Origin of the sequence: Photobacterium sanguinicancri, assembly GCF_024346675.1 — a bacterium.
Classification (GTDB): domain Bacteria; phylum Pseudomonadota; class Gammaproteobacteria; order Enterobacterales; family Vibrionaceae; genus Photobacterium; species Photobacterium sanguinicancri.
Genome location: NZ_AP024851.1, coordinates 288,357 through 403,699 on the forward strand (window position 1 = coordinate 288,357; position 115,343 = coordinate 403,699).

The following is a 115,343-nucleotide window of genomic DNA, read 5'->3' on the forward strand; positions in this document are numbered from 1 at the left end:
AGCGCTTGTTGCGCTTCGGTATCTATTTTAACAAAGCGTGCAGCCCCTGATTTTTCAGCAGCCACATCTTCAAAAATGGGAGCAAAGCCAACACATGGGTTACACCACGGAGCCCAGAAATCGACAACAACAGGTGTGTCGCTTTGAATTAGCGAAAGAAAGTTATCGCTTGTTCCTTCAACGGGTTTGCCGTCAATCAAGTTTTCTTTACAAGCGCCACAAGTTGCAGTCTCTTCAAGACGTTCAATAGGTAAACGGTTCATTGCTTTACAGTGTGGGCAGCGTGTGGTCATTGTTGTCATCATTATTCTTCCTGTACTGACTATGAAAACAATGTAACTGTTCATTAGTTAAAGCTAAAGCGGATTATTTGAATGGCTGTAATAGATAGAATCGATGAAGGCTTGCTTTATCACTCTAAGCTCGGTGGGCGTAGCCTTGCTGTCTCCGCTGCCGAGCATCTGGTTATTCTATTATTTGATCGTTTTCTTACGCCAAGATTGCGATAACGCTAATGCTAATGGAGTTTGCTCTGATGATTGGCTTAATGAGTGCGAGCGGGGTGTCACAATTCCTTGCTGCCACAACGTACGTAAATGCATAAAGCGCCTGAAAAGAGGTGAAAATAAGCTAATAACATCCATGGCTAACCAAGGCAGTGGCGTAATAAATACTGGCTTACCCGAGCTTAGAGTCAGACAACGCGCGATATCAGCAATACTGGCTTCATGGCCAGCGTAATAACTGATGTGGAGTGATCCTTTATTGGCTTGGCTAGGGCAATCTGTAAGATGTGTAGCAATCGAGCTTGCAAGATCAGGCAAATAGGTCCAATGGTGTTGTAAATTGGCAGCGCTTGGTGATTGGATATACAGGCGATCGTCAGTCTCTTTGATCAATAACCCGAGATAGCCTTCATTATTGCGGCAATCTAATGTATGCCCTAAGCAGACAACATGTATCTGTTCACAATGTGAACTTGCGGCTTCTAACCGCTGAAGGAGAGCGCTTGGAACAGAGACTGGAATGGGGTTCTTTTTACGCCAGAAAGCTAAAGACGGTAGCCAGTTTGTGCTGAAGTCGTATTGATTGGTTGTGATAACCAATTGAAGCTTCAGATTTTCACATAACGTAATGATGGTTTCTAATGAAAAAGGGGCGTTGGTTTCGTCACTTTCATAAGGCTGATGAAAAAAGACGGTGTCGACTTCTTCAGCGAGTTGATATAGAAAATCAAGGTCTTCAGGTAGTAGCTCTGCTAATGTTAAATTTCCCAGTATTGGTGCAGTAGTTTCAGTATCACTAACAACGCCAAGCACATCCCATTCATGCTGAGTCAAAGATTCGCATAAGCATGATCCCATCACATGCTCTACGCCTAACACTAAGGCTCTTTTCATCTTTACCTCTCGCTACAATGATTATTTATATTTCTTTGTGTGTATTGTCTGCTCTATCTTTTATAGCGAATCAAACCAGAGGCTGACTATTGTTTTATATAGAATAAAAAGGGATTGCGATGCTAATCGCATAACACATGAAGTTTAGGTGTAAGAGGGTGTTTCAAATGCGGTATATGTTGTGCATGTTTAACCTAATTTCATGCAACTCAAGGAGGGGAATACCGATGCTGGCTTACGGCTCATGTCTAAACTGCAAAAAAATCGCATAAATACAGTTGGTTTATTCAGCATGATTGATTTATTTAGGGTGTTTATAGTTTAAAAATTAGTTTAGATACCGATGTGTGTCTCACTTTTTTGCTAAACAAAAGTTTAAAATACGATGTAAATTTAAACAAAAGCAAACGATACCCACAGTTTTTTTTGATCTTAACCCGTGATTTTTAAAATTTTCACCAATATCTGAAAACAAAAGTTGAGTTTTTCAAAAAAAATTGAATAATACCAACATAACATAACATAAAGTACTGAGAAGATGCTGCTCCACACATTTTCATCAGTGATAGTTAATGACGTGTACGGACACTGATGTCCTTTCTGCCCTAGATATGATGAGATAACCATGAGCAATTCACTAGTTCTTGTAATTAATTCTGGTAGTTCTTCCCTTAAATTCGCTTTGATCGATACTGTTGTCGGCGACGCAGTACTGAGCGGTATTGGTGAGTGTTTTGGCCTTCCAGAAGCTAACGTTAGCTGGAAATACAACGGTGAGAAAAGTGAATACGCGCTAAGCGAAGGTAATCACCACCAACTTGCTGTTGACCGCATCGTTGCACTAGTTGAAGAGCTTGGTCTGAAAGACGACATTATTGCAGTGGGCCACCGTGTTGTTCACGGCGGTGAGAAGTTCACTAGCACTGTTAAACTTGATGAAGCGGTTCTAACTGAAATCGACAACCTTAGCGATCTAGCGCCACTTCATAACCCCGCTCACGTTATTGGTATGCGCGCTTCTATGGCTGCATTCCCAACGTTATCTCAATACGCTGTATTTGATACTGCGTTCCACCAAACGATGCCAGCGAAGGCATACACTGGTGCTATCTCACGTAAGCTTTACAACGACTACGGCATTCGTCGTTACGGCTTCCACGGCACAAGCCACTACTTCGTTAGCCGTGAAGCAGCAAAAATGATTAACAAGCCAATCGAAGAGAGCAGCTTTATCTCTGTTCACTTGGGTAACGGTGCTTCTGTTTGTGCTATCAAAGACGGCATGAGCGTTGATACAAGCATGGGCTTTACTCCGCTTGCGGGTCTTATGATGGGTACACGTTGTGGTGACCTTGACCCAAGCATCATCGAATTCCTTCTGAAGAAAGGCTGGACGCAAGAAGAAGTATTCGACGAACTAAACAAGAAATCTGGCCTGTTAGGTGTTTCTGGCCTAACAAGCGATTGTCGCGGTGTTATCGAAGCGATGGAAAATGGCCACGAAGGCGCAACGCTAGCATTTGAACTATTCTGCTACCGTGTTGCTAAATACGTTGGTTCATACATGGTTGCGTTAGATGAACTAGACGGCATCATCTTCACTGCTGGTATTGGTGAGAACTCTCAACCTATCCGTAGCAAGATTTTAGAAAACCTAAAAATCTTTGGTTACCGTGAAGATGAAGAAGCAAATGCAGCAGCACGTTTTGGTAATAAAGGTGTTATCACCAAGCCAAATACACCGCTTGCTATGGTTATCCCAACAAATGAAGAGTGGGTAATCGCAAACGAATCTATGGCGCTACTACACGCTTAATAGATTGACCCTGCGGGAACGGGGTTATTAGGAACGGGGAAGCGGCTCTGAGTATAAACTCAGGGCCGTTTTTTCATGCGCAGAAGGAATGATTCATTCATTATTAACAATTATATTATTTACAAAACATGCGAGTCAGTATGGATGAAAATACTATAAGATAGCTCGCTGAAATATCTTGAAACAATTGAAATAACAGGTTTTACGATAGCTGATAGTTATTCAGGTCTCATTAATCACTGCTTGTTACTTTAAGCACTTACTAAAAATATAAATGCAACATTTTGCGAAATTTGTATTTCGTTCCTTATTGTTTGTTTTTTTAAGTGGTTTCTCTTAATGAAAAGAAAATTTATAGCGGTTGCTATCTGTGCAGGTTTATTAGTAGGTTGTGGCGAGCAAGCTAATAATCGCCAAGCCCCTCCTGCACCACTTGTCGTAACCCAGCCTGTCACTGTGATTGATTACCAACAGGGTAAGCAATATGTTGGACGTACTGAAGCTCAGGAAGATGCAGCCATCGTGGCGCAAGTGTCTGGTTATCTTAAAGAGCGTTTCTTTACTGAAGGGCAAACAGTCGAAAAAGGCCAACTTTTATACCACATTGACCCAGCGGCTTACGAAGCGAAAGTGGCGAGTGCTAATGCTGCTATTGCTCAAGCGGAAGCTGAGTTGAGTAATGCAGAGCTTAACTGGCAGCGTAATAAGAACCTCTTGCCAAAAGGCAGTATTAGCCAATCAGATTACGATCGCTCAACGGCGACTAAATTATCAGCAGAAGCTCAATTAAAAGCAGCGAAAGCACAATTGCATTTAGCTGAAGTTGATTTATCTCATACTAAAATTGTTGCACCATTCACTGGCCGTATTAGCGACAGTAAAGCAAGCCTTGGTGACTTAGTATCACCTTCTACTGGCGTATTAACCACACTTGTTAGCTTAGATCCTATCCAAACTTCTTTTAAAGTGAGCGAGCGTGAACGCCTGAATTTAGGCATAGACACGTTAGATGGCGCTGGCAGTGGTAGTGACGGAATTGAAGTTGTTATGTCATTGGGCGGTGGGCGTAATCACAGCCATGTTGGTGAAGTTGATTTTATTGGCAACCGTATCGATTTAAACACGGGCACTATATCCTTACGTGCAAGTTTCCCCAACCCTGAGCACACATTGCTACCTGGCCAGCATGTTCAAGTATTTTTACGTGAAAAGACACCCGTTAAAGCCAATGTGATCCCTCGTCGTGCGGTTCAAAGTGACCTCGAAGGTGATTTTGTCATGGTATTGCAGGACGACAATGTAGCGGAACGTCGTAATGTTGAGCTTGGTCCACAAACGGAACAAGGCGTCATTATTCATAGTGGTATTAATGCTGATGATGTGGTGTTAACTAAAGGCCTACAACGCGTACGAAATGGGATGACTGTTCGTATTGAAGAGCCAAAGGCGTAAGGAATTATTATGCTCAGTCGCTTTTTTATCCAACGCCCTAAGTTTGCGTTGGTGATATCCATTATTCTGACTCTTGCTGGTAGCATCGCATTGATGAACTTGCCTGTGGCGGAATATCCGAAAATAAGCCCGCCATCTGTAAGTGTGACTGCATATTATTCAGGTGCAAGTGCAGAGGTAGTTGAAGAAGCTATTGCCGATCCGATTGAAGCATCGGTTAATGGTGTAGAGAACATGATTTATATGTCCTCTAAGAGTGCCAACGATGGTTCGTATAACCTCAACGTTACCTTTGATGTTGGTACCGATCCGGATATGGCGCAAGTTAACGTCCAGAACCGTGTCTCGCAGATCGAATCTAAGTTACCGGCTGAAGTTCGTATGGTGGGTGTGACAGTTAAGAAGCGCTCTCCAGACTTATTGATGGTACTTAACTTTTACTCGCCAGATGATAAGTACGACGATAAGTTCTTGATCAACTACATCAATTTGAATGTAAAAGATCAGCTTGCGCGTGTGCAAGGCATCAGTGAAGTGAATGTTATCGGTGGTGGCGAATACGCGATGCGCGTGTGGCTCGATCCTGAAAAAATGGCGAACCTTAGTTTGACAACGTCAGACGTGAATGCCGCACTTGCAGAGCAGAACGTTCAGGTTGCTGCAGGTAAAGTAGGCGCTCCGCCGTTTAATAACGTTCAAGAAGTCCAGTTTAACCTAGTCACAAAAGGACGTTTAGAGTCGGTCAGTGAGTTTGAAGACGTTGTATTACGTGCAAACTCGGATGGCTCTGTTGTGTACTTAAAAGATGTCGCGCGTGTTGAACTAGGTAAAAAGTTCTACGACGGTAACGGGATGTTCCGTGGTAAACCTGCTTCAATTGTCACATTGTCACTACAGTCTGATGCTAACGCGTTAGAAAGTGGTAAGGCGGTGATGGACTTGCTTGATAGCATGAAAGGCAATATGCCGGAAAGCATGGCGTACGAAACCAGTTACGACACCACACTTTTTGTTGCCGAATCAATAAAGGGGGTCGTGGTAACGCTGATTCAAGCGATCATTTTGGTTATTGCGGTTACCTACATGTTTTTAGGTAGTATGCGTGCCACCTTGATCCCTGTTGTTGCTATCCCTGTGTCTTTAATTGGTACCTTTGCTGTCATGCTAATGGCAGGTTTTACGATCAATACTGTGACGCTATTTGGCTTGATCTTAGCAATTGGTATTGTGGTGGATGATGCTATTTTGGTTATCGAAAATGTCGATACCAATATGAAAAACGATCCGAACCTGACACCGCGTGAAGCAACATTAATCGCGATGAAAGAAGTGACAGGGCCAATCATTACCTCAACCTTGGTATTGTTAGCCGTGTTTATACCTGTTGCTATGCTACCGGGTATTACAGGCATCATGTATCGTCAGTTTGCGTTAACGATCTGTATATCGGTTGTCATTTCTTCTATCAATGCTCTAACGCTGTCTCCAGCGTTGTGTTCATTAGTTTTGAAGCAAGGCGGTGGTAACACGGCACGTTGGTTCCAAACCTTTAACCGTGGCTTAGACAGAATTACGCTAAAATACGGTGCGATAGCTGGCTTCCTCGTTCGCAAAGCTGGCTTATTGATTAGCTTCTTTATTGTGGCTTTATTGTCTGTAACTTTCCTAGCGAAAACCACATCGACCGCTTTTGTACCTCAAGAAGATAAGGGTATTTTGCTGGTTAATGTACAGCTACCAGATGCGGCGTCTTTATCGCGTACAGAAGAGACGACACTTAAACTGCAAGCATTAGTAGAGCAAGAGCCGGGTGTTGAAGGTATTACTGTTGCTAATGGTTATGCGTTCCTGACAGGTGCAGCTGCATCTAACGGTGCGTCAATGTTCATCAAGCTGAAAGAGTGGGATGAGCGTAATAGCATGGAAGGTGAGCACTCTTCATTTGCGATTACTAATCGTATTAATGCCCGTGCAGCGATGGAATTACCTGAAGCGATTGTCTTTGCGATGGGGCCGCCAGCTGTTCCTGGTATGGGCGCTGCATCCGGTTTTGAATTTGTATTGGAAGATACGTTAGGTCGAAACCGAACAGATTTAGCCAACGTGATGGGTGACGTGATTGAGAAGGCAAATGCACAGCCTGAGATCCAATTCACCTACAGTACGTTCCGTGCCAATGTGCCGCATTATTATGTTGATATTGACCGTGTAAAAGCAAAACAGTTAGGTGTGCCGCTAACAGAGGTATTCCAAACGTTGCAAGGCAATCTTGGTTCAATGTATATCAATGATTTCACTATGTATGGCAAGAACTTCCGCGTGACGGTTCAAGCCGACAGTGAGTATCGTAATGATCTTGATGCTTTAGAGCGTTTCCATGTTCGTTCTGCAAGTGGTGAAATGATCCCTTTAAGTACGCTTGCAACAATAGATCAAGTGTTTGAACCAGATGTGGCTTGGCGTTACAACATGTACCGTTCTGCGGTGATTCAGGGTGGCCCTGCTGAAGGCTATTCAAGTGGTGATGCGATTGCCGCAATGGAGCGTGTTGCAGCAGAAGTGCTTCCGCAAGGTTACCAATACGAATGGACGGGTATGGCCTACCAAGAGGTAAAAGCGGGCAATCAGGCTATTTATGCGTTTGCATTGGCGCTTATCTTTATTTACTTGTTTATGGTTGCTCAGTATGAAAGTTGGAGTATTCCTCTAGCTATCATCTTGGTTGTACCTGTTGCGACGTTAGGCTCTTTCTTAGCGCTAGCCATAACAGGCACACCATTGAATTTATACGCACAAATTGGTTTGGTTCTCTTAATCGCATTGGCCGCAAAAAATGCCATATTGATTGTAGAATTTGCCAAGATTGAGCGAGAAGATAAAAATTTGGATATCGAAAAAGCGTCGGTGCGTGGTGGTAAATTACGTTTCCGCGCGGTGAACATGACTTCGTGGTCGTTTATCTTGGGTATTCTACCGTTAATCTTTGCATCGGGTGCTGGCCATATTAGTCAGAACTCATTGGGTATTTCACTTACGGGTGGCCTGTTATGTGTGCTGTTAGCGGGTACTTTCTTGATCCCAGGTTTCTTTGCGCTCGTTCAGCGTAAACGTGAGAAATTCCATGGTGGTTCAACGAAGCTTATTAACCTTGATGATGAGTGATCATCTTGTATTTTAAGATAAGCGTTTTGATAGAAGTGCTTTAAAATATAAACACGAGAAATAGCAAAGGGCTTCACTTAGGTGAAGCCCTTTTTTTAACAGTTTTATTGCTGTGTAGTACTTGAGCTGTGTGCGCTAGGCATAGGGTGTGCTATGCATCATGGCAGATAATATTCAAAACAATGACACTGTCTTCAAGCTCAGTTGTAAGGTTATCAGCTGAGTAAAATAGCTCAGGTTGTTCAATCAGTAATTCGTCTTCAGTGGGTGCAACGAAAGTTCCGTGCGTGATTGCATCCATAACAATCTCCTTTAGAGTCCGCTTGGTTCCCATCATTATGTTTAATAATTCAGGGTGAGGTACTCATTAATGTGGTTCTAATCCTTATCAATAATCTGAATTATTTTTGATTAATATCTCATATTTATGAAACTTTGCACTGTATCTCAAAAAATCGCGTCAATTGGTGATTTTTTAGCTTAAAAAGGGTTTAAACATGCAGCTAAGGTAGTTGAATATTGCTGATTATCGGGCAGTGATCGGTGAGTTGAAACTGCTTAACATCACCCTGTTTAAAGCGATATTGCACCGAGGATTGTAGCGGCATTCTCTGTTGTTCAAGCAAAGCCTGTGAGATGAAAATATGATCAATTAACTGTTTATAACGACGGTAGTGAACTTTTTTAGCCCGGATTTGTTTAACAAAGCAGTTAGCTTCTGTCGCAATTGTCAGTGGGATAAGTACTTCCTTTGAGCTGTCTAGTTGCTCTTGCAGCCAGAAGTAATCGGAGGATAAGAGGTGATTAAAATCACCCGCAATGATCATATGTTGATTGTGATGATTGTTAATCCACTCTGATAACACTTCAAGTTGCTGAGCTAATGTCCTGCATGCTTTTGATTTTCTTGATGAGGGCTTATTTTTACTCATAACAGTGCAGCCGCTTTTTAGGTGTACAGAGAGTAAATGTACAGGGGGAGCTGTGGGGGAAGACCTTAGCGTGATATAGCTGGCGTAGCGTAATTTAGCGTTTCTAGCTGATGGATTTTTATTTGTTGCTACAACATCTTGGGGATCTTTAATTATCAAACCATTGCGTACAGCAAAACCTGTAAATTGGTTTACGTCATTAAATATTTCAGAGGGTTTATTTTGTCTATCTGAGAAGAAAAATTGATACTTTTCTTTTGGGACTACAAGCTCGAGCGCTGTAAGGCTATCGACTTCTTGAAAAGCTAGAATATCCGGTGAAATGTCAGTGAATATACGTGCGAGCGCTTGATAATCTTGCGTGGTACGAGGTGGAGCATATTTAAAAGGCGTTAAGGTTAACCATTCAAGGTTCCAGCTCATTAGTGTTATCGTTGTGGGTAAAGTCGCGGATGGTTGCTGGCTTTGTGTTTTTGGATTTTTATTAAGAGTGGTTGTTGTGTGAGCGCTAGGTTCAATAGCCTGTGTGGTAGTCGCTTGATCGAGCAAATCAACGTCCCTAATAGCGATAAGGATGATAACGCCACATAGAATAATAAGTGATATAACACGATATATTTTCATATCAGAAGCTTAGGTTGCTACGCTTTATTTGAAAAACAAAAATGAAAGATTTGCGAGTGGGTAAGCGAATTTTTTGCAACTTATTTCAAAACCAAAACCAAAACCAAAACCAAAACCAAAACCGAATCAAATTCAGTTATCTGCTAGGTGTGATGCTAGTGAGTTGACGTTGCCCCGCGATATTCTGCAATGCGAAGATTTGTTTATAAATAGTGTAATACCGGCTGATATTTCCGACATATACGACAGGCTCTAATCCGATTTTTTTCCTTACGATCACTTCAACGTTGTTAAACCATTCATCGGCATTGAAACCTTGTTCAGCGGCGAGTTTTCGCATACGTTTAATACGCGTAGGGCCTGCATTATAGCTAGCAAGCGCAAAATACAGCTTATTTACTTCGTCTATGTCGGTGTCACCTTTGTAGTAGTGTGTCAAAATAAAATCCATGTATTTAACACCAGCATGGATATTGTTATCAATATTGTAGATGTTAGGGATATCGATATAGGGCTCTCGTGCTGTCTGTGGCAAAACTTGCATAATGCCGACAGCACCCGCATGGGAACGTTTAGACTGATCAAATTGTGATTCTTGAAATGCTTGTGCTGCAATGATCAACCAGTTAATTTCGTATTTATCGCCATAACGCGTGAATCGTTTTTCGAGTTTTTTGAATTTTTTAATATTCTCCGGGCTCACCACTTTTTGAAACCAAGCTTGGCTATTGAGGTAGCGATTAAAAATGACGTTGCCATTCAGGGTGCCGCGGCGGTTATTGTTGACAAAGCCATTGACGATTTTTGCTAACTCAGGACTGTTCTTCCTAAACATCCAACCAATTTGACCACCCGTACGAATAGGGGATTGGGTATGTACCTGTAAATCATCCGTGACTAAATCCCAGAACTCAGCTTTATGACTATCGAGCACGGTCATAGTGATCATGCCTGACTGAATCATTTTAAGGAGTTCGTAATCTTGCATGGTTTCTTCAATAAAATGTATCTGCATTGGTGGCAACTTTTGTTGTTTCAATGCGCGATTAATCTTTCGGATACTTTGATAATAACTAGAGCTAGGTCGAATCCACACATCTTGATCCGCAAGCTGTTCAAAACCCGTAATCGGTTTGGTTTTGTTGGAGGTGATGAAAACCTCATTAATGTCTTTCAATATAGGGGCGCTAAAATCGACCTTGGTAGCACGCTGGGCCGTAATAGTGAGGTTGGCCGCTGCAATGTCACCAATGCCCGCCATAAGAGCGGGCAGTAGTTGATCGCGTGCGATGGGAATGACACTGAGGTGAAGGCGTTGATTGGTATGCTTAGCAAGGTATTTCTCAAACAAGATAAGCATTTCAGATACCACCCCTTTGGGCCTTCCTTTGTCGAGGTAATAAAAGCCAAGATCAGCAGCAACAAGCACACGAATAACCCCCTCATCTTTGATGGTATTAAGATCACCAGTGTGCCGAATGGTGGGTATTGGAGAGATCTCAATGGCGCTAGCCGACGTCGTAACAAGCCCCGCACTTATCACGATGGCAATAATCGTAGCCCATAAACGTAGTAAATAGCGGAGTTTAGTAAGCAGGTATCCACTTACTGTCTTGCTAAGACGGTTTGGAGTGCCACTATACGGGGAGGCTGTATTCACAAAGTTCACCATCTTTAGCCATAAAAGAGTGATAGCAGTGAGTGTTCAGTCAGTATAGTAAAGATGGTGTCGTTACAGGGAAGGCTTAGCCTTTTACTTGCTCATGACTCGGGGGTTAGCTCGTGAGCATACTAGGTGGATAGTTTAGGCTGCTGAGTAATAATATTGATTTCTGCCCAATTGTTTCGCTTTATACAAATAGCTATCGGCCTCTTTAATAAGGCTCTCTGGCCCTATATGTTGACGCCACTGTGCAATGCCTTGGCTAACTGTTACCCACTCGCAGGTATTGGAGTCTGGGTGTACCATGGCTTTGTTAGCCAGGTTTGTTTTAATGCGTTTTACAACTTGCAGCGTGCCTGCTAAATCGGTATTAGGTAGCAAAACGACAAACTCTTCACCACCATAGCGTGACACACTGTCGGTACTCCGTTTTAAGCTTTGCTGAATAACCTTGGCCACGGTTCGAATACACTTATCACCCTCCACATGCCCCAATCTATCGTTGTAATTTTTGAAGTGGTCAATATCAATCATGACCAATCCGAGCTCACTTTGTGTGCGTTTGGTTCGCTGAAATTGCTTATCGAGCTCATATTCAAAGAAGCGACGGTTATGGATGTCTGTCAGTTGATCGCGAGAGGCAATATCGGAGAGTTTTTTCATTAATCGTTTATTTTCGTGATCTTTTTCGATGTTGTTATAAAACCAGCGATAAAGGATGCGTCGCCCAGACTCAATCACTAGACAGGCGGCAATAAATTTCTCTGTTGGTAGGATTATGGCATTTTTGGCAGAAACAAAACTGATCACCGTACTTACAAATAGTATAGGGAGTATACCTGCATAAAGAACGGGGCGATAAGAGAAAAAACCTAATAAAACAATCATTAAAATTATGTCGCTAAGGATGTCAGCTGCATCGTAATAGTCACCGCCAATAGATATTAAGGCAATAATTGCAGCCCAACAGGTACTAAATGTTGATGCATAAGCAATGCTGGCTATTTTCCAGCGTGCATAGAAAAACGGAATGTTTAAGAGATTAGCACCGAAGATAAAGACGAGGCTGCTTATGATAGCCAGCAGGAAAAACTGGTCGAAATAGCTATCAATGATGCCTGTATCTTCTATGCGAAAAGAGAAAGTCATCATTAATAGGAAGAAGAGAGAAACAGCAGAAGCCCAACGAAAGCCTGTTGATAGATTGGTAAGTGCAGCTTTGTCTACTCGAGCGGTTAGGCTGAGTTCATCCATGAAAAAAACATCCTAATTAAGTGTCTCTTCATTCTACTTTATTTTAGAGATTGCAAGAATTTTTTTTGCCAAAAAGGTGGGTTGAAAGCGAATAAATGGTTTGACAAAAAGTGTCAGGAAATAAATTACATTTGGTTTTTTGGGGTCGGTCAAAATCATCGTTCGATCCCTATCCGCTCTTTGTAAAAACTTGATATTGATCAATGTTTGTTTTCTTGAAATTCTGCCTAATACGCACCATATATTGTAGTGGATGTTTGTTATACCCCTACATTTAGTGTTTTTGTGACAGTGTCATTATAGGAGCCTGCTGTGAACCCTGTTGTTATTAAGCGTGATGGATGCCGTGTACCTTTCGATGCGTACCGTATTAAAGAGGCCGTGCTAAGTGCTGCTAAGTCAGTTGAAGTGATGGATCAAGCGTATGCTGCATCTGTTGCTGACGGTGTACTTTCACAATTTATCTCGGCAGAGGAAGTGGAAATTCACGCCATTCAAGATGCAGTTGAAAACCACCTAATGGCAGGCCCACATAAAGAAGTGGCACGTGCGTACATCGAGTACCGTCATGACCGTGATCTTTCTCGTGAAAAGAAAAGTCACTTAAATAATGAAATTCGTGGTCTGATTGAGCAGAGCAATGCATCGCTGCTCAATGAGAACGCAAACAAAGACAGTAAAGTTATCCCAACACAGCGTGATTTGTTAGCGGGTATTGTTGCTAAGCACTATGCGAAGCAGCACCTATTGCCACGTGATATTGTACAAGCGCATGAAAATGGCGATATTCATTACCATGATTTGGATTACTCACCGTTCTTCCCAATGTTCAACTGTATGTTGATCGATTTGGACGGCATGCTAACGCATGGTTTCAAAATGGGTAATGCAGAAATTGATACACCAAAATCAATTTCTACAGCCACTGCTGTGACAGCGCAGATCATTGCACAAGTCGCAAGCCACATTTATGGCGGTACAACCATCAACCGTATTGATGAAGTGCTGGCACCGTTTGTTACCGTGAGCTACGAAAAGCACTTAGAAGTTGCGATAGAGTGGGATATTGCTCAGCCAGAAGCGTTCGCGCAAAAGCGTACAGAAAAAGAGTGCTATGATGCATTCCAATCGCTTGAGTATGAAGTAAACACTTTGCATACCGCGAACGGCCAAACACCGTTTGTGACCTTTGGCTTTGGTTTAGGTACATCTTGGGAATCTCGCTTAATCCAACAATCTATCCTTAAGAATCGTATTGCTGGCCTTGGTAAGAACCGTAAAACAGCGGTATTCCCGAAATTAGTTTTTGCTATTAAAGATGGTTTAAACCATAAAACGGGCGACGCGAATTACGACATCAAGCAACTTGCTTTGGAATGTGCATCTAAGCGTATGTACCCAGATATTCTTAACTACGACAAAGTGGTTGAAGTGACGGGTTCATTCAAAACCCCTATGGGTTGCCGTAGCTTCTTAGGCCCGTACGAAGAAAATGGCGAGCTGATCCACGAAGGCCGTAACAATATCGGTGTGGTTAGTTTGAACTTACCGCGTATTGCACTGCAAGCGAAAGGCAACGAAAGCAAATTCTTCACACTGCTTGATGAGCGCCTACAACTAGCTCGCCGTGCATTAGAAACACGTATCTCTCGTCTAGACGGCGTGAAAGCACGTGTTGCACCTATCCTTTATATGGAAGGGGCGTGTGGCGTGCGTTTGAATGCTGACGATAATGTTGCTGAAATCTTCAAGAATGGCCGTGCTTCTATTTCATTGGGCTACATTGGTATTCATGAAACGATCAATGCACTATACGGCACTGAAGAACATGTGTACGACAACGAAGAGCTGCGTAATAAAGCGGTAGCTATTGTTCAGCGTCTTAAAGATGCAACAGAGCAATGGAAGGCAGAAACGGGTTACGGCTTTAGCCTTTACAGCACACCAAGTGAAAACTTGTGTAGCCGTTTTTGTGCGATTGATGCAAAAGAATTCGGTGTTGTAGATGGCGTAACTGAAAAAGGTTACTACACCAACAGTTTCCACCTAGATGTAGAGAAGCAAGTAAACCCTTACGACAAAATTGACTTTGAAATGCCATACCCGCAAGTTGCGAACGGTGGTTTCATTTGTTATGGCGAGTACCCGAATATTCAGCATAATGTTGAGGCGCTAGAAAACGTGTGGGATTACAGTTACAGCCGCGTACCTTATTACGGTACAAATACACCGATTGATGAGTGTTATGACTGTGGCTTTACAGGCGAATTTGACTGCACAAGCAAAGGTTTCACATGTCCTAAATGTGGTAACCATGAGCCGTCAAAAGTATCTGTAACACGTCGTGTATGTGGTTACCTTGGTAGCCCTGATGCTCGCCCGTTTAACTTTGGGAAGCAAGAAGAAGTTAAGCGTCGCGTAAAACACATGTAACATATTGATATATAAAGTTAAGTGTTAATACCAATAAAAGAAGTGCAAATGCGCTTCTTTTGTTTTTCTAGCTGCGAGGAAATACTGTGCATTATCATAACTATTACCCTGTCGATGTTGTAAACGGACCAGGTACACGTTGCTCGTTGTTTGTTTCTGGCTGTGTGCATCAATGCCGTGGTTGTTACAACAAAAGCACGTGGCGGTTGGATAGCGGACATTTTTTCACGCAGCAAATGGAAGATCGTGTGATTGCGGATTTGAATGATACACGTATCAAGCGTCGTGGTTTATCACTATCAGGGGGTGATCCCCTTCATCCAGAGAATGTGTCATCAGTGCTTAAGCTGGTGCTACGTGTGCGTGAAGAGTGCCCAGATAAAGATATTTGGCTATGGACAGGCTATTTGCTTAATGAGTTAAGTGCAGAGCAGCAAGCGGTAATCGATCTTGTTGACGTCATGATTGATGGTAAATTTGAACAAGAAAAGTATGACCCGTCTCTTGTGTGGCGTGGAAGTGAAAATCAAGTGATCCATTATTTTAAAGATTTATGAGCAAAAGTGCTCGGCTCTACACTAGTGAGTGACTTGTAGGTAGCTACAGATCCAAAAAGTTATCCACTGTTTCTGTGTATAACCAGGGGGAAATCGAGTGGGTGAATAATTTACTTGTTTTCCTTCAAGCTATATATACTCCTACTAAACAACAGTTCTAACCCGTTCTGTTCCTTTCTTTTGGTTGCTCATAGCCTTACATCCTGATTCTCTATAGGTATTAGTCACCTCCAATTATACTAAAGTTATTGAATATTCACTTAGCATAGATAGAATAACGTTCATGCTTCTTATCTAACGATACAGTCATGCCTTTAAGGAATGATGCGTGAGGTTCTTTCGTGCTTTCTCAGCTTATTACTCGCCTTTCTAACAATAGAATTGCAATTGCGCTATGTAATGTTTTTATTATGGCTTTGCCTATTTCATTACTAGCAACTTTTTGCAATCTATTAGAGATCTTTGCATTTAGAATGGAGTGGCTATCGTTTGCTGAAACGATTGGGAGTATTGGGCGGTTAACTGCACATATATTTCCAATATTGATTAATATCTATATGGCAATGTACTTATCTGATACGCATCGTCTGCCTAAATCGGCCACAATAGCATGCTCCTTAGTGGCGTTTTTTATTGTATCGTATCAATGGACATTTATTTCTACTGTTATTCCATTACCTAATAGCTTCGCTGTTGCTTTGTTGAGCGCGTTCATGACTTCCACACTTATTAGCATAATTAACCGTACCAAGTTAATGCATGTTGATCTATCAAGCAGTGTCGTGGATAACAGCTTAAAAGTGCTTGCTTGTTACATGCTTTCACTAACGAGTATTGTGTTGGTCAGTAGTTTTATTAAAGTTATGCTCATGCCGACGCTTTCTTTGTATAACTGGTTTCCAGTTTTAAATCCGTTAGATTTTACCGATGCAATGATTTATGAATTTATTAGAAGCATATTATGGTCATTTGGCATTAATGGTCATAATGTATTGCATACTTATAAATCTGAGCTCTATGATATTACGGTTGCTAATATTGAAGCATGGCGAAATAGTGGTGATGCACTGAATATTATTAGCGCAAATTTCTATGATTTTTTCACCGGCATGGGGGGGAGTGGCAATACCTTTAGTTTGGTTGTTTGCATGTTACTGTTTGCAAAAAATCGTGGTTATAAAACGTTAGCTAAAGCAGTGTTTATTCTTGCGTTGTTTAATATCAATGAACCACTATTATTTGGTATACCGATCATTTTTAACCCTATTATGTTAATACCATTTATATTAGTGCCACAAGTTAGCCTTGTTATTGCATATTTTGCTTTTTGGATTGGTTGGGTTGAACCGATAAATGAAGTTAATAGCTGGCTGCTACCTCCGTTATTAAGTGGTTATTTATCAACAGGCGGAACGGCTGGTGGCGTTATTTTACAAATTGTCATTTTAGTGGTTGGTGTAGCAATGTATTATCCATTTTTCAAAATAATGGATACACGTAGTGAAGGAATTGACGTTACGCGTATCTTCAACCGACGCTTTTTTGTTAATAGCGATATGGCAGTTAAATCTAAGTTAGCCAGTTTCATACCTTCTATGCAAAGTAACTTACAAGCGCAACGTGATGTCGAAAGGCTAAATGCAGAAGGTGAAATGATTCTGTATTATCAGCCACAAGTTGATGTAAAAGATGGCCAGATAGTCGGTATGGAAGCCCTGTTACGTTATCGGACCCGCAATGGTGACATACTACCACCGACGTTTATTCAATCCTTCTCACAGCTTCAGATGATGCCTGAACTTGATTATTGGGTGATCGAACAAGCAATACAAGCAACGTCACCTTATAGCAGTCGGCCTGGTTTTTTACTGTCGATCAATGTGTCATCAGATACAATTCTGACGAAAGGCTTTGTAAAATATCTCGATAAACTGATCATTGGTAGCTCTTTAAAGTATGAGCAGATTGAGATTGAAATTACAGAAGAACTGCTCGTCTCTGATGAGGTAATGACAGCCGAAGTGATAAACCAACTACGAACTTTAGGTGTGTCAGTTGCCTTGGACGATTTTGGCACAGGTTTTTCTTCTTTAGCATACTTATCACGGTACGACTTCGACAAGATTAAGGTTGATCGCTCCCTGATCCAGAAACTGGATACAGCAAGGGGTAAAGAGTTACTTCGTATTGTTGTTGAGCTTGGTAAAGTTACCAATGCTAAATTGGTTGTTGAAGGCGTAGAAACACACGAAGAGCTTCAATATATATCCTCCTTAGGAGTGCGTTATGTTCAAGGGTTCTATTATTACAAAGCGATGCCACTTGATAATATTGTAACCTTAATGGATGCTGAAAGAGTAGTGGTTTAATAGTAAATAAATTGAACTAATTGATTCTGAATGAGCGTTGAATATATACAATGTAATATCAAATGGATGTTTATATTCAACATCCATTAAGTTTCACTTGCTACTCTTATTGTGTAACAAAAATTCAATGTTGATATTGTTAGTTGTCAATCTGTAACAGGGGATATTCTATATTCAAGAATACTGTACATATTGACGATTTAATTAAGGTGGTCCTATGAAAAAACTATTAGCTTCAGTGTTTTTGTTTTCATTCTTCTCTGCTAACGTAATGGCAAATGAAGCTCAGGTCGAGAAAACGGGAAACATAAATCCTACTATTTGTGCATCAGCTCAGTTGACTAAAGACAGCAATAATATGGATGGTAGTGATGTTGCAAACTATTTATCATGTAAACGTAATAATATGATTGAAGAATAACATGATATTTTATCAGTACAGAAGGGTAGGCACGCGTGTTTACCCTTCATCTCACCTTTATAATTCAAATGATTAGCCTCGACACCTTGTGTTCGTTAGCAAGTTTTTGACTCTGAAATTTATTTTACAGAATGGCGCTAAATAAGGTAAAGTCTGCGCCTATTTGTAAAATGAGTTTATGACTTATGTCTCGTACGATTCTTTATACCTATAAGATGCAGGAAAAAACACTGACGTTTTCATACGATCAGTACCGCACGATTCAAGAAGCGGTTGCTGCTGAAGAAGGTATTGATTTAACAGCTTTTCTTAAAATGGAACAGCAAGTAGAAGCGGTTTCAAAATCAGCGAAAGCAGCGAAAGATTACCGTGATAACTACTTTAAAAAACTCGGTTTTGGCCGTATTACGCTGGCACAAAAAGAAAACCGCGGTGTTGGTCATAAATAATCACGACCTATGAGTGGTGGGGTAGTTGCAGGGCAATTACCCACATTCTTTACGCATAATCTGCAAACCATCTTCAAAACAATGTTCCCATGCATCTCTAACGGTTTCACTGAAGTCAGGATCGCAGATCGCGACGGCCTCTAGTAAACACATGAACCAAACCGTTAAGTCATCTTCACTGATACCAAGCCCATTTTTGCCATGGCGTAATGCGTAGACTTTTACACTTGCCCGAGCAGAATCAGAAGTAGATGCCAACATAATGATCATTAATGATGCTTTCATCATTGTCATTTGTCTTTTCATATCGACACCATCAAACATCAACTTGAACCTTTCACCTTTTTCAAAAAACTTGGTGTAAAAGATTTCAAGAAAGGCTTCATCACGATGACAACGTTCGTAACTGTCATTAAATACTTGATTAAAATCCATATTTTCACCTAATGCATCAGAAAATAATAAAAAATCACTGTTGACTACAAAGGTATTGGGAAAAAGCATGAGTTGCGAATGCAATAGTAAATACTGTGACGGATATACAATCGTGGGGCAAGAAAGCTACGGCTATGAATGGTATTACTCTGGCTTCAAATAGCAAACAACGATATTACCTAAGCCGACAATGACGTCGGCTCAGGTAAGTGAAGAGGGTATTAGGCTTGTAAGCGTTTGCTTCGTTTAAACATTCTTAATATGGCTTCTAGTGTACACAATAGTAACCCTAGCCAAATAAGGCCAAAGCTGACCGCTTTCACGCCGTCAAACACTTCATTGAATAAAAGAACAGCTAACAAGAATTGCAAGCTTGGCTCGATGTATTGCATTAAACCAACCATCGTCAGGCTGGTACGGTTAATTGCTAAGGCGAAAAAGACCAAAGGTGCCAATGTTACAGGTGCTGATCCGATATAGAGTAATTGCGTACCAAAATCTGCACTTAATGCTGTGCTTGTGCCCTGACTGTAACCCCATAACAAATACAGGATGGCAAAAGGTGCGAGTATTGCAGACTCTAAAGTGACAGATGTCATGGCATCAAAACGGATATTTTTCTTACATAAACCATAGAGTGCAAAGAAGCTGCCCATGATTAGGGATATCCAAGGCAATTCACCGTAATGCCATACTTGATAGGCAATTCCTAACACGCCTAATACTACAGCCATCATTTGCGCGAGAGACAAGCGCTCTTTCAAGAAGATCACAGCTAACGCAATGGCAAATAAAGGGTTAATGAAAAAACCAAGGCTAGCGGCTAGCACTTGACCATGGGTCATAGCCCAAGTAAAAGCGTACCAAGACACACACATGATTAAACCGGCAATCACGGTCATGATGAGCGATCGTTTATCTTGCCAAACAGAAGATAATGATGGCAAAGGCTGGCGCAATACCCAACAGATTAACAGCATAGATGGCACGGAAAATATAATACGTAGAGCGAGTAAATCGTTAATATCCGCACCTGGCAGATATTGGTAATACAAAGGCAGTAAGCCCCATAGCACAAACGAGAAAGCGGCTAGTGCATTACCCGCACGTTGAGATTGCATGAGTAAACCATAATAATAAAGTAGTCAGGAATTATGCGATTTTGTCATTAAAGTGCATTTTCGAGAAGCTATTTATCATACATTTTGATGAAAAATAATCAGTTTTCGCATTACTTTTTTAATGCCGTCACTGTATAGACAGTCCAATAACGTTGTTCGCCAGTTAACTGAGAAGAGCGTTCTCTTTTTTCTTGCCAAGCGATGACATAGAATCCCTCTAGTAAGTCTTCTATCTCTTCTTTGGTATGGGTAAGAATCGGTAATTTTTCATCGATACCGATGTCATCTTTGCCAATAAAATGCCCGCAAAAAATACCGCCGCTAAATAGACTTTTCACCATGTTTTTCCAAAAAATAGCAAACTCATTGGGTTCACTATAAAACAAGCAGGCACTTGCATTGACGAGGTGAGATCTGGGGAAGTGGTATTCACCGAAAGAGCTGATTTTGACGTCAAGCATAGGGTTTGATGCCGCTAAGCTGTGTTGTGCCAATTTTTCTATAGTGGGTAAGTCTTTATCAAAAGCATAAACTTGAAAACCTTGTTCAAGCAAATACAAAGCATCACGTCCTGCGCCGCAGCCACAATCAACAGCAATATTCATTGATTGCCGCTCGCCAAGAAATTGATTTGCTTCAACTACGTGTGAACGTGGTGGAAGTAATGATTGCGTGTTGAGGTAGCTCAACCAGTCGACCGTAGCCATAACTCGCCTTGTTGTGACCAAAATGCTCACTAAGTATAACGACTAGCTAAGGCCATGATTGCTCACTTTTTGGACATAAGGTGCTAGTTGCAAAATTTGGTCATAATAACTTCACGTTTTACTCGTAATTTTTGATAAAATAAGCTTCAATCATCGCCAATTTGGCAACGAACAGTAGAGAGAAAATTATGACCAAGTTAACGTCGGATATCCAAGCTAATCAGGATCTATTCGTGACTGAAAGCCAAGAGACACGTTTTGTTTGGGGTCTTTGTAATGAAGAAGGTGATTGGCTAGCCGTTGACTCTTCTGAATTCGAAAACTCAGAAGTGATGCCATTTTGGTCAAACAAAGAAGATGCACAGACTCATTGTGTTGATGAGTGGGCTGAATTCCGCGTTGCAGAATTACCGCTAGATATCTTTGTTGAAGACTGGATGATCACTCTTGCTGAAGATGGTGTTCTAGTGGGTCTTAACTGGACTGATCAACTTGAAGGTGGCGAAAAAGAGCCATCAGATGTTGTAAAGCTTTACATCTAATTAGCGCACCTTGTTAATAGCGGTATGCTAGTGACATTGTATATGCTCTAAGACCCAAACGGTTCTGAAGTGATTCAGAGCCGTTTTTGTATCCATAATAATCAAGAATGGTAAAGGCGGTATTAATCAGCGGACTATGACAGTGATGGTTTAGCGTATGTTCTTGATTGATATTGGGCATAGTAATAACGGCCGTATTGATAGCTCACCCAAGCCACCAGACCTGTCGCCACTGTGATTTCTAACAAACCTAGTTTTTCTAGCCATGCCCACTGTGGAAAATCTTCAATCAAAAACTGCTTTAAACGCTCACTTGCAACGGCGCTGATCACTGACGGAAAGGTCACAGCGGCAAGCGAGGGTTGAAAGCGCTGCTTTAATAAGTCGAAATAGCATAAGTACACCAGAATCGTCATGGTGATCCCCACGCCAGCTAAAGCACCAGTCAGAATTAGGTCGGGTTCTTGTACGTTCAGTAGATATGCAGCGAGAGATAAATTTACCGGGGCTGCCATGATAGCAAGCGTTGGGCGTGCCTTTCTTGGTAAGCGACCAGCAAAGCACAAGCGGTAGAGTACAACGGGTAACATAATGAAATATAGGGTAATGCAAATGTCTGTCATGGCTAGCGAGAAGGTGTGATGGCCAATCTGCACGCCTGCTAATGTGCCGCTAATTGCCCCTACTGGGTATAAAAACCAACTCGGGTACATGTGGATCAAGCGGAAATTACGCAGCTGAAAGTAAAAAAAGCACACTAGCATGACAAAGTGAAGCGATAGCGCGGGATACCAGAGTAACCGGGCACTATAGATGTGGATCGATGACAAATAATCAGCGAGCACTAACAGCGTCATTGTCATTGGTGCCATTAAACTGCCATAGAGCGGGTGTTTTAAATCTTGAAGAAACAAGCTTGGGTTGAGTAAGTACTTCAATAGAACGGGACAGAGTAAACATGCACCTATAAAGGCGAAAACACTGCGTAGCGCATGTGAATATTCAGGTATAAATAAAGACCAAGCAAGGCCTAGGCCGGTCGTACCAAGAGCGAGTGCCGCTTGCGCGGTAGGAATGCGTTGTAGTCGGTACCCTAAACTTGCCATTTATGCTGTATTACCTGGTAAAGATGAAAAGATTTTGGCGATATTTTACACTGAATACGTCGTCAAATTCATGCGGTAATCGGCAATAATCACTTTTTATAAGGTATTTCAATTGGTTAAAATTGCCTTTTTCAAAAGGTGATCAAAGCCGTAAAAAATCATTATTTAATTTGCTAAAAGCCAGATTTATGACCATATTTATAGTGAACCTGCAATGAGTTGTTTCTTAGCGTTTCGGAGGAAAGCTGTTTTAATCTGTCTCAAGGGTGTAGGTTCGGATGTAAAGAGTGGAAAATGTACTCTTGCATCGTCAAATGCATCAGTAGTGATTTAGCTGATACATTACAATTTGGATAGCAACAAAAAACCAAAATACTTCTTCGCTAAATTATAGCGCTCGATCAACGATTAACGTTACGAGCACGGCAAACTCAACGTAGTGAGTGGCGAAGCCTGATATAAAGTTACATTTGTTACAAGAGACATAGCAACATAGCTCCACGTACAATGTTACATGAGTCAAGATGTACAATGTTACCGTACACGAAACATGATAGACAGTAACAAAGTAGAGTAACAAATGGCCTTGAGTGTACTTGAACTAGGTAGACTAAGGATCAAAACACACAAGCCGCACTGCAATGGTGCGGCTTTTCTATTTAGTGTGTAATAAAAGCCAAACTAATCCCTAAGTACTTATATCCGGTGCTGTTAACGTGTGGCTATCATAAGCAACAAATGTATTTCTACTTTGTGTTTTGGCATGATAGAGCGCTTCGTCCGCGTACTGAATCAAGCCATTAATGTCCATTTCATCTGCATTATTGTTGTTTGTATGCCAGCAATATCCCCCAATAGAGAGGGTAATCGTTGAGGCGCATTTAGACACTTGATGTGGAATAGAGAGCTGTTCAACAGCGCGTTGAACTTGTTGTACTTTATGGTGGCTAGCGTCGAGTGATTGTCCGTATAACAGGACTAGAAACTCATCACCACCAAAGCGGAACACGTAGTCATCATTTCCTGAAAACTCGCGTTTGAATATTTCAGAAAGTTGAACAAGTACCCTGTCACCTTCGTGATGACCATAGTAGTCGTTATAACCTTTGTAAAAATCAATATCGATCATTAGGCAGGTGATTGGCTGGGTTAAGAGCCTCGCTTTGTGCAATAACTGCGGAACCACTTTCTCTAATTCATAACGGTTGAGTAATTGTGTTAGTGGATCTTGTCGTGACAAGGTATCTAGCTTGTGATTAATGATTTCAAGCTCTAGCTGCTGTTTCTGCAGTACTTGTGTTTGACGCTGGTTCTCAAGCGAGACTGCAATAAAACTGGCGAGCTGCTCGGCAAGATCACAGTGATAACTTTGGTAAAGGTAGGCGGTTCTGTGCTCTAAAAAGAGCGCACCAATCGTTTTATTATTTAAGTTTATGGGTGTCACGATTGCAGACTGGTTACGTTCGCCATCACCAAAGTACATCTGTCGATCTAAATGGGTGAGGTTTATATAAGTCGAAACTTCTTTCTCTGAGCTGGTATTTAAGAGTAGCGTTTTTTGGTGGCGAATACTGTAAGCACCTAAACTTGAAGTATTTTCGCAGCTAATTGTAAATGGCGTAATGAGCTTACTGTTTTCAATGAAGTGGTTGTAATTAAGCACTTGCTTCTCTTCATTATAAAGAGCAATTCCAAAGACATGAATTGGGATGATTTTGTTTATTTGATTATATACATCAAGCAGGCAGTCATTGAGGCTATTCACGGTGGCGATATTTTGACCAATCTTTGTGATGATCTTCAAGTTACTGTGTAACATTTGCAGTGAACTATGTTCGCGTTTTTGTGCGCCGAGTTTAAGAATACTTTCTATATACTCTGTCTCATTGCTGGTCGCACGTTTCAACTCTTGGTTGGCAAGATCAGCTTGTTTAACAATGGCTTCTTTTTCAAGTTCGGCTTCACCATGTTGTTGGTGAATTTCAGCTTCTAGACGGAATAGTTTAATTCTAAGCTGATAGTTTTGTTCTTGATGAATGAGTAGTTGTGCTTGATGGCATCGCTCTAAAGATAAATCAAGTTCGTTCGATGCTTGTAAGAGTAGGGCGTAATGATACAAATTGTCACTGCGACCCATGTATTCGTATGTTTCTAGAAAACAAAGATCAGCTTTACGGTAGTAATGCACAGCGGTGCTATCTTCACCTTTTAATGTGAGTAATCGTGCTTTGTATGCATATGCAAACCCCTTAGAACGGGAACAATCAAGTGCCTGGGCAATATCGATACTTCGTTCTATATGAATGAATGCATTGTCCAAGCAACCTAAATGTCCTTCAGCCAATGCAATATTATCAAGCGCAAGCGTCAAACAACTTTGCTCATTATTTGCTTCTGCAACTTCAACTGCTTTTAGGCAATATTGCTTTACTCGTTCAAAATCACCAAGTGACAGATAGGTATCACCGACATTGAGGTTGAGCAATAATTTTAAATTCTCGTCTTCAATAGTGTTATTTTGCCGGGCTGCAAGAAAATGCTTCAAGGCTTGGTGATATTGACCGATAAGAGAATAAATTGTCCCCAGATGAACATCGCAATACAGGTGTAATACCATATTGCTATTAGAGCTGCAGAGGATCTGGCAATGGATGAAGTATGGAATAGCCTTCTCAATAGTATGGCTACGATAAATATCGTAAGCATTTAAAAAGCTACTGTATTCACCTGGTAGCTGGATACTTTCAGCTGAAATCATTTGGTTGATTTCTGCACGCAGCAGCTTAACAGCATCATGCTTTGTTGATTGCTGAAGACGTGTCAGTTTTGTAAGAATGAGAGAAAGTGTACGAGCTTTACTCATGATACCAATCCATGCAGATGAATATACCCTGCCCCATACAGGATGATATATTGTAATAAAGAGAGACAGGCAATAGTATATTTAATTACTAATATTGTTGTATTTATTAATAATTTAACCTGATTCATAAAGTATATATTGCTTCCATATGTGCGTAACAAATATTGCAACAATAAGTCATATATGTGACCTGTATTTATGCGGCCAGTTGCATCTCGTGCGTATTGAAGATGCATTGATGTACAGGGTGGGTGTTAAATAAGCATTTGATTTTTAATCTTAACTTAATGCTTTACAGGCTTAGAGTCGGGCAGTATTATACGCCGCATGGAGAGATGGCTGAGTGGTCGAAAGCACCGGTCTTGAAAACCGGCGGCGGTTTATCCCGTCCTAGGGTTCAAATCCCTATCTCTCCGCCATATACAAGAAAGGCGCTAATTTATTAGCGCCTTTTTTACGTTTGAGCGAATGTGAAAAGATTTTGTACCAAATCTGCCATCCCCAATGCGCTCCACCGCATTTAAAGAAACCGCTGAAATTTAGGCGGTTTTTTTGTCTAAATTTTATGATTCGAGATAGGTTGAAGAACTCTAGAACAGGGTTCACTTGAGCGAAGCGAAAGCACATTGCTCGTGCCGCGAGCTTGCGAGCAGTAAATTCCTATCTCTCCGCTATATTCAGAGAAGTCCTGCACAAATTCTGTTTTTTTGTTTGTAGAACCAAGTCATATAATCTTATGCAGCTAATGTCATAGTCGTAATTTTGCTTCTAAATGTGATTTATCAAGCATATAGTCATGATTATTCATATAAGGAGTGGTTATGGCTAAGTTCCAGTTTTTCCGTCAAGGTGACAACGAAAAGGCATTTACGTTTTTAAACCCTGAATCTGACACATTCTTAGAAGAAAAAGATCAATTACTTGAGCAAGGCTTTGAGGTCGAAGGAGACTATATTTACGCTGATACGCAAGAAGAGGCGATAGAGAAGTTTAAATCTAACTTTGTTTATTTAACGCAAGAGTATGCAGCGTCAACCAGTGCTGGCGGGGTTTATTTCTTATTTTCTGAAGCTTATAAATACCTAAAGGGTGTGGTTAAGAAGTAGCAAGTTTGCCCTAACCGAAGATTGATCTTACTTGTTTTTTATTCGAAAGAAAAAACCCTAGTAGTAGGTACTAGGGTTTTGATGTTTTTAATCTAGATTTAAGCTAAACCCGTGCAGGTTTATTCCCAATCTAGGATTACTTTACCTGATTGACCAGAGCGCATAGCATCGAAGCCTGCTTGGAAATCATCAATCTTATAGTGGTGAGTGATGATAGGTGTTAGGTCTAGGCCAGATTGGATCAAGCTTGCCATTTTGTACCAAGTTTCAAACATTTCACGACCGTAGATACCTTTGATCACCAAGCCTTTGAAGATCACTTGGTTCCAGTCGATACCCATGTCTGATGGTGGAATACCTAGCAGGGCAATCTTACCACCATGGTTCATGCTGGTTAGCATGCTGTTGAATGCTGATGGGTTACCAGACATTTCAAGACCCACATCGAAACCTTCAGTCATGCCAAGGTCTGACATTACGTCTTCTAACTTCTCGTTTGCTACGTTAACTGCGCGTGTTACGCCCATTTCACGAGCAAGACCAAGACGATATTCGTTCACATCAGTGATAACAACATGACGCGCACCAACGTGGCGTGCAACAGCTGCAGCCATGATACCGATAGGACCAGCACCTGTGATTAGTACGTCTTCACCCACAAGATCGAAAGACAGTGCAGTGTGAACAGCATTACCAAACGGGTCAAAGATCGACGCTAGATCGTCAGAAATTTCAGCAGGGATCTTGAATGCGTTGAACGCAGGGATAACCAAGAACTCAGAGAAAGCACCAGTACGGTTTACACCAACACCAGTTGTGTTACGGCAAAGGTGAGTACGGCCGCCACGACAGTTACGGCAGTGACCACATGTGATGTGACCTTCACCTGAAACACGGTCGCCAATGTTGAAGCCGCGAACTTCTTGGCCAATACCAACAACTTCACCTACGTACTCATGGCCTACAACCATAGGTACTGGAATTGTTTTTTGTGACCATTCATCCCAGTTGTAGATATGAACGTCAGTACCACAGATAGCTGTTTTCTTGATGCGAATAAGCAGATCGTTATGACCCATTTCAGGTTTTTCAACCTCGGTCATCCAAATGCCTTCTTCTGGCTTCAATTTAGACAGAGCTTTAATTTTCATGTTATTTCCCTTACTTCTATCTGTGATTATTTAATGATTGCCATATCGCGGCCAACTTCGATGAACGCATCAAATGCGCGATCAAGCTGTTCACGAGTATGTGCTGCAGACATTTGGGTACGAATACGTGCCTGGCCTTTAGGAACTACTGGGAAAGAGAAACCTACAACGTAGATACCTTTCGCAAGTGAACGCTCTGCGAATTCTGCCGCTACTTTTGCATCACCTAGCATGATTGGAATGATCGCGTGATCAGCACCGCCCATAGTGAAGCCAGCCGCTTCCATGCGAGTACGGAAGTGTGCTGAGTTTTCCCAAAGTTGGGTGCGAAGATCGCCAGACTCAGCAAGCAAATCAAGTACACGAATTGAAGCTGAAACGATTGCAGGAGCAACTGAGTTAGAGAATAGGTAAGGACGAGAACGCTGACGTAGCCAGTCGATCACTTCTTTCTTACCTGATGTGTAGCCGCCTGAAGCGCCACCCATAGCTTTACCTAGCGTACCTGTGATGATATCGATACGGTCGATAACATTGTGGTATTCGTGCGTACCAGCACCGTTTTCACCCATGAAGCCCACAGCGTGAGAATCATCAACCATAACGAGTGCACCGTGCTTTTCTGCAAGGTCACAAATAGCAGGAAGGTTTGCAACAACGCCGTCCATAGAGAACACGCCATCAGTTACGATTAAAGTGTGGCGTGCGCCAGCTTCTTTTGCCGCAATCAATTGTTGCTCTAACTCTTCCATGTTGTTGTTCGAGTAACGGAAGCGCATTGCTTTACATAAACGAACACCATCAATGATAGAGGCATGGTTTAGTGCATCAGAAATGATTGCGTCTTCTTGACCAAGAATGGTTTCAAAAAGGCCAGCATTAGCATCAAAACATGATGTGTAAAGGATAGTGTCTTCTTTACCTAGGAAAGTAGAAAGCTTTTCTTCAAGCACTTTATGTGAGTCTTGTGTACCACAAATAAAGCGCACAGATGCCATACCAAAACCGTGCTCATCCATGCCTGCTTTCGCTGCTTTTACAAGCTCAGGGTGGTTTGCAAGGCCAAGGTAGTTGTTAGCACAGAAGTTTAATACTTCTTCACCAGTAGAGATTGAAACGGCTGCTTTTTGAGCTGAAGTAATGATGCGCTCAGATTTGTATAAACCTTCACTTTTTACTTCTTCAATTTGATTCTGGATCTGTTGATAGAATGCAGTGGACATAATCCAATTCCTTCCTAGTCATTATAGTAGTAACGTCCTGGTCGTTACTGTGTTGTAGGGACAGCTGTAAATGCTAATTATCAGCGTTCATTAGCTATTCCCTCATTGTAATTGATTGCCATTAAGAGGATTATCCCTCAAGATGGAAAAACATTAATGAATCTAAGGCACAAATAAAAATGTGTACTGAGACATAGAGCACAGAACATCATGATTAGTACCAAACTCATCGCGTTATTACCGGATTTAGCCGCTTTTATTCTAGTTGTGAATGAGGGGAGTTTTACTGCTGCAGCAAAAAAGTTGAACGTAACGCCATCGGCTTTGAGCAAACTGATCACGCGTTTAGAGAAAGCATTGTCAGTAAAATTGTTTGAACGTACTACGCGTAAGCTGATTATCACCCAGTCTGGACAGCGGGTGTATGATCAAAGTGTTGTGATGGTGAATGCAGCACAGCAAGCGGTAGAATTATCGACCTCTGATCATACTGAACCTGCGGGATCGATAACCGTTGCAGCACCTGAGGCCTTTTTAAATTCAGTATTACAGCCTTTTGTTGTGCCGTTCTTAAAACGCTATCCAGAAATTCAATTAAAGCTGCGAGCTGCCGATGGGGATATTGATTTGTTTAAACACAATGTCGATGTTGCTTTTAAGCTGACAGATAAGCCTGATGAAAATTTAGTGCTGAAAGAAATTGGGAAAACCAACCTTGTGTTGTGCGCAAGCCCTTTATACGTAGAAGCAAAAGGGCTCCCCTGCCATCCGACTGACTTAGCCGATCATGATTGTTTGTACCTTGCGGAAACTGAGCGGGATCATATTTGGGATTTCTTGAAAGACGATGAGTTTCATACTGTCGCGGTTAGTGGCCGTTATGCTGTTAACCACTCTCAGATGCGATTGAATGGGGTGAAGAATGCATTGGGTATCGGTATTTTCCATGGTTTTGTCATTGCCGATGCTTTAGCTGATGGCTCTGTGGTGCCTATTCTAGAAGACTGGACAATAAAGAGTAACTATCATGGGGCAATTGCAATGCAGTACCCACAAACGAAATACATGCCAGCTCGTTTGCGGGTATTTATTGATTACATGACAGAGCATTTGCCGTTATAAAAAGGCAGTGTGCTTTTATATCAATAGACTTTCGCGGGTTACTACATATCTAATACGATTTTGCCTACTGCTTTACCTGATTCTAAATATTGATGCGCTTGAGCCACTTGCCAGATTGAAAAACGTTTTTGGTCCAGCAGCGGTTTGATTTCGCCATCATCTACTAGCTTTGCAATTTTTGCTAAAATTTGGCCGTGACTAGCACGGTTTTTACCGTGCACCAGTGGGATCAGCATCAGTATACTGTGGAAGCTTAAGCTTTTTAGTGCCACTTGTAGGACATCAGCAATCGGCAGGGTGGTCGCAACAGCGCCATTAAATCGGGCAGCTTCAAAACTACGCTGAATGTTATCGCCAGCAACGGTATCAAATATAGCGTCGAATCCTTCTCCATCTGTGTATTGTTCGACGTAATCAGCAACACTTGATTGGGTGAAATCAATAATGTTATCGGCACCAAGCTGTTGTGCTATCGCTAAGTTTTGAGGAGCTGATGTCGCTGAAACGTTCGCGCCAAAATGTTTAGCAAGCTGAATAGCAATATGGCCGACACCACCTGTTGCACCGTGGATAAGCACATTATCATTGGCTTTGATTTTCAGTTTGTCGTGTAGCGCTTCCCAGGCTGTAATCGACACTAACGGGAGCGCAGCGGCTTCACGCATTGACAGTGTTTTCGGTTTTAATGCGATTAAATCTGCGTCTACTAACATATATTCGGCAAGTGCACCGTCTGTACCTGCGATACCACCTGCGCAGCCATACACCTCATCGCCAACATTAAACTGAGTAACGCCTTCACCTACCTGGGTGACGATACCGGCTACATCACCATGTAGGATGCTTGGCAAGTTTTCAGACCAAGGCGTATCGCTAGAGCGAAGCATGGTATCTAGTGGGTTAACACTGGTCGCCTTCACTTCAAGAATAAGGTGACCGGGTTTTACACTTGGTGTTGGGTAATCGACTTGTTGGAATACGTCGCTAGCGCCTAATGTGTGAACAACCATCGCTTTCATAATATTTGCCTTGTAGATAATTTTTTTTGTTTCGATGGAGGCCATCATACGTTTTGCACAAAAAACAAAAATATAGCTACGGGCAAGTCTGTTTTGCTTTTTAAGCAATAAAAGGGTAGTTTTTCCTGAATTAGAGACATAAATCTACGGTATTAAGATGATCACTCGGCTTCAATATTTCAATTGCGTAGTAGAAACGGGCAGTATTTCGGAGGCCAGCCGCCTGTTTGATATTCAGCCATCTTCTGTTTCTCGTCAGCTGGTTGCATTGGAGGCTGAACTGGGCGTGCGGTTATTAAACAGAACCACACGAAGTGTGGGATTAACAGAAGCAGGGCAGACGTTCTATCGCTATTCTCAGCGCGTAGTTGCAGAACTTGAGGAAGCAAAAAAAGCCGTTAATGATCTTCAAGAAAGCCCAAGAGGGCACTTAAAAGTCAGTATGACGGTAGGGTTTGGTGAGTGTGTTGTGCTTCCTTTATTACCTAAGTTTCGTCAACTCTATCCAGAGATAAACGTAGAACTTGAATTAACAGAACGTGTTGTTGATTTTGTTGATGAAAATATAGATATAGCTATTCGTAGTGGGCGCTTGCCTGATTCCAATTTAATTGCGAAGCGCCTAGCCGATAATAACTTCTTGCTGTGTGCGTCACCCGAATATTTAGCGGGGAAACGGGATCTTCAATCACCGACACAATTAGCTGATTTTGACTGTATTCGCTATGGCTACGCAGGGTGGCGAGATTGGTTTTTAATGGAAGGTGGCTCACCAACGCGGTTGCAAATAAACCCTAACCTAACGATAAATACGGTTAATGGGCAGAAGCAGTTGGTATTAAATCATGCAGGATTAGCATTATTACCATTATGGGCAGTGCATGATGAGTTACGTAAGGGCACTGTGATTCAAGTATTGCCAGATTTTGTTTTTAGTCCTTACGACGTAATGAGCTCTACCTATGCACTTTATTTAAAACGTGAGTTAGTTTCTCCTAAAATACGAGTGTTCATTGATTTTATTAGCCAGCATATTAATGGGTAATGTGTGGCTCAATGGTGGAATAAGCTGGCGCCACAGTTAATCCATAAAGACTCACTTGTTTGTTTTTAATGGATTAAATATTCATTCGTTTGTTATGGGGGGATTTTATATTTCAATATTTGGTATAAGCATCACAGTTAGTATCAATTAATTATTATTATCAACAGAAAATGGTCGCTATAAGCAATATAGTGCAATGCTATATACGGTGATTTAGCTTTCCCTGATACCTGTAGATAGTTTAATTCATTGCATAATCCATTGTGGCACAATTATGATGCGAGCCTATTTATGAATAAAATGATAATACCGCTAACTTTCCTCTTTTCTACCGCGCTAACAGCAACTGCGGCAACAGCAAATGATGCTCCTGTTACGCCAGAAAGTATTTCTTATGCGCAAGTTCAAAGCATTCAAGGTGCAGAAACCTATACTTACGTAAAGTGTTGGTATCGCCCAGATGCAACTCATGATGATGTAGCAACAACATGGGAGTGGGCATTAGATGCAAATGGTGATTATTTTACGCTGCCAGGTTATTGGTACTCTTCTGTCTCATTTAAAAACATGTTTTATACTGATACCCCGCAATCTGTAATTAAAGCGCGTTGTGACAGTACGTTAGGTGTGACGCATGATACCGCGGACATGACGTATTTTGCTGCAGATACAAGAATGTCTTATAACCATTCAGTTTGGACTAACGACAGTGCTGAACAGCTTGATACGATTAATAAAATCATCAGTTTTGGTGACAGTATTTCAGATACGGGTAATTTATATAATGGTTCTCAGTGGATTTTCCCGAATCGGAATGCATGGTTCTTAGGGCATTTCTCCAATGGATTTGTCTGGACTGAGTATTTAGCAGAATCGAAGGATTTGCCACTTTATACTTGGGCTGTTGGTGGCGCAGCGGGTACAACCAAATATGTTGCACTATCAGGCATTCATGATCAGGTTGATTCTTATTTAACCTACATGAAAATGGCGAAGAACTATAATCCACAAAACAGTCTATTCACGATTGAGTTTGGCTTAAATGATTTTGTGAATTACAACCGAAGTGTTACCGATGTAAGTAACGACTTTGACCGTGCTTTGAAAAAGTTAATAGCTAACGGTGCGAATAATATCGTGGTGCTAAATTTACCTGACGCAACAAAAGCACCGCAATTTAAATACAGCGATCCGGAAGATGCGAAAGTGATTAAGGCTAAAATTACCGCATTTAATCAGTTTGTTGCTCAAGAGGTCATGTTATTCCGTATGCAAGGTGTCAATATTACACTGTATGACACCAGCACTTTGTTTGAGAATTTAACGAAAGACCCTGCTCAATATGGTTTTAGAAACGCGCAAGATGCTTGTTTAAATATTAATCGCAGTTCGTCATTTGATTATTTGACTAGCCATTCACTAACCAATGATTGCGCGAGTTACGGTTCTGACAGCTATGTATTCTGGGGTGTCACTCACCCAACAACGCAAACGCATAAAGTGATTGCGGAACAGGTTGAGCAATCTGTCTTTAAATATTTCAAATTTAAATAGTAAGCATCAATAAAAGGCCTTACATAAGAAGGGGGAGAACGTATGTTCCCCCCTTCTTTCGTTTCTATGATGCACGAGAAGTAGAACCCTTCTTATTGCGAAAGCTGTTCATTTAGCCAATCTAAGATAGAGATGAGTTGTTCATTGGGCATGGCTGTTAAGGCCCCACCTACGTACCATTCAAGAAAACACTGATTTTTAAGTGGTGCTGATTGTGGAGAGCCCAGCCAAATTTGTTGCTCTTTTGCCAGTTTATCGCGTAGCGCTTGTACACGACTCACACTCACAGGAAGATAAAGGTGCAGCATGTTGGTATGTGGCTGTTCTGGGTTGGCTGTAAATCTAGGGTAGCGTTCGAGTAGGGCGTATAATTCTTGTGTGCGTTCAAAATAGGCTGGCATTTGTCCGAGTTGCTGTTCAAATTGCATTGCAGCAGCGACAACATAAGGCGACCGGCGGTAGACATTGCCCCCTTGGCGCATCATGGCGTAGCGTGCTTTCTCTATATAGGCTTTATTGCCTAATAATAACGACCCCCCTAAACCATTTAAGCCTTTGTACAAAGAGACGTAGACGCTATCAAAACCAGATGCGATTTGCTTATATTCGCGTTGATAATAGGCTTTACATTCCCACAGGCGTGCGCCATCCATATGCAGGTGGATGTTATTGCTTTGGCAGTGATCTTTGATTGCTTGTAAATCGTCCCATTTAGGAAGTTGCCCGCCAATTTCACGCATGGGTAATTCGTAAAGTACCACTGAAATATCATCTGGCCAATGCTGTAAATCATCAAGCGTCCAGGTTTTATGAGGATCACCCACTGGTAACACAGTGAAGCGTTGCTGAACTTGATAGCCTTGGCGTTCTCGGAGGTAAATATGGCTAGAAGGGTGCATGGCTACGACAGGGTTATTACGCTCATGACAGGCAAGTTGGAGTGCTGTAGGTTGGGTCATGGTACCTGTGATAACAAATAAGCCAGATTCAAAACCCAGCAAATCCGCCACCTTTTGCTCGAAACCTTGGATGAGGTCGCCTTCACCATACATATCATGTTCTATGCGATTTTCACTGCACCAATCAGCCATTTGCTGAAATAAGGTCGCAGGTGAAGTTGGTGTATGGCCAGACAGTACCGTGTGACATTGGTTGCGTAAATCGGTTCCCACTTTGATATCCTTATCATTAAGTTATGGGTTTAGCATACCCAAAAATAATCGAAAAAGGCACTGAACAATCGTACGGATATGATTGATATTAGCTTTCTTACAAGGATAGATGTGTGCTTATAACCTTATTTTATACCGCAGTAGGTGCAATACTTGGGTCGCTTTTCTTACTGCCAATGGGCGAGATGTTTGGTGCCATGTTCTTGGTGCTACTTGCCAGTAAGTACCATCACTCTATGTCTTTACATCATCACGCATTAACGTTTATCCAAATTGTCCTTGGTATCAGTGTTGGTAGCCTAGTTCAAGTAGGGGAGTGGCAAAGTCACTTATCATTTGGTGTGTTATTCGGGTTGATAACCTGCATGACGATACAAACACTTGTGGGTTATTGCTGGTTAACTCAAATAGAAAAATGGTCGAAAAACGATAGTTTATTGGGACCTGTGCCAGGTGCGATGGCCGCCATTCTAGTGATCACTAATAGCCAAAGTACCCCCTCTCAGAAAGTCATTTTTACCCATACAGTGCGTTTAGTTTCTTTGATGGTGTTAGCATCCCTTATTGCATACAGTACAAAACTTGAACCATCTATGGTTTCGACCTCCTACATTGATAATTTATTGCAGGTCAATATGTTGGAATTGGCAACCGCAGTGTTCACGGCGGTTGGTTTTGGTTTTGTGCTTGAAAGGCTTGGTGTGCCAGCTCCTTTTATGATTACCGGTTTATTGGTGACTGCTGGTGGTCATGCTGTTGTGCCAACAGTATCGATTATGATGCCAGATATTATGGTGTTTGTTGCGATGGCATTGCTTGGTGCGCTTGTTGGGATCAGAATAAAATCGGTAACATTAAAAGAGACGCTGTTGTACTTGAAGGCTGGGGTATTTATTACAATACTCGGTTTGATTGTGACTTTGCTTATAGCGGGGGCTTTTAGTACTTTATTGGACCTTCCGTATTTGGTTTTGGTAATGTCTTGGGTGCCGGGGAGTATTGAAGCGATGACAGTGACAGCGCTAATGCTGGGGCTTGAACCTTCATTTGTGATGCTTAATCATATTATTCGGTTAATTGTTTTGCATACATTGCCGGTATTATTCGTGCGTAAAAATAAACGGCAGACTTAACGACCATTAACCGAAGGCTTTCGCCTAAGTAGAAAGTCACTGCACTATAAATAGCTTCTTAAGTGAAAATGCGTTGGGCTTTTATAAAGTCTAGCTTGATTCAATCGCTATCGTTTTGCACATCTACGGGGTTTATTGGAGTATCTCTGCATGTGCCAAGTTTGAGGTAATCAGTACACACTTCAAAATCTGCCAACGAAGAAATTTCTGACTGCATAATGTGTTCTTTATTGAACCAGAAAAAACCATCTAGTTCTGAATACCATAAAGTAAGCCCATTTTGACGATACAGCATGTAAGTAATAATCAACGATTTATTGTTAAAGTCTGTATTGATACGTTTCTCTAAACTACCAGCTGGGCCATCGCTCAGTTTATCAATGTCGTCATTTAGCAAAAACGTATGTGCGCAGGTTACGGTGAGTGTCGCTTTTGCAATGAACGGTGCTTTGCTTGTGGTCGACACAGTGACTTCACCTCCATTAAATGCTAACGGTGTGAATCGGCCTTTTTTGTTGAATTTCCTGTAGAAAATAGCGGTATATGTCCAGCTAAAATCCGCGGTTTTTTGAAAGTATAATTGGCTGAGGTTAGGTACGAATTTGCCATTATCAATATAAAGATTGTATGACTTTGCGGCGTTTTGAATGTTTTGTTCTTTGTATAGCAAAGGAACACTTAAACTTGATGTTGTGTTTTTTGCTAACTCTTGCCAAAACACATTGATATCTGCATGGCCAAAAGAAATCGCTTGGACTGATGATGGAATGCACTGGCCGTCATCATCTCTATCGCAATACGCAATGGAATAGTAATCATCCATTTGGGCGATGAAGAATAAGCGTTGGCCTAATGTCGTCGGTGTCAAATAAGCCGAGCTATTCCGCTCTAAAAAATCTAATTTATCTTGCGATTTAGTGAGATAAACAATACTGCTGTTTTCTTTGGTATGAGTGACCTTGTAGAAATAATTGAACTCAGTATTTGCCTCCCATGCTGAATACATGGCGAGTGTAACGATTAGTAGCAGGGTGCTGAATACGCTAATTGTCTTATATTTAAGCGCTTTATTTTTTTTAGCAAGCATTGGTGGGGGATTCTTATTGATATCGCTTGCCGATGGGATTATTGCTGTCGCTTTTATTTGATAACCAACACTGGATATCAGTTCAATGAACTCACCTTTTTCTGTCTCTCTCAATTTAATGCGCAAGTTGCGAATAGTTTGAAATAAAGACGTTCTAGCAACAGACTTATGCGGCCAACCTGCTTGTAGTAATTCATCAAAAGACACCACACGATAAGCATTTGTGATCAAATAGTTTAAGACTTCCCGTTCTGCACGATTTAGGCTTACTTCTTGCTTAGATGTAGAGAGAACACGCGATGAGCTAGCGTAAATGAACTCAGCACCTACTTGGTAATTATCGTATTTTAGTTCTTTATCAAGCATGTGATTTTTATTCTTGTTGCGTCATTATTTGATGGCTAATAAATGAATTAGTTGTTATTCGCATATTGAATGCAGGTAGTTGTATGTAAGTGCTTCGTGAATATAATATCACATCAAACCTACATATTGGTAATGTTTATCGTGCTGAGTCAAAAAAATGCCACAGCCTTTAGTTTAAGGTTAAAAAAGTATTCGAAGGTATTTAATTTTTTAATTCAGTAGCTTGTCAGTAAGCGTCGCCAAAACGAGACTGTCATTCTGACCTTCTATCGAGATTGGCAGGCGAGCTTTAAGGGCTGTGTCTATGCTTAATAGGTTGCTTTTACAGTCGATATTTTCACAAGAAGGTGAAGTTTAAGTTGTATGAATACATGTTCATTTGCATCTTAAATGTTGAAGCCGTGTTGATAAATATGCACCAAAGAGTGCAAATAAGTTCAGCTTCAGTTGAAGTCTTTTTAGGGGCGTGTTTATGACTTTTCACTATGTATACCTGCGTGTGCCTTTAGTCTGGGGTTTTGCCCTGTATGCATTATGCGCTGTCGCAGAGGATGATATTAGTTTATCGGAAGGTATGTATAAGGCGATTTCGTCAGGTCTTAAAGGTGCAGTAGCAGACTTTCGACATGACGAATATAAAACGCGTTCTCAGCAATCGACTTACTCTTCTTATAGCCGTGCTGGCAATATCAATAATTCACTCTCGCCCTCGGACTCATCGCTTAGTTATTCTTCTACCGCTCAGTCGACGAACTTGTCAAAAGCGGTACTATACAGCGACGGTGGATATGGCCGAAAGGAACAATCTCGATTAGATGCTTATGTACGTATTGATCAAGATGTAAGACCAAATCAGTCTGCTACGAATGTCCAATTTGAAGATGGCTATGCCGTGACATTAGGTGGTGATTATTTACTCAACGAGCATTATTTGTTTGGGGTTGCTCTCGGATTACCTTATTACCAAGGAGAGGACAATCAAGCTGATATTGATGCGTTAATGGCATCTGGATATTTCAGTTACTTCCAAGACAACTGGTACATTGACTTTAGTGCGAGCTATGCAGTGGTTGATACAGATATTGAACGTCGTATTTCGACCTTGGATAACTCGCCATTTTCTCAGCAAGAAAAAGCCGATTCAGATGTATGGGTATTCTCATTAGGGGCAGGGTACTTAATTAACCATCAGCATTGGGACATTGCAATTGAAAGCTCATTGCAGCATATCCTCTCAGATACAGATCGCTATACTGAAAGACCATCTCGTGGCAATTCTAATTATCTTTTTTCCACCGTTGAAGATGTCAACGCGCTAGGTTCTAGCATGCTGATTTCAGGTGCGAGTTTTACTTATCCGTTCCGTACTAGCTTGGGTCTGTTCCAACCTTATGTACGCGGTTATGCTCATTATGACTTTGATAGTGGCGGTCAAAAAATCATTAGCCAGCTTCAAACTGAGCAATACGGATCTTCGTTACCCATAGTGATTAAATCAGATGATCAAGTTTTTGGGCGTGTGCATGTTGGTATGGCTGGGCGCTTTAATAATGATTGGTATGGCTATGTTGAGGCAAGTTCGTTAGTTGGGCTAAATGAGCTTGATGCACAACGCTTTACAGTTGGCATTCGTATTCAGCTGAAATAGCGTTAATCTTGATCCGTACAATTAAAAAGTAGTCTTGTTATTAACGGTTTGGATACTTAAGTTGGCTGATATGAAAATCAGTATAGGCCTGGCTTCAAACAGGCCATTTAAGGGTAACAGCCGTTGGAATACTAAGCTGCAACTAATGCATTATCTTGATAATTACGGGCAATTTGCATAAATTCATTTTCACATTCCAAGAAGGCTTCGACGATTTGTGGATCGAAGTGTGTTCCTTTACCTTGCAGTATGATCCCTTTGGCTTTCTCATGGCTAAAAGCGGGCTTATACACACGCGGTGAAATTAAAGCATCGTAGACATCGGCTAGTGCCATTAGTCGGCCAGAGAGTGGAATATCACCGCCAATCAGTCCTGATGGGTAACCACTACCGTCCCACTTTTCATGGTGAGAAAGAGCAATCTCTCGCGCTAACGTTAAGAAGCTTGAACTCCCCATTTGTTTTTCAGCGGTCGCCAATGCTTCAGCCCCGATCACAGCATGTGTTTTCATGATCTCAAACTCAGCATCTGTCAGCTTCCCCGGCTTGAGTAAAATAGCGTCAGGAATACCAACTTTACCAATATCGTGAAGTGGCGCTGATTTGTAGAGCAGTTCAATACGTTCTTGGGTTAGGTACTCACGAAAAGAGTTTCGATGCTTGAGTTGATTAGCTAAAGCACGGACATATTCTTGTGTACGTAAAATGTGTGCACCGGTTTCATTGTCTCTGGATTCAGCTAAGGCTGATAAGCTAACAATAGCAACGTCACGGGTGAGGTTGATTTCATCGTAACTTTTTTCTAAGCGGCTCAGCATTTCATTGGTATAGTGCGCGATTTTCCCCATTTCACCGTGTTGTACAACAGGTACTCGAACCCTTAAGTTGCCTTTTGCCGCTTGTTGTAATACTTGTTGCTGATTGATAAGCAATAAGCGCAACAGTTTTAGCCATTGATACATGATTAATGCTGTATAGCCGAGCAGTACAATAGCGACATAAGCAAACTCTTTGATGATACTTACGATTGCAACACGAGGGCCTGTAATCGCCACATTCTGAACGAGCCAATGCACATCTTTAAGCATAAGTAGGCTAAGTACCACTGTGAGTAAAGTCACCACAAAAAGCACAGTAGCTGCCATTTTAAATGCAAGCGAATGACGGTAGCTTTGAATATCGGCAAGCTGCCTGACATCAATTGTGCGTGGGTAATGCAGAATCTGACCATAAAGAGAGAGATCTAGGCTGATTAAGACCCCAAGGCTGGCAATACCAAAGAGTACCTTTAAGGCACTTTCTACGGGGAATTCATGAAAAAAGCTATACCACAGAGACAACCCTATCGCCCCAGTGGCAAATATGAACATATTGTGAGTAACGCAAAGAAGGCTATCGTCACTTTTCAGCCACCTTGAGCGTAATAAAAATATCAGCGTGAAAGTGATGAAGGCATAGAGTCCAGTTTGCCAACCAGCCAGAGAATCAAGAAATGGACAGACTCGCTCCCCATACAAGCTAAAAATACCAGCTGCAAAAATGTAATGGATTGCAGCGCGTTTTGTTAATTGCTGTTCAGTAGTCATTATTGTTTATTATTAGTACGAAAGCGCAATATTTTAACAAAGTGTTAAAATAGGGTTATTTGATTAAATCCTTAGTAATATCATTACGATAGAAAATAATTTTTGGCGCAATAGGTTAATCATGGCTACATGTTACGGTTTTATTACTGTATTAGCGACTTTTTGCTGCGTCCTTTTTTGTTGTTTTGTACAAAATATGTATCACATTATTGCTCGAACACTGCTGGCTTCAACTACACTTACCCGTAACAAAAAAGCATACACTTATGTCTATGTTTTTATGGTTGGCATTTGTACTAGTTAGTGACTTATCGCTGAGGTTAATATGGATAGTTCAGATCATGATGGCATTAAGCGTGACATATCAGTAAAGGTTACTGATATTTTTGATAATTTTGAGGAGGAAAATAACCGTCTTCCAACCATGGAAGAATTTAGGACTATTTTTACAAATCATGCCGAGCAGTACATAGGCCCGATGGATGAACTCGCCATCGAAGGGATCCAAGAAACGCTAGATAAGCATCAATATCGAGAGCAAAAACTATGGCGTGCAGCAAATGAACTTGAATCAGAACAACGCTGTTTACGTTCAGACTAATTGCATTTAATCGTTATATTGCGGCATCTTATCTATTGGCGGTATCCCAGTTACCGCCTTTTTTGATCTGCTTCATTATTTTACAGTTATAACTGATTATTTAATTTAAATTTCCATTCTATTTGTAATAGATGCAATTACTTTAGTTGTTAGGATTATTAACTTTTAACGATGTGGTATGTTTTTATTTAACAAATAAACATGCATATATTAATCACGTTTTAATTTATCAAATATGCATAGGTTTTATATGAGATCTTTATTTTGCATTTAGGTGTAACTGTTTGTTACTTGATTTCATGCCCATTTTTATAGGCTTTTAATTCTTAATGGGTATGTATTTTATTAAAGTATTACTAAATGTAATAATATGTGTTGAAATTATTTTTATATTAAACGTATAATTGACGCCTTAAAAAACACCAGTCAAAACCATTACAAGTGCCGTGTTCTTCACTCGGTAGCGATAAAGGCCGTCTTAAATTATGAAAAAAATATATTTAGCACTGTGTATAAGTGCTTCGCTCGTCTTAACTGGGTGTGGTGGCGGTGAGTCGTCATCAGAAAATAGTTCAAGCGTGCAAGCACCAGCAAAGAAGAAAGCGGCGCGAGATCCATTAATGGCTCAAGACGTCAATATGACATATTACGATAATGGCCAGTATCAACCTATTGTTAACAACACTTTTGGTGACTTATCGTATCGTTTGGCTGATGGAGAGCCAAGCGATGTTGTTATGATCAATAAACAAACGGGTGTGATTTCCTTCCTAAATCCAGGCGACGTAACCATAGTTGTTGAAGATACTAGCTCGGTTTATCAAACATCGACAGATACGTTTACTGTTCATATTGAGCAAGCGACTAACTCTGACCTACATGCGAATTATCAAACGCTTTCGACTCTATCGAATAAAAAGACGCGATTACATGTTGATGGACAGCGTGGACCGTTGACTTATAGTGTGGCGCCAGAGAGCCAACACTTGCTGACTATTGATAGCGTGACGGGAGAGATGGAGCCGCTAGGTGATGAAGGTTACGCGGAAGTCATTATTTATGATGAGGGGAACCGTCGTTACTTACCTACATCAACACGGGTGAACATCAGTATTAAGGCTGTAAAACCGGGTGAGCTTAAATTTGCTAATATTGAGACCCTCTTCACTAAAAAGCTGGTGATTCAACCACAAAAAATTAGCGATAGTAATGAAGGCACATTGCATTATGCATTGGCATCGCAAGATAAGAACTCTAAAGTTTTAACCATTAACCCGACAACAGGGGTGATGGATGTCTTGAAAGATGGCACGGTGACTATTCATGTAACACAGACATTTGGTAAAGGTTATGACACCAAAGCTCGAAATCATTACTTTATTGTTGAAATTCAGCAAGGTACACGACCTGAATTAGAAATAAGTGATGCAAGTTTCGTCTACGAAGAAAATAAGGTGTTACCTGTAATCACTAAAAATGCGATGGCAGAACCCCAATACAGTGTAAGTGGTTATGGTGTATTGGTAATTGATAATAATACGGGTAAACCAAAAATTATTGGTGTTGGTACGGCTGAATTAAAAGCAATTGATTATAAAGATAATCGCTTTAAGAGATCTGAAACGACTTTTCAGTACACTATTACTCCTGGTCTGCATCCTGGCTTAACACAGGATAAGCTCGAATATGTGTTTAGCGAAAATGATATTGCAGCAACGAAAACAGTGAAGCTTGCTGGTCAGCAAGGCCGTTTATCCATTACAACATCGAATGCTAATGTTGTCGCAGTAAAAGACCAAGCTATAGTGTTACAGCATGCAGGTCATGCCGTTCTCAGTATTACTGATGATGGCGGTAATCTATATCACTCGGCATCGAAAGAGGTGTCAGTGACTGTATTACCAGCACCACATCCTCACATGACAGTGAAAAATATCAATAAAGTTTTTACTGAGAATATGTGTATTTCAGTTGATGAGCTTAAAGTTGAGAATGCTAAGGGGTCACTTTCAATTAAGTCTGAGGGTAGTGATTCCGTTGTAAAATATGAAGAAAAAGAAGCATGTTTTAAGGTGTTTAAAGCTGGTAATGCTAACTTTACAGTAACAAGTTCTGGTAATGGTGACTATAAAGAATCAGAGCCTGTAAGTTTCTCGGTTGCAATTTCACCGGCTAACTCAAGCATTTCGGTTCCTAAATCAGTATCTGAGGTATATCGTCCTGGTGATGCAACAATCACAGCTCCTAACGTTATAGGTAGAAAAGGAACGCTGACTTATGCCATTGCGCCTGGTGCCACTCAAGGTGTCGTGAATATTAACTCTTCTTCTGGTGAGATGACTATCTTGAAGGCGGGCTCTACCACTATCCAAGTAACAGACTCGGAATCTGGTAGTTACAAGTCAGCGACAACAAACTTTTCTGTGCGCATCGTTAAGGCTGAGAACTTAGCGCGTGTTGTTTATCCTGTCACTAGTTATGAAAAAAGCGGAGTAATTACGCCTGAAGTTAACGATGCTCCAGCTGGTGTAAATTATAAAGTAGTCAATGGTGACAAAGTCGTGACATTAGCTGATGGTGCTAATGGAAAGCTTAACGTTCGTGCTTCAGGTAATTATGAAGTGCGAGTAACTGCTGAGGGTAATGATAACTATCAGAGCAAAACATGGACTGTTAGTGGAAAAGTATCTAAAGCGCTTCATCCAGGGATTCCATCTCAGATAGATTATATCTATTATCAACCTGAGATGGAGGTAAATCTTAATTTACCAGCTGCTTTGGGTAAGCGATCTTATGATTTAGACGTTACACCAGGTTCATATCGAGAGAAGTATCTCAAGATTGAGAATCCAAATGTAGCAACAGTAAGAGTAATGGATTATTCGCCAATCGTTGATACGAAACCACTTATTGTTAGTATTACAGAGGAAGAGAGTGTTAACCACGCTGCGTTAACCTTACCAAATCAGTCGGGTAAACGCGTACTTGTATTACCACCGCAACCTAAAACAGCGGATCGTGATATTGAGTTGCCGCCAACATTTTCTATAATTGATAGTAACTTAAACAACAATATTGATTTTAAATATTTAAAAGAAACTCAAGTGAGATTTGCAGGAGCTATTCAACTGCCTTCAGTTGATCCTCAGAGCCAATCAATTCGATTAGTTGTTATGATGAAGCCTGTTACGTTGTCGCAAAAAGAGGCTGCTCAACAAGGTAAACAAGCTTCTGTCATCATAGAGGTGAAACGCTATGAGGGGTGTGCTCCAAGTGTAAATATTCAAAATTTACATAACCTTAAACCTGTTAGTATGATTGATGGTAATGTTTGTACTGAAAATGTAGCAACGAACCGTTATTTAACGTATACAGTGATTGATACAGAGAAGCTTGCTAAATTTGATGAAGACGAATGGGAAACCGTGACACCATTTGTGAGCTATTACTATAGTCAGCGACCATTTATTCCAAATTATACTGGTGGGTTTTATGAGCCTGAGAATAGTGATGTTATCCGAAAGACAATTAACGTAGCATCTTGGGATCGTATGACACTGAAAATAACTAAGTAATATGTAAGTATTTAGTTATCAGTACGATATGTATGAATCCCGATAATACTTACTATTATCGGGGTTTTTTTGTTTGAGCCGAAAGTGCCAACGACACATTCGACTGCGGCGCTTTATTTATTTCTCTGCAAATATCCCACCCAGCTTTTGTCACCATCTCTAAATCCACACCTGTTTCTATGCCTAGCCCTTGGCACAAATATAAAACATCTTCTGTCGCTACATTGCCACTCGCGCCGGGTGCATAAGGGCAGCCGCCTAATCCTGCGACACTGGAATCAACAGTACTAATTCCCATAGTAAGTGCTTGATGCACATTAACTAATGCTTGTCCCCATGTGTTATGAAAGTGCACTGCGACTTGATGGCGAGGGATAACATTCAGCACCGCGTCCAGCATGCGTCCTATTCTGATAGGTGTACCGGTTCCAATCGTGTCGCCGAGTGAAATTTCATAGCAGCCTAAATCAAAAAGCTTTTTGGCAATGTGAGCAACTTGCTGTGGTGAGGTTGCGCCATCATAAGGGCAATCGATCACACATGAGAGATAGCCGCGTACTTTAATACCATCTAGTTTTGCTTGCTCCATTACAGGGATAAAACGCTCTAAGCTTTCTGAAATAGAGCAATGGATATTGGATTGGCAAAAACCTTCTGATGCAGAGGTGAAAATAGACACTTGCTCTGCATTAACAGCCATTGCGTCGTTATAGCCTTGAATATTGGGTGTGAGAGCCGAGTAGGTGACCCCTGTTTTACGTTCGATATGTTGGAAAACGCGTGCGGAGTCTGCCATCTGAGGAACACGCTTGGGTGAAACAAATGCCCCTGCTTCAATATGGGTTAACCCTGACTGTGACAGTGCATTAATAAGCGAAATTTTAGCTTGGGTGCCGACAAGTGGCTCATTTTGTAAGCCATCTCGAGCACCCATTTCAGCAATATACACGCGACTAGGGTAATCACTCATTGTGCTTATCCTCATTTTTTTGGCTTGGCTTTGGTTGCCAATTTGGTGGGCGTTTCTCGAAAAATGCACTGATGCCTTCTTGGCCTTCAGGTGAGACTCGCAGGGTCGCAATCATTTCGCTGGTGGTTTGACGAAGGTGTTCATCTATATGTTCGGCGTCACAGGCTTGGCACAGGGACTTAGCTGCACTAAGGGCTATCGGTGCGTTGGCAAGAATGTGTTGGAGCCACTCGTCGCGTGCTTGATCAATATTGGTTGTCGAAATATGGATTAATCCTAGGTTAAGTGCGACTTGGCTTTCTATTATTTCAGCGGTAAGCATATAGCGACGAGCTTGGCGTATGCCTATCGCACGGGTGACATAAGGGCCAATAGTGGCGGGGATCAAGCCAAGCTTCACTTCACTCAAGCAAAATTGACTATCAGGGCTGGCTATCGCCATATCACAGCAACAAATAAGCCCTAATGCGCCGCCAAAGGCACAACCTTGTACTAAACACAGTGTAGGGTGAGGGAAGGTATCTAATCGATGCATGAGCTGGGCGAGTCTTTCGGCATCCTCCTGATTTTCTTCTGGTGTTTTATCTGTCATAGATCGCATCCATTGCAAATCAGCCCCTGCCGAAAAGTGTTTACCATTGGCTTGAAGCACTAAAGCGCGAATATTGGGGTTGTTATTGAGTATGGTGAGCTGCTCAATCAATTCAGCAATGATATTGCTATCAAATGCATTGTGTTTCTCTGCCCGATTAAGCGCCAGATAGGCAACCCCGTTCTTTTCTATATTTAACACTATTGATTGCGGCTGTAACTGTAACTGGTTTGATGATGTGTGATTGATGTTCATGTCGCCCCCTTATTACATGCGGAAAATACCAAATTGACTATCAGGAATAGGGGCGTTAGCCACTGCATTTAGGGCTTGTTTGAGTACATTGCGCGTTTGCTTTGGATCTATGATGCCGTCATCCCATAATCGTGCACTGGCATAATAAGGGTGACTTTCTTGTTCGTATTGCTCAAGAATAGGTTGTTTAAATGCGGCTTCTTGCTCATCGCTCCATGTTTCGCCTTTTCGCTGTTTTATATCGCGTGCCACTTGTGCCAATACGCCAGCAGCTTGTTCACCGCCCATGACCGAAATTCGGGCGTTAGGCCACATCCACATCATAGTGGGGTTATAAGCGCGACCACACATACCGTAGTTTCCTGCGCCGTAAGACCCACCAACAATCACGGTGAATTTAGGCACATCAGCGCAAGCAACGGCCATCACCATTTTGGCGCCATCTTTGGCGATCCCTTTTGCTTCGGCGCGGCTACCTACCATAAAGCCTGTGATGTTTTGTAGAAAAACGAGGGGTATTTTGCGCTTGGTGCAGAGTTCGATAAAGTGAGTGCCTTTTTGAGCCGATTCCGAAAAAAGGATGCCATTGTTGGCGACGATACCAATAGGGTGACCATGAAGGGTCGCAAATCCACAAATAAGAGTATTGCCATATAGCGCTTTAAATTCATCAAACTCAGATCCATCAACCACTCGCGCAATAACTTCCCGAATATCAAAAGGTTTGCGTAGATCAGTGTTGGTGATGCCATAGAGCTGATCCATATCGTATTTGGGTAGGGTAACTGCACCAGCAGAACCTATCGTTATCGCGGGCTTAGAATTGCTAGTGCGAATGGCTTGGCGTGCTAAGCGTAAGGCATCGTGTTCATCATTCGCATAGTAATCAGCAACGCCTGACTTCATGCAGTGAACCTCTGCGCCACCAAGGGCTTCTGCTGTGGTGATCTCACCTGTTGCTGCTTTGACTAGCGGTGGGCCAGCGAGAAATATGGTGCCTTGTTGTTTGACGATAATAGCGACATCTGCCATGGCAGGAATGTATGCTCCACCTGCGGTACATAGGCCATGGACAACCGCAACTTGTGGGATACCTTTAGCTGACATCCGCGCTTGGTTATAAAAAATTCGGCCAAAATGGTCACGATCAGGGAAGACTTCCGCTTGGTGGGGAAGGTTGGCGCCACCTGAATCGACCAGATAAATACAGGGTAGCTGGCAGCGTTCAGCTATTTCTTGGGCGCGGAGGTGTTTTTTGACGGTCAGCGGGTAATAGGTGCCGCCTTTAACAGAAGGATCGTTGGCAATAACCATACAGGTAACACCTTCAACGGTGCCAATGCCCGCGACAACACCTGCGCAAGGGATAGACTCATCGTACACTCGCCATGCGGCAAATTGGCCAATTTCCAAAAACTCACTGTCTTGATCTAATAACGTTTTTACCCGCTCTCTGACTGGTAGCTTTCCTTTGCTAATTTGCCGCTGCTGCGCTTTGTCGCCACCCCCTTTTTCTATATGGCGTAGGTTGGCGTTAAGGTTTTCCAGCATTACGGTCATTATTTTGTAGTTGGTGACATACAGAGGATCATCAGGATCGATTTTACTTTGGATTTGAGTCATATCGTTTTCCTTAGCGAGACTCATCAAATAATTCTCGGCCAATTAGCATACGACGTATTTCAGAGGTGCCTGCTCCAATTTCATACAGTTTTGCATCTCGCAATAAACGTCCCGCGGGAAACTCATTGATATAGCCATTCCCCCCTAGTAATTGAATCGCATCGAGAGCGATTTGGGTGGCGAGTTCTGCGCTATATAAAATAACGCCAGCGGCATCTTTACGGGTGGTTTCGCCACGATCACAGGCAGCGGCGACGGTGTAAACATAACTTCTGGCGGCATTCATTCTGGTATACATGTCGGCGACTTTGGCTTGTACTAACTGGAATTCGCCAATGGCGCGGCCAAATTGTTTGCGGTCGTGAACATAGGGAATGACTAAATCGAGGCAAGCACGCATGATGCCCAATGGCCCTGCTGCTAGAACTACGCGCTCGTAATCTAAGCCGCTCATTAAAATATTGACGCCTTGGTTGATTTCACCCAACACATTGGCGGCAGGAACACGGCAATGATCAAACACTAGCTCACAAGTGTTTGAGCCGCGCATCCCGAGTTTATCGAGCTTCTGGGCGTGACTAAAACCCTCAAACTCCCGCTCAATAATAAAAGCAGTAATACCGTGTGCGCCTGCAGTGGGCTCTGTTTTGGCATACACCACTAATACATCAGCGTCTGGACCATTGGTGATCCACATTTTGCTGCCCGTGAGTATGAAATCGTCGCCTTGTTGCTCGGCTTTTAATTGCATGCTAACAACATCGGAACCGGCATTGGCTTCACTCATTGCCAGCGCACCAACATGTTCTCCACTGATCAATTTGGGCAGTAAGCGTGCACGCTGTTCATCGTTACCGTTGCGAAAAATTTGATTTACACAAAGGTTAGAGTGGGCACCATAACTTAGCCCAACAGAAGCGGATGCGCGGCTAATTTCTTCCATGGCAATAACGTGGGCAACGTAACCCATGTTCGCGCCACCATATTGCTCATCAACGGTGACGCCGAGTAGTCCCATTTCGCCGAATTTTATCCAAAGTTGATTGGGGAACTGATTGTCACGGTCAATATCGGCCGCCAGAGGTGCAATGGTATCAGAGGCAAATCCAGCGACATGTTCACGTAGCATGTCGTTGGTTTCACCAAGGCCAAAGTTGAGTGGAGTGAAAGCATCTATCATGGTGTTCCCTCTCATATTGTTACGGCTTTCGCAGTGGTGAGGAATGTCATTGAATATCGCTAACGCTTATCTATTACGGCTGTCTATTCGTGTTGCTTGTTCACTATTTAGGCTGTGCGGCTTTATTTTTTTATTGCTTGTAGGCAGCGTTGCCGAGCCGCTGTTAACTCGCTCATGACAATGTTGATGTCATTAAGCTGTTGCTGCAAAACAGCCTGTTTCTCATCAATGATGAGTAACATTTGATTGAGTTGAGTGTCACTTTGGTCGGTATCGTATAGCTCAAATAATTCACGAATTTCTGCCAGCGAAAACCCCAGTCTTTTGCCGCGTAACACCAGCTTTAAGCGGATCTTGTCGCGTCGTTGGTAGATACGCGTTGTGCCATTACGCGTAGGGGCAAGTAACCCAACATCTTCATAAAAACGAATACTACGCGTTGTAATATCGAACTCTTTCGCTAGTTCGCTGATCTTGAACGTTTCCACAGTAGCACTCCTATATTCCATCGATTAGAAGGCCACAGTCTAGAAGAGTTGTGCTTAGCGAAGTCCTATAAAAAAACAGTCTAAGCTGACCCGATGGGACTCTCTGTGTGGACCTGTGTGGATGCAAATGTTTGCAATTTGTTTCTTTACGTTAACGTAAATGTTAGTGCTATGCTTACGTAAACGTCAAGAAATCGAAAGGACGATGTCATGACGAAACCTGTTTCTATCATCGCAGCTAAACGCACGCCTATGGGGAGCTTTCAAGGGGCACTAAGTGCATTGTCTGCTCCTGAACTTGGGGGCTGGGCAATTGCCGCTGCACTAGAGCAAACCCTCACGAATAAGCCGTCAGTGAAGTTTATTGATGATGTTCCTGTCAATGGCATATCTAATGATCACCAAGGTGATGAACTCTCTGTTGATGAGTTGCCTGTTGGTGAAGTGCCTGTTGATGAAGTGCTGATGGGCTGCGTATTGACCGCTGGCTGTGGGCAAGCTCCTGCTCGTCAGGCGGCATTAAATGCAGGCATTTCTAACTCAGTACCCGCAACTACGATTAATAAAGTGTGTGGCTCTGGCATGAAAACCGTGATGCTGGCGTTTGATCAAATTCAATTAGGCAATAGCCACTGTATTGTCGCAGGGGGAATGGAAAGCATGACCAATGCGCCATACCTGCTACAACACGCACGTAAAGGCTTTAGGCTTGGTCATCAAACGAGTCTCGACCATCTTTTTTTCGATGGATTACAAGATGCGTTTGAAGGGCACTTGATGGGCGTTTATGGCCAGCAGACAGCGGATGATTATGGTTTTTCGCGTCAGCAAATGGATGAGTGGGCAATCCGCTCAGCCAAGCGCGCGCTCGCGGCTCAAGGCAATGGCATGTTCATGGATGAAATTGTTCCTATCGTCATGCCCGATGCACGTCAGCCTCATATCGTTGCGGACGATGAACATCCAAGTGAAATCAAACTCGACAAAATAGCGCAACTCAAGCCGGTGTTTGCCACGCAAGGCACACTAACGGCGGCTAATTCCAGCGCGATATCAGATGGTGCTGCCGCCTTGATCTTAATGGATGCAGAGACCGCGCATCAGCAGCACTACCATGAACTTGCCCGTATGCATGGCCATACTAGCCATGCCCGATCGCCAAATGAATTTACAATTGCACCTGCTTTTGCTTGCCAGCAGTTATTGGAAAAGTTGGGGTGGTCGGCTGATCAAATTGATCGTTGGGAGATCAACGAAGCGTTTGCTGTGGTGACTCAAATTGCGATCGACAAGCTTAGGATCCGTGCCGATAAAGTGAATGTGAATGGTGGTGCTTGCGCGTTAGGGCATCCGATTGGTGCGAGCGGTGCACGTATTATTGTGTCGTTAGTTTATGCGTTAAAACAGCTTCAACAGACCTTAATTAACCAAGGTGAAAACCGTGCGGTTTATGGCATAGCTTCATTGTGTATTGGTGGTGGTGAAGCGACAGCTATTGCAATCGAGGTTCCAGCGAGGAAATAACTATGGTTCAGTCAGTACCCCTCTATATTGAAGGCGAGTTCTGTCAATCTGACTCGAAACAATGGATTGATGTGACCAACCCTGCGACAAATGATGTTATCGCTAAACTCCCTTGTGCTACCGAAGCAGAAATAGATCGTGCAATTGCCCATGCTCAAGCTGTGTTTCTTGAGTGGAAAGAGGTTGCGACGCCTGAGCGGGCGCGATTAATGCTCAATTATCAGCATCTACTCAAAACCCATCATGATGAACTAGCTAATTTACTCTCGTTTGAAACAGGAAAAACCACTGTCGATGCGAAAGGTGATGTGTGGCGCGGGATTGAGGTGGTCGAGCAAGCCGCCAATGTTGCAAGCCTAATGATGGGTGAAACGGTTGAGAATGTTGCTACGGATATTGACAGTTATTCATTGATCCAGCCATTAGGCGTGTGCTGCGGTATTACGCCTTTTAACTTTCCAGCTATGATCCCACTGTGGATGTTCCCTATGGCGATCGCCTGTGGCAATACCTTTATATTGAAGCCGTCGGAGCAAGTACCGCTCACTGCGATGCGATTAGCCGAACTCTTTGAACAAGCAGGAGCGCCCAAAGGTGTGCTGCAAGTGGTGCATGGTCAAAAAGAACAAGTCGATCAGTTGCTCGCTCATCCTGATATTAAAACCGTGTCTTTTGTTGGATCTGTACCTGTGGCGCAATATATCTACCAAACGGCCACCACCCATTTTAAGCGGGTGCAAGCCTTTGCTGGGGCTAAAAATCATATGGTTGTGATGCCTGATGCCAATAAAGAACAAGTTATTAATAACTTGGTAGGGGCATCGGTAGGGGCTGCTGGACAGCGTTGTATGGCGATTTCTGTGGCTGTGTTTGTTGGTGAGGCCAATAGTTGGCTTCCTGATTTAAAAGCCGCGATGGCAAACGTCACCCCTGGCGTCTGGGATGATGAATCTGCCGCTTATGGCCCTTTGATCAGTGAGGCTGCAAAGTTGCGCGTTGTTAACCTTATTGAGCAAGGTAAACAACAAGGGGCGATTTGTGAACTTGATGGGCGAGACTATACCGTCGACGGGTTTGAACAAGGTCATTGGCTTGCACCGACCCTATTTAGCGGCGTAACGACGGACATGACGATTTATCAGCAGGAAATTTTTGGTCCTGTTTTATTGTGCATGACTGTCGATAGCTTGGAAGACGCGATAGCCTTGGTTAACGCAAACCCTTACGGCAATGGTACGTCAATCTTTACGGCCTGTGGCGCGGCTGCGCGTAAATACCAGCATCATATTCAAGTGGGACAAGTGGGGATCAATGTACCTATTCCTGTACCACTACCTTTCTTTTCATTCACGGGCTGGCGTGGCAGTTTCTATGGTGATTTACATGCTTACGGTAAGCAAGCCGTTCGCTTTTATACTGAAACTAAAACGGTGACTGCCCGTTGGTTTGATGATGATATTCCAGCGGCATTGAACATGACCATTCAGTTGCGGTAGTGGCGCGTTGCCGTTACTCGATCTACGCCTGAAGAAGTGAGGAGTTACCATGAACTTTGATCTTTCCGATGACCAAGGTGCGTTCGCGGAAGCCGCACAACAGTTTTCGAACCAGCAGTTGTTACCCATGGCTGCTGAGTGGGATCAGAACAGTATTTTCCCTAAAGATGTATTGAAAGCTGCGGGTGATATGGGCTTTATGAGCCTTTATGCACCTGAATCAAGCGGTGGCATGGGACTAAACCGCCTTGATGCTTCTATCATTTTTGAACAACTAGCGATGGGCTGTACCTCTACCACTGCTTTTATGACGATTCATAACATGGTGACATGGATGATCGCGAGTTTTGGTACCGAAGAGGCGAAATCTCAATATTGCCCGCGGCTTGTTACGGGTGAATACCTTGGTTCGTACTGCTTGACCGAAGCGAACGCTGGCTCAGATGCGGCGGCATTAACCACTACGGCCACCAAGCAAGATGATGGCTATGTGATAAATGGCGCGAAAGCCTTTATTTCTGGTGCTGGTGATACCGATGTATTGGTGGTGATGGCACGAACAGGGGAAGCCGGAGCGAAAGGAATTTCTGCCTTTGTGGTGGATGCGCATGCTGATGGGATCAGCTATGGCAGAAAAGAGCCCAAGATGGGCTGGCATAGCCAACCAACGCGTTCAGTCACTTTTGATAAGGTGAAAGTGTCAGCCACTGCTTTGTTAGGTAAGGAAGGAGAAGGGTTTATTTTCGCGATGAAAGGGCTTGATGGCGGACGGATTAATATCGCCTCATGCTCGATTGGTACAGCCCAGCAGGCCTTAAATCAGGCGAAGCAATACATGACTGAACGTAAGCAATTTGGCCGTTCGTTATCCCAATTTCAAGGGCTGCAATTCAAATTGGCAGATATGGCTACTGAGTTGATTGCCGCCAGACAGCTAGTGCGCTATGCGGCTTTTAAATTGGATCAAGCGGATCCTGAAGCAACCGCTTATTGCGCCATGGCAAAACGCTATGCGACTGATGTGGGTTTTAAGGTGTGCGATCAAGCCTTACAGATCTTTGGTGGTTATGGCTATATTCAAGAATACCCACTTGAGCGTTATTGTCGTGATGTTCGTGTGCATCAAATTTTAGAAGGTACCAATGAAATCATGCGTTTGATCATCGCCCGTAGGGTGCTAAGCGAAGGTGTTGATTTGCTTTAGTCGGTCAAGAACCGAGCATTAAGAATCAGGGGTAGCTGAGGGGGAATAATGAAGCCTGAATTTCAATCACAACAAAAGAGTAGTGCGATAAAGGCTGAGCAGCATGGACATGTCGCCTTGCTTACACTGAATAATCCGCCTGCTAATACTTGGACGGCTGACAGCCTGATGCAACTCAAGCAGATTATTGAATCATTGAATGCTGATAGAAATATCTATGCCTGCGTGATCACGGGTGAAGGTAGTAAGTTTTTCTCCGCAGGTGCGGATTTAAAACTCTTTGCTGATGGTAACAAAGCGGTTGCGCTTGATATGGCACGGTTGTTTGGCGAAGCCTTTGAAACACTATCTGCATTTCGTGGGGTGTCTATTGCGGCCATTAATGGTTACGCGATGGGCGGTGGTTTAGAAGTGGCGTTAGCGTGTGATATTCGTATAGCGGAAAAGCAAGCTGTGATGGCACTGCCAGAAGCTAAAGTCGGACTATTGCCTTGCGCGGGTGGTACGCAAAACCTCACTTGGCTGGTGGGTGAAGGCTGGGCAAAACGTATTATTTTATGTGGTCAACAGATAAGTGCAGAGCAGGCATTAACCATTAAATTGGTCGAAGAAGTGGTTGAGGTGGGTGAGAGTGTGAATGCAGCACTAGCGCTTGCCAAGTCGGTGGGGAATCAGTCGCCATCATCGGTAACAGCCTGTAAGGCATTGATCCAAAACTGCCGTTCACAATCGCATCAACATGGCTTAATGAAAGAACGAGAATTGTTTGTACGCTTATTTGATACCGAAGATCAGCAAGAGGGCGTTCAAGCCTTTTTAGAAAAGCGCCCACCGCAATGGAAAAATCAGTAGCAGTAATAAATACCCAGTAAGAAGTAACAAGTATTAATTAGAACAATGAATAAGTGAGGGATAGCTATGGCGGGCACAGTTAACTTTCAATTGCTTGCATCGAAAAGTGGTCACTTAATTGGGGTGGCTGAACTCGATAACCAAGCATCGTTAAACGTATTAAGTTTCGAAATGATTGAGCTACTTTATCATCAACTGTTGCAATGGCAACGCGATGATATGGTTAGCTGTGTTGTACTGTGTGGTGCAGGCGACAAGGCATTTTGTGCGGGTGGTGATGTGAGAGCGATGTACCATGCCATGTCTGAAGGAGCCTCTCAGAGTGATGCTCAAAAGCATCAAAGTGAGGATCAAGCCGAACATCAAGATAATCCGCACACTCAGGCGAGCGAGTTTCTGACGCGCTACTTCACGTTAGAGTACCAATGCGATTACCTGATCCACACCTATAGCAAACCTATCGTTGCTTGGGGCGACGGTATTGTCATGGGCGGTGGGATAGGTTTGTATGTAGGGGCAAGTCATCGTGTGTTAACGGAGCGATCTAAACTTGCGATGCCCGAAATTACTATCGGTTTATACCCCGATGTGGGTGGAACCTGGTTCTTAAATCAATTGCCGCAGGGAATAGGACTTTTCCTGGGGCTAACAGGCGCTGTGATTAATGCTTCTGATGCGCTGGCGCTCGATATTGCTGAGCATATTATTCCCGTTGATCATAAAGATCAGTTGTTGGACGAGCTGATTCAACTTCCTTGGCAGGCCAGTGATAATCCTTACTTGCTGGTGGATCAAGCGCTGGTGAATTTGAGTGTGGCTGTGCAAACTGATCTTGTGCTTCCAACTAAGCAATTAGCGCCTTATTTCGGTCAGATCCAAGCTGCATGCATGGTCGATGATCTTCACCTGATCTCAAGCAATATTCATGCATTAATCGCTAACGATAAATGGATGGAAAGGGCAAAAGCGACCATGGCGGCAGGTAGCCCTATATCGGCACATATCTGTTTTCGTCAAGTTACCCAGTATGCCCACCTAGACCTCGCCGACTGTTTTCGACTAGAACTGAGTTTATCGGTTCGCTGTGGTGAACTAGGGGAATTTCAAGAAGGTGTTCGTGCGCGTTTAATCGATAAAACCGGTGATCCTAAATGGTTATTTCCTACGGTTGAGCAAGTCGAAGTCAGCGTTATTGACACGCTATTTACGTCGTTATGGCCAGAAGAGAGTCATCCATTAGCTGGTTTAACGGGCAATGGTTTTTGAACATCGAAAGTTGAAATTGGACTCATATGGAATGTGAGTTACCCCGTTAAATCGCTCTTTGTGCTTTAGCATCCCTGTAAGAATTGGAGTCATCATGAATACGATTGCGTTTATTGGCCTTGGTAACATGGGTTCACCTATGGTGAAAAACTTACTCAAAGCAGGTTGTTCTGTTCGCGTTTTCGATATTAATGAAACGGCCGCGAAAGCATTATCGCCTCTGGGGGCGGTCGTTGCGCATTCATTGGAGGATGCTGTAAAAGGCGTCGATACTGTCATTACCATGCTACCTGCGGGTGAACATGTTCGCGCAGTCTATTTAGGTGATCATCACGGTGGTGTTGGTTTACTCAACATGGTGAGTGCGAATACTTTCTTAATCGATTCATCAACCATAGATCCTGACTCAGCACGATTAGTTGCTAATGAAGCCCACAATAAAGCGTTGGAGTTTGTCGATGCGCCTGTTTCTGGTGGTGTGGCAGGGGCAGAGGCGGGCACTCTAACGTTTATTGTCGGTGGGTCGAACATTGGGTTTCAGCAAGCACAGCAAGTTCTCCAACATGTGGGTAAGAATATCTTCCATGCAGGGCAGGCTGGTGACGGTCAAATGGCCAAAATCTGTAATAACCTGATGCTGGGAATACAAATGGCAGGTGCCTGTGAAGCCCTTAGTCTGGGTATAGATAACGGGCTCGACCCTAAAGTGTTGTCCGATATCATGTTGCAAAGCTCAGGGCGTAACTGGGCGTTAGAGCTCTATAATCCTTGCCCTGGTGTTATGCCAAACGTGCCCGCCAGTAACCAGTATCAGCCCGGTTTCATGGGTAAGCTGATGTTAAAAGACTTAGGGCTAGGGGCTGATGCTGCTCTAAAAAGCCAAAGTGCGATCCCGATGGGCAGTTTAGCCCGAAACTTATACGCGTTTCACAATGCGAGAGGAAATGAAGCACTAGACTTTTCGAGTATTTTTAAAATGTATTCAAAGAAATAGTGAGAAGGATTTTCGCCCATGGATATTAAAGAGAGCGTGATTGCAATAACGGGGGCAGGACAAGGATTAGGTCAAATGATGGCAATCACATTGGCACAGCTAGGGGCAGATCTCGCCTTAATTGATGTGAATGAAGAGGCCCTTCGTCAAACGCAAGACCAATGCCACATGCTCAGTGCTCGCGCCATGATTTACAAAACAGACGTGACCAATGAGGCTGATGTTGAAACCGCATTTAGCAATATTGTTGAAGATTTTGGTCAGCTTGATGGTTTAATCAATAATGCGGGTGTACTTCGAGATGGGTTATTGGTTAAGCAAAAAGAAGGTGTCTTGTCGAAGATGTCATTAGAGCAGTTTACTACCGTGATGAATGTGAACGTGAATGGTACCTTCTTATGTGGCCGTGAAGCCGCAGCGAAAATGATAGAGACTCAGCGCCAAGGGGTGATCATTAATATTTCGAGTGTGGCACGGGCGGGGAATATTGGCCAAACTAACTATGCGGCCTCAAAAGCAGCAGTAGCGACGATGGCGGTATGTTGGGCGAAAGAGCTAAGCCGGTACGGGATCCGCGCAGCTGCCATTGCGCCAGGAGTTATCAAAACAGCCATGGCGGATCAGCTTAAACCAGAAGCCATAGAACGGCTTGAGAAAATGGTGCCACTAGGACGTATTGGTGATGCTGGCGAGGTTGCCCATACCGTTAAGTACATTCTTGAAAATGATTACCTAACCGGCCGCGTCATTGAAGTTGATGGCGGTATGAGGATGTAAAGTAAGTATTCGGTAGTTTTACTGTGGTTATAATTATTTTTTAGCTTAATGTTTATCTTTAAAAATAATTAATTTTTTAAAGTAAAAGGCCATCATTATGAATGGCCTTTTTTAACTGTTGGCTGAATTATTTTCTAGTCCAGTTTGAACAACCAGGTAGTGATTTATCAATAACTAAATCACCTTCTACTTGATATTTTTGGTAACCAAAAATGAAGGAGAAATACTCGTAATCACCTGTAACGTTAGACAATGCAACAGCACACTTGTCTTTTTCGATAGCTTGATCAGATGCTTCTTTTAGGCTCGGAACACCCATAGGGAAAAGAACTATTGCTTTAGTGTCTTTACCGATAACTCGACTTCCGGTTACAAAATTACCATTATTAAGCTCAACATTTTTCGTTGATGCTAGAGTGAAATCAACAACACGTTGAGCACAACCAGAAAGAAGAAGAGTAGAAAGTATTACAATTGAAAGAGTTATTTTCTTCATGTTTAATTTGCATTTAAGCCTCTGATAATAAACGGATGAGGTTATACGCCTAGTTGGATGGTGCTGCAATGTGTTTTTATTATTAATTGAGTTATTTATTAGTATTGAGTGTTTTTTATTGATTGGATTACTATATTACAACAAGAGTTGTTAGCTAAACTTCATCTGTTTAACAAAATATGTAAGCTAAATAACGCATTTAATAACATGTATGTATCTGCATTTGGTTAATTAATTAAAAAATATTTATTGATTAAATGTTTTTAATTCTATTTAGGAATATTATTGGAGTGGAATTATTATTAATGGATGAAGAGTTACAAGCATATAGATAAGCTTGTTTTCCATTAATAAAGAATTTAGCAATGGTAACTTCTTCTATCTAAAATAAAGGTAAATTATTTTGTATAGGCTATGAGAACATAAGTTGCATTGTTTGCAATAAGATGATTATCAATAGCTTGTCAATAGTCGCTGTTGATTGTGACCTTAGACGATTTGGTGGGTAGATGTATGATCCCATAACTCATGATGATTTTTCCTGAAAACATTGCTGCTATTACAATACTTAGCTTTGAGGCTGATTTTTTATCAACCAATAATAACAATATTTTATTATTTTGATTATTTTTAATAATTTCAGGTAATCATTAGCTTTCCATATACTTACTCCATTGAAACAAAACGCGAACCGAATATTGAATCTGGAGCTAGTTATGAAAATGAATCACGTAGGTATCATGGTTGGAGATATGGACAAAGCCGTTGAGTTTTATACCAATGCGCTGGGTCTTAAAATCGTGATGGGTAATACCAAAGTAGAAGAAGAACGTGAGACTGCAATCGGTCGTATGTGTATCGCTGTTTTTGGTGAAGGCTTTAAAGGTTTCAACATTGCGCATTTAGTCACAACCGATGGCATTGGTGTTGAGTTATTTGAAATGAAAGAGCGCCAAGCACGACATGAAGTTGATTTTTCTCGAATTGGTATTTTCCATTTCTGTCTGCAAACCGATGATTTTGATGGTGTGATTGCACGTACAGAAGAATTTGGCGGCAAAGTACGTATGGACATTATGCGTTACCACCCTGAAGATGATAATAATCAAGCTAAAATGGTTTACCTAGAAGACCCGTTCGGTAATTTATTCGAGCTTTACTCTCACACTTATGAAGAAACCTATGCGTCAGAGTATGAGTAATCAACTTAGGTATAGAGATTGAAGTTTCAGACTGAGAAGGATTGGCAGCAGTGCCAATCCTTTTTTGATCGATTTTGGTGGTATTTCAGGTGGGGGTTTTAGATTTTTTTAATACAACCGTGAAGTCGTCTTTAGAATATTTGTCCTCGATATAGCAGTCGCTTGATAAGTTGCGGCAATAAGATAGGACATGCTCGGAGTGATAACCCTTTAGCAGGGTATCTTCAGGAAACGTCTTTGCATTGAGCAAATTGAAGATCACTACTTCATTAGCAGCTTGGTACATTCTATCGATCATATTAACGAGGTAGTTAGAGTCACAGCTATGATAGTTAAGAGAGCCTGAGGCAATTACAATGTCGTGCTTTGGCAAAGTGTCTCGGGCAAAGTCAGCGTTAAAGAATTTACTTGCCGTTAATTGGCGTATCTTCGCCTCTTGAATGAAGGCTTTCTGCTGGTCGAAACCTGTGTAATACGCAATATCGTAGTACTGATCAATAAAGGGCTTAAAGTCACCGTAGCCGCACCCTAAATCGAGCACGCTTTTATGATTGAAATCGTGTTGTTTCGCTATGATACGAAAGCGTGACAGTTGTGATTCTTCATCTCGCCAACCAAGAATTTTAGGTGGGTTATCAGGCCACTTTTTATTCCTGTCTTTGTGATAAAAATAGATGTTTAGGCGATCAAGAAAATTCACATTATTTCCTTTGGTAAAGGTTTGTAAGCCATACAGTTATAACTATAGCGATTAAGCCGACTGTGCAGCTTGATACCAATACGATTGGTGGTCGTCTTATTAAGAACGTCTGGAGTCAAAGATAAAAACCAGTTACTACATCAGAGTAATAACTGGCTGTGATCTTGAGAGGGGAGGTGATGGCTCTGAAGTCGTTTAGTGACTGGAACTATGGCCCGTAGAAAGCAACGTATAGTGCCATTCCGCCACCAATCACAAACATGATCATCGCCATAAAAGCGGCAACCTTGTTCAATACTGTAAATAGCTTATCCATGATATCTCCTGGTACTTTGGCGCTAATGTGCCATAAAAGCCTGTAGGTTTCGAGTGCGAAGTTGCAACAAAATACAAAAGCGTAATCAAGCCTTCATCGTTTTATTGCTAATGCTGCTGTAGCCCTACTCACTATCCTTAAAATTGACGTGATATAGCTATATGTATTATACCGTTTGCTATAAAACCTCTGTTTAGTACTTATTGTGATTGTATAAGATTTTATCTGTTGGGAGAGTATTTATTGTGATTCCATGAATAAAATTTCAATTCGTGCTTGCTGTTTTACTAATATAAAAATCTCTGCAATCAGGATTAATGCGGTTCCATTTCATCACACTGACGCCTTAACCATGCACCTAGCTTGCGTATATTAGGTTGATCGGCACAGCTTTCTTTATAAGTGAAATAGAAATTATCACCAGTAGGAAGGTCGTGTAATGGAATACGTACTAATTCATGCTGATTCTCTTCTTCAGTCATAAAATAGTGGTTCAATAGCGCGATCCCTTGATTGTAGCGCGCAGCCTCTGCCGAGAGTAGCAGATGGCTGAAATAGTGCATTTGAGCATGGTTAGGTAACGGGAACTGTCCTAATTGACACCATGTTCGCCAATCATCACCTTCTTTGCCCGCTGGAAGTACGGATTTTACGGATAAAAGCGGGAAGTCCCAAAGTGCATCAGGCATAGCTTGGTCTTTGATTTTGTCCCATACCTGCTTACTACATACAGGGTAGAGTCGTTCGTTATAAAGAAGTTCACTGGTGTATTTGGCTTTGGGCGGCTTACAAGTAATAAAGCAATCGGCAGTCTGATCGTTAAAGTCGGGTTCGTCAGCAACCATGGTTAAAGATAGATCTATTTCTGGGTATTCTTGCCGAAGTTTATCAAGGCGAGGGATAAGCCATTTAACGGCTAAGGTGCTATACATTGCTAGCCGTAATTGGCTTTTTTTACCTTCTTTTATGACATTGCTGGCATGGGCAATATCTTGTAGCGCATTACTGACTGTATCGTAATAGTGCTTACCTTCATCGCTAAGGGAAAGTAGCCTGCCTTGACGAATAAACAGTGGTTTTCCTAAATAATCTTCGAGTAATTTCACTTGATGACTCACCGCACTTTGAGTGACATTGAGCACCTCGGCAGCTTGCGAAAAACTGTTATGACGGGCGACGGCTTCAAAGCAATGAACAGCACGAAGTGGGGGAAGTTTCATTATCGAAATAACTCATACTAAAGTAATATTTATCATTATACTTCATTTTAAAGATTGAATACGCTGCATAAAAATTTCACTAAGTTTAAGAGCATGTTCAATGTCTAATAAATCTGTCGGCTATGCGATGTTGTTACTGATTGTTGGTAATTTAATTGCAGTATTCTCTGATGCGCTGATCAAAACACTTGGTGATGGTGTGGCGGTGTTTCAGTTTGTCTTTTTCCGCCAATTAACAGCGGTGATTATTTTATTGCCATTTTGTGTCAAAAGTTCATTACCTGAATTAACCAGTGGTTTGAAATGGCATGCACTTCGCGCCCATATTTGGCTTTTTGGCGCAGTTTTTATGGTTTTCGCCATTAATTCGATGCCACTAGCAACAGCGAATGCCATTTTCTATGCTGCTCCTCTTATTATGTTGCCGCTGGCGTTTGTTTTTTTCCGTGAAAAGTTGAGTAAGCAGTCTGTTTTAACTGGCGTGATTGGCTTTATTGGTGTGCTGGTGGTTATCCGTCCAACGCACATTGATTGGGCCGCTATTTCTGCATTGGTTGTTGCGCTAACCTTGGCAGGAAATAATCTGTTGATTCGTAAATTACCGACTCACCAGACGGTTGCACAAACCTTACTGTTAACGAATCTAGTTGGTATGCCTGCGTCATTCGGGTTAGCGCTGTGGGAAGGTGAAGCGTGGAATTGGGCGCCTTTACTGACAGCTGCGGGATCAAGCTTTTTTATTCTTATCTATGCCGCCACATGTGTCGTTGCCTATCGTTCGGTTGAAAGTAATAAAATTGCCAGTGCTGAATACAGTGGTTTATTAGGTGCCGTGTTAGTCGGCATTGTGTGGTTTGGTGAAATGCCTGAAATTGAAATGCTAATTGGAGCGGCGTTGATCATCCTGCCTTTATTGTTATTGGCGAAGGTTGAGCAAAAACAAAAAAGAGCACGAAAAAAAGAGGCACAAACTGTTATCGAAATGTCGCTTGAATCTGACTTTTCGTTAGCGACAGACCCTACTGTAGATCGATGAAAATTCATCAAGAATAAGGATATAAGCTGTGCGTGTCTCTGTTGAATAAAATGTAATAAAAACAGGGAGTAGCATTATGGTAGCACTGAATGTGACCTTGATCTCTCAGCCTTACTTCTACGCCTGCAATAAAGTGCTTTAAGGATGGGGTAATATACATTTATATCGCGAATAATAACGATGAAATTATCTAAATATAAGACGAACAATAACAAGTCATAACTTATTGAAGGACTTCATCGTGGATAAAAGGATAGGAAAAACAACGTTAGCGCTTATGGTAGCCAGTACCCTTATTGGTTGCCAGAGCACGAAAAATACTGAGTCGTTAGGTTATATCAGCGAGCCTTATGAATGCGCCGTACCTATGGTTGAACAATCGCAAGACCTACGTATTTATCAGGTTATGGTTGAAAGCTTTGTAAACGGTAATGACAGTATCGGTCATGGCACAGGTTATGGTACCAGCCACCATAAAGGTGATTTACAAGGCGTGATTGATTCGCTCGATTATATCCAATCGCTTGGCATGAATGCGATTTGGCTAACCCCTATTTTTAATTCGATTCCTGATGAAGGGCAGAACCACTGGGCTGACCGCTTAGATGCGACCGGCTATTTTACCAGTGACTACTTTAGCATTGACCCACGTTTTGGTGATATGGATAAAGCGCGTGAATTAGTCGAAGCTGCACATGCGAAAGGCATGTATGTGTTCTTAGATGGTGTGTTTGGTCACCATAAAGACAACCTTGTTCCATCCCCACAAGGTCGCCTTCCTGCTGGTGACAGCAATCCTGTCGATTACCCAGAAAGTCTCGCTTTTTATCAAGAAGTCGCATCTTACTGGGTTAAAGAACTCAAAATCGATGGGTGGCGTTTAGATCAAGCCTACCAAGTGCCTCTTCCTGCTTGGAAAGCACTGCGTAAAAGTGTTGATCAGGCCTCGCAGTCGGTGACATATCAAAATGCCGAAGGTGAAGCTGTGCATCCATTAGGTTATATGGTTGCTGAGATTTGGAACAATGAAAACTACATCACTCGAACAGGTTACGGTCCAGAAAAAGATCCTGCGTTATGCTCGGCATTTGATTTCCCTGTACGTTACCGCGTTGTAGAAACCTTTGCTGTTAATGAAAACAATAATGGTGGTAAAGGCGGTGAGTGGCTCGCTGAAGGGATGAAATTACACGATTTATACCCGCCACATGCAAAGCCTAACCTAATGCTGGGCAATCATGATCTAGTGCGCTTTGGCGATTTACTTCAGCGTGGCAACATCGCTAAGCCTGATCAGGCAGAATACTGGGCGCGTCACCGTGCTGCACTTTCTTTCTTAGGTGCTTATAACGGTCCGATCACCTTGTATTATGGTGAAGAAGTGGGTGATGAAGTCCCGAACTTTGCTGATAAGGCCAGCAGTGATATTTGCGCCCTACAAGGTTACTGTGATGATCATGTAGCGCGTAGCAGCGCCAAGATTGACGGTGTAACGACGCAATTAAACCAACAACAGACTGAACTGCGGGATTATGTTGCTTCTTTAATGACACTTCGCGAGCAGCACCCTGCGATAGTGCATGGTAAGCGCACTTCGGTATTAGCGACAGACGCTGTGTATGTTGATCATAAGCAGAAAGGTGACGATGCCTTGCTTTATATGGTGAGCACTCAAGCGAAAGCAAATATGTTAACCCTTAAGGCGGCAGATATTGCATCGGAAGGTGTTTTGGTCGATCTGCAAACTAACGTCCGTTTTGAACCTGTAAATGGTGAATATCAGATCCCACTATCAGGTTTCCAAGCCCGTTTTCTTGAGATAGAAAAACCCTCCAATGCAGGGGTAAAAGTTGAAACAACCTTAGCCGTGCTAACGGGAAAAGGGTTTATGGCGCAGTGTGATAACCCAACAGTAGTAGAGGCTGGTCCTAAAACGGAAACCATGTATGTGGTGGGTGATTTTGCAGATTCTGGCTGGAAACACAAAGATAACCGCGCATACAGCTATAAAGGCGACAATACGTATCAAGTGGTGGTGGATGAAGTGGCGGGGGCCTACCGTATGCAGTACGCCACTAAAGATTGGTCGCCACAATACACGGCTGAAGGTTTAGAGCTCAAACCTGGGCAAGAGAAAACCCTACAGTTTGGCGGCTATGGTAAAGATACCGCAGTCACGCTACCAGTGGCAGGCCGTTATGTATGGAGTTTGAAGTTCAGTGACCAAGGTAGCCCACGCCAAATCATGGTCTCTAAATGTGATGAATAGCGAGTCGCACGTATAGTATTAATACCTATTTGGATAAGGGAGCTTTGTGCTCCCTTTTTTGATCGCAATTAAAATAACAAGGTTCTACTTTTTTAGAGAAAGAGATATAGCGATATACTCACTCTTAATGAATACAAAAGAGAGACAGAAATGACCGAGCAGTGCTGTGTAGTGATGACTACGTTCTCAGACGAAAAAGTGGGTAAACGTATTATTGATGCTTTGATTGAGCAGCGGTTAGCGGCGTGTATCCAAGTGCAAGCAATTGAAAGCTACTATCACTGGAAGGGTGAAGTAAACTGCGATGCTGAAAAGCAGATGATGATTAAAACCAAGGTATCGCTATATGATGCGGTAGAAGCTGAAATTGTAAAACAACACGATTATGAAACGCCTGAAATTATCCAACTGCCAATTAGTCGTGGTTTGAAAGGCTATGTTGATTGGATTAATGAAGAGTGCCAATAATCGGCACTCTCAATGTTCTTTCTGCGTCATTCGTTGTTTGCTTTATTGCCAGTAGAATACGGGTTACATATTTGGATAATTAGGTCCGCCGCCACCCTCTGGTGGTCGCCAAGTAATGTTTTGCGAAGGGTCTTTGATATCACAAGTTTTACAGTGCAGGCAGTTAGCGGCGTTGATCACTAGACGCTGTTGGCCTGCGTCCCCGACGATTTCATATACACCAGCGGGGCAGTAATACTGGCTGGGTTCCCCGTTTTCAGCTAAATGAGAAGTGATAGGTAATATAGGATCACTTAATACCAAATGGCAGGGTTGGTTCTCTTCATGCTGAGTGCCAGAGAGGTATAACGATGAGGGCTTATCAAAACTTAGCATGCCATCTGGTTTGGGATAAGCGATAGGCTTACATTTGGCGAGGGGCTTCAAGCTTAAATGGTCTGGCAAGCTGTCGGGTAGTGTCCACGTTGCGCGGTCTTTTAACCAGTTTTGTTCAATACTGGTGAGTACGCCTCCGAATAGTTGGCCGTATTTATGGATGTTAGCGCCGACATTACGTGACTGATGAAGTTCTTGGTATAGCCAAGAATCATGAAATAACCGTTCGTACCCAGGTACTGTGTGGGTAAAGCCAGCGGTGAGTTCATCATGTATTGCTTGTGCGGCGAGCATGCCAGATTTCATCGCGGTATGGCTGCCTTTAATTTTGCCAAAGTTAAGGGTACCTGCATCGCAACCAATCAATAATCCACCATGAAACTGCTGGCGAGGCAGTGAAGATAAGCCGCCTTTAGTGATAGCTCTTGCGCCATAGGTTATGCGTTCGCCGCCGTGTAAATACTGGGCAAACACAGGGTGGTGTTTCATTCTTTGAAATTCATCAAAGGGGCTTAGATAGGGGTTTTGGTAATTTAAATCAACAATTAGCCCAACGGCGACATAGTGCTCTTCTGAGTTTTGATCTTCTAAACGATTGCCTTCAAGGTGATAAAGAAAACTTCCTCCTGTCGAATCAGACTCACTAAGAGGAAAACCAGTACCGTGGATCACGAGCCCTTCTTGATGTTGCTTGGCAGGGATTTTCCATAATTCTTTAATGCCTAGCGCATAGTGTTGGGGCGGTTTGTTGTTATCTAAATGGTAATGCGCAATGAGCTGTTTACCTAAGTGTCCGCGACTTCCTTCAGCAAAAATGGTGTATTTGGCTTTTAACTCAATACCCGCTTCAAAAGTGGCTTTTGGTGTACCTTGTTTATCTCGCCCCATATCCGAAGTGATCACACCTGTGACGGCATTACTGCTGTCGTAACAAATATCGGATGCAGCAAAACCCGGAAAAATTTCGACACCAAGTTGTTCTGCTTGCTTGGCTAACCAACGGCACAATAAGCCTAAACTAATGATGTAGTTGCCATCGTTATTCATACTGTCAGGCGCGAGGTGTTCAGGTATAACAAGGTGGTTGTTGGCATTGGTCAGCCAGTAAAGATGGTTCTCAGCAACTTGAGAAACAATCGGTGCATCTGTGTGTTCCCAATCAGGGAAAAGCTCATCAAGCGCACGCGTTTCGAATACCGCGCCAGACAGAATATGAGCACCAACTTCAGCGCCTTTTTCAAGCACACAGACATTGGGTGGCGGTTTTTTTTGCTGTTTTGCTATCAGCATTAACTGGCAAGCCGCTGCTAACCCTGCAGGGCCAGCACCGATAATCACCACATCAAACTCCATACATTCTCGTTCCATCAAAGCGACCTCTGTGTGCGATTTACGTATATAGAAACTGGCGATTTACAGTATAAATTTAACTATAGCGCAGTTGACGTAAACGTAAATTAAACTAGGCTCAAAGAATCATCTGAGGCACATGTGCCACACATATAACGAGATTAAAAACAGCGCACAAGGCTCTCAAAGACATTTCTTTTTTAAGAAGGAAGACACTGTGAAAGTGCTAGTAGCGATTAAGCGTGTGATTGACCCTTATGTGAAAATTCGGATTAAAGATGATGGAAGCGGCGTGGAAGATAGCAATGTCAAAATGGCAATGAATCCATTTTGTGAAATTGCCGTTGAAGAAGCTGTGCGCTTAAAAGAAGCGGATATTGCCTCTGAAATTGTTGTCGTTTCGGTAGGTGATGATACCTGCCAAGAACAATTAAGAAGCGCACTCGCATTAGGAGCCGATCGCGCGATCCATATTGCAACATCCGATAAATTAGAACCTCTTGCGATAGCCAAGTTACTCAATGCGTTAGTGCAAAAAGAACAACCGTCTCTGATGTTATTGGGCAAGCAATCTATTGATACCGACAACAACCAAGTTGCCCAAATGCTATCTGCGCTAACGGGTTATCCTCAAGGTACTTTTGCTTCTGAACTTACTGTGAATACGCAAACTGTGGTTGTCACGCGTGAAATAGACGGTGGCCTAGAAACCTTATCGCTCCAGCTACCTGCCATTATTAGCACCGATCTTAGATTAAATGAGCCTCGCTATGCATCTTTGCCCAATATTATGAAAGCCAAGCGCAAGCCGTTTGCGGTTATCGCGATTGATGAGTTTGAGCTCGATATAGCACCAAGACAGGAGATTATCGACGTTATGGTGCCACCGAAGCGCGAATCAGGGATCCGCGTTGAATCAGTGCAAGAGCTAGTCACTAAATTGCGAAATGAAGCGAAGGTGATCGAATGAAAACCTTAATTATTGCGGAACATAATGGACATTCACTAGCGACTGACACCTTAAAAGTAGTACGTGCAGCTGCAAGTTTAGATCAACCAATAGATATGCTGATAGCAGGCGAAAATGTGAATGCTATTATTGAGCAAGCTCAGCGTATTGAAACAATAGATTCTGTGCTGGTGGCGGATTCATCGTGTTATCAGCACGCTCTTGCTGAAAATGTATCGGTACTGGTTGAAGCTATGGTTAGTGAGCACAGCGATAGTCCCGAAGGCTATAGTCACATACTCACTGCTGCGACCACGTTTGGTAAGAACCTTTTGCCAAGAATCGCGGCATTACTGGATGTGGGTATGCTGTCTGATGTGATAGAGATTGAGTCGAAAGATACGGTTATTCGGCCAATTTATGCGGGCAATGCGCTCGCTCGGGTTCGCTCTAACGACCGTATTAAAGCGATATCGGTACGGGCATCGGCTTTTGATGCTGCAGAGCAACTTTCAGACTCTCAGGGATCTGCGCCAGTTAATTTCGTAGCTATAACGCATCAATCTCTATTAGTTGAATTTGTTTCTCAGCAAGTGGTTGCGAGTGCTCGCCCTGAATTGCCAGCAGCGCGTGTAGTCGTTTCGGGGGGGCGAGGGTTAGGCAGTAAAGAAAATTTTGCTATGGTTGAGCAGCTTGCCGATAAGCTCGATGCAGCCATTGGGGCTTCGCGAGCAGCGGTAGATGCGGGTTATGTATCTAATGAGCTACAAGTAGGCCAAACGGGTAAAATTGTTGCGCCTGATTTGTACATTGCGATAGGGATTTCAGGGGCTATTCAGCATTTAGCTGGAATGAAAGATTCTAAGGTGATCGTCGCGATAAATAATGATCCTGATGCCGCTATTTTTGAGATTGCAGATTATGCGTTGATCGGAGATTTATTCGAAATTTTACCTGCGCTGATTGATGAACTTGGCTGAGTGGATGAGAGTCAAAAGAGAGAAAAACGGCACACATTCGTTGTGTGCCGTAGAGAAAGGCATTTATTCGTAAAGGATAAAGCATACTCAAAATGCAAGTAATACCAAGCTAACTAAATAATGATGAAACTACTTATTCATATTGGTATATCTGACTTGCGGCAGTGGATTCAATTTAATACTAGCTCAAGAAATCAACTTCGAGTAAAGCGATATGACTGAACTTTAACATCTTGTCCATCGACAGCAGCCCATGTATCTACCATCCAAACATTGTTCCCCGCAAAGCCAAGCTCTAAGCGCACTTGTGAGGCATCAACACCTTTAATGACACTGACATCCGTCGATTCTGGATAAAAATTGTAGCGATTATTGGCTGCTTGGTACTCACCCACAAATTGAGCGGTTGTGTTATCAACATTGTTTTTTACAGCAAGGATATAACCCGTTGATGGTGTAAAGCTGAACTCTGCTGTCATGGCGAGTGAATTTGCACTGCCGTTAACTTGTAAGTTGTTGATAGCGACTTGAGCCGCCGTGGTTTTGGTTAAAGATCCACGGGCATCGGCTTTCGCATTAATGGTTTCACCCGTCGTACTGCTCCAGATTGCCACTTGCCAGTTGCCTGTAAACTTATCAAGATCAGCCCAAGCTTGAGGCTGAGTGGGCGTAGGTGCTGCGTTAACACCTTGTTGTTGGCTATTTCCTATTTGGGCAATGGCATCATCACGGCTGGAATGGCGTTGGTTATCGCGATTGTTATCAAGATCAACCATAGAACCGCTGACTCCCCCTGCAACCCCACCTGCGATCGCCCCTTTGGCAGCAAGCTCTGCATCACCAGTTAGCGCACCCATGGTTAGCCCTAGCAATGCACCACCAATAGCACCTTGCTTAGTGGCGGCATTTGGGTCGTTTTGATCAGGGTTAACACAACCAGTTAGTAAAGTAGCACTCAGTACAGCGGCGATAGAAGTTTTTAGTAAAAGGGTCATAGTTCGGTCCTGCTGGCTGTTTCTATTTGATAGGGATGATAGTAAGGATTAATACTGAACAGAGCCTGAGTAATAAAACAGCGCTTTAAATTAAGAGGATTGAGTGTGTAAATGTGTGAATATAAATACCTAAAAACAGCTGGTTAGCTAAGTAAGTGTTACGCTTTGTTACATTTTATACTGCTACCTAATCGAACTATTTCGATAGAGAAGGGACGCAATTATTATTATGACTGGCTAAGAACAATGATGAGATAGGAAAATGTTTTTATTTAAATGGTAAGATGAACAAAGACAGGGAGATGTTATGAAATTTGCAAAGTATTGGGAAAAACAAGACGTTAATGTTGATGAAAAACAGTTTGGGCAGCCTATTATTTCGGTTTGGGGCGGCTCGAATACATCTTCTGAAGATGCCGATCATAATGCCCAAAAACGGGTTGCATCTTTAAACGCATTTATGGCGAGTGATTTCACGGAAAAGGGTGATTATGAATACTGGGTAGGCTTTGTTCGAGAGGAGTTACTCGAAGAAGTTAAAGCACCTGATGATACTGTACTGGCAGTACTAACGCGTAACCATTATGGTGCGCTTGTCCTCAATACTGATGTTGCATTGTTTGGTGATATTGACGTTACCCCCCCTTCTTTTATTGAACGTTTTCTGGAAAAGTTTGGTAAGACGAAAAAAGATAAGGGCTACTATTTAAAAAAGATAGAAGCTTATCAAGCTGCGCACCCCGATTTGTCCTTTCGGGTTTATGAGACACATTCTGGCATTCGTTTTATAGAAACGAGTCGCGTCATTAATTCGCAAGATCCTATTGTTACTTCGTTATTTAAAGATTTGAATGTCGATCCTCTTTATCAGCACTTGTGCCATCGTCAAGCATGTTTTCGAGCTCGCCTCAGCCCTAAGCCTTGGCGGATTGGTATGGCGCGCCCAGCGAGTCGCTTCCCTCGATGTAATGAAAATGAAATGACGGCATTTAGACTGTGGTTAAGTGGCTATGAAAAAGCCTCCCAAGGCACGACAGTGGTTAAGCACCTTGCCTCTTTTGGTGCTAGGCGTGCCGATGCGACCGTACAAAGGGTGATTGAACTGCATGATCGACACGCTTGTTTACGTTCTGGAACGTTAGCATAACGTCTTTAATTGTTACTTTAGCTTTCTAGCTGCGTGACTAGTGCCTTCATAAAACGTGCTGCTTCACCGCCTGTACAGGCACGGTGATCAAAGGTCATTGAAAGTGGGAGGGCATTCACTTCTTCGGCTTTCCCGTTAGTGAGTACCAGTTTCTTGATGATCCTACCTGCTCCAACAATTGCGACTTGCGGGGGCGAGACAACTGGGGTGGCATAAATACCGGCAATCGCGCCAAAGTTGGTAAGTGTAATGGTGCCGTGTTGGAGCTGCTCTCGTCCAATTTTCCGCGCTTTTATACCTGCAACAGTATCGTTAATCCACTCTCTGATGTCCTCGGCATGAAACTCATCAGCATGACGGATCACAGGCACATACAGTCCATATTGGCTGTCTACTGCAACGCCAATATTCACCATGCTATGTACGCACCGAGTCATGGTATCAGGATCGAACCACGCATTGAGCGCGGGTTCTTTCTTACAGGCGGCGACAATAGCTTGCACTAACCGTGTTGTTATATCCTCGTTGGCAGCCCAAGAACTCAAGATGGCTTCTTCTGTAATGGTAACGGCTGCTATTTGTTGGTGGGCCTTAGCCATACTTGCCGCCATGCTACGACGCGCACCTCTTAGCATTTCAGTGCCTGGACGTTGTTGATCACTAGCTTGATGTACGTCGCAGTCGAGGATCACCCCATCAGGACCAGAGCCTTGAATATGATGTAAATTGATACCGAGTTTTTGTGCTAAAACTCGGGCTGAAGGGAGTGCTGTAATCACCATTTTTTCATCATGTGACTTTTCACTCCCTACCCAAAATTCATCGATATTGATGTTGTGGCTAGTTTGAGAAACATTGCCGACTACAGTTGCAGCATCGTTTTTGGCACTGTGAGTGCTTGAGTTGTGAGTATCATGCTCACGATTTTTTGAGCTGCTAGACGATGTCGTTTTTCTATTTGCAGAAGGCGGTGAAGGTAAGCTTGTCCCAGAAGCCGCTGTTGTTGCGGTTACTTGCTCATCAATTTCGACCAACAGACAACCTATATTAATGATGTCACCTTCATTCCCGTGCCTGCTCATGATCGTACCGCTGTTAGGGGCTGGAACATCGACGGTTGCTTTAGCCGTTTCAACGGTTAGGATAATTTGGTCTAGTGTGACAACGTCACCAATATTGACGTGCCATTCTAAAATTTCAGACTCTGCCAACCCTTCGCCTAAATCGGGTAGTGTGAATGCTTTCATTTCCAACCCTCCACTAATTCTCTGGCAGCCGCAATAATGTCAGCCTCTTGGAGCATGAAGTAGTCTTCATTGCGGTAATAAGGCATTACTGTATCCATACCTGTTACGCGCTTCGGTGGGGCTTTTAATAAGCACATGGCATGTTCGGCAGTGCGGGCGATAATTTCACCCCCTACACCTCCTGTTTTACAGGCTTCATGAACAACCAGTAACCGTCCTGTTTTTTCAAGTGAAGCGAAGATGGTGCGCATGTCTAGCGGCTGAATAGAGGCCAAATCGATCACCTCGGCTTCTATTCCTTGCTTAGACAATTCATCGGCAGCTTGTAGTGATTCGACCACGCATGCTCCCCAAGTGACTAAAGTAATATCGCGACCTTTACGCAGTGTGAAACAGGTATCGAGTGGTAGTGCATTGCCATTATCTTCAACATTAGATTTTACCGTGCGATAAATCCGCTTTGGTTCAAAGAACATCACAGGGTCATTGCTGCGAATGGCAGCAAGCAGTAAGCCATAAGCACGTTGTGGAGAAGATGGGATCACGACCTTGAATCCGGGAGTGTGGGTAAACAGCGCTTCGACACTCTCAGAGTGATGCTCTGGTGCATGAATACCACCACCAAATGGGGCACGGAAGACAGCAGGGCAGGTGAGGCGACCACGGGTTCGGTTTCGCATTCTGGCGGCATGACACATCAAATGCTCTAGCGCAGGAAAGACAAAGCCTTGGAATTGAAATTCAGCCACAGGACGTAGCCCTTGGCTAGCCATACCGACAGTGACGCCGCCAATTAATGCTTCGGCAAGCGGTGAGTCAATAACGCGCTTGCAGCCGAATTTGTCTTTAAGTCCAACAGTTGCTCGGAAAACACCGCCGTTATCACCGACATCTTCACCCAGCACGATAACTTTCGGATCACTTGCCATTTCGTGATGTAAGGCGAGGTTAACAGCTTCAAGTAGAGTCATCTCAGCCATGTTTTGCTCCTTGCATGCGCATTGCTTTATTGATGATGGCATCACGTTGCTGATGTAAATCATCACTGAGCGATTCATATAAGTAATCAAATGCGGATTCTGGTGCTTGTGGAATAATTGCGAGGTAACGCTCAACTGCGGCTTCTACGTCTTTTCTACACAGCTCTAATAATTCGGTTTCATCTTGTTCTGTCCATCGGCCAGCGTTGATGAGGTACTGTTTTAAGCGACTAATTGGCTCGTATTGCCATGCTTGCTGCAATTCATCTTCACTACGGTAGCGGCTAGCATCATCGGCAGTAGTATGATCGCTTAATCGATAACTTATCGCCTCTATCAGTGTGGCACCTTTACCTCTGTAAGCTTGTTCCAGCGCTGTTTTGACTGCATCAAGCATAGCGACGACATCATTGCCATCGACTGTGATCCCAGTGATCCCTGCGCCTTTTGCTTTGTCAGCAAGAAACTCTGCACCGCACTGAATTTCGCGTGGAACAGAGATTGCCCACTGATTGTTATTGATGACAAAAACTAACGGAATATTCCAGCTTCCGGCGCAATTAATGGATTCCAAAAAATCCCCTTTAGAGGTTGCGCCATCGCCACAAGTGACTAATGCAGCATGGTGACCGCCTTCAATTTTAAGTGCTGCGGCAACACCAACTGCGTGAGTACACTGGGTGGCAATAGGGACGCAAAACGGCAAATCACGTGAAGGACGGTTATGAGGGGCTGATTCGGAATGAAAATCACTGCCACGTTCATCGCCACCCCAATATTGGAGATTTTTTTCCATGGCGATACCCCGCGCCCACATGGCGGGCATATCTCGATAATAGGGAATAAAAACATCGTCAGACTTTAATGTGCGACCAATGGCAATGCCAATGGCTTCTGCACCAAGGTGTGAAGGATAAGTACCGAGTTTACCTGTACGTTGCAGCGCAACGGCTTTGTTGTCATATACGCGGGTGAGCACCATGTCGCGATAGTAGCTAACCAACATGTCGTGGCTTAGCCAAGCTGGCAGCGGAGTAACCAGTGTGCCTTTGTGATCGATAAAGCGATGCATCGGCATTGCTTGAATATTCATCTCAAGCTCCTTGTCTCGCAGCCACAATGGTTAGCTGCAATAGATGAAAGCAAATGAACCCGTGTTTATCGTCACAGATTAACGACCATCTCATAGCTGCTGGTCCGACATCTTATTCGTGTATTTCCCTTACTGTCAGAGTTTTTACGCGTTTGATCCATCAAACTTAGCGTTAAGTGATGATAAACCTAATAGGTTAAGTGTAACTAAAATGTTAAATTGCGCTTGCAATAGTAATAAATTAATCAGTAAAGAATTCAATACAGTAGGAAATGCTAGAAATGAGTCAGTTCGCTCCTTTCTGTTGGATGAATATTTCATGAAAAAGCAGAGCCGCTGTAGAAGACTTGAGAGAATAAAGGGTAAAAGAAAACGCTATGCTTATGTTCTTATCGAAATTACGGCCACTTTGAAGGTGGGTTAGTAAAAGAAATATGGCAAGATACCTTATTCGCCGTATTGAATAATAAAAGGAAGTAAAGATGGAAGTATTAGCGATTGCTAAGCGTGAAAAATCACGCGCACCAATGGAAGAAATGACACAAGCCTTAGTGACGACAGAGCAAGGCGTTGTAGGCGATTTTCGTGGTAAACCAGGAAAACGTCAGCTAACGGTATTGAGTGCAGAGTCATGGCAAGATGCATGTAACGATGTGAGTGCAAATCTTCCTTGGACAGTCCGTCGTTCGAACATTTTGATCAAGGGTATTCGTTTTAACAAGGCAAATGTAGGTGATGTGATCCAAATTGGCGAAGTTAGATTAGAAATTACACGCGAGACAGATCCATGCCCTCGTATGGATGAACAACATGACGGGCTGACTCAAGCGCTCATGCCTGATTGGCGTGGTGGTGTATGTTGCTGTGTTGTCGCTGATGGCGAAGTGAGAGTGGGTGATAAAGCGGTATTACTAGCCGCTGGTGGCGTGATCTAGTTAGGCGTTTGACTTAGCTGGTATTTGTCTCACCATTGAGAAAAATAGCGCTTCGCCCCAACGTAGCGCTATTTTCGGTCAATACTGACAATATGTATTGATGGGAAGGCTCTGACAATGAAAAGCATGTTGCTACCTCTTTTAAGCTGCCTTGCAGCATGTAGTTCCCAACAAAGTGCCAATCAGCCACTGAATGTTAGTCAGTACGTTGAACAAACCTGCTACACGTCAGCCTCGGATGAGCTGTCTTCCTCGTTCGATACCTTTCTTGATCACCGTAAAGATGAGCTTGCAGGGCTACGCTCTGAATTAACCGATGAAAATTTTCAACAATTACATTTTGCGCTAAGTCATTTCTCAACGTATTGGGAAAAGCTAGAAATTGAGCGAAATCAGGCTTGTGAACAATGGGCCGCTTGTCAGTTTATTACCGAAAGCAGTCATGCAGCCTCTAGCATGCAACCATCGCCACATTGCGAAGCGCCAAACTTTGAATACAATGTCAGCCGCGTAAAAATGGTGACCTTTTTAAGTGACGTCGCTAACTTGCAATTACAACGTTCAGGCGAATAATGTCTCCCACGCTTAAAGCTAATTGAGTGCTCTGAGAGTAGGCTCGATCAGCTTATCTTGGCAGTAATTGCCATTTATAAAACCCCCTGATATTTACTAATTGAGTATAAAGGCTTGATTTTAAAGTTGAGTTTACTTATACCTATTATATGCAATTATTTAACATTTAATATCATTGTCATTTTCGAGAATGATACTTAAAGTAAACCTTTCAAACCCTTTTTTTTACTGTTGATAGGAGGTTCTATGGCTACTAGCCGTAAAATCAGTAAGGAACGTTTAGCGCTTAAGCTCTCTCTTGTGGGGACAATTTTGTTGGCCACAATGGGGATTGGCTATGGATTGTATGTCGGATCCAACGCCATATTACTCGACGGCATGTTTTCACTTCTTAGTATGGGTATGACGGGTCTTAGCCTTTATACCGCTTACCTTGTAACCAAACCTGATGATCGTCAGTTTCAGTTTGGTTATGCGCATATCGAGCCTTTGATCAATGTCGTCAATGGCTTGCTTATCTTAGTAACGTGTCTTTGGGCGTTTATCGGTGGTGTGCAATCCATTGTCGAAGGCGGACACGATATTGTGCTCGAACATGCGCTGGTTTATGCCGTTGTTTCAACCGTTAGCTGTTTTGCTATTTATTTTACTGAAACGCATATTGCGAAAAGTATCGAATCAGAATTGGTACGAGTTGACTCCCAAGAGTGGATGATAGACGGTATTTTGAGTGCAGCCTTACTCGTTGGTTTTCTGGTTGTAATGGCACTGGATTCTTTAGGTTATTCTCGTTGGAATGCATATGTGGATCCAATTTTAGTATCAGCGCTTGCTATCTCGGCGTCAGTGCTACCTATTCGAGTTTTAAGCCGTAACTTACGTGAAGTTCTCCTTGTGGCGCCACAAGGTAAAGTGCAAGACCGTGTTGATGGTGTCATTGAAGCAATTTCAAAGCAGTATGAGTTTGATGATTACACCCATCATTTGGCGAAAACAGGACGTCAGTACGACTTGGAAATTAATATCTTGGTCGATAGCAGCCCTCATTGGACGACCCAACGACAAGATGCCATTCGTCAAGTTATTTGGGATAAGTTGAAAGGTGAGCTGGGTGATACATGGTTATCAGTGAGTTTTACCACTCAGGAACGTTGGTTATAAATAGGAAAACCTCATAAAGCATTGAAGTAAAAGCCAATAACATCTTTGTCGATGTTATTGGCTTTTTACTATTAGTTTTTCTTATTCTTCATTGGTAATTTATTCATTCGCAGAGAAACTTATAGCAAGGCAAAATACTGGCCGGTATACGGGGACGCAGATAAATATTTTCTAAGTAGCAACTGGCATCTATTCGATTGTTGGCTCAAACTTAAGACACGTAAGGTTAGGTGCTTGTTGTGCCTTTGTATCCACATTTAGGTGTTATTGGTTAGGGTTATGTATTGATGTGGGTTTTATCGCTTTTTAGAATCATTTAAAGGTGAAATTGTGATTTTGTCGCATTGCTTATCACAAGAAAATAACTTTTAGATGTAAAAGTAAGCGTTTTGCGGTATCTTAATTCGAGTCTAAAAATTGCTTCTACTGGTTGAAGAGACATTTTTTAGACCTAGTGAAAAATGTGCATTTTTGCTCAGATTTACAGATTAATATAATTTAATTTTATAAGGTCAGTTTATGGAAATTGTTCTAGTTCTTGCATTTATTGTTGGTGGCATTTTCGTCATTACTCGTGAGAAAAAATGCACCAAAAATGTTGATTACTCGCGCGAATCTCTTTAATTCACATTTTGCGATGATTAACCGATAAATGCCAATCTAAACAACTGTTTAGATTGGTTGTTCTTTCATTCTCTTTTCCATGCCCTGCTTGTCACTTTTCTTATTTCGTTTTATACCCACACCATCTATACCCAATGAGCACTGTTCGTACGTTGCTGTCATTTGCATGCTATTCATAGTTCTATCACTATCTATATGATTTTATTTTGTATTTTTTGTAACGAACAATCTAATAAGACATGATCTAAGTCGTATATATAGTGACGATTTTGCTTGTTAAGTTGGCGATTTATCAATATCGTTTAACAACACACGGATGTGCTCATGTTGCACATAAATAATGACATTTGATTTCTAATTATTTCCTCATATGCCTTCAAACAGCCAATCTTCATCGCCATTGAAAATGAGTGCTCTGTTCGCTTCAATGAACTTACGCAACTGGGTCGCCAGCCTGCTCTTCATGTTTCTATGTGGTGCATTACTTGTTTCGACAAGTAGTTATGTGTCAAAGCTTTATTTGCAGCACACTATTAGCAATGATGCTAAAAACATGCTTCAGCAGTACAGTCAGCAAGTTGATTCTTTGGATAGTAAGCTGGAAACGCTGTCTAAATTATTTCTATTTGATTGCAAGGCATTAGATCGCCACCAGTTAAAGCATATTACCTACAATGATTATGCACTACGCCGTTTATCGTTGCATAACTCTGATGGTTCTCAGTGTTCAAGTTTTGAAGGAGCAAGTGGTGAAAACAGCTTGTCACCCTTAATTTCAACCTTGTCTGAACAGTCTTCTTTGTGGGTAACATCTGGTTCTAGAAATGAGCAGAGTTTGCTAGTGGCACAGTGGCAAGGTGAAAAGGGGTCACTTTATGTGCACATGGAGCCGATAGTTACTGAAGCCATACGTCATAAATATTGCAAAAACTGTGTGCTGACGGCAATTTCAGCTGTTGATAATCCGACAGTTTCATTTTGGCGTGGTGATGCGGCGTTATTCTCACAACCTATCTTATTTAGCATGAACCTAGACAATGGCATTAATATTCGTGTCTATGTGTCGCCTCAATTACTGTCTATCTACCACAGTAAAATGCTCATTCCGCTACTTATACTTGGCTTTGGTATTGGCTTTATTGCGTTAGTCATTATTCGCTTCTTTGAATATCGAAAAATGTCATTACATGCATTGGTTGAACAAGGGATAATACAGCGAGAGTTTATACCTTATTATCAGCCGATTGTTGATGTATCGACTAATAGTCTGTACGGCTGCGAAATGTTGGCTCGCTGGAAACGGCATGGGCAAGGCCTGATATCTCCAATGGAGTTTATTCCTTATGTTGAGAAAAGCGGACAGATTTTACCGATAACAGAGCAGCTCATTGAGAAAGCGATCGGTGATGTTTCTAAGCTTAACTGGGGTGACACTCAACAAGTCATTAGTGTGAATATTGTACCCGATCAACTGGAACATGTTGAGGTGTTGGCAAGTTCACTCGCAATATTGGATGAGTCGCCTTTGTTGCCATCTCAACTGGCATTTGAAGTCACGGAACGTAAGCGTTTTACTAATTTATCGATGGCATCGCAAGTGATTGAGACACTCCGAACTCAAGGCATAGATGTGAAGCTAGACGATGCTGGAACAGGTTATGGTGGCTTCAGCTATATTCAACAACTGGATATTCGCAGTATTAAAATCGATAAAATGTTTGTTGAAACGATAGGAACAGCAGACCTTAAATTATCATTATTGGACTCGATAATTGCTTTTGGTCGTGAAGCTCAAATGGAAATGATAGCCGAAGGCGTTGAGACAGAGGAGCAGTCCCGCTATCTAGCTAAGCATGGAGTGACTTTACAGCAGGGCTTCTATTTTGGTCGTCCGATGCCATTTCGAGATTTTGCGTATTACTGCAAGAGTATGGTATCTCGAAAATCGTTAACTAAACGTTTTAATATCCCACCTACGCTGTTGTATAACCAAGTTGATGAGTGTTAAGTACTTAAAACAAAAAGTGCCAGCCAGTATAATCGACTTCGCTGGCACATATTGTTCTTTGTCTTATTGCACGTTGTATTGCCATGATGCGTTCATTTTAGTGAAGTAAACAGTACAACTCTTACTGTTAACCTTGGCTTGAGAGCCAATCTTCGCGTACGCGTTGAATAGTTGCTTGAGTTGATTTCCAGCGTTCAGTGCGAATGAGATCGCTGTATTCGCCACAAGGGCGTTTTAATAGTGTTTCAAGTTGCGGTACTTGAGTTTGCGGTAAACCATCGAGTGCTTCAATAGCACCTTGGCGGTTATTACAAAGCATTACCATGTCGCAGCCAGCTTGTTGAGCTGCAATCGCACGTTCGCTGTAACTCCCCATCACGTCAGCGCCTTTCATGTTGAGGTCATCTGAAAAGATGACACCTTTGAAACTAAGATCTTGGCGTAGTACTTTCTTAAGCCAGTATTCAGAACCACTTGCGGGTTGATCGTCATAAGCATCAAATACAACGTGTGCTGGCATCATTGCATCTAATAGCTTGTGATCAATCAGTTGCTTAAATACTGTCATATCATGGTGTTTAATGTTGTCGCGAGAGTCGATAGGGGTTTCTAAGTGAGAATCAGCTAATACGCCACCATGTCCAGGGAAGTGTTTCCCTGTCGTTGCCATGCCTGCCTCTTTCATGCCTCTAATAAACTGAGACGCATAAGTGAATACTTGCTGCGGATCATCTGAAAACGCACGATCCCCAATAGCTTTACAATCAAAACCTAGGTCTAATACAGGAGCTAAGCTGAGATCGATGTCCATAGCGAGCAATTCAGCCGCCATCAGCCAGCCACCTTGAAGAGCTAGCGTTTGTCCTTCTTTTTGTGCAGCAAAGGCCTTAGCGGGTGGTAAAAGTGTAAATTCATCGCGGAAGCGTTGAACGCGGCCACCTTCTTGATCGACTGCGATCAGCATAGGGCGGTTCGCTGTTTTTCTAATATCTTTTACTAATGCACGCAGTTGGGCGCGATCGTGATAATTTCGGGCAAAAAAGATAATCCCACCGACTGTAGGATGTTGAATTATTTCACGTTCTTCTGCATCTAGCTCGTAGCCAGATACATCAAGCATTAATGGGCCCATGATCACTCCGCAGATTGGCTCATAACAGCGCTTTTATCATTGTATTTATCAATGTATCAGGCGGTTATTAGTACATAATTTTTAAGTGGCAATAACTTAGCATAGTGGCAAATATCCGCAATTTATAATCGCTATTGCGCACTATTGTTTCTACATGAAAACACTGTGATGATTGGATAAAATAAAGGGAAAAGAGAACTTGTTGGTTATCTGTTCGATTGTGTTGAAAATAGCCATTAAATTGCGAGTATTATCACATTTCATGCGTGTTCGTATCACTCTATTACTTTATTATGTGATCAATGTAGCTGCGATTGTGTGTGTGCTTGTTTAGACTGTTTCCTTAATAAACAGTTAGGTTAGTTCATATGTCAGTGCTAGTTGCAATCGCGATCACTACGGGTATTTTATCGGGTATTTGGGGATGGGTGGCCGTCTCTTTAGGTTTACTAAGTTGGGCTGGCTTTCTTGGCTGTACAACGTATTTTGCATCACCCAAAGATGGTCTTAAAGGTGTTGGCTTAAGTATTGCGACGAACCTAAGCGGTGTTTTTTGGGCGATGGTTATTCTTAAGCTATCCAGTGAGTTTAGCTTAGAGATCATTGGCTATATAGTCACTGCCGTTGTTGCATTCTTTATGTGCGTACAAGCAAAGCAGACTTGGCTGAACTTTATTCCAGGTACTTTCATTGGATCGTGTGCAACCTTTGCAGCTAACGGTGACTGGCAGCTTGTTGTGCCTTCATTATTACTGGGTGTCGTGTTTGGCTATTGCATGAAGTCGTCTGGCTTGTGGCTAAAAGAAAAACTAGATGTGACCCCAAAGGCGCTAAGCGCAGCGGATGACGCTCAATAACGTCGGCTAGTTAATACGATAAGTCAGCCACAGTTTTAATACTGTGCAAAATATGTAAAGAAAAGCCCCTTTCGACGGTAGTGAAAGGGGCTTTTTTATTGAGCCGAAATAGCGGTTAGAGAGACGCTTATCGTTAATATCAATCAAAGTATCGATAGCACAATTGTCTTTAAAAAATGAATTTAAAGTGTTTCGGACAAAAGCGGGTGCTCTGTATGTATTGTTGGTTGTTGCTGATTGAAGTTAGGTACTGTTGTGCGGCCCAGCATAGATAACGTCACTAACCAGGTAGCATATGGAATCTTAGCTTCACCGTCGCGCCAGCGTTTAATCATACGACCTGCGTTACCGCGAGAGGCTGAAGAACCTAGCATATAAGCGATGTCAGTTTCTGATAGACCAAGCAATGCTTTCAGAGAATCCAACGCTTCGTTGATTTCAACCTGAGAAGGGTGCTGCCAGCCAATAAGAGGTGACTTGATGTTTTGCGGAGCATTATGGTTGTCGGCTAACCATTGTAAAAAAGTAGATGTTGATTTCATAAAACGGAAGTCGGTAGTTAATTTGTCCATAGTGTGTGCTTCTTGTATTTTCCATGATTAGACTATGACTACTTCTTAGTGAGTAGCTTATAGCACTGTTAGTGTCTTATTCGCAGTAGATAACCCGAAGGCTACCTAACGAAATTTAATGTACATAATTTTTTAAAGACACCATTCTGTATTTGTACGGTGTTTGATTAATGTGGATTCTATACCGATATAAGTGTAATTATCAATATTACTTTTTAATTAATACATAGAATAAATGCTAATTAATAAAAAAGTAATGAATAATCATACGCAAGCATCCATTAGGGATGTTCATTTATTTTTCTGAAGTCTAATGCTGTGTGGTCATTTTCATAATGTAAGTTTGCATAATTAACATAACCTAAAAACGGTAATTGGCACCAAAATATACAACCGTTAGCATGCTGTTCGTAACATTAGAAGTGTTATTGGATTGATTATTTTTATTGCTCATTGAGCTATTCATTACTGACAATCGCATACCAAAGTCGAGTGAAAAGTGCCGACCTATGCGGCCAACTATTCCCGTTTGCGCACCATAGGTTAGACCTGACGAGGTGAAATTGTAAAAGTCCTTGCTGCTGTCGATTGTTTCTCGTTGATGAAAACCGCCATGAATTCCCACATAGGGGTTCCAATTGCGTTGCGATAAGAAGAGGTACTCTACGTTGAGTAGGTGCTGAGAAATACTACCGCTTGTTTTCATTACGAGTTTATCGGCACTATTGAGTTGTTCTGTCTCAGAATCATACTGCTCAAAAGTGTAAAATATTCGATATCGATTCATGTCAGACACCCAACCAATATCAATACCAAACCCACCATATATATCTGCATCTTCTGAAGGTGATTCGCTTGATTGGTCAGCGTTTAATTCTTGGTTGGAGTCGATCTCACTGAAACCTAACTTACTACCAATATACATAGAAGCATGGGCATGATAAGACGAAAAGAGTAAAGCTAGGAAAATTATTTTTATGGTTTTAGTCATGACATAACGGTGTTTTTCAGTATTTGGAATACACATCATATAGATAGTTAGCTCAACAATAAAATATCGTTTTATTGTTGTAGTGCTCCATATTGGAGGTAATCTCTATTGGGGTAATAATAAAACCCACATGTGGTGGTTAAAAACTGCTTTTATATTATAACCTTATGATTATTTGTTATCTTATAACTATTTACGACTTCATTACTAAAAGTGAAGGGATTATTTTAATAGAGCTATTATTGAATCGTACATTGTGACTATAAAATAAGCGTTAACAGCTATAGTTAATATGATGGAATCACTGTGGAGGAGGAAGTTATGGTACTTTCAGAGTGTAAAAGTCTCTATCAGGAGCAGCGTTTCATTGAAGCTAGGCTTGTACACGATTTCTTAAGTGCAGGGTGGGGGGTACACTTTATCGAGCCTGGGGGACAGGATCACCCTGTTACCGATACATACGGCAACCCATGCAGTTTTGATTCGTTACAGCAAGCAGAAGCCATTGTGCATCAGGTAGGTGACTGTCCTATTGCTATTGATTCATTGTTCCGTTTTGCTGAGCGTTAGCTTCTACGCTGTAATAAAAAAGCCCAAAGTAGACTTTGGGCTTTTATGACTGGGTTTATTTAACCGACTTAGCTTTGTTTACCGTGCTTTAATCCGCTTGTAGAGAAGCATTTTGTTGTGCTTCTAATTGCTCAACTTCTTTATCAAGCTCTGCGATTTTATCACTCATCAGTTTATGGCAATGATCTGCTAAAGCGCGAGCTTCATTGGTGCTGTAGCCTGAGACATCGATTGGCTCTAACATTTCGGCAATCACGACACCATTTGTACGACGGTTTAGATCAATTTTGTTGTGAGTAGTACTTACACACATTGGAATAATAGGTACACCAGCTTCAATTGCCATACGGAAAGCCCCCGTTTTGAATGGCAATAACCCTCTGCCTTTACTGCGTGTACCTTCTGGATAAATCCACACTGACAGATTACGCTGATGAATGGCTTCAACCACTTGTTTAATCGTGTTACGCGCTTTTGATTTGTTATCACGATCGATCAGGATATTACCCGTGATCCAGTAGAGTTGGCCGAAAAAGGGTAGCCACAATAAGCTCTTTTTCCCGAGTGATACGGTACGAGGTTGAAGCATGCCAGGTGCAGTAACAAAGTCAAAAATGCTTTGGTGATTAGAGATATAAACGCTATTACCTGCATTTTGCACACGTTCAGTACCACGTTGGATAAGTTGAACGCCAACTAATTTATGGAGCTGATTAAACCAACGACAGAAAAAGTGGACATGCTTAGGATCGCGCGGGCTAAATAAGCAATAAATAAGCGCAAAAAGTGTCATGAAAATGATAAAAATTGCCGCAAGTATTATGCGGATAAAACTAAGCACATTGACTCCCTAATCAAAGCTGAGGTCGTATCCAATGATACGAAATAGGTATAAAACAAATTAACTGTACCTGTCTAGATTGACGAATTCTTGTCAAACTTTACATTAGAGTAACAAACTTATTTTTCAAAATCATACATGAGTGGCGATGTGAATTACATAATTCTTAATAATAACAATACAATAGTAGTATCGCGCCACGATGTAGCACGCATTATGAAATGAAACATCAATGATAGCTAGTAACAGCGGCTAATTTATTTTTAGTGTGAGGATGAAAACAGCTCAATTGAATAACAATCTATTGTGACGTTTAGCTGCATCTATGATGCGTATTCATGATGAATACACTATGTAGTGGAAAATTTTTTCTAGCGTTTGAAGTGTGACATAAATCCAAGGGTTGAATATGAAGTCATAAATTTACTGTATTTATTCACTATCTGTATGCAATATAGATTATTCATTCGGTCACTTTTTAGTTAGTGAAAAAAACGTGTTACCGTAAACCTATTTAGTACAGTTTACTAATGATCTAACTGTTTGATTAATAAACATTAAAACCTTCTGTTGTGTGGAGTTTAAGGCTTTCGTATGTGAAGCCTTTTTTTTTACCTTTTATTTCTGTCTTTGCGTACTACCATCATCCATAATAAAGCATCATTAACGAGGGGTTTTCTGTGCGTGCTTAATGGATTCTCAAGCTTTTCATTTCTATTTCTATTGCTGTCCTTAGTGGGATGTTCATCATCACAACAATCTGTTGCCCCGCAAGCAGCAGAGGTGGGTGTGGCTTCGTTTCACCCAAATACACCTAAGCTACAGCCGAGTTTTGTGAATGTTTATGATGAATGGAAAGGTACCCCTTATCGTTTAGGTGGAACGACTAAGCGCGGTATTGATTGCTCTGCATTTGTCCAAGTCGGTTACTCTTCTGTTTACCAAACGATGTTGCCCCGAACGACTGGGGAGCTTGTCAAAATGGGACAAATGGTTTCAAAAAAGCAAGCTCAGTACGGTGATTTGGTGTTTTTTAAGACTGGTTATCGATTACGCCATGTCGGTATCTATATTGGCAATGATGAATTTATGCATGCATCAACATCAAAAGGGGTGATTGTTTCGCGCTTAGATAACCCGTATTGGAAGCAGGCATTTTGGCAGATTAGGAGAATTTCATTTAACTAATACGTTTAAATGATTGTTTATCCGCCAACATCTCTTATTTCTCGCATTACTTAATCGCACGGCTCATACTTTAGCTGTAGTAATCTCTTTCGGAGGTGTCTATGGCTATGGCCATTACAGTTGGGCAGTTTTTATGTGCTCATCATATTTATTTCAGTCTCACTAAGCACCGTCATACTGATACGTCGTTTAGCTCAGCGGTTTCTGCGCACGTACCCGCAAAAAATGTTACTAAAGCGGTATTACTCAAAACAGAAGCTGACGATTATTTATTAGCGGTAGTGCCTGCCAATCGGCGAGTAATGCTTGATAAGGTTAATATGCTAACGGGTAAAGTCTATGCTCTTGTTGGTGAACATGAACTGTCACAGATTTTTCAAGATTGTGAGCCCGGTGCGGTTCCCTCTTTAGGTCAGGCATATTCAATACCTATGCTAGTGGATGATGCTCTTATTGAGAAAGATGAGTGGTTCATGGAAGCTGGGGATCACGAAAATTTGATCCATATGGAGAAAAAGCAATTCCAGAAAATTATCCGGGATTGTCAGCATAAAAATATTAGCAGTTATGCGATACCTTAATGTTTATGTGTATGAGGTATAAAAAGAAAAGGTAGATTTATTTTCTACCTTTTCTTGTCTGGAGATTAGATTGCTATGAGCATAAATGCTTAAACGTCATCGAAATCATCGCCACCACCGAAGCTATCGTCGCCGCCAAAGAAGTCACCACCGCCGCCGAACAAGCTGTCGTCACTATTATTGGCGAAGGTGTCTTCGTCAAAACCTGCTGAACCAAACCCACCTTCACTTGAATCGCCAAAGCCAGCGTCCCCAAAGCCACCAGTGCTTCCATCGGTGTAGTCTGAAGCAAAGCCACCAGTTGAATCGTCTAGGAAGCTACTTTCGCCTCCATCAGTTGAAGCGAGCGTATCAGCGGCTGCGCTATCGTCATTGTTGAATAGAGCGTTACTGATCATATTCCCCGCGACCATACCAACAGCAACTGATGCGGCTGTTTGCATAAAGCCACCAAAAGCACTTGGTTGATGCGCTGGTTGTGGTGGTTGCGGAGCTGGGCGGTTACCACCCATCATTTTGCTTAATGTGCCGCGATTAGCTTCTGTCTTATGGTGATCAACGCACTTCTCTAAATAGTCATTTTTTTGTTTCAGTTCTTTTAACGCCATCTCTTGTACAAGTACGGCTTGCGTTAGCTTGTAGATAGCATCTTGCTGTGAGCCGATTTCATCTTTGATCAGGCTTTCAGCATCTTGGTCTTTTGCTTTCTCTGGGCTTTGCTTAAGTTTGTTTGCTACATTTTGGATGAGTTCTTTTTCTTGTGGTGTCATTTTTACTTCTCACTTTGCAGAGTGGCGTCAGCTTATGGTAATCCCCATGCCTAGCCATGTATTCTATTTTGAATACGTATTTTATTATGGCTACATCCTAGCGCACTGCAGATATTTCTATCTGTTAATTTACGTAAATATTATCGTTAAATGCCTTAAAAATAACCATAACTTATGCTTTTTCAGTCGATATTCAGAATGTAGCCAAAATTTAACGCGTAGCTAGAGTAATCCAGTATGGCTGTTTTGGCTATGCGGAGGTGTGTATGAGAATGCGGGGTAGCTATATTGCAGCTGAAATACAATTAACCCGCAATGATTGTGGTCATTGCGGGCTAGGTAAGTTGACGCTAATTGGATGTTAAGCCGCTTATTGACGAATACCTTCAACATGCAGCTCTAAATCAGCAAAGCTTGAAGCACCCATGACAGGAATATCAAAATCAGCTAACTCGATACGGGTTGTACCAGTAAAGCCTGCGCGGTATCCGCCCCATGGGTCATCACCTTCGCCGACAAAATGAGCATCAATAGAGAGTGGTTTTGTTTGGCCATGAAGGGTTAACTCACCTTGAATTTCGAGGTTACCATCGCCTTTATCTATCACTTTATTGCTTGTGAAGTTTGCTGTCGCGTATTTTTTTACATCTAAGAAATCATTGCTACGAATATGTTTGTCACGCTCAGCATGGTTGGTATCTAAGCTGGTTGTATCAATGTTTACATTCACTTTTGACGCAGCAACATTAGCAGGGTCGTAGCTAAATGTACCATCAAAAGTATTGAAGCGCCCTTTGATAAAACTGTAGCCAAGGTGCTGGACTTTCAAGTTAATAGACGCATGCGCCCCTTGTGTATCAATGGTGTAGTCGGCCGCTGATGCAAGGTTCGGTAATAGTGCAGCAGAAAGCAGGGTTAGAGCGATTAGAGGCTTTTTCATGACTTTGTAACTCCTAACATTTTTCTTAATGTATTGTCTTTATTTATGAAGTGGTGCTTTAACGCGGCGAGCGCATGCAGCGCAGAAAGCCCAATTAAGGTAAAGGCGATGTAGTAATGCACTTCACCGGCAAGATCTGCTTGGTTGTTAAATAACTCGCCAAGAGCAGGAACAGAAAACCAATCAAACACATCAATGGCGCGTCCATCTGCTGTTGAAATCAGATAGCCCGAGATAAATAAGCCAATAAGCAGCAGGTAAATGACTGCGTGCGCTAGTTTAGCGCCGACCTTTTCCCAGTTAGCGCCTTCAATGGGAGGATGTGAAGCAAACTGCTTCCAGATTAAACGGAATAATGTCACGGCTGCCAAACATAAGCCGATTGACTTATGCCAGTGAGGCGCGGGCTTATACCATTCTGAATAATAGTTGAGATCGACCATCCATAACCCCAACGCAAACAATCCTATGATAGTGAGTGCCGTCGTCCAATGGAGCACGATAGATATCGGGTCGTATTTTTTGACAGTGCGTTGCATAACCTTGCCTTTGTCTCTAATGGTTTGGCGAGCAGTGTGCAGGCCTTAACGTATGAATTCATTGTAGAAGGAAAATATTGAGAGAACAGGTGGGGGAATTGAACAACTAGGTCAAAAAATTTGAATGAACTTAGTGAGGCTGTTTTCTTGAACGACAAAACCCTCACAGTGAGGGCTTTTTAGGTTCGGATAATGGGGGCTATGTATTTGAGGGAAAACCAATAAGCATTAGCGCAAAATATTATTGTCATGGCGCCAGTCCATAATGGTCCAATCTTTCATTTGTGCATGCATGGCCAGTGTTGGATCTGGATTAACGGCGAACGGCTTATCAACTGCATTGAGCAGGGGTAAGTCGTTGATTGAATCGCTATAACCGTAGCAGCCTTTATACAGAGTATCATTCGATGCTAACCATGCTTTCATTCTGGTCACCTTTCCTTGTTGGTAACTGAGTACGCCTTTGGTATTGCCAGTATAAATGTGATTAAGCGTCTCAAGTTCAATGGCAATTGCGTCATCAGCACCTAACATATGCGCGATTGGCTTTACGAGGTGTTCTGAGGTCGCAGATACGATAATTACTTTGTCCCCACGTTTTTTATGCCAGTTAATTCTGGCTAATCCATCTTGATAAATTGCAGGCTTAATTTTCTGATCAATGAATACGCTTACAAGCTCTTCAATGGCTGCGATATTTTTTCCAACTAGCGGCACTAATGTTGAACGTAGATATGAGCGCATATCCATATCGCCTTTGGTATAAGCAGCCATTATCTTTTGTTCTTTAGCCAGTAATGCAGGTAAAGCAATCTCTTGTTCGACTAAGAATGCGGTCCATAAACTTGCTGAGTTAGCAGCGATCAAAGTCTCATCAAGATCGAAAATGGCTAAATAGGGACGATTTTTTTTAACTGTATTCTCTAGCACCAAACTATTTCCTTTTAGTGAGTCTTACTTTTGACTAATTTGATGCGTAAAGGTTAGTGGTGAAATGTGACAGTTATCTTTCAGATGTGTGTAATTTTCATGTTGAAATACATCGTAATAGTTGAAGTGTGTTACATTTGTTTCATATGAGGCTGGATGCTAATGTTTAAGCAGGTGATAATTTGCTTTTAGTCAATAAATCGTCAGTTGATGGTGTGATCGTTAGTTTTTTGACGTAATCTGTATCTTGTACTGATATCTCGTGTAATTATCTAAGTTGGCTAGGTTTTACTGATTATGTTTTTGAGGGCGTTGTACTTTATATGCGATTAAATGAGTTTATTGAGTGAAGAAAATATTGAGAACTGTTCACGATATAGAGCATTACTTACGTGGTACCACTGATGATGGTTTCAGTTTCGTATATCAAGATAAAATCATCAAAAGTGCATTTCAGCCCATTGTTAATCAAGATAACACGGTTTTCGGTTTTGAAGCCTTAATGCGAGTTTACGATGCAGATGGAATGCGCTGCCAAACCGAGCCATTTTTTACGTCTCGCCATTTACCTCTTTTCGATAAAATTAATATAGATCGTCTTGCTAGGGTAATACATCTCCGTAACTTTGCTCATTTCATTCACTGTGGTGCACTCTTTCTCAATATGAGTCCAGATGCTTTGATTGATAATCGGGAGCATGAATCGGGTAATAATTTACTTTTTCCAAGAGTGAAAGAGCTAGGTCTTAACCTGAAAGATATCTATTTTGAATTGCTAGAGCACCATTGCACAGATGATCAGCAACTTAACGCTGTTTTACATGGTATGAGGCGGAAAGGGGTTAAACTCGCGATGGATGATTATGGTAGTCAGGCATCGTCTGAAGTGCGTGCGCTCACGGTGAAGCCCGACATTATCAAAATGGATAAAAGCTTGTTGCAAGAATACCTTAATGGTCATCCCAAACGTTTGAATGAAGCCCTAAGTGTGGCTAAAACTGTTGGTGCTAAAGTCTTGCTGGAAGGAGTGGAAGATAAAAAAGCGTATAATGTCGCCATGGCACTCAATGTGGACTTTATGCAGGGTTATTTCTTTGGTCGACCACTCTTATTACATGAATTTATGAAACAATCGCAGTCTGCAGTGTAACTGCGATTATTCCATAATGGACCTTGTTATCTTGTCTTTTAATAGCAGCGTAGGTCGCTGCTAATTATTGCTATCCCCGTTAATGATTGACACTCATACTAATGAGCAATCCCGCCTTGGGTTAATTGTGCCGGGTTTAGTAATCGCTCTAATTCTTCTCTGCTTAACGTCGTTTCTTCTTCAGCTACATCAATGATCGCCCGTTGTTCTTTGTAGGCTTTTTTGGCTATCTCTGCGGCCTTTAAATAACCAATTACTGGGTTAAGTGCTGTGACTAATATCGGGTTTTTGGCGAGGGCTTTCTGTAAATTATCATCACGAACAGTAAAGGTTGCGATGGCTTTGTCTGCCAGTAAGGTAGTAGCGCTTGCCAGCAGTTCCATATTTTGCAGTAAGTTATAGGCAATGACGGGTAGCATCACGTTCAATTGGAAGTTACCCGACTGGCCTGCAATGGTAATAGTGGTGTCGTTGCCAATTACTTGCGCTGCAACCATGGCTGCGGCTTCTGGGATCACTGGATTAACTTTCCCTGGCATGATCGATGAACCTGGCTGTAAGGCTTCAAGCTCTATTTCACCTAAGCCCGCCAGTGGACCTGAGTTCATCCAACGTAAATCATTTGAAATTTTCATTACTGCCACAGCCGTTGTTTTTAACTGGCCCGATAAGGCGACTATGGCGTCTTGACTTCCCATGCTGTAGAAAAAATTGTCACTGGTGGTAAAAGCAATTTCTGTTGATATAGAGAGGTTGTTGGCGAAAATGGCGGAAAATTGAGGATCGGCATTGATCCCTGTGCCTACAGCGGTTCCACCTTGTGCGAGTGCACTGCTATTTTCAAGGGCATGTTCTATGCCGAGTTTGGCTTTCTCTATTTGTGTTTTCCAACCTTGCAGCTCTTGTGTGAGAGAAATGGGCATGGCATCCATTAAATGAGTTCGGCCTGTTTTTATTATCCCTTCTACTTGGATGCTTTTTTTGTCGAGCTCAGCGCTTAGGTGAGCTAACGCAGGAGCCAGTTGTTGATGGTAGCTTAATGCTGCACTGACTTGGATCGCTGTTGGGATCACATCGTTGCTGCTTTGGCCCATGTTCACATGATCATTTGGGCTCACGGGTTGACCAAGTTGCTCACTGGCTAGCGTAGCAATCACCTCATTGGCGTTCATGTTTGAACTGGTCCCAGAACCTGTTTGAAAGACATCAATCGGAAAATGTTCATGGAACTGCTTATCGATGATTTTCTGGCAGCTATCAATAATTGCATGAGCTATGTCGTGATCGAGTAACTTCAATTCAAGGTTACTGCGGGCAGCGGCTTGTTTGATATATGCCAATGCTTGGATAAAGTTGGTTGGCATTGGGATACCGCTAACGGGGAAATTATTGATAGCACGCTGTGTTTGCGCTTGATAGAGCGCGTCTTTTGGCACGTGAACATCGCCCATGCTGTCGGTTTCAGTACGGTATTGGATAGTCATGTAAGGTCCTTAAAAGCCAGATGTATGTTGGACTTGTCTTATTTCTCGTTGTAATGAGAGGAAGCGTTGCTTGCCAGCTTGTGAATCGCCGTAATATTTCTTTAAGGCGAGTAACGGACAGTGAAGGTAATCCCAACAGACACGACGAAAAATACGAGAATGGCCACGATGATCGATGGCTTTGAGTAAATTAAAAAACACCCGCCTTAGGAATAATTCTTGTAGAAGCGGGTTAGGGTTTTTGGTCCCTGATTGGTAGCAAGCAGCAAGAGTTACCCCTGATTGAATAAAATCAACAATGACGTCTGGTTCAAAGCCAGGGACAATATGTGGGTTAAGAAAGCGATCTTCGGCAGAGAAGAAAGCTTGGTAGCAACTTGCTGTTTGTTTCATGCGAGATCCGAAGTTTAATTATTCGTAGTGATAATTATTATCATTTGATGTGATTGTGCGCAAGTAGAAAACACGATGTTCGTATTAAACAAGTTTAGTGTTCTACTAAGAATCTGCTATGAAATTTATGGCGCTTGGGGTAAGCAGCGGGGATTTAAGAGGGGACTTGTGAGTTCCCCCAAAAAAACAAATGTAGTTTAGTTGTTGTTTTATATTGAAGCCGTCTGGATTTGCCAGCCTTTGTTGTTTGCTAATTTTTCAAATTGTTCACGTTCAAGCGCTACTTGTTCTTCAAGCCAAGTAATAAATGTACGTGTGATCGTGTTCTTGTTTTGGCAAACATAGGCATAACGCCACGGGCCTTCAATGATCGTGACAGGGTGAGGCAATTGAAGAAACCCTTTTTCTAGTTCACTCACTACTAATAAGAGATCTGTCATGGCGATACCTTGCCCCGCCATACATGAGGTCAGTGCCATATCCAATGTATCAAAGGTCAATCCATTGTCTTGATGAGAAAAACGTATACCTGACTGTGCTAACCAATTTCGCCAGTCTGATCTGTCTTTAGTTGGGTGTAATAACGGAAAACAAAGCGCTTGCTCGAGTGTTAATTGTTTGGCTTCCGGAGCGATTAAAGCGGAATAGACAGGCGCTAATAACTCATTACGCAGAAAGGTCGAATGAAAGCGACCTTGGGGTTTGTCTTCATAGTTATAAATCGCAATATCGTATTCATCACTTGTCAGGCTAACTTCATCACTGGTGTTACCTATGATAGATGACAGTACAATATCGATGTCGGGTTGCTGTTCTTTAAAGGAATGCAAACGAGGAATGAGCCAACGCACCGCTAAGCTCATGGCTACATTCAGCCGTAAAGTATTGTCATCTTGGTGCTTAAGCTGATCAATATGGCTATTAAGTTCACTAAATTGGCGGGTTAGTAAATCAGCGAGTGATTTACCTTCATTGGTTAATGTTAGTGCTCTATGCTGCCTTATAAATAGGGTAATGCCTAAATGAGCTTCCAGCTGTTTTATCTGGCGACTGACGGCACTTTGCGTCACATTGAGTTCTTCTGCAGCAAGCGTAAAGCTTAAATTGCGCGAGGCCGCTTCAAATACACGTAATGCGTTGAGTGAAGGTGGTAGTGAAGTGTGTCTTTTTTTCAACTTATCGACCTTTTGCATGAGTTTTATGAATCCAAGAGTGCCGAAAACTCGTTTGAAAATCAACGCGAATACCACTACCTTTGGATCTCACGAAAGAATACAATTCAAGCTGTAGCAAAAAGTAGTAGAGGTAAGTATCGGTAACACACTTTTTCACTTCCCTCTGTCCATCGAGAACACTCACTGCCTAGTCATACAGCTACACCGCATATTCAAGCAATTGTCGTTATTTCTATAGGCACTAAATACGAATGAAAAAACTGATCAGCCTTGCTGTACCTTTAATTATCTCTCAGTTGATTGCACAGCTTCTGATGTTTACTGACGTCTGGATGATGGCGCAACTGAACGTCATGGCGATAGCTGGTGGCGGGTTAGGGGCATCTGTCTATTCCTTTATCTTTCTTATCGCAGGTAGCACCGTCGGTTGTGTTGCAAACTTGATTGCCATTGCCTACGGGAAACATGTTCGACAACCGGAAAAAGCCAACCAAGAAATTCGTTCTTCATTGAAAGGGGGGATTTTACTGGCGCTAATTTTAACTTTGGCATTACAGCCGCTGTTTTACACGATGGAAGGTTGGTTACTTCACGCTAAGCAGGATCCACAGGCCGTTGCGTTAGCGATGGACTATTTTCATGCATTGAAATGGTCGATGTTACCAACGCTTTTTTTACTTGTGCTACGGAGCCTTGTGAGTGCATTTGGTGATACGCGTTCTGTGATGGTGATGTCGCTAGCAACGGTTACGCTGAATGTTCCCTTAAGTTACTTACTTGCATTTAAAATGGACATGGGTATCGCAGGTTTAGGTTATGGAACATCGTTAGCTGCATTTATTATTATGCTGGGCTACGGATTCTGGGTGTTTAGCCAACCTCGTTACCAAAAATATTCTCCGTTCAATATGTTGTCAGAATATCGTCTAGGGGCGATTACGCCACTACTGGGTATTGGTGTACCTATTATGATTGCGACCTTGCTTGAGCATGCGCTATTTTCAGGTGCCGCCTTATTAGCGGGTACCTTAGGCGCCGTGTCTTTAGCGATAAATCAAATAGCTATGCAGTGCTTAAATTTCTCATGGAATATAGCTTTTGGTTTCTCACAGGCAGCTTCAATTTTGGTAAGCCAGCACGTTGGTAGTAATGAACCTTGTTTGGTGCGTCACTATGCGAAGCAAGGGCTAATTGTTGTTACTGCAACCAGTGCTGTAATTGGCGTGCTATTAAGCATGCACCCAGAATTCTTAACCCAAGTCTTTAGTGTCGAAGGAGATGCATTAGCGACCGATCTTGTAAAAGCATTGCCGGGTGTCATGATCATGGTTTCGCTGTGTTTTGTGGTCGATGCATGGCAATTAGCCGCCATCAGTATCTTACGTGGGATGAAAGTCGTTATTGCCCCCACGATAATGACAGTGATTGGATACTGGGTCGTTGGCTTACCTGCTGCATGGTTCCTAATGGATAGCATGGGGCTAGAAGGTATTTGGGCGGGCGTCGCATTGGGACTTGCGGCAACAGGGATTTTGTTGATGGTTATTCTGTATAAAAGTGTGACTGACTTTCAGCGAAAAGCAGAAGATCTTGATGCATTAGGTGTTACTGCTTAGCTCACATTGCCGTAAGTATCGGCTTTAACATATCAAAGCGAGTCCTAGTGGCTCGCTTTGCTGTTTCTATTGTTTATTAATGACCTTGGCTGCTGGCTCGGCGTATTAGGGTGTGATAGTCGCAATATCATCGTAATATAGTTGCCATCTGATTTACGCAATAAGATCGAGGAAGATTGATGTCTATTACCAACCAGCTGTTATTGTTTCTGGATGTTGTACAGCAAGGCTCTTTTACGAAAGCTGCTTTACTTCATGATATGGACAACTCATCACTTTCAAAACAGATCAAAAAGCTTGAGCATGAACTTGGAGTCCAGTTATTGAATCGATCAACCCGATCTTTTTCTTTAACGTCGGCAGGTGAAGAGATCCTCGAACAAACGCATGCGCTTAGTGAGACGTTAGATAACATCCAAAATATTGCAGATGCTTACCACTCGGTACCCAAAGGGGAGCTACGCATCACTTCACCTGTATATTTTGGGCAGGAATATCTTCAACCTGTGGTTTCACAATTCATGAAGCAGTACCCTGATGTCAAAATAAAATTATCGCTAGATGATAAGAAAGTAGACATTATTGGCGATCATTTTGACCTTGCGTTTCGCTTAGGTAAATTAACTGAATCTAATCTGATTGCGAGAAAAATTGCAAATACCCATTTTGTAGCCGTTGCTGCGAAGTCCTTTGTGGAGCAACATGGTTACCCCAACTCGCCTGAAGAACTTATCGCTTTGCCTGCTGTTGTTTATAGCAATGGTACGCTGACACTTAACCAGTTGAGTACACGAGAAATTGGCAGTACACAGCCATTTAGTATGTATAAAATGTTTGGTAATTATAAAGTCAGTGATATTCGAACTTTGATTGGTGCAGTAAGAGATGGTTTGGGGTACAGCTTAATTGATATTTCTAATTTAGAACGTCCAGTAGATGAATTGGGCTTGGTTCAACTATTGAAAAACTATGAAGTTTCGACCAGAGAAACCGCCATTTATGCGATATACCCTCATCGAAAGCAAACGATGCTAGTCAAAGAATTTATTAAAACGATACAAGAATATATTGGGTCTCCACCTCGTTGGGAATCACACATTGTTAGCGCTTCCAACGTGTAAATCTATTAAGGTCAAGACTGCTTATTTTGGACCGGGTCAATATAATCGAAAAGGCGAGCTGATATTCAGCTCGCCTTCGTCATTTTATTCTTATTTTTGCGATGAGCTTATAAGCTATAGCTTATCAAGAATAAATGCATTTAGGTTTTTGGTGGAAGCCAAACGGATGGCTTTCGCTGGCGCATAATCAGGATCATCAATCCATGCTTGTGCGGCAGTTCGACTAGGGAATTGGATTACGACTTTGATATCAGCTTCATTGCCACTGAGTTGAATGCCTTCATTTGTGGCAGCTAGAAGCTCACCACCATGTTTAGCAATAGTGCTGCCTGTTAGTTCGTTTGAGCCTGGATTATATTTCGCATATTGTTCAGGATCGGCAATATCGTAAGTTAGAATAAAATAAGCAGTCATGAAGATTAACCTTGTTCTTTTGTAGGTTCTTTCGGCTTGGCCGACGAGAACTGTTTTGGTGGCGTTATCATGCCGTGAATGACTACTTTGGGAAATAGCTCTACTTCCCAATCATTTTGGAACTTTTTATCCATAATCTCACGAGAATTGAAGCGGGGAGTGTTATGGCATTGTTGGGGACATTATGTTTATTATCAAAAATAAATTGAAAGTGTTTCTGCTTTAACATGGTTTTTCTTATGTAATCTCCACGTTATTGTTTATCCCATGCTTTACTTGAAAGCCTAGTATTTAAAACGCGAATACATATTAACGCTGAGCGATAGCTTTTTCTGCCATCTATTACGGCACTAACTCTCGAGATCTCAGGCGGATAACAATAATACCGGAGAAACGTACCATGTCAGTCCCTTCTACAATGCAAGCTATTGGCTTTACTCAATCATTACCTATCGAACAGTCTGAAAGCTTGGTAGATTTCACAACAGCAACGCCAACGTTAGGTGATGACGACTTACTGGTAAAAGTGAGTGCGAATTCGATTAATCCGGCGGATGCAAAAATTCGTGTACGCGCTGCGGCAGATAAAACGTTAGAACAACCTCGTGTACTTGGGTTTGATGCGGTGGGGACTGTCATTGCGACAGGAAAAAACGTCGTAGGCTTTGCGACTGGCGATCGTGTTTACTATGCCGGAGATGTGACGCGACCAGGATCAAATGCAGAGTATCAAGCGGTAGACCGCCGAATTGTGGCTCATGCACCACTCAGCCTGACAGATGCAGAAGCTGCGGTAATGCCATTGGGCGCATTAACAGCGTGGGAAGCACTGTTTGATCGTTTACGTATTAGCCCTACCGAGAAGAAATCCCTACTTGTGATTGGTGGTGCTGGTGGTGTGGGTTCTATCACTATTCAATTGGCGAAACAGCTGACAAACCTGACTGTGATAGCAACGGCTTCTCGCCCTGAAACAGAACGCTGGGTAAAACAAATGGGGGCTGATTATGTCGTTAACCACCGTGATCTTGTAAATTCTGTGCGTGAGCAAGGGATTGAGCATGTTGATTATATTTTCAATGTTGCCGATACCAAAGGCCATTGGGACGCTATGGTGGAACTGATTGCACCACAAGGCATGATCAGTTCAATTGTTGAATTTGATGGCGGCATCGATTTGTCTCAACTTCAAGGCAAATCGGTGGGCTTTATTTGGGAACTGATGTTTACTCGCTCGCTATTTAAAACGGATGACATGATTAAACAGCAAGAAATATTATTCCAAGTAGCGAACTTGATTGATTCAGGCCGTATTCAAACGACGCTCACAGATACTATCGACGGTTTTGGTGCAGATGCGATGAAAGAAGCGCACCGCCGCATTGAAAGTGGGGCATCAATCGGCAAAATTGCGATTAACTTTTCTAACAGCTAACAGCTAACAGCTAACAGCTTGGGTTAGTATCCCGACTGCTTTTCTATGACGATCAATAAGCCTGCTTATTGATCGTTTTTTATTTCTTCACAGAATGGCTATTTGATCGCTTGAAGCATAATTTATTATAATTTTCTCTCTATTATCAAAAATTTTTAGACAATCAGTGAGAGAGATATGTTGTTAGAAGACCTGCAAATCATACTGAAAGTCGCTGAGTTCCGAAGTATAACGGCCGCCGCCGCTAATTTAGATATGCGGACAGCAACGGCGAGCGCTGCGGTAAAACGAGTCGAAAACGCATTAGGTTTGGAACTGTTTATCCGTACAACGCGTCATTTAAGGTTGTCGAGTGCTGGCGAGCGTTATATCCCACAGTGCGAGCAAGCCTTACTCATGTTGGATCAAGCAAAGCAAAATATGAAGGATGGGTTGGATATTGTTGACGGTGAACTGCGTATTGCACTGTCATCAGATTTAGGTCGAAACTTTGTACAGCCTTGGCTTGATGAATTTATGGATGCGTACCCTCAATTAAGTGTTCGCGCCAATATTAGCGATAGCAATGTTGATTTTTATCGAGACGCTGTCGATATGGCCTTGCGTTACGGATCGCCAACCGATGCGAATGTCTACGGCTTTAAAATCTGCGATGTGCCGCGTGTACTTTGCGCGACAAAAGCGTATTTAGCGCAACATGGAACGCCTAATGTACCCAATGATCTTACTCAGCATAATGCGCTGCTTTATCAGCTTCATGATGTCATTCAGGACGTGTGGGAGTTTTCAGTAGATGGTGTTAAGCATAAAGTGAAGCTAACCGGTAACAGGGCGTCAAATGATGGCGATATGGTACGACGTTGGTGTACTGCTGGACACGGGCTCGCGGTGAAATCCAGTTTAGATATGTCGCAAGATTTGCTGTCAGGTAAAGTAGAAAGTGTGATGCCAGCGTTTAAGGTAACGCCGACCGAGTTGTGGTTAGTTTGCCCAAGCCGACAATCTATTACTCCAGCGGTGCGTTTATTACGTGATGCTTTTAGAGAGAAAACTGCAGCAATACTCGAACAGCTTGCAGTTAAAGGTGTTATTTAATCTTCTTACTACTAATGGCGTTGATCCGTGATGAAAGAATGCCACTCATACTATAGAACGGCATTTTTGTGTTTCACTTAGTTTCTCACTCTAGCTTCTCGCTTTATCTTCTCACTTTAAGCTTTGTAGAAAGATCAGCGATTAAATATACACACTGATCAGCAAAGTCGTGGCTGATAAGGCTATTAATATCCCTAGCAATGGCAATACAAATTTGAGCCATTTATCAAAGGTAACATTCACCATCGCCAGTGACGCTAATACTAAGCCTGTTGGCGTAATAAAGGCCATTAACCCCATACCAAATTGGTAAGCACTGACAATATTGTCGCGAGGCACACCCACCACATCCGCTAACGGTGCCATGATAGGCATCGACAATACTGCTAAGCCTGAAGAAGACGGCACGAAGAAAGATATTCCTGAGAACAAGAACATCATCACTACGATAAACACCCCTTTGTCCATACCATCAACCATAGCCGCGCTCGCATGCAAAATAGAGTCACTGATCATGCCGTTATCCATTAGCACAGTGACACCACGAGCAATTGCAATGATTAATGCGACACCAAGTAAGTCGTTGGCACCTTGGATAAACTCGGTGACAAATTGTTTCTCTGGAATGCGGTCAACAATGGCAATGACAATGGCAGAAACAAAGAACAGAGTGGTCATCTCTTCAAACCACCAACCTAAAGATGATACGCCATACACCATGATGAAGAAGGTTGAGGCAAATAAAACCAGAATCAGTGAGTGATGTTTCTCAAGTTTGCTGTGATCTTGGTCGGCAGACACATTCTTTAAGAAGCGCGCTTCTATCTCTTTCTTTTGACTATAGATTAATGATTTCGTTGGATCGGCTTTTACTCGCTTAGCGTAACGAATAATGTAGAGCATGCAGGTAACTGTACCGACAATAAGCAAAGCTAGGCGGGAATTCAGGCCTAACGTCCAGTTAATGCCTGCCGCGTTAGACGCAATAATGGTCGAGAAGGGGTTCACGGTTGAACACATGGTACCGATTGAAGAACCTAAGTAGATAGCAGCAAGTGCAACGATGGCGTCATAACCTGCGGCGATAAAAATGGGTACCAAAATAGGATAAAACGCGATGGTTTCTTCTGCCATTCCAAAGCTGGTGCCGCCGAGAGAGATAAGCGCGGTGACAATCACAATTAACCATGTTTCTCGGCCTGTCATCACATGAGATAAGCGATTTATCCCTGCACTGAACGCCCCTGAATGGTTAACAATGCCAATAAAGCCACCAATGACTAACACAAAGAACACCACATCTATCGACTGGTACATCCCTTGGATAGGGGCTTGGAATAAATCCATAATCCCTTGTGGATTAGGTTCAACGGCAGTGTACGAATTTGGGATCCCGATTGGTTTATAGATATCGCCATTCACGAATTTCTCTAAATCCGCTTTAATGCCAACACTGTCGAGGCTTGCTTGAGTCGCTGGAAGCTCCGAGGTTGATCCATCGGCATAGCTGATTTCAAATTTATCACCCTGATACGACAGTTTGTTATACACCCCAGCGTCGATGACCCAGGTTAGTATTGCAACAATCGCCGCGACCGCAAAAAGCACGGTATAGGCGGATGGGAAGCTCAGCCCTTTCTTTGCAGGTGCTTGTGTCTCAGTATCACTCATACGCTAACAACTCCATGTTGGTGATTGGTTCGATTTTTAGTTCATAACTGTTTTGTTTACTGCTTGCTTGTTATTTGAGTTTATAGGCTGAATTTAATACTGTTTTGTAGATTAAAAATCGTACCGTGTCGCAAATTTATAGATTTATTAACTAGATGTGGTGTTTAAATCTATATTTTCGACTTGCCGCATTTTGTTGGAGAAGTTGATTATAAAACCATACTCAAATAGAGGTCAGCGTTATAAGACGAAGCGAGATTACGCTCGCTTTATCCCGCCTGTATTTGTTTATTATCAGCCTTTATTATCCAAGCCCGCATATGTCACACCGGATAAATGCGCCATATCTCGATGCCACGTCGCTAGATCGTTTGGGTTGAAACCATGTAAGTGGTGATGACCACAGGCGCGTGCCATCACCTGCATCAGTTCGACAGAGGCTGCGAAAAAGTTGTGTAATTGCTTGGCCGATTTCTCGACGTTTAAGCGCTGGCGCAAATCTGCTTTTTGGGTTGCAATCCCAGCGGGGCAGTTATTGGTATTACACATACGTGCTGCGACACAGCCGATTGATTGCATTGCACTGTTTGAAATTGCGACACCGTCGGCACCTAATGCCATGGCTTTGACAAAGTCAATTGGGACACGTAATCCACCAGTAATGATCAGGGTGACTTTGCCACTCATGCCTTGTTGATCAAGGTAACGCCGAGCACGGGCAAGGGCTGGAATAGTCGGAACACTGATATGATCACGAAACATTTCAGGGGCTGCTCCAGTGCCGCCACCGCGCCCATCAAGAATGATGTAATCGGCGCTGGCATCAAGGGCAAACTGGATGTCTTGTTCGATATGGTTGGCGCTGAGCTTAAAGCCGATGGGGATACCGCCCGTTATTGATCGAACATGATCGGCAAAACGTTTGAAATCATCGGCTGTGACTAAATCTTTAAAGGTGGGCGGAGAAATGGCCGCTTCACCTTCTGGAATACCGCGTACCTGAGAAATTTTCCCTGTATTTTTATTGCCCGGTAAATGGCCGCCAGTCCCTGTTTTTGCGCCTTGGCCACCTTTAAAATGAAAGGCTTGGACATTTTTTAACAACTCTTCGTCATAGCCAAATTGTGCGCTGGCAAGCTCATAAAAGTAGCGTGAATTCGCCGCTTGTTCCTCGGGCAACATGCCGCCTTCACCTGAACAAATACCTGTACCTGCTAGCTCCGCCCCTTTTGCTAATGCCGTTTTAGCTTCTTCTGATAATGAACCAAAACTCATGTCTGAAACAAATAAAGGAATGGACAATTTGAGTGGTTTTTGGGCCTGAGGGCCGATCACTAACTCAGTGCCAACGGGAACATCTTCCAGTAAAGGTTTGGTCGCCATTTGAGCAACCATGATTTGCAGATCGTCCCAATGTGGCAGTAGGTGGCGGGGCACTCCCATCGACGTCATTGGTCCATGATGGCCCAGTTTAGATAACCCTTCACGGGCAAGCTGATGGATGAAAGCAACGGTTGGTTCTTCTATGGTTGGAGTGGCTGCAGGCGCAGTTATAGAGGTTGAACCGGTTGCGACTTGAATTTGCACGCCTGGACCTTCATTGCCGACTTGCTCTGCTGAAAATTGCTTGTGGGAGCCATCGCAAAAGGGAGCATTTGCGGTGTGTTTACATTGGCATAAGTAACTGTCGCCCGTTTCTTCAGCGGTGAAGCTTTTGGGCTTGAACCCAGTTCCTGTATGTGAGCCGTCGCAAAAGGGCTGGTTGCTCGAACGTCCACAGGCACAAAAATAATATTCTTGTCCTTTTGTTAGTTCGACTTTTATGGGTTTGTTGTCCGCAACGATTGGTTTATCCATTCTTTTACCCTTATTCGATTGCGTTAAAGAGATTCCGCTAACGGCTCTTTTGTAGGGGGTGATCATGACGAAGCATGAAGCGAGAGAAATCCCAACTTTTAGCTCAAGCCCGCTAGTTGCTGCTCGGGCTGATAAAACGAATAGCGAAGCACTGTGTGAAAGTCTTGACCAAGATCGGCGATCTTGCCAGCGGGTAGTATTTTACCTTTCTTAAATATACACACTTGCACGATTGTGCATGTGTGTATATGATGCATCCTCTTTTTACTTGCTAGAGATTCCAATTTTGGATGCGAAATTAGTTGAAAGGGTAACAACCATGATGGATGAAAAATACATTGATTCGCTTAAAGCCTTATCAGAACCCAATAGACTGCGGTTGTTTTGGCTATTCCTTCACGTTGATGAGTGCATCGCCGTGGCGGAAGCAATGGACATCATAGGCGACACCCAATACAACGTATCTCGCAACCTAAAAATGCTCTATAAAGCCGGATTACTCAACCATCAGAAGAAGGGCAAGTGGGTGTTTTACACGTTAAAAGAGCAAAGTGCCCCTCATTGCAAAGCCTTGGTCGATTCGGTCAGATTTTTACCCGAAGACGATTTTAAAGAAGTCGTTAAACGTTGCTTACTCCGCTTATCGTTAAGAGAAAACGGTGAGTGTGTATTGGGTGCCGACAGCGAACTATGGCATAAAACAATAAAATAGTAGTTTCAGGCTTATGAATACATACACACAACAAGCACTCGACGTTATGTTAGATCAGCACAAGCTATGGTTGAATAATGCTGGTGGTCAAAGGCTCGTCTTACGTAATGCCGATGTCAGCGGGCTTAATTTTCATGGTGCAGATCTTCGCCAAGCGGATTTAACGCGTGCGAATTTGAATGATGCCAATGTAAGCCATGCCGATATGAGTGATGCTGATATGACATTCGCGAGTTTTAGACATGCAAACTTGAACAACGCGAGTTTTCAAGATGCAGACATGCGTAATGCAGATCTGAGCGGTGCACACATGCTCAACGTGAATTTATTAAGAGCGGATTTGTTCCGAACTGATTTTAGTAACGCGAATGTGAACCAAGAGGCTTTACATCGCGAGATGCCAAGTGGAACGATAATTACCCTGCGCGACACACAGCGAGAAAGTTGCTTGGCTGCGAGAAAAGATACCGAGTAAATACTAAGCCTCATTTGTGTAGAACAGCGCCATTGGTGGCGCTGAATACTACATTTGGGCCGAACCTTGCACTTATAAGCTTGGGCGTGTTCGAGTGTTAGTCATAATATCCCGCTCGTACCGTGGCGCCAATAAAGTTACAAAGTAGGCGTTCCGCATGGATCATAGAGATATTTCCCACATCGCATGAAGGCGTGATTTCGACCAAATCCATGCCTACTACACGGCCTTTATTAACCAGTCCATGTATCAGCTTATGAAGCTGAACCCAGTTTAGCCCTCCTGCTGTTTGTGCCAGTACCGCTGGCATTATGGTTGGATCAATACCGTCTGCATCTATGGTTAAATAGTAAGTACCGCCATCAGGAATTGAAGCTAATACGTCATCCATGCCCTTATCATGTAATTGATAAGCTGTGGTAATTTTGCAGCCGTGAGCAATAGCATCTTGTACTTCTTGAGTTTGAGCGCTGCCAATACCTCGCATACCTATTTGATGAATGGCTTTGATGTGCGGAAGTTCTGAGGCTCTGCGTATCACGCTCGAATACCCATTCTTTTCACCATTGATTTCATCACGCCAATCAAGGTGAGCATCAATATGGATCAGTGTTATTTCTTTATCCAATACTTCTAAGGCTTTCATGATTGGAATAGGCACACCATGATCACCGCCTAAGGTGATAAGTACGGAGTTAGCTGAAAATGCGGTGCGAGCAATGGCTTCGGCATTCTCATAATGTGCAAGAGGGTCGGTTAAACTGGCACGTGCATTGCCACAGTCGACGACGTTAAGGTCTTTACCATCAAGTAATGTTCCACCTAAATCAAAATCGTAGTTGTTAAGCGTCATATCAATTTCAGTTTTTGTCGACCAATTACGAATATGATCAGGCGCGAGGCTTTGATCATTCGCCATTCCATCAACGCTATAGGCCATCCCAAATGGGACGCCTAATATTGCTATATCCGCAGAAAAGTCATCAAAATTTTTAACGAACGGAAAATTTAAGAAGGTTTGTGGCGCTTTTGTTGGTGCTTCATTGAGTAACTTGGACATACCTATTCCCTTGTTTATTTGGTCGCAGAGAAGCGTGATGGCTATAAAGTTGTTTGGTGAACAGCTAAAGCATGAACTGATTGTTCCTTATCTAGATGATCACCATCAGATAGTTGGTGTTTGAAGACATAATAAGTAGCGTTTCCGATTGAATAAAACTAAAAATACTTATATATCTTTAGTAAAACTAAACACGCAGGAGTGACTTGAGATGCTAGATCATCGAGAAATGGAAACGTTAATAGCGATAGTTGATGGGCAAAGTTTTGATAGCGCAGCGCGTCATTTAAATATTTCGCCAGGTGCCGTGTCACAGCGTATAAAATCACTGGAGAATCGTGTCGGTAGCTCGGTGTTGATCCGTAGTTCGCCTCCCAAAACAACAGCCGCTGGTGAACAAGTGCTGACGTATGCACGTAGAATGTTGTTGCTGCAAAACGAAATGAGCTTAGCTTTGAAAAATCACTTATATACTAGTGAGTTATCTCTTTCTATTGCGGTAAATCACGACTCATTAAGTTGTTGGTTTGTTGACGTTGTCAGTAGTTTTAGCGATCACCCACATTTGTCTTTTGATATTCATACATCGAATACAGTGACTACCCAAGCCTTGTTGAAAAGTGGGGACGTCATCGCAGCGATAACCTCGAACGGTAATCAAATAGCCGGCTGTAAGACACGATACTTAGGTAAATTGGAATATATCCCTGTGTGCTCCCAGTCTTTTTATCAGTCGCATTTTTGTTCTGGTATCGATAAGAAAGCATTAGTGTCTGCTCCCATTGCTATTTTTGATAGAGAAGACGATTTAGCTGAACGGTTTCTTGCGGGGTATGGCGTAAACGTCGAACAGGTGAAAACGCATTATATTCCGAGCTCTCATGCCCTTTTAGACGCGGTTAAAAAAGGGATAGGGTGGACCATGATTCCCAAGTTATTGATTGATGATCAGTTACTGAAATCTGAACTAGTTGTGATGGACAATCAATCTGTGTTTGTTGCGCTTTATTGGAATACATGGGATCAAGTCTCAGAGATGATATCGCAGGTAGAAAAGCAGGTTATCGCGGTGTCTAAAACAAAGTTGATCCAAAATGAGTAACGTACTGAGCTATTTATAATCGTTCTGGTATGGTAAGCATATTTATGTTTTTGAGTGTGCTATTTGGCGTAGCTGATAGCGCTTCCATTATCAATTAACCCTTGAGTGACATGGATTCCCCCAGTGATTTCCCCGCAGTATATAAGCTCGAAATAATCGCGCCTTCTTTGTTGATCTCTCGCTCGATAGTTTCATCAGTATTTAAATTCCAACCCCAGACTTCTGGGTTGCATTACGCATCGTCATTATAAACTGGGTCTTGTTTTCACTAAGTTTCAACTTTTTTTGTTGTTCAGGTGAAAATTGTGAAGTGAGATGTTCGATTAGAACGTTACTAGAAGGAATTAATTTTATTAGAATTTATGGCTACCGATACGATGAACTAAGTGTACTCAGTGTTTTTAGTGTGAGCTGCCTTTTTATCAGGCTTATGACGCTTGATTCTGGGTGTTCACAGAATATTTGACGGTATAGCTGGTGAAGTAAACAAGCACTAAGGATTGGCGATGTCATTATGCCATTTAAAGGTAGCTAAAATGGAGAATGAAGTTTAGGTATTTAAATACTTTAATGTGTTTAACTTGCTGAAAAAATAATAGTCATATCTAATTTTGTGTATGAATGACGCTTAAGGTTTGTAAATTTAACTTTTATATCATGGTGCTTGAAATAATTAATTAAATGATGTTTTATAACCAAACTGGAATTTTATACATATCAAACGGTTCATTCCCTATGAACTGGATTTTAATTACTACTCATTGATGCATATATACCCATGCACCACGAGGTGACTAGGGTAGATACCAATCAGACTAAGTCGTTGATCAGCCACGTTGGTTTAAATTAACGATTTATTCCGGTTGGTAGCAATTATGGTTTGGAGCCGAAATCATAAATACAAATGCTTTTTGGCAGATTTTTTTCCAATCAAAATTTTGTAGAAAGACAGAAATAATTTATGACCGACAGATAGGATTGTTACGACATATGCACTTAAATAGACGAAAGTCCCACAATCGACGATGGTTGCACAGCATTTTGCTGGTGTGTGCAACTGTTGTGAGTTACCAGAGCGTAGCTCAAGTTCCTCCCCAAGATGTTCATTGGTTTGGTAAAAGCGATCTTCAACTAAACCCTAAACTTCACCCTTATACTTTAGATAACGGTATGCGAGTCGTGTTGGTTCCCAACAAAAAGCCAAGTCATGCTGTGGCAATGCGTTTGTATGTTCGCGCTGGAGCTTTGCAAGAGCAAGGAAATGTGGCAGGTGTGGCGCATTATCTCGAACATATGGCTTTCAATGGTTCAACCCATGTTCCAGAAGGTGAAATGATCCATATCTTAGAACGACATGGGCTGGCGTTTGGACCTGATACCAACGCAGAGACGAATTTTGAGTTCACAGAATATATGCTTGATTTGCCAAAAAATGATGATGAAAGCATAGATACCGCGCTGCATATTTTTCGTGAGACAGCATCTGAACTTACCTTGGCGCAAGGCGCGATTGATAGAGAGCGCCCAATAATTCTGGCGGAATATCGCCAACGCAATACATATGGCTTAAATGAGTTTGTGAGGTGGGGCAAGTTTGTCTATAAAGGGGCGGAGATGTATAACCATCTGCCTATTGGGACAGTAGAAAGCATCAACAAAATTAATCACAAAGAGTTAAAGCAGTTCTACCAGCAGTATTACCGTCCTCAAAATACTACGTTAATTGTAAGTGGTGATTTTGAACTTGCAACAATGCGTAAGAGAGTTGAACAGCAATTTGCTAGCTGGCGCAATACGACGCCAATTGAATACACAGACATGACTCAACCTGTGATTGAAGCAACGGAGCCTGAAGCGCAAGTAAGTATTGATAGAAATGCCCAAACGCAAGTGGGAATTCATTACTATCATGCGAAGCCGCAGCGTGTAGATCATGTGGCGCAGCGATTAACGAATATTAAGCAGTTGATTGCTAATAATGCATTGAATCATCGTCTCGATAGTTTGAGTTACGCAAGCAATAGTCGGTTCTTAGGTGCGTCGACATCGTCGGAGTACACGTTGGGTGTGGGTGAGTTAAATTATGTGACTACGGTGACGCAACCGGGGGATTGGCAATATGGCTTAAAACAGCTGGAACGAACCATTCGTCAAGCGGCTAAATACGGTTTTAGTAACAAGGAAATTAAGCGTCAACTAGAGAGTTTCCACCGTAACCTTAAACTTGCTGCTAATGATCCGAATGCAGGTACCAGCGGGGGGTATGCCCACGGTGTTTCCGCCAGCATCAAATACAAAAGAGTGATGTTAAGTGCGAAACAAGACTTGGCATTATTTGATACCCACACTGACGCCTTTACTACTAAAAGCATTAATCATGCTTTTGGCAAAATGTATGGAGAAGGCCAGCCTCGTATTTTTGTGACAGATTCTGTGGCAAAAGCTATAGGTGATAATGCTCAAGTGACTTCTGCGAAGACGGTGCTTGCTAGTTATCAACAGAGTTTAGCGTCGCCAGTGTTGGCTTATCAAGAGCATGAAGTAGGCGCTTTTGCCTACCAAGACTTTGGACAACCGCAATCAGCGAAGTTAGTGAAAACTTCGCAATACGGAGCAATCAAGTCTTATCAGTTTGCCAATGGCGTTGTGCTTAATGTGAAGCATACGGATATCGAGAAAGACACTATCTATATTAACATTCGCATGGGACACGGTTTTAAATCTTTAACCGCAGTACAGGCGCCTTTGGTGCAAATGTTTAACTTTGGTTTTGCAGCTGGTGGCTTAGAAGCACATACTTTGAATGATCTTCGTACCATCTTTGGTGGTAAAGATATTGGTGTGAGTATGACGTTGGCGGAAAATGCGATCAATGGCAATTATGTATCGGCACCAGATACGATTGAAGATCAGTTAGAAGTGTTCGCTGCATTTATGACTCACCCAGCTTATCGTACGGAAGGAAAAACCTTTGCCGATAAAATCCTGAATAACTCATGGCAAAACCTAGAGCAATCACCGGAAGGTGTCGAAAATGCTAACGTATATCCGCTGCTTTACCATGGTGATGCTCGTAGAGGGATGACGAAGCCTGAGGACTTAGATAAATTTGCGCTAAGCGATGTTGCACCTTTAGTGAAAGAGGCTACAGAAAAAGGCCCAATTGAACTTGCATTGGTAGGTGATATTACTGATGAGCAAGCCATCAAACTGATTGGTAAAACCTTTGGTGCATTGGATATTCATGTGCAAGCGCCATCGAACAAAATGACACCATCGCTACCTCCTGCGTTAGTACCGTCAAAAGTGTGGTATCACCGAGGCGAGCCTAACACGGCAGTTGCTTCCGGTTACTGGCCGCTTCCAGATGGTAAAGACTTCAAACAAGGTTTGGTTTATGATGTGATGAGTCAAGTTATCCGATTGAAACTAAACACTAAAGTTCGAGAACAAGTGGGTGCCGTTTACACGCCTTATACTAGCCATCAGCAATCGCTAACGACCAAAGACTTTGGTTTTATTGCAATGCATAGCAATACCAAAGTTAAACAAGTTGATGACGTGTTGAAGATGTACCGCGAAATCATGGCTGATATTCGTCAAGGAAAGATCAGTGAAGATGAGATGACGCGTGCGTTAACACCAATCTTGGACCAGCTTGATCAGCGTGAAGAGAGTAACAGAGTGTGGATGGACCTTGCCGCCACAGCCTATAGTTACCCTGATATTGTGGAGCAGCAGAGCAGTATTGAAAAAGATATTCAGTCGATCACGGCGAAAGATATTCAATTGGCTGCGAAAGCGATCCCTGAAAAGAGTATGATGGCGGTGAAAGTTTTGCCGGCCTCTTAAGCGCGTAAGCAATGTAATCACAAATTAGCTATGACATAACCCAAAGGCGCATTAAATGAAATGCGCCTTTTTGTATCTGGTTGAAATGCTTAGTTAACCAGTAAAATTTAGGATTGATTGCTCAAGGATTTGCTTAAACGCTGTGGTAGCTTGGCTATCAAAAATGCTTGGTGATACCACCACCCCAATACCACACTTATCGCCGTAAGGCACAAGGGTGATGATCAAGCCATAATGCCCTTGCAATGGGAAGTTGGCTCTGCCAGCTTTTAGGGATTATTGGTAAACTCAAGTTTAGCGGCGCTGTCACGGTTGTAGTGACCAAAATTAGCAACGCACTGTTCAAGTAAGGTAAGCATATTTATGTTTTTGAGTGTGCTATTTGGCGTAGTTGATAGTGTTTCCATTATCAATTAACCCTTGAGTTACGTGGACTTCTCCATGGTTTGAAACAGCGATAGCTTCTATATCCGCCTGCTGATTTAGGTAATGAAGCGCCTCTATTATCGAGGGTAAAAAGCCGGCGGTGCTCCATATTTCGCCATCGATAGAATGTTTAGAAATGATCGTGAGGCTGGCAATGTCAGTGGAAATTGGCATGCCTGTTTTTGCATCCAATAGATGATGATAGCGCTGGCCATTTGCATGGAAAAAGCGTTCATTTATGCCAGACGTCACCATAGATGCACCTTGAAGAGGAACTGCACGAATGATGGAACCACGTTCAGCGAAAGGGTGTTGAATACCGACATTCCATGCTTGGTTGGCATTGTTTGGTGAATGGCCGATGGTTAAGACATTCCCACCTAAACTGATAAAACCATGCTTAACGCCAGCGTTTACCAGTTGTTTTTTCACTTCATCAGCAAAAAAGCCTTTGGCAATAGCGCCTAGATCAATTTCCATACGGGGCTGGCTGAGGAAAACCGAGTGATTGTGCTCGTCTAAAATAATATTTTTAGGATCAACCAAAGAAAGTTTGGCTGCTATTTCCTCTGGTGTGGGCACTTTTGCATCGTTAAAGCCGATACGCCAAGTTTTAACCAGTGGCCCGATCGCGATGTTAAATGGGTTTGCAAGATCTTCACTGATTGTTTTGGCTATTTTGATCAGATTAAAGAGATCGGGCTGTACCATAACAGGTGAAATACCAGCATGACGGTTAACGCGCATTAATTCAGAGTCAGCTTGATTCACGGTGAACCGCTGAGCGTATTGATGAAGTTGGCGATAAGCATCTTGAATCAGTTGCTCACCGTTTGAATGGTGAACAACTAAGTCTATGAATGTTCCCATCATTTGGAATCTGGTCTGATACTTTGCCATTGAGGTGTGATTACCTATGGGTTAGACGAAAAATGGTCTCGATTGAAACGTAAGAAGAGGGAAGCCGTGCCTCCCTCTGTGAATGTCAACCTGAATTGACTTTAAGGAAATAGTGAATGTTTGCTCTGTATATTAATACTGAGCAGCGAACTCCGAGACACTATTCCCTTAGCATCTAGCTAGGGTTAACTGCGGTTGGCTGCACTTTCACCGGCAATACGGCCATAAGTGAAGATATCAATTAACGCGTTGCCACCTAAACGGTTACCCGCGTGGATACCCCCAGTGATTTCCCCCGCAGCATATAAGCCCGAAATGATCGCGCCGTCTTTGTTGATTACCCGTGCTTGCGTATCAATCTTTAGTCCCCCCATGGTGTGGTGAACGGAAGGTTGGCGTGGTGTAGCATAGAACGGTGCTTGCTCTACTTTTAAGCCAAATGCACTTTTGTTGAATTCAGAATCATGCCCTTGTTCGACACAAGCGTTGTATTGCTGGATGGTTTTCGTTAACTCCGTTTGTGGCATTCCAATTTTTTCAGCCAGCTCTTCAAGGGTATTAGCTTGAATGATGATGCCTTCTTTGATCTCTCGCTCGATAGTTTCATCAGAGGTATTCGCTGCGGTTTGACGGATCTTGTCATCTGCAATCATATAAATCAGACCACCATTATCAAAGAAAGCCTCAGATAGCACATCGCGGCTGCCGCATTCATCCACAAAGCGTTTACCTTGCTGGTTAACGAAGACAAAGTTCTCTGGTGGAACGATCAGTCCAGTTAACAATGCGCCAGATTTAGGATCACCAATCGGCATTAGTTGCACAAACCCCATGCCGACTAACTCTGCACCGGCTTTTTCACCAATCTCGATACCATCACCAATGAGTGCTGGCGAGTTGGTTGTTTTGATATCATCGGCGATCTCTTTCCAGTACGAGTTGTACTTTTTGATCATCTGCGTATTGGCGCCAAATCCACCTGAAGCCAGTACGACACCGTGATTCACTTTGATGACCAGTTTGGTACCGTTCGCTTGTGTTGCTTTGATACCGATGACTTTGCCATCTTCAATCATCAGATCTGTAGCGCGTGTATCGGTAATAATACGGCCATTTTGTTCTTGAATACTTTTTTGTAGTTTATCAACAAACTCAACGCCTTTTGGACGTTTAGGCTTGTGTGCTCGACGCCATAATGCCCCAACAGGAATTTCAACAACGCTGCGGTCAAAATCGATGCCTTTTTCGCTTAACCAGTCAATTGACTCCATTGCGCGTGAGGTCAGGGTTTCGACTAAATCATATTGGCCATAAATCGATTCACCGTTTAGGTCGGTGCGTTTACCTCCGAGGTAGGTTTGAATACGGTGTAATTCAACAGAATCAAAGAGGTATTGCTTGCCGCTTGCGAGAGCGCTGAAGTAAGTATCTAATTGTGATTTAAGTACTTTAAAATCAGCAAGGTACTGATCTGCAAACTCTGACTCCGGCGTTTGAGCCAACGCCATTAGGTTTTCTTTTTCGCCTGGTAGCGCTGCGAAATCATTTTGCCATTCAGGTTCAGCGGCATTCACCCAACCACCAGTACGCACAGTGTTGCCACCAATGGCTGGGAATTTTTCGAGTAAAATAACTGACTTACCTTTATCAAGTGCTGTCAGCGTGGCACTCAATCCTGCGCCGCCGCCACCAACAACCACGATATCTACATTTTCTTCGACGGTTTTAGATGACCATTCAACCGCTTCTCGAGCTTTACAGCGTAGCGCCTCTGAGTTACCACCAGCGAGATCAACGGCATTGGACACACCATCGATAACCGCTTGGCTACTGACAGTAGCCCCTGAAATTACATCGATATTTAAGGTTTGACCATCTAGGATTTGTTGTGGAATACGTTCAAATGCAGGGTTGGCAATACCGTCTGATTCTTTTGACGAATCAACCGTAATCTCAAGGATCTTATCTTCTGAGAAGGTCACAGTGACAGGTAAGTTGCCATTATGACCACGGCCATAAGCGGTATACTCACCTGAATCAAACTTAATTGAAACGTTTTGTAACTCTTTGATCCGCTGATGTTTAAGCGCTTCGGCAGCACTATCTACAATCATATAATCCATGATATCCCACAGTGGGGTGGGTATGAGCAAGGCTTCTTGCTGGGCAATGTCCGCAAACTCAGCACAGGTTTCATTCTTTAATGCTTTAGCGGCCCATGTCGGTTCGACTAAGTAGCCTTTACCCACACTCACCATGTCGTAGCCATGTGCGAGCGCCTTTTCTGCATCGGTCGTTTGTGCAATACCACCGACCCCAATGACTGGTATTTTGGCAACGGCTTCAGATTGAAGCTGACGGTATTTAGTGATGAGCGGTTCTTTATCTTCTGGGGTAACAATAGAATTACGGACCCAGTTACCCATTGAAAAATGGAAATAATCCAAGCCGTGTGTCGCCAGCTTATCTAACAGGTGCATGGTATCGTCGAAGCGGATACCTGGCTCTTCAATTTCTTCAGGCGAGAAGCGATAACCGATAATGAAGTCCGACTTATTATGCGATTGTGCGACTTGTTTGGTTTTATCTAAAACGGCAAGTGGGAATCTTGTGCGTTTCTCAATATCGCCCCCCCATTGATCATTTCTACGGTTGGAGTGTGGAGAGAAAAACTGTTGGATTAGATAGGTGTTTGCACCGTGGATCTCAACACCATCAAAACCAGCCAAGATGGCGCGATTTACGGCATTACCGAAATGCTCAATCATTGCAGCAATTTGAACTTCGGTCATTTCAAGCGGCGTTTCAGCGTTATCCCTAAGTGCAGCAACTGGGCTTGCTGAGATAGGTTGGTGACCGCCATTGAATTCTGGGTTTGCCATGCGGCCAGCGTGATAGATTTGCAAAATAGCTTTAGAGCCTTTCGCTTTGAGAGCATCGGCAAGTTTTTTCAGTCCCTTGATTTTACTATCTGTATCAATACCCAATGCTCCGGGGAAAGCACGACCATAATTTTCTACGAAAGCACTTTCTACAATAATGGCACCCGCATCACCAGCGCGAGAGGCGTAATAGGTGATCATCTCTTGTGTCACGCCGCCATCAAAAAAAGCGGATTGAATCGTCATTGGCGCCATTACGATACGATTCTTTAGCTGGACCCCTGATTGAAATACGATTTCATCGACTAACTGAGTCATCAATTTTTCCTTTTTACAGATTAATTTTCATATAAAATAAGCCTGTAGAATTTGTTGCTTTGTGGCAGGTACGTTTTATATGAAAACTGGATATCAAAACCGGAGATAAAGAGCAGGCATGAAAACAATAGGATCCTGCGATGGCGCTTCACTGCGCTTATAACCACAAAAATTATATTGATTTATAATTATGAGTAAAATGAATGGTTTGCATTGTTTGTATGACATAAACACATAAATGTTATTGTCTGATGG

100 protein-coding genes and 1 tRNA gene (1 of these 101 only partly in view) are annotated in these 115,343 nt (G+C 42.5%); 50 read left to right on the plus strand and 51 right to left on the minus strand.

Annotated elements, in window-relative coordinates:
* Both trxC and OCU87_RS18275 read right to left on the minus strand, forming a co-directional pair.
* Positions 1-302 carry the 5' portion of a thioredoxin TrxC gene (gene trxC, locus OCU87_RS18270; protein WP_062691224.1) on the minus strand. It extends 133 nt beyond the left edge of the window, so the window shows 302 of its 435 coding nt (coding positions 1-302); it begins with the start codon at positions 300-302; its stop codon lies beyond the left edge, outside the window.
* Between the two features lie 171 nt (positions 303-473).
* Positions 474-1,400, minus strand: coding sequence for a Rossmann-fold NAD(P)-binding domain-containing protein (locus OCU87_RS18275; protein WP_261859019.1), 927 nt, complete (start codon positions 1,398-1,400; stop codon positions 474-476).
* 625 nt (positions 1,401-2,025) lie between these two features.
* Here OCU87_RS18275 and OCU87_RS18280 point away from each other — a divergent pair.
* The 3 genes from OCU87_RS18280 to OCU87_RS18290 all read left to right on the plus strand — a co-directional run bounded on the left by OCU87_RS18280 (position 2,026) and on the right by OCU87_RS18290 (position 7,830).
* Positions 2,026-3,216 carry an acetate/propionate family kinase gene (locus OCU87_RS18280; RefSeq protein ID WP_261859020.1) on the plus strand — a complete coding sequence of 397 codons (1,191 nt, stop codon included), beginning with the start codon at positions 2,026-2,028 and terminating at the stop codon, positions 3,214-3,216.
* 339 nt (positions 3,217-3,555) lie between these two features.
* Complete coding sequence (locus OCU87_RS18285) at positions 3,556-4,668, plus strand: efflux RND transporter periplasmic adaptor subunit (protein ID WP_062691167.1); 1,113 nt, start codon at positions 3,556-3,558, stop codon at positions 4,666-4,668.
* Positions 4,669-4,677: 9 nt separating this feature from the next.
* Positions 4,678-7,830 (plus strand): efflux RND transporter permease subunit, encoded by a 3,153-nt coding sequence (locus OCU87_RS18290; protein ID WP_062691168.1) that lies wholly within the window; start codon positions 4,678-4,680, stop codon positions 7,828-7,830.
* A gap of 151 nt (positions 7,831-7,981) precedes the next feature.
* On the opposite strand, the gene OCU87_RS18295 is transcribed toward OCU87_RS18290, so the two are convergent.
* The 4 genes from OCU87_RS18295 to OCU87_RS18310 form a co-directional block, all read right to left on the minus strand.
* Positions 7,982-8,131, minus strand: a complete 150-nt coding sequence (locus OCU87_RS18295) for a hypothetical protein (protein WP_164488552.1) — start codon at positions 8,129-8,131, stop codon at positions 7,982-7,984.
* Between the two features lie 202 nt (positions 8,132-8,333).
* On the minus strand, positions 8,334-9,386 hold the full coding sequence (locus tag OCU87_RS18300) for an endonuclease/exonuclease/phosphatase family protein (protein ID WP_083540979.1): 1,053 nt from the start codon (positions 9,384-9,386) through the stop codon (positions 8,334-8,336).
* Positions 9,387-9,522: 136 nt separating this feature from the next.
* On the minus strand, positions 9,523-11,046 hold the full coding sequence (locus OCU87_RS18305; protein ID WP_261859021.1) for an MltF family protein: 1,524 nt from the start codon (positions 11,044-11,046) through the stop codon (positions 9,523-9,525).
* Between the two features lie 144 nt (positions 11,047-11,190).
* Complete coding sequence (locus tag OCU87_RS18310) at positions 11,191-12,303, minus strand: GGDEF domain-containing protein (RefSeq protein ID WP_261859022.1); 1,113 nt, start codon at positions 12,301-12,303, stop codon at positions 11,191-11,193.
* 312 nt (positions 12,304-12,615) lie between these two features.
* On the opposite strand from OCU87_RS18310, the gene nrdD reads away from it, so the two are divergent.
* The 5 genes from nrdD (at position 12,616) to OCU87_RS18335 (ending at position 18,532) form a co-directional block, all read left to right on the plus strand.
* A complete protein-coding gene (gene nrdD, locus OCU87_RS18315; protein WP_261859023.1) occupies positions 12,616-14,736 on the plus strand; it encodes an anaerobic ribonucleoside-triphosphate reductase in 2,121 nt (706 codons plus the stop codon).
* Between the two features lie 86 nt (positions 14,737-14,822).
* Positions 14,823-15,293: an anaerobic ribonucleoside-triphosphate reductase-activating protein gene (nrdG, locus tag OCU87_RS18320; protein WP_062691172.1), complete on the plus strand. Its 471-nt coding sequence runs from the start codon at positions 14,823-14,825 to the stop codon at positions 15,291-15,293.
* Between the two features lie 341 nt (positions 15,294-15,634).
* A complete protein-coding gene (locus OCU87_RS18325) occupies positions 15,635-17,662 on the plus strand; it encodes an EAL domain-containing protein (protein WP_261859024.1) in 2,028 nt (675 codons plus the stop codon).
* A gap of 217 nt (positions 17,663-17,879) precedes the next feature.
* Positions 17,880-18,083 (plus strand): hypothetical protein, encoded by a 204-nt coding sequence (locus tag OCU87_RS18330; RefSeq protein WP_062691175.1) that lies wholly within the window; start codon positions 17,880-17,882, stop codon positions 18,081-18,083.
* A gap of 185 nt (positions 18,084-18,268) precedes the next feature.
* Entirely contained in the window at positions 18,269-18,532 is a 264-nt protein-coding gene (locus OCU87_RS18335; RefSeq protein WP_062691176.1) for a DUF2960 domain-containing protein, read from the plus strand.
* Between the two features lie 36 nt (positions 18,533-18,568).
* On the opposite strand, the gene OCU87_RS18340 is transcribed toward OCU87_RS18335, so the two are convergent.
* The 3 genes from OCU87_RS18340 to OCU87_RS18350 all read right to left on the minus strand — a co-directional run bounded on the left by OCU87_RS18340 (position 18,569) and on the right by OCU87_RS18350 (position 20,795).
* The gene (locus OCU87_RS18340; RefSeq protein WP_062691225.1) at positions 18,569-18,967 is read right to left on the minus strand and encodes a globin; all 399 of its coding nucleotides are present in this window, start codon (positions 18,965-18,967) and stop codon (positions 18,569-18,571) included.
* A gap of 221 nt (positions 18,968-19,188) precedes the next feature.
* On the minus strand, positions 19,189-20,088 hold the full coding sequence (gene rarD / locus OCU87_RS18345) for an EamA family transporter RarD (RefSeq protein WP_261859025.1): 900 nt from the start codon (positions 20,086-20,088) through the stop codon (positions 19,189-19,191).
* A gap of 110 nt (positions 20,089-20,198) precedes the next feature.
* Positions 20,199-20,795 (minus strand): methyltransferase domain-containing protein, encoded by a 597-nt coding sequence (locus OCU87_RS18350; protein WP_062691178.1) that lies wholly within the window; start codon positions 20,793-20,795, stop codon positions 20,199-20,201.
* Positions 20,796-20,983: 188 nt separating this feature from the next.
* Between OCU87_RS18350 and OCU87_RS18355 the strand changes: the two genes are divergently transcribed.
* Entirely contained in the window at positions 20,984-21,337 is a 354-nt protein-coding gene (locus tag OCU87_RS18355; RefSeq protein ID WP_094957179.1) for a DUF2750 domain-containing protein, read from the plus strand.
* A 134-nt stretch (positions 21,338-21,471) separates the two neighbouring features.
* Here OCU87_RS18355 and OCU87_RS18360 read toward each other — a convergent pair whose 3' ends face one another.
* Entirely contained in the window at positions 21,472-22,443 is a 972-nt protein-coding gene (locus OCU87_RS18360) for a TDT family transporter (RefSeq protein WP_062691179.1), read from the minus strand.
* A gap of 688 nt (positions 22,444-23,131) precedes the next feature.
* Positions 23,132-25,306 (minus strand): sensor domain-containing diguanylate cyclase, encoded by a 2,175-nt coding sequence (locus OCU87_RS18365; RefSeq protein ID WP_261859026.1) that lies wholly within the window; start codon positions 25,304-25,306, stop codon positions 23,132-23,134.
* Between the two features lie 329 nt (positions 25,307-25,635).
* Between OCU87_RS18365 and OCU87_RS18370 the strand changes: the two genes are divergently transcribed.
* Positions 25,636-25,725 (plus strand) — tRNA-Ser (locus tag OCU87_RS18370).
* Positions 25,726-26,127: 402 nt separating this feature from the next.
* On the plus strand, positions 26,128-26,412 hold the full coding sequence (locus OCU87_RS18375; RefSeq protein WP_062691183.1) for a hypothetical protein: 285 nt from the start codon (positions 26,128-26,130) through the stop codon (positions 26,410-26,412).
* A gap of 119 nt (positions 26,413-26,531) precedes the next feature.
* Here the strand turns inward: OCU87_RS18375 and tdh are convergent, their stop codons facing one another.
* Both tdh and OCU87_RS18385 read right to left on the minus strand, forming a co-directional pair.
* Positions 26,532-27,563 carry an L-threonine 3-dehydrogenase gene (tdh, locus tag OCU87_RS18380; RefSeq protein ID WP_062691184.1) on the minus strand — a complete coding sequence of 344 codons (1,032 nt, stop codon included), beginning with the start codon at positions 27,561-27,563 and terminating at the stop codon, positions 26,532-26,534.
* Positions 27,564-27,589: 26 nt separating this feature from the next.
* Positions 27,590-28,786, minus strand: a complete 1,197-nt coding sequence (locus OCU87_RS18385) for a glycine C-acetyltransferase (RefSeq protein WP_261859027.1) — start codon at positions 28,784-28,786, stop codon at positions 27,590-27,592.
* A 210-nt stretch (positions 28,787-28,996) separates the two neighbouring features.
* Between OCU87_RS18385 and OCU87_RS18390 the strand changes: the two genes are divergently transcribed.
* The gene (locus tag OCU87_RS18390; RefSeq protein ID WP_261859028.1) at positions 28,997-29,908 is read left to right on the plus strand and encodes a LysR family transcriptional regulator; all 912 of its coding nucleotides are present in this window, start codon (positions 28,997-28,999) and stop codon (positions 29,906-29,908) included.
* 41 nt (positions 29,909-29,949) lie between these two features.
* On the opposite strand, the gene OCU87_RS18395 is transcribed toward OCU87_RS18390, so the two are convergent.
* Positions 29,950-30,927, minus strand: a complete 978-nt coding sequence (locus OCU87_RS18395; protein ID WP_261859029.1) for a zinc-dependent alcohol dehydrogenase family protein — start codon at positions 30,925-30,927, stop codon at positions 29,950-29,952.
* A 157-nt stretch (positions 30,928-31,084) separates the two neighbouring features.
* Between OCU87_RS18395 and OCU87_RS18400 the strand changes: the two genes are divergently transcribed.
* Both OCU87_RS18400 and OCU87_RS18405 read left to right on the plus strand, forming a co-directional pair.
* Positions 31,085-31,972, plus strand: coding sequence for a LysR family transcriptional regulator (locus tag OCU87_RS18400; protein WP_206422917.1), 888 nt, complete (start codon positions 31,085-31,087; stop codon positions 31,970-31,972).
* Positions 31,973-32,263: 291 nt separating this feature from the next.
* A complete protein-coding gene (locus OCU87_RS18405) occupies positions 32,264-33,526 on the plus strand; it encodes an SGNH/GDSL hydrolase family protein (RefSeq protein WP_390961246.1) in 1,263 nt (420 codons plus the stop codon).
* Positions 33,527-33,618: 92 nt separating this feature from the next.
* Here the strand turns inward: OCU87_RS18405 and OCU87_RS18410 are convergent, their stop codons facing one another.
* Entirely contained in the window at positions 33,619-34,698 is a 1,080-nt protein-coding gene (locus OCU87_RS18410; RefSeq protein WP_261859030.1) for a threonine aldolase family protein, read from the minus strand.
* A 113-nt stretch (positions 34,699-34,811) separates the two neighbouring features.
* Here OCU87_RS18410 and OCU87_RS18415 point away from each other — a divergent pair, with 113 nt between their 5' ends.
* Positions 34,812-35,831: an AbrB family transcriptional regulator gene (locus OCU87_RS18415; protein WP_261859031.1), complete on the plus strand. Its 1,020-nt coding sequence runs from the start codon at positions 34,812-34,814 to the stop codon at positions 35,829-35,831.
* Between the two features lie 100 nt (positions 35,832-35,931).
* On the opposite strand, the gene OCU87_RS18420 is transcribed toward OCU87_RS18415, so the two are convergent.
* Positions 35,932-37,284, minus strand: coding sequence for a winged helix-turn-helix domain-containing protein (locus tag OCU87_RS18420; RefSeq protein ID WP_261859032.1), 1,353 nt, complete (start codon positions 37,282-37,284; stop codon positions 35,932-35,934).
* 472 nt (positions 37,285-37,756) lie between these two features.
* Between OCU87_RS18420 and OCU87_RS18425 the strand changes: the two genes are divergently transcribed.
* Complete coding sequence (locus OCU87_RS18425; RefSeq protein ID WP_261859033.1) at positions 37,757-38,932, plus strand: autotransporter outer membrane beta-barrel domain-containing protein; 1,176 nt, start codon at positions 37,757-37,759, stop codon at positions 38,930-38,932.
* Between the two features lie 131 nt (positions 38,933-39,063).
* Here OCU87_RS18425 and OCU87_RS18430 read toward each other — a convergent pair whose 3' ends face one another.
* A complete protein-coding gene (locus tag OCU87_RS18430; RefSeq protein ID WP_062691192.1) occupies positions 39,064-40,518 on the minus strand; it encodes an HD-GYP domain-containing protein in 1,455 nt (484 codons plus the stop codon).
* A 325-nt stretch (positions 40,519-40,843) separates the two neighbouring features.
* Here OCU87_RS18430 and OCU87_RS18435 point away from each other — a divergent pair, with 325 nt between their 5' ends.
* Both OCU87_RS18435 and OCU87_RS18440 read left to right on the plus strand, forming a co-directional pair.
* Positions 40,844-41,119 (plus strand): hypothetical protein, encoded by a 276-nt coding sequence (locus OCU87_RS18435; protein WP_062691193.1) that lies wholly within the window; start codon positions 40,844-40,846, stop codon positions 41,117-41,119.
* Positions 41,120-41,739: 620 nt separating this feature from the next.
* Positions 41,740-44,694, plus strand: a complete 2,955-nt coding sequence (locus tag OCU87_RS18440) for a cadherin repeat domain-containing protein (protein WP_261859034.1) — start codon at positions 41,740-41,742, stop codon at positions 44,692-44,694.
* 55 nt (positions 44,695-44,749) lie between these two features.
* Here OCU87_RS18440 and OCU87_RS18445 read toward each other — a convergent pair whose 3' ends face one another.
* The 5 genes from OCU87_RS18445 to OCU87_RS18465 all read right to left on the minus strand — a co-directional run bounded on the left by OCU87_RS18445 (position 44,750) and on the right by OCU87_RS18465 (position 49,802).
* Positions 44,750-45,664 carry a hydroxymethylglutaryl-CoA lyase gene (locus tag OCU87_RS18445; RefSeq protein WP_261859035.1) on the minus strand — a complete coding sequence of 305 codons (915 nt, stop codon included), beginning with the start codon at positions 45,662-45,664 and terminating at the stop codon, positions 44,750-44,752.
* Entirely contained in the window at positions 45,657-46,511 is an 855-nt protein-coding gene (locus tag OCU87_RS18450) for an enoyl-CoA hydratase-related protein (protein WP_261859036.1), read from the minus strand. Before OCU87_RS18450 ends, OCU87_RS18445 begins: the two co-directional genes overlap by 8 nt.
* A 12-nt stretch (positions 46,512-46,523) precedes the next feature.
* Positions 46,524-48,134, minus strand: coding sequence for a carboxyl transferase domain-containing protein (locus OCU87_RS18455; RefSeq protein WP_261859037.1), 1,611 nt, complete (start codon positions 48,132-48,134; stop codon positions 46,524-46,526).
* A gap of 10 nt (positions 48,135-48,144) precedes the next feature.
* A complete protein-coding gene (locus OCU87_RS18460; protein WP_261859038.1) occupies positions 48,145-49,314 on the minus strand; it encodes an isovaleryl-CoA dehydrogenase in 1,170 nt (389 codons plus the stop codon).
* A gap of 122 nt (positions 49,315-49,436) precedes the next feature.
* The gene (locus OCU87_RS18465; RefSeq protein ID WP_062691199.1) at positions 49,437-49,802 is read right to left on the minus strand and encodes a MerR family transcriptional regulator; all 366 of its coding nucleotides are present in this window, start codon (positions 49,800-49,802) and stop codon (positions 49,437-49,439) included.
* A 210-nt stretch (positions 49,803-50,012) separates the two neighbouring features.
* On the opposite strand from OCU87_RS18465, the gene OCU87_RS18470 reads away from it, so the two are divergent.
* From OCU87_RS18470 to OCU87_RS18500, 7 genes are all read left to right on the plus strand, one after another.
* Positions 50,013-51,326, plus strand: coding sequence for a thiolase family protein (locus OCU87_RS18470; RefSeq protein ID WP_261859039.1), 1,314 nt, complete (start codon positions 50,013-50,015; stop codon positions 51,324-51,326).
* A 2-nt stretch (positions 51,327-51,328) separates the two neighbouring features.
* On the plus strand, positions 51,329-52,822 hold the full coding sequence (locus OCU87_RS18475) for a CoA-acylating methylmalonate-semialdehyde dehydrogenase (protein ID WP_261859040.1): 1,494 nt from the start codon (positions 51,329-51,331) through the stop codon (positions 52,820-52,822).
* A 49-nt stretch (positions 52,823-52,871) separates the two neighbouring features.
* Entirely contained in the window at positions 52,872-54,026 is a 1,155-nt protein-coding gene (locus tag OCU87_RS18480) for an acyl-CoA dehydrogenase family protein (protein ID WP_261859041.1), read from the plus strand.
* A 48-nt stretch (positions 54,027-54,074) separates the two neighbouring features.
* Positions 54,075-54,878 (plus strand): enoyl-CoA hydratase, encoded by an 804-nt coding sequence (locus OCU87_RS18485; RefSeq protein ID WP_261859042.1) that lies wholly within the window; start codon positions 54,075-54,077, stop codon positions 54,876-54,878.
* 66 nt (positions 54,879-54,944) lie between these two features.
* The gene (locus tag OCU87_RS18490) at positions 54,945-56,144 is read left to right on the plus strand and encodes an enoyl-CoA hydratase/isomerase family protein (RefSeq protein ID WP_261859043.1); all 1,200 of its coding nucleotides are present in this window, start codon (positions 54,945-54,947) and stop codon (positions 56,142-56,144) included.
* 94 nt (positions 56,145-56,238) lie between these two features.
* Entirely contained in the window at positions 56,239-57,138 is a 900-nt protein-coding gene (mmsB, locus tag OCU87_RS18495) for a 3-hydroxyisobutyrate dehydrogenase (protein WP_261859044.1), read from the plus strand.
* Positions 57,139-57,156: 18 nt separating this feature from the next.
* Positions 57,157-57,915, plus strand: coding sequence for an SDR family oxidoreductase (locus tag OCU87_RS18500; RefSeq protein ID WP_062691201.1), 759 nt, complete (start codon positions 57,157-57,159; stop codon positions 57,913-57,915).
* Between the two features lie 127 nt (positions 57,916-58,042).
* On the opposite strand, the gene OCU87_RS18505 is transcribed toward OCU87_RS18500, so the two are convergent.
* A complete protein-coding gene (locus tag OCU87_RS18505; protein ID WP_261859045.1) occupies positions 58,043-58,411 on the minus strand; it encodes a hypothetical protein in 369 nt (122 codons plus the stop codon).
* Positions 58,412-59,127: 716 nt separating this feature from the next.
* Here OCU87_RS18505 and OCU87_RS18510 point away from each other — a divergent pair.
* Entirely contained in the window at positions 59,128-59,613 is a 486-nt protein-coding gene (locus tag OCU87_RS18510; RefSeq protein ID WP_062691205.1) for a VOC family protein, read from the plus strand.
* An 85-nt stretch (positions 59,614-59,698) separates the two neighbouring features.
* On the opposite strand, the gene OCU87_RS18515 is transcribed toward OCU87_RS18510, so the two are convergent.
* The 3 genes from OCU87_RS18515 to OCU87_RS18525 form a co-directional block, all read right to left on the minus strand.
* On the minus strand, positions 59,699-60,313 hold the full coding sequence (locus OCU87_RS18515; protein ID WP_062691206.1) for a methyltransferase domain-containing protein: 615 nt from the start codon (positions 60,311-60,313) through the stop codon (positions 59,699-59,701).
* Between the two features lie 208 nt (positions 60,314-60,521).
* The gene (locus OCU87_RS18520; protein ID WP_062691207.1) at positions 60,522-60,629 is read right to left on the minus strand and encodes a hypothetical protein; all 108 of its coding nucleotides are present in this window, start codon (positions 60,627-60,629) and stop codon (positions 60,522-60,524) included.
* 314 nt (positions 60,630-60,943) lie between these two features.
* A complete protein-coding gene (locus OCU87_RS18525; RefSeq protein ID WP_062691208.1) occupies positions 60,944-61,849 on the minus strand; it encodes a LysR substrate-binding domain-containing protein in 906 nt (301 codons plus the stop codon).
* A 100-nt stretch (positions 61,850-61,949) separates the two neighbouring features.
* Between OCU87_RS18525 and OCU87_RS18530 the strand changes: the two genes are divergently transcribed.
* The 3 genes from OCU87_RS18530 (at position 61,950) to cutA (ending at position 65,622) form a co-directional block, all read left to right on the plus strand.
* Positions 61,950-62,885: a DMT family transporter gene (locus OCU87_RS18530; protein ID WP_261859046.1), complete on the plus strand. Its 936-nt coding sequence runs from the start codon at positions 61,950-61,952 to the stop codon at positions 62,883-62,885.
* A 277-nt stretch (positions 62,886-63,162) separates the two neighbouring features.
* Entirely contained in the window at positions 63,163-65,154 is a 1,992-nt protein-coding gene (locus OCU87_RS18535) for an alpha-amylase family glycosyl hydrolase (protein WP_261859377.1), read from the plus strand.
* Between the two features lie 150 nt (positions 65,155-65,304).
* The gene (gene cutA, locus OCU87_RS18540) at positions 65,305-65,622 is read left to right on the plus strand and encodes a divalent-cation tolerance protein CutA (protein WP_261859047.1); all 318 of its coding nucleotides are present in this window, start codon (positions 65,305-65,307) and stop codon (positions 65,620-65,622) included.
* 63 nt (positions 65,623-65,685) lie between these two features.
* Here the strand turns inward: cutA and OCU87_RS18545 are convergent, their stop codons facing one another.
* Positions 65,686-67,365 (minus strand): electron transfer flavoprotein-ubiquinone oxidoreductase, encoded by a 1,680-nt coding sequence (locus OCU87_RS18545; protein WP_261859048.1) that lies wholly within the window; start codon positions 67,363-67,365, stop codon positions 65,686-65,688.
* 199 nt (positions 67,366-67,564) lie between these two features.
* Between OCU87_RS18545 and OCU87_RS18550 the strand changes: the two genes are divergently transcribed.
* Positions 67,565-68,317, plus strand: a complete 753-nt coding sequence (locus tag OCU87_RS18550; protein WP_062691211.1) for an electron transfer flavoprotein subunit beta/FixA family protein — start codon at positions 67,565-67,567, stop codon at positions 68,315-68,317.
* Complete coding sequence (locus OCU87_RS18555; protein ID WP_261859049.1) at positions 68,314-69,276, plus strand: electron transfer flavoprotein subunit alpha/FixB family protein; 963 nt, start codon at positions 68,314-68,316, stop codon at positions 69,274-69,276. The genes OCU87_RS18550 and OCU87_RS18555 overlap by 4 nt, the downstream gene beginning before the upstream one ends.
* A 194-nt stretch (positions 69,277-69,470) precedes the next feature.
* Here the strand turns inward: OCU87_RS18555 and OCU87_RS18560 are convergent, their stop codons facing one another.
* Complete coding sequence (locus OCU87_RS18560) at positions 69,471-70,271, minus strand: hypothetical protein (RefSeq protein WP_062691212.1); 801 nt, start codon at positions 70,269-70,271, stop codon at positions 69,471-69,473.
* A 307-nt stretch (positions 70,272-70,578) separates the two neighbouring features.
* Between OCU87_RS18560 and OCU87_RS18565 the strand changes: the two genes are divergently transcribed.
* Positions 70,579-71,418: a hypothetical protein gene (locus tag OCU87_RS18565; protein ID WP_261859050.1), complete on the plus strand. Its 840-nt coding sequence runs from the start codon at positions 70,579-70,581 to the stop codon at positions 71,416-71,418.
* A gap of 17 nt (positions 71,419-71,435) precedes the next feature.
* Here the strand turns inward: OCU87_RS18565 and OCU87_RS18570 are convergent, their stop codons facing one another.
* The 3 genes from OCU87_RS18570 to pdhA are packed head-to-tail and all read right to left on the minus strand — an operon-like array spanning position 71,436 to position 74,738.
* On the minus strand, positions 71,436-72,665 hold the full coding sequence (locus OCU87_RS18570; protein WP_261859051.1) for a dihydrolipoamide acetyltransferase family protein: 1,230 nt from the start codon (positions 72,663-72,665) through the stop codon (positions 71,436-71,438).
* Positions 72,662-73,645 carry an alpha-ketoacid dehydrogenase subunit beta gene (locus OCU87_RS18575; RefSeq protein ID WP_261859052.1) on the minus strand — a complete coding sequence of 328 codons (984 nt, stop codon included), beginning with the start codon at positions 73,643-73,645 and terminating at the stop codon, positions 72,662-72,664. Before OCU87_RS18575 ends, OCU87_RS18570 begins: the two co-directional genes overlap by 4 nt.
* Positions 73,638-74,738, minus strand: a complete 1,101-nt coding sequence (pdhA, locus tag OCU87_RS18580; RefSeq protein ID WP_261859053.1) for a pyruvate dehydrogenase (acetyl-transferring) E1 component subunit alpha — start codon at positions 74,736-74,738, stop codon at positions 73,638-73,640. The genes OCU87_RS18575 and pdhA overlap by 8 nt, the downstream gene beginning before the upstream one ends.
* Positions 74,739-75,220: 482 nt before the next feature.
* Here pdhA and OCU87_RS18585 point away from each other — a divergent pair, with 482 nt between their 5' ends.
* The 3 genes from OCU87_RS18585 to OCU87_RS18595 all read left to right on the plus strand — a co-directional run bounded on the left by OCU87_RS18585 (position 75,221) and on the right by OCU87_RS18595 (position 77,407).
* A complete protein-coding gene (locus OCU87_RS18585) occupies positions 75,221-75,673 on the plus strand; it encodes an MOSC domain-containing protein (protein ID WP_261859054.1) in 453 nt (150 codons plus the stop codon).
* 117 nt (positions 75,674-75,790) lie between these two features.
* Positions 75,791-76,246 (plus strand): hypothetical protein, encoded by a 456-nt coding sequence (locus OCU87_RS18590; protein ID WP_094956727.1) that lies wholly within the window; start codon positions 75,791-75,793, stop codon positions 76,244-76,246.
* 246 nt (positions 76,247-76,492) lie between these two features.
* On the plus strand, positions 76,493-77,407 hold the full coding sequence (locus tag OCU87_RS18595) for a cation diffusion facilitator family transporter (RefSeq protein WP_261859055.1): 915 nt from the start codon (positions 76,493-76,495) through the stop codon (positions 77,405-77,407).
* Between the two features lie 672 nt (positions 77,408-78,079).
* Here the strand turns inward: OCU87_RS18595 and OCU87_RS18600 are convergent.
* Entirely contained in the window at positions 78,080-78,208 is a 129-nt protein-coding gene (locus OCU87_RS18600; RefSeq protein ID WP_261859056.1) for a hypothetical protein, read from the minus strand.
* A gap of 328 nt (positions 78,209-78,536) precedes the next feature.
* Between OCU87_RS18600 and OCU87_RS18605 the strand changes: the two genes are divergently transcribed.
* Complete coding sequence (locus OCU87_RS18605; protein ID WP_239928889.1) at positions 78,537-80,039, plus strand: EAL domain-containing protein; 1,503 nt, start codon at positions 78,537-78,539, stop codon at positions 80,037-80,039.
* Between the two features lie 127 nt (positions 80,040-80,166).
* Here the strand turns inward: OCU87_RS18605 and nagZ are convergent, their stop codons facing one another.
* A complete protein-coding gene (gene nagZ / locus OCU87_RS18610) occupies positions 80,167-81,171 on the minus strand; it encodes a beta-N-acetylhexosaminidase (RefSeq protein ID WP_062691220.1) in 1,005 nt (334 codons plus the stop codon).
* Between the two features lie 368 nt (positions 81,172-81,539).
* On the opposite strand from nagZ, the gene OCU87_RS18615 reads away from it, so the two are divergent.
* Positions 81,540-82,028, plus strand: a complete 489-nt coding sequence (locus OCU87_RS18615; RefSeq protein ID WP_094958711.1) for a DUF1097 domain-containing protein — start codon at positions 81,540-81,542, stop codon at positions 82,026-82,028.
* Between the two features lie 182 nt (positions 82,029-82,210).
* Here the strand turns inward: OCU87_RS18615 and OCU87_RS18620 are convergent, their stop codons facing one another.
* Positions 82,211-82,600: a hypothetical protein gene (locus OCU87_RS18620; protein WP_062691222.1), complete on the minus strand. Its 390-nt coding sequence runs from the start codon at positions 82,598-82,600 to the stop codon at positions 82,211-82,213.
* A 361-nt stretch (positions 82,601-82,961) separates the two neighbouring features.
* A complete protein-coding gene (locus tag OCU87_RS18625) occupies positions 82,962-83,630 on the minus strand; it encodes an outer membrane beta-barrel protein (RefSeq protein WP_261859057.1) in 669 nt (222 codons plus the stop codon).
* Between the two features lie 282 nt (positions 83,631-83,912).
* On the opposite strand from OCU87_RS18625, the gene OCU87_RS18630 reads away from it, so the two are divergent.
* Positions 83,913-84,161: a hypothetical protein gene (locus tag OCU87_RS18630; protein WP_094959034.1), complete on the plus strand. Its 249-nt coding sequence runs from the start codon at positions 83,913-83,915 to the stop codon at positions 84,159-84,161.
* 88 nt (positions 84,162-84,249) lie between these two features.
* On the opposite strand, the gene OCU87_RS18635 is transcribed toward OCU87_RS18630, so the two are convergent.
* Positions 84,250-85,002, minus strand: a complete 753-nt coding sequence (locus tag OCU87_RS18635) for a 1-acylglycerol-3-phosphate O-acyltransferase (protein ID WP_062687807.1) — start codon at positions 85,000-85,002, stop codon at positions 84,250-84,252.
* Between the two features lie 783 nt (positions 85,003-85,785).
* On the opposite strand from OCU87_RS18635, the gene OCU87_RS18640 reads away from it, so the two are divergent.
* On the plus strand, positions 85,786-86,190 hold the full coding sequence (locus OCU87_RS18640) for an NlpC/P60 family protein (RefSeq protein ID WP_390961528.1): 405 nt from the start codon (positions 85,786-85,788) through the stop codon (positions 86,188-86,190).
* A gap of 101 nt (positions 86,191-86,291) precedes the next feature.
* Positions 86,292-86,771: a YbaK/EbsC family protein gene (locus OCU87_RS18645; protein ID WP_062687809.1), complete on the plus strand. Its 480-nt coding sequence runs from the start codon at positions 86,292-86,294 to the stop codon at positions 86,769-86,771.
* An 89-nt stretch (positions 86,772-86,860) separates the two neighbouring features.
* Here OCU87_RS18645 and OCU87_RS18650 read toward each other — a convergent pair whose 3' ends face one another.
* The 4 genes from OCU87_RS18650 to OCU87_RS18665 form a co-directional block, all read right to left on the minus strand.
* Positions 86,861-87,541 carry a DUF2076 domain-containing protein gene (locus tag OCU87_RS18650; protein WP_261859058.1) on the minus strand — a complete coding sequence of 227 codons (681 nt, stop codon included), beginning with the start codon at positions 87,539-87,541 and terminating at the stop codon, positions 86,861-86,863.
* A 370-nt stretch (positions 87,542-87,911) separates the two neighbouring features.
* Positions 87,912-88,481, minus strand: a complete 570-nt coding sequence (locus OCU87_RS18655) for a YceI family protein (RefSeq protein ID WP_094958309.1) — start codon at positions 88,479-88,481, stop codon at positions 87,912-87,914.
* Positions 88,478-89,020 (minus strand): cytochrome b, encoded by a 543-nt coding sequence (locus OCU87_RS18660; RefSeq protein ID WP_062687812.1) that lies wholly within the window; start codon positions 89,018-89,020, stop codon positions 88,478-88,480. Before OCU87_RS18660 ends, OCU87_RS18655 begins: the two co-directional genes overlap by 4 nt.
* A gap of 228 nt (positions 89,021-89,248) precedes the next feature.
* Entirely contained in the window at positions 89,249-89,950 is a 702-nt protein-coding gene (locus OCU87_RS18665) for an HAD family hydrolase (protein WP_239928861.1), read from the minus strand.
* Between the two features lie 346 nt (positions 89,951-90,296).
* Between OCU87_RS18665 and OCU87_RS18670 the strand changes: the two genes are divergently transcribed.
* Positions 90,297-91,100, plus strand: coding sequence for an EAL domain-containing protein (locus OCU87_RS18670; RefSeq protein ID WP_261859059.1), 804 nt, complete (start codon positions 90,297-90,299; stop codon positions 91,098-91,100).
* A gap of 98 nt (positions 91,101-91,198) precedes the next feature.
* Here OCU87_RS18670 and OCU87_RS18675 read toward each other — a convergent pair whose 3' ends face one another.
* The 3 genes from OCU87_RS18675 to OCU87_RS18685 all read right to left on the minus strand — a co-directional run bounded on the left by OCU87_RS18675 (position 91,199) and on the right by OCU87_RS18685 (position 94,152).
* Entirely contained in the window at positions 91,199-92,584 is a 1,386-nt protein-coding gene (locus tag OCU87_RS18675) for a class II fumarate hydratase (RefSeq protein ID WP_261859060.1), read from the minus strand.
* Positions 92,585-92,593: 9 nt separating this feature from the next.
* Complete coding sequence (locus tag OCU87_RS18680; RefSeq protein ID WP_261859061.1) at positions 92,594-92,977, minus strand: hypothetical protein; 384 nt, start codon at positions 92,975-92,977, stop codon at positions 92,594-92,596.
* Between the two features lie 209 nt (positions 92,978-93,186).
* Positions 93,187-94,152 carry a LysR family transcriptional regulator gene (locus OCU87_RS18685; RefSeq protein ID WP_062687893.1) on the minus strand — a complete coding sequence of 322 codons (966 nt, stop codon included), beginning with the start codon at positions 94,150-94,152 and terminating at the stop codon, positions 93,187-93,189.
* 251 nt (positions 94,153-94,403) lie between these two features.
* Here OCU87_RS18685 and OCU87_RS18690 point away from each other — a divergent pair, with 251 nt between their 5' ends.
* Positions 94,404-95,768 (plus strand): MATE family efflux transporter, encoded by a 1,365-nt coding sequence (locus OCU87_RS18690; RefSeq protein ID WP_261859062.1) that lies wholly within the window; start codon positions 94,404-94,406, stop codon positions 95,766-95,768.
* Between the two features lie 179 nt (positions 95,769-95,947).
* Positions 95,948-96,889, plus strand: a complete 942-nt coding sequence (locus tag OCU87_RS18695; RefSeq protein WP_261859063.1) for a LysR family transcriptional regulator — start codon at positions 95,948-95,950, stop codon at positions 96,887-96,889.
* Between the two features lie 114 nt (positions 96,890-97,003).
* Here OCU87_RS18695 and OCU87_RS18700 read toward each other — a convergent pair whose 3' ends face one another.
* Complete coding sequence (locus OCU87_RS18700) at positions 97,004-97,303, minus strand: DUF1330 domain-containing protein (RefSeq protein ID WP_062687818.1); 300 nt, start codon at positions 97,301-97,303, stop codon at positions 97,004-97,006.
* A gap of 5 nt (positions 97,304-97,308) precedes the next feature.
* Complete coding sequence (locus tag OCU87_RS18705; RefSeq protein ID WP_261859064.1) at positions 97,309-97,437, minus strand: hypothetical protein; 129 nt, start codon at positions 97,435-97,437, stop codon at positions 97,309-97,311.
* A gap of 266 nt (positions 97,438-97,703) precedes the next feature.
* Here OCU87_RS18705 and OCU87_RS18710 point away from each other — a divergent pair, with 266 nt between their 5' ends.
* Both OCU87_RS18710 and OCU87_RS18715 read left to right on the plus strand, forming a co-directional pair.
* On the plus strand, positions 97,704-98,738 hold the full coding sequence (locus OCU87_RS18710; RefSeq protein ID WP_261859065.1) for a zinc-binding alcohol dehydrogenase family protein: 1,035 nt from the start codon (positions 97,704-97,706) through the stop codon (positions 98,736-98,738).
* A 177-nt stretch (positions 98,739-98,915) separates the two neighbouring features.
* Complete coding sequence (locus tag OCU87_RS18715) at positions 98,916-99,833, plus strand: LysR family transcriptional regulator (RefSeq protein WP_261859066.1); 918 nt, start codon at positions 98,916-98,918, stop codon at positions 99,831-99,833.
* 141 nt (positions 99,834-99,974) lie between these two features.
* On the opposite strand, the gene OCU87_RS18720 is transcribed toward OCU87_RS18715, so the two are convergent.
* Positions 99,975-101,504, minus strand: coding sequence for a YfcC family protein (locus tag OCU87_RS18720; protein WP_094957806.1), 1,530 nt, complete (start codon positions 101,502-101,504; stop codon positions 99,975-99,977).
* Positions 101,505-101,798: 294 nt separating this feature from the next.
* On the minus strand, positions 101,799-103,361 hold the full coding sequence (locus OCU87_RS18725; RefSeq protein ID WP_261859067.1) for a glutamate synthase-related protein: 1,563 nt from the start codon (positions 103,359-103,361) through the stop codon (positions 101,799-101,801).
* A gap of 64 nt (positions 103,362-103,425) precedes the next feature.
* Here OCU87_RS18725 and OCU87_RS18730 point away from each other — a divergent pair, with 64 nt between their 5' ends.
* From OCU87_RS18730 to OCU87_RS18740, 3 genes are all read left to right on the plus strand, one after another.
* Positions 103,426-103,575: a hypothetical protein gene (locus tag OCU87_RS18730; protein ID WP_261859068.1), complete on the plus strand. Its 150-nt coding sequence runs from the start codon at positions 103,426-103,428 to the stop codon at positions 103,573-103,575.
* 105 nt (positions 103,576-103,680) lie between these two features.
* Complete coding sequence (locus OCU87_RS18735) at positions 103,681-104,073, plus strand: ArsR/SmtB family transcription factor (protein WP_261859069.1); 393 nt, start codon at positions 103,681-103,683, stop codon at positions 104,071-104,073.
* 13 nt (positions 104,074-104,086) lie between these two features.
* The gene (locus tag OCU87_RS18740; RefSeq protein WP_261859070.1) at positions 104,087-104,548 is read left to right on the plus strand and encodes a pentapeptide repeat-containing protein; all 462 of its coding nucleotides are present in this window, start codon (positions 104,087-104,089) and stop codon (positions 104,546-104,548) included.
* 97 nt (positions 104,549-104,645) lie between these two features.
* Here the strand turns inward: OCU87_RS18740 and OCU87_RS18745 are convergent, their stop codons facing one another.
* A complete protein-coding gene (locus tag OCU87_RS18745) occupies positions 104,646-105,608 on the minus strand; it encodes an agmatinase (protein WP_261859071.1) in 963 nt (320 codons plus the stop codon).
* 211 nt (positions 105,609-105,819) lie between these two features.
* Here OCU87_RS18745 and OCU87_RS18750 point away from each other — a divergent pair, with 211 nt between their 5' ends.
* Positions 105,820-106,710 (plus strand): ArgP/LysG family DNA-binding transcriptional regulator, encoded by an 891-nt coding sequence (locus OCU87_RS18750; RefSeq protein ID WP_261859072.1) that lies wholly within the window; start codon positions 105,820-105,822, stop codon positions 106,708-106,710.
* A gap of 1,062 nt (positions 106,711-107,772) precedes the next feature.
* Positions 107,773-110,562 carry a M16 family metallopeptidase gene (locus tag OCU87_RS18755; RefSeq protein ID WP_261859073.1) on the plus strand — a complete coding sequence of 930 codons (2,790 nt, stop codon included), beginning with the start codon at positions 107,773-107,775 and terminating at the stop codon, positions 110,560-110,562.
* A gap of 93 nt (positions 110,563-110,655) precedes the next feature.
* Here OCU87_RS18755 and OCU87_RS18760 read toward each other — a convergent pair whose 3' ends face one another.
* From OCU87_RS18760 to OCU87_RS18770, 3 genes are all read right to left on the minus strand, one after another.
* Positions 110,656-110,790 carry a hypothetical protein gene (locus OCU87_RS18760; RefSeq protein ID WP_261859074.1) on the minus strand — a complete coding sequence of 45 codons (135 nt, stop codon included), beginning with the start codon at positions 110,788-110,790 and terminating at the stop codon, positions 110,656-110,658.
* Positions 110,791-110,940: 150 nt separating this feature from the next.
* Positions 110,941-111,888, minus strand: coding sequence for an FAD:protein FMN transferase (locus OCU87_RS18765; RefSeq protein ID WP_261859075.1), 948 nt, complete (start codon positions 111,886-111,888; stop codon positions 110,941-110,943).
* Positions 111,889-112,073: 185 nt separating this feature from the next.
* The gene (locus OCU87_RS18770) at positions 112,074-115,088 is read right to left on the minus strand and encodes an NADH-dependent flavin oxidoreductase (protein ID WP_261859076.1); all 3,015 of its coding nucleotides are present in this window, start codon (positions 115,086-115,088) and stop codon (positions 112,074-112,076) included.
* Positions 115,089-115,343: the final 255 nt, after the last annotated feature.

What these genes read in the sequence shown, in the direction of transcription:
- OCU87_RS18400 (WP_206422917.1), top strand. Translation starts at nt 31,085, where the DNA reads ATGATCACTCGGCTTCAATATTTCAATTGCGTAGTAGAAACGGGCAGT.
- OCU87_RS18485 (WP_261859042.1), top strand. Translation starts at nt 54,075, where the DNA reads ATGAAGCCTGAATTTCAATCACAACAAAAGAGTAGTGCGATAAAGGCT.
- OCU87_RS18365 (WP_261859026.1), bottom strand. Translation starts at nt 25,306, where the DNA reads ATGAGTAAAGCTCGTACACTTTCTCTCATTCTTACAAAACTGACACGT.
- OCU87_RS18505 (WP_261859045.1), bottom strand. Translation starts at nt 58,411, where the DNA reads ATGAAGAAAATAACTCTTTCAATTGTAATACTTTCTACTCTTCTTCTT.
- OCU87_RS18470 (WP_261859039.1), top strand. Translation starts at nt 50,013, where the DNA reads ATGACGAAACCTGTTTCTATCATCGCAGCTAAACGCACGCCTATGGGG.
- OCU87_RS18695 (WP_261859063.1), top strand. Translation starts at nt 95,948, where the DNA reads ATGTCTATTACCAACCAGCTGTTATTGTTTCTGGATGTTGTACAGCAA.
- mmsB (WP_261859044.1), top strand. Translation starts at nt 56,239, where the DNA reads ATGAATACGATTGCGTTTATTGGCCTTGGTAACATGGGTTCACCTATG.
- OCU87_RS18585 (WP_261859054.1), top strand. Translation starts at nt 75,221, where the DNA reads ATGGAAGTATTAGCGATTGCTAAGCGTGAAAAATCACGCGCACCAATG.
- OCU87_RS18700 (WP_062687818.1), bottom strand. Translation starts at nt 97,303, where the DNA reads ATGACTGCTTATTTTATTCTAACTTACGATATTGCCGATCCTGAACAA.
- OCU87_RS18620 (WP_062691222.1), bottom strand. Translation starts at nt 82,600, where the DNA reads ATGGACAAATTAACTACCGACTTCCGTTTTATGAAATCAACATCTACT.
- OCU87_RS18690 (WP_261859062.1), top strand. Translation starts at nt 94,404, where the DNA reads ATGAAAAAACTGATCAGCCTTGCTGTACCTTTAATTATCTCTCAGTTG.
- OCU87_RS18510 (WP_062691205.1), top strand. Translation starts at nt 59,128, where the DNA reads ATGAAAATGAATCACGTAGGTATCATGGTTGGAGATATGGACAAAGCC.
- OCU87_RS18710 (WP_261859065.1), top strand. Translation starts at nt 97,704, where the DNA reads ATGTCAGTCCCTTCTACAATGCAAGCTATTGGCTTTACTCAATCATTA.
- OCU87_RS18615 (WP_094958711.1), top strand. Translation starts at nt 81,540, where the DNA reads ATGTCAGTGCTAGTTGCAATCGCGATCACTACGGGTATTTTATCGGGT.
- OCU87_RS18655 (WP_094958309.1), bottom strand. Translation starts at nt 88,481, where the DNA reads ATGAAAAAGCCTCTAATCGCTCTAACCCTGCTTTCTGCTGCACTATTA.
- OCU87_RS18440 (WP_261859034.1), top strand. Translation starts at nt 41,740, where the DNA reads ATGGCTCAAGACGTCAATATGACATATTACGATAATGGCCAGTATCAA.
- OCU87_RS18390 (WP_261859028.1), top strand. Translation starts at nt 28,997, where the DNA reads ATGATTAGTACCAAACTCATCGCGTTATTACCGGATTTAGCCGCTTTT.
- OCU87_RS18355 (WP_094957179.1), top strand. Translation starts at nt 20,984, where the DNA reads ATGACCAAGTTAACGTCGGATATCCAAGCTAATCAGGATCTATTCGTG.
- OCU87_RS18340 (WP_062691225.1), bottom strand. Translation starts at nt 18,967, where the DNA reads ATGGATTTTAATCAAGTATTTAATGACAGTTACGAACGTTGTCATCGT.
- OCU87_RS18600 (WP_261859056.1), bottom strand. Translation starts at nt 78,208, where the DNA reads ATGAATAGCATGCAAATGACAGCAACGTACGAACAGTGCTCATTGGGT.
- OCU87_RS18500 (WP_062691201.1), top strand. Translation starts at nt 57,157, where the DNA reads ATGGATATTAAAGAGAGCGTGATTGCAATAACGGGGGCAGGACAAGGA.
- OCU87_RS18385 (WP_261859027.1), bottom strand. Translation starts at nt 28,786, where the DNA reads ATGTCCACTGCATTCTATCAACAGATCCAGAATCAAATTGAAGAAGTA.
- OCU87_RS18595 (WP_261859055.1), top strand. Translation starts at nt 76,493, where the DNA reads ATGGCTACTAGCCGTAAAATCAGTAAGGAACGTTTAGCGCTTAAGCTC.
- OCU87_RS18770 (WP_261859076.1), bottom strand. Translation starts at nt 115,088, where the DNA reads ATGACTCAGTTAGTCGATGAAATCGTATTTCAATCAGGGGTCCAGCTA.
- OCU87_RS18480 (WP_261859041.1), top strand. Translation starts at nt 52,872, where the DNA reads ATGAACTTTGATCTTTCCGATGACCAAGGTGCGTTCGCGGAAGCCGCA.
- OCU87_RS18675 (WP_261859060.1), bottom strand. Translation starts at nt 92,584, where the DNA reads ATGACTATCCAATACCGTACTGAAACCGACAGCATGGGCGATGTTCAC.
- OCU87_RS18300 (WP_083540979.1), bottom strand. Translation starts at nt 9,386, where the DNA reads ATGAAAATATATCGTGTTATATCACTTATTATTCTATGTGGCGTTATC.
- OCU87_RS18625 (WP_261859057.1), bottom strand. Translation starts at nt 83,630, where the DNA reads ATGATGTGTATTCCAAATACTGAAAAACACCGTTATGTCATGACTAAA.
- OCU87_RS18280 (WP_261859020.1), top strand. Translation starts at nt 2,026, where the DNA reads ATGAGCAATTCACTAGTTCTTGTAATTAATTCTGGTAGTTCTTCCCTT.
- OCU87_RS18645 (WP_062687809.1), top strand. Translation starts at nt 86,292, where the DNA reads ATGGCTATGGCCATTACAGTTGGGCAGTTTTTATGTGCTCATCATATT.
- OCU87_RS18630 (WP_094959034.1), top strand. Translation starts at nt 83,913, where the DNA reads ATGGTACTTTCAGAGTGTAAAAGTCTCTATCAGGAGCAGCGTTTCATT.
- OCU87_RS18295 (WP_164488552.1), bottom strand. Translation starts at nt 8,131, where the DNA reads ATGGATGCAATCACGCACGGAACTTTCGTTGCACCCACTGAAGACGAA.
- OCU87_RS18475 (WP_261859040.1), top strand. Translation starts at nt 51,329, where the DNA reads ATGGTTCAGTCAGTACCCCTCTATATTGAAGGCGAGTTCTGTCAATCT.
- OCU87_RS18745 (WP_261859071.1), bottom strand. Translation starts at nt 105,608, where the DNA reads ATGTCCAAGTTACTCAATGAAGCACCAACAAAAGCGCCACAAACCTTC.
- OCU87_RS18650 (WP_261859058.1), bottom strand. Translation starts at nt 87,541, where the DNA reads ATGACACCACAAGAAAAAGAACTCATCCAAAATGTAGCAAACAAACTT.
- OCU87_RS18570 (WP_261859051.1), bottom strand. Translation starts at nt 72,665, where the DNA reads ATGAAAGCATTCACACTACCCGATTTAGGCGAAGGGTTGGCAGAGTCT.
- rarD (WP_261859025.1), bottom strand. Translation starts at nt 20,088, where the DNA reads ATGCAATCTCAACGTGCGGGTAATGCACTAGCCGCTTTCTCGTTTGTG.
- OCU87_RS18425 (WP_261859033.1), top strand. Translation starts at nt 37,757, where the DNA reads ATGACTTTTCACTATGTATACCTGCGTGTGCCTTTAGTCTGGGGTTTT.
- OCU87_RS18490 (WP_261859043.1), top strand. Translation starts at nt 54,945, where the DNA reads ATGGCGGGCACAGTTAACTTTCAATTGCTTGCATCGAAAAGTGGTCAC.
- OCU87_RS18310 (WP_261859022.1), bottom strand. Translation starts at nt 12,303, where the DNA reads ATGGATGAACTCAGCCTAACCGCTCGAGTAGACAAAGCTGCACTTACC.
- OCU87_RS18525 (WP_062691208.1), bottom strand. Translation starts at nt 61,849, where the DNA reads ATGAAACTTCCCCCACTTCGTGCTGTTCATTGCTTTGAAGCCGTCGCC.
- OCU87_RS18460 (WP_261859038.1), bottom strand. Translation starts at nt 49,314, where the DNA reads ATGATAGATGCTTTCACTCCACTCAACTTTGGCCTTGGTGAAACCAAC.
- OCU87_RS18330 (WP_062691175.1), top strand. Translation starts at nt 17,880, where the DNA reads ATGAAAAAACTATTAGCTTCAGTGTTTTTGTTTTCATTCTTCTCTGCT.
- OCU87_RS18350 (WP_062691178.1), bottom strand. Translation starts at nt 20,795, where the DNA reads ATGGCTACGGTCGACTGGTTGAGCTACCTCAACACGCAATCATTACTT.
- OCU87_RS18725 (WP_261859067.1), bottom strand. Translation starts at nt 103,361, where the DNA reads ATGGATAAACCAATCGTTGCGGACAACAAACCCATAAAAGTCGAACTA.
- OCU87_RS18395 (WP_261859029.1), bottom strand. Translation starts at nt 30,927, where the DNA reads ATGAAAGCGATGGTTGTTCACACATTAGGCGCTAGCGACGTATTCCAA.
- OCU87_RS18375 (WP_062691183.1), top strand. Translation starts at nt 26,128, where the DNA reads ATGGCTAAGTTCCAGTTTTTCCGTCAAGGTGACAACGAAAAGGCATTT.
- OCU87_RS18680 (WP_261859061.1), bottom strand. Translation starts at nt 92,977, where the DNA reads ATGAAACAAACAGCAAGTTGCTACCAAGCTTTCTTCTCTGCCGAAGAT.
- OCU87_RS18560 (WP_062691212.1), bottom strand. Translation starts at nt 70,271, where the DNA reads ATGACCCTTTTACTAAAAACTTCTATCGCCGCTGTACTGAGTGCTACT.
- OCU87_RS18535 (WP_261859377.1), top strand. Translation starts at nt 63,163, where the DNA reads ATGGTAGCCAGTACCCTTATTGGTTGCCAGAGCACGAAAAATACTGAG.
- OCU87_RS18520 (WP_062691207.1), bottom strand. Translation starts at nt 60,629, where the DNA reads ATGGATAAGCTATTTACAGTATTGAACAAGGTTGCCGCTTTTATGGCG.
- OCU87_RS18530 (WP_261859046.1), top strand. Translation starts at nt 61,950, where the DNA reads ATGTCTAATAAATCTGTCGGCTATGCGATGTTGTTACTGATTGTTGGT.
- OCU87_RS18435 (WP_062691193.1), top strand. Translation starts at nt 40,844, where the DNA reads ATGGATAGTTCAGATCATGATGGCATTAAGCGTGACATATCAGTAAAG.
- OCU87_RS18730 (WP_261859068.1), top strand. Translation starts at nt 103,426, where the DNA reads ATGACGAAGCATGAAGCGAGAGAAATCCCAACTTTTAGCTCAAGCCCG.
- OCU87_RS18750 (WP_261859072.1), top strand. Translation starts at nt 105,820, where the DNA reads ATGCTAGATCATCGAGAAATGGAAACGTTAATAGCGATAGTTGATGGG.
- OCU87_RS18715 (WP_261859066.1), top strand. Translation starts at nt 98,916, where the DNA reads ATGTTGTTAGAAGACCTGCAAATCATACTGAAAGTCGCTGAGTTCCGA.
- OCU87_RS18555 (WP_261859049.1), top strand. Translation starts at nt 68,314, where the DNA reads ATGAAAACCTTAATTATTGCGGAACATAATGGACATTCACTAGCGACT.
- OCU87_RS18735 (WP_261859069.1), top strand. Translation starts at nt 103,681, where the DNA reads ATGATGGATGAAAAATACATTGATTCGCTTAAAGCCTTATCAGAACCC.
- OCU87_RS18765 (WP_261859075.1), bottom strand. Translation starts at nt 111,888, where the DNA reads ATGGCAAAGTATCAGACCAGATTCCAAATGATGGGAACATTCATAGAC.
- OCU87_RS18335 (WP_062691176.1), top strand. Translation starts at nt 18,269, where the DNA reads ATGTCTCGTACGATTCTTTATACCTATAAGATGCAGGAAAAAACACTG.
- pdhA (WP_261859053.1), bottom strand. Translation starts at nt 74,738, where the DNA reads ATGAATATTCAAGCAATGCCGATGCATCGCTTTATCGATCACAAAGGC.
- OCU87_RS18740 (WP_261859070.1), top strand. Translation starts at nt 104,087, where the DNA reads ATGAATACATACACACAACAAGCACTCGACGTTATGTTAGATCAGCAC.
- OCU87_RS18445 (WP_261859035.1), bottom strand. Translation starts at nt 45,664, where the DNA reads ATGAGTGATTACCCTAGTCGCGTGTATATTGCTGAAATGGGTGCTCGA.
- OCU87_RS18705 (WP_261859064.1), bottom strand. Translation starts at nt 97,437, where the DNA reads ATGGATAAAAAGTTCCAAAATGATTGGGAAGTAGAGCTATTTCCCAAA.
- OCU87_RS18450 (WP_261859036.1), bottom strand. Translation starts at nt 46,511, where the DNA reads ATGAACATCAATCACACATCATCAAACCAGTTACAGTTACAGCCGCAA.
- OCU87_RS18565 (WP_261859050.1), top strand. Translation starts at nt 70,579, where the DNA reads ATGAAATTTGCAAAGTATTGGGAAAAACAAGACGTTAATGTTGATGAA.
- OCU87_RS18430 (WP_062691192.1), bottom strand. Translation starts at nt 40,518, where the DNA reads ATGACTACTGAACAGCAATTAACAAAACGCGCTGCAATCCATTACATT.
- OCU87_RS18290 (WP_062691168.1), top strand. Translation starts at nt 4,678, where the DNA reads ATGCTCAGTCGCTTTTTTATCCAACGCCCTAAGTTTGCGTTGGTGATA.
- OCU87_RS18720 (WP_094957806.1), bottom strand. Translation starts at nt 101,504, where the DNA reads ATGAGTGATACTGAGACACAAGCACCTGCAAAGAAAGGGCTGAGCTTC.
- OCU87_RS18455 (WP_261859037.1), bottom strand. Translation starts at nt 48,134, where the DNA reads ATGACTCAAATCCAAAGTAAAATCGATCCTGATGATCCTCTGTATGTC.
- OCU87_RS18360 (WP_062691179.1), bottom strand. Translation starts at nt 22,443, where the DNA reads ATGGCAAGTTTAGGGTACCGACTACAACGCATTCCTACCGCGCAAGCG.
- OCU87_RS18590 (WP_094956727.1), top strand. Translation starts at nt 75,791, where the DNA reads ATGAAAAGCATGTTGCTACCTCTTTTAAGCTGCCTTGCAGCATGTAGT.
- OCU87_RS18660 (WP_062687812.1), bottom strand. Translation starts at nt 89,020, where the DNA reads ATGCAACGCACTGTCAAAAAATACGACCCGATATCTATCGTGCTCCAT.
- nagZ (WP_062691220.1), bottom strand. Translation starts at nt 81,171, where the DNA reads ATGGGCCCATTAATGCTTGATGTATCTGGCTACGAGCTAGATGCAGAA.
- OCU87_RS18545 (WP_261859048.1), bottom strand. Translation starts at nt 67,365, where the DNA reads ATGGAACGAGAATGTATGGAGTTTGATGTGGTGATTATCGGTGCTGGC.
- OCU87_RS18275 (WP_261859019.1), bottom strand. Translation starts at nt 1,400, where the DNA reads ATGAAAAGAGCCTTAGTGTTAGGCGTAGAGCATGTGATGGGATCATGC.
- OCU87_RS18420 (WP_261859032.1), bottom strand. Translation starts at nt 37,284, where the DNA reads ATGCTTGATAAAGAACTAAAATACGATAATTACCAAGTAGGTGCTGAG.
- tdh (WP_062691184.1), bottom strand. Translation starts at nt 27,563, where the DNA reads ATGAAAATTAAAGCTCTGTCTAAATTGAAGCCAGAAGAAGGCATTTGG.
- cutA (WP_261859047.1), top strand. Translation starts at nt 65,305, where the DNA reads ATGACCGAGCAGTGCTGTGTAGTGATGACTACGTTCTCAGACGAAAAA.
- OCU87_RS18285 (WP_062691167.1), top strand. Translation starts at nt 3,556, where the DNA reads ATGAAAAGAAAATTTATAGCGGTTGCTATCTGTGCAGGTTTATTAGTA.
- OCU87_RS18405 (WP_390961246.1), top strand. Translation starts at nt 32,264, where the DNA reads ATGAATAAAATGATAATACCGCTAACTTTCCTCTTTTCTACCGCGCTA.
- OCU87_RS18575 (WP_261859052.1), bottom strand. Translation starts at nt 73,645, where the DNA reads ATGGCTGAGATGACTCTACTTGAAGCTGTTAACCTCGCCTTACATCAC.